The following is an 86548-nucleotide window of genomic DNA, read 5'->3' on the forward strand; positions in this document are numbered from 1 at the left end:
CCGGAAAGAACCGCAGATCAGCAGGTCGGGTGACCTGCGAGGTTAAACGTCAAGCTAGGAGCGAGAAAGCGCCGGTCCGGTGTGTCCGCGCTCTCGCGGACCGCCCCGGACCGGCGCTCTGCCGTGCCCCCGTTCTCCCCCGTCGGGCCCCCGTTCGGTCGTCCCCCGGCCCCCCCCGTGTCTCGCTTCCGCCGAGCCGTGCCGGCGGAAGGAGCGGCCAAGGGCGGGCGCCGTTCCGCCGCCCCGTGTCGGCGGTACCGGAGCCGCGCCCCTTTCCGTGCCTCCACTCTTCCGTTCGCGCAGGTCGGAGCCCATCCGCCCGCGTACTCATCTCACCGGCTAGGTACGGATACTCAGCCCTGGGCGCTCACCCCCAGTGCGCCGCCTCCCCGGCCCGGTGGGGACGGCGTGCGCTCCCCTGCTCGCCCGGACCGGGGCGGCCGGGGCCGCCCCGGAGTGCCGTACACCCCCGGATACGTCGCAGGCGCTGGTCACCGCCCCGCGTCCGGATTGTCGGCGAGGGCCGATAAGGTCGCGGTCATGGCACGGATTGCGGTGATCGGCGCCGGGATGGGCGCGATGGCGGCCGCCGCCCGGCTGGCCGTCGCGGGCCACCGGGTGGTGATCTACGAGCGCACGGAGACGTACGGCGGCGCGCTGCGCCGTTTCGCCCGGGACGGCTTCTCCTTCGACACCGGGCCGGGCCTGCTGCCGCTGCCCGCGGTCTACCGCGATCTGTTCGTCAAGACCGGGAAGCAGCCCCTGGAGGAGTGCGTCGAGCTGGTTCAGGTGGACCCCTCCTCTCGGCACGTCTTCGCGGACGGCACGGAGGTCTCGCTGCCGAACGTGTCGCGCGCCGGCGTGGTGTCCGCGCTGGACGGAGCGCTCGGCGGCGGGGCCGGGGGGCGCTGGGGCGACTTCCTGGTGCGGGCCCGCGAGGCATGGGACCGCGCGCGCAGGCCGCTCCTGGAGGAGCCCCTGTGGCCGAACTGGCAGGTGCTTGCCGAGCGCGAGCCGTACCCGGCGGTGCCGCACAAGCGGCTGCTGCGCACCCGGCGGGCCGGCACGCTCGCCGAGGTCGGCGCCTGGGAGCTGCGCGACCCACGGCTGACGGCCCTCCTGGAGAGCCATGCGCTGGCGTACGGCCTGGACCCCCGGGCCACTCCCGCGAGCGCGGCCGTGCTGCCCTACCTGGAGCACGCGTTCGGCACCTGGCGCGTGGGCGGCGGGATGCGGGAGCTGGCGCGTGCCGTGTACGAGCGGTGCGTGGCCCGGAAGGTGGAGTTCGTGTTCGGCGCCGAGGTCACCGGGATCCTCGAGAAGGACGGCCGGGTGGCCGGGGTCGAGCTGGCCGGGGACGTCTGCGGGGCGCCCGGCTCCGGGAGAGGGTCGGTGGTGGAGGCGGACCTGGTGGTGTCCGGGGTGGCGCCCGCCGTGCTGGACCGTGTGCTCCCGGGGACGGCGGGCGCGCGGGGTGCGGACGAGGTCAGGCCGCGGCAGGGGCTGCCCAGCCGGCTGACCGTGCTGCTGGCGCTGCGCGGTGGCCGACCGGAGGGCACCGCGCACCGTACGGTGATCCACACGGCCGACCGCGAGGGCGAGTTGGAGCGGCTCTTCGGCGAACCCGCGGGGCCGGCGCCCGCACCGACGGTGACCGTACTACGCCCGGACGACCCGGCGCTGGTGCCGGACGCGGGGCACGAGGCGGTCACGCTGACGGTCACGGTCCCCTCCGGCGCGAGGGTGTCCGAGGGCGACGTCGGCCGCGTCCTGGACGCCGCCACGCGTGCGATACCCGGCCTGCGCGAACGCGTCCTGTGGCACGAGGTGCGTACACCGGCCGACATCGCCGAGGACACCGGCGCACCCGGCGGCGCGATCCCCGCGCCGGCGCTGGCCGCGGGCGGCGGGCGTCTGCTGCACCCGTCCAACAGCACCCGTGTGCCCGGACTGTTCACGGTCGGCGGCTGGTCCCACCCCGGTGGCGGTCTGCCGCACGCCGGCATGTCGGGCGCCCTGGTCGCCGGGCTCATCGTGGAGGGGCCGGACTTCCGGGGATCGCAGTGAGGGATCCGGTGCTGCCGCCCGTGACCGGTCAGAAGCGGTACTGCTCGTCGTAGCCGTTGCCCTGCGCCGTGCCGTTGCCCTGGTAGGGGTAGGGCTGCTCCGGCGGCAGTTCGCCGCCGAACGCGTCGTCCGCGGTGCGCTGTTGGGGAACCCACACACCGCCGGGCGGGGTCTCGCCGTACGCGCCGGTGGCGTACTGGTCCTGGCCGTACGCCTGCTGCCCGTACTGCTGCTCGCCGCCGTACGCGGTGTCGTAGGAGCCGCCGCCGTAGGTCTGCGTGCCGGGGTACGGGTCGGAGTAGCCGTCGTACTGCTGCTGGCCGTTGTCGTAGCCGTACTGCTGCTGGCCGTAGCCGGGGTAGCCGTCGTACGCGTAGGCCTGCTGGTCCTGGGTCTCGCCGGAGCCCGCGTAGGAGGGGTCGGCGGAGGCGGCGTAGGACGGGTCGGCCCCGGCCCCGGCCTCGTACGCCGCGTCGCTGTAGACGCCGTAGGAACCGGTGTCTTCGGGCAGCGGCTGCGGCTCGTAGACGGCGGTCGCCTCGGCCGCGTTCTCCGCGGGCGGCTGCGGGCGGGTGAAGACATCGTCGCGGTCGTCGTCGTACCCGTCGTCCTGCCCGTACGTCCCGTCGGCCGCCGACCCGGCCTCGTGGGCGTCCGTCGCCGGTTCCTGGCGCGCGGCCTCACCCCGGCGGCGCTTGCTGCCGCCGTCTTCGCCCTCACGCGGGCGGTTGCCGACCGCCCAGCCTGCCGCGAAGCCGCGCCGGAACGACAGTGTGACGTAGGTCTGCCCGACCGCGAACGCGGCCGCGCCCAGGCCGATGACCACCACGGACGGGATCAGCACGCCGAGCACGACGCCGAGGAAACCCCCGAATGCGAGCAGCCGCCAGCGAAGGCGCGCCTTGTACTGCAGCAGCACTTCGCCGAGCAGCCACAGCGCGACGATGCCGAACGCGATGTAGAGGACCGTCCAGCCCATGTACGCCCCTCTCCCAGTGACCGCTACGCAGTGTGTCGTACGGCGGTGCGACCGGTCTAGGCCCGCTGCGGATGGTGCAGACCTAGATTTTCGTAGATTTCCAGTGTCGCCGTGGAGTTGTTGAGTGTAATGAAGTGCAGTCCGGGCGCTCCCTCTGCCAACAGCCTCGCGCAGAACTCCGTGGCGAACTCGATCCCGATCGAGCGTACAGCCGCCGGATCGTCCTTCGCCGCGAGGATCCGCTCTTTCAGACGGGAGGGGATGGCCGCGTTGCTGAGCTGTGGCAGACGCTCCAGCATCCGCACGCTGGTGACGGGCATGACCTCGGGGATGACCGGGGTGGCGCAGCCTGCCGCCTCGACCCGGTCACGCAGACGCAGATACGACTCCGGCTGGAAGAACATCTGCGTGATTGCGTAGTCGGCGCCGGCCCGGCACTTGTCGACGAAGTGCGCGACGTCGGTCTCCCAGTCGCTGGAACGGGGATGCATCTCGGGGAAGGCCGCGACGCCGACGCAGAAGTCGCCGGACTCCTTGATGAGCCGGACGAGTTCGCCGGCGTAGGTCAGGCCCTTGGGGTGCGGCACCCACTCGCCCATGGGGTCGCCGGGCGGGTCGCCGCGCACGGCGAGCATATTGCGGATCCCGGCGTCGGCGTACTGGCCGATGATGTTGCGCAGTTCGGCGACGGAGTGGTTCACGGCGGTGAGGTGGGCGACCGGGGTGAGCGTCGTGTCGGCGACGATCTGCTGGGTCTCCTTGACCGTGCCCGCGCGGGTGGAGCCGCCCGCGCCGTAGGTCACGGAGACGAAGTCCGGGGCCACCGCCTCGACCCTCCGAAGCGCGCTCCACAGGTTCCGCACGCCCTTGGGGGTCTTCGGCGCCGAGAATTCGAACGAGTACGTCATCTTGCCGGCGGCGAGGATGTCGCGCACCGTCCGTGCGCGATCAGTCCTGGTGGATGCGGTTCCGAAGGCCATACTCGCAGGTTAACCAGGGGGCGGCGGTCCCCCAACCAGGCGCAGGAAATTTGCCCGAATTGTCGATTTGTTGTCCAGCTGTCGGACACTCCGGCCCCCCGCGGACCGCCCCGGAGGGTTTCCGCGGCCCCACCAGAGGGTTTCCGCGGCCCTAGAGCGTGCGCAGCCGCTTGGCGAACTCGGCCGCCACCGCGCCCGGGTCGTCCGCCTCGGTGATCGCGCGCACCACGACCACGCGGCGGGCACCGGCCTCCAGGACCTCGTCGAGGTTCCCGAGGTCGATGCCGCCGATGGCGAACCAGGGCCGGTCCGTGCGGAGCGCGGCGGTGTGGCGGACCAGGCCGAGGCCGGGGGCCGGGCGGCCGGGTTTGGTGGGGGTGGGCCAGCAGGGGCCCGTGCAGAAGTAGTCCACGCCCTCCTGGACGGCGGCGGCCCCGGCCTCCGCCTCCGAATGCGTGGAGCGGCCTATGAGGACGTCGTCACCGAGGACGGCACGGGCCGCGGGCACGGGGAGGTCGCCCTGGCCGAGGTGCAGCACGTCGGAGGCGGCGGCGTGGGCGACGTCCGCGCGGTCGTTCACCGCCAGCAGTCTGCCGTGGCGTGCGCAGGCGTCGGCGAAGACCTGGAGGTGCTCCAGCTCCTCGGCGGCCTCCATGCCCTTGTCGCGCAGCTGCACGATGTCGACGCCGCCGGCGAGGACCGCGTCCAGGAACTCGGCGAGGTCGCCCTGGCGCTTGCGGGCGTCCGTGCACAGGTAGACGCGGGCGTCGGCGAGCCGGGTGGTGCGGGCGGTCTCGGGCACGGTGGGGTCCCCCCGTGGTCGGTGGCGTACGGGCCGCGGCGGGCGCGAGCGGCCCGGGGCCGTGGCCCGGGACCGCGGCCCGTACGCCGGATGGTTGTTCCTTGCTCAGACGGCGAGCGCCTGGGCGCGGCGCTTCACCTCCGTGCCGCGATTCTCGCTGAGCGCCTGCGCGGGGGTGCCGGGCAGGGTCGGGTCGGGGGTGAACAGCCACTCCAGCATCTCTTCGACCGTGAAACCGTCGTCCCGCAGGAGCGTCAGGGTGCCGGAGAGGCCCTTGACGACCTTGTCCCCGTCGATGAAGGCGGCGGGGACGTGCAGCGCGCGGTTCTCACCACGGCGTACGGCGATGAGCTGGCCCTCCTTGACCAGCTGCCGCACGCGGGTCACCTCGACACCGAGCATTTCCGCGATGTCGGGGAGGGTGAGCCAGGCGGGGACGAGAGCATCGATCTTTGCGTCAATCTCGGTCACGGGATCAAGCGTGCCATCCCGGACTGACAGTCGGAAGCGGGGCGCCTCCGACCGGGGGCCGGTTGCCTCCGACCGGGGGCCGGTTGCCTCCGGCGGGGGGACGCCGCCCCGGCACGTCGGCGCGCCTGCGCGGGAGCGGGAGCGGAAACGTGCCACCGGGCGGCACCCGCGCCGGCCGCACGGCTGCCGCGCATGCGCCGCGGGCCTCCGCGCCCGGACGGCCGCCGGTGAGCCAAAAGACCGCCGCACCCGGGCGCGCGGCGGGTGCCGGAGAGCCCGCAGACCCGCCCCCACTCAGCACACCCCGGGCCGGAGCACCGCCCGCATACAGCCGCGGCGCACGCCCGAACCCGGACCCGGACAGGCCGCCGCAACACAGAGGACCGCCCCGCCCGGCCGTGCGGCGAGGTACCGGGGAAGGGGCCGGAGGCGACTACGCCGTGGCCTCCTTCAGGGGGCGGGACGGGTCCGACAGCACGTCCGGGTTCATCGGCACGCCGGACTCGATCAGGCGGCGGCCCTGGGCGAGGTCCCTGGGGCGGCCCACAGCCAGGAGACCCACCAGGCGGCCGGACCGCAGCCAGCACACCGTCCACGCGGCGCCCTCCGGGTCCCCGCGCCACACCGTCGTGTCGGCGGACGCGTGGTGGCCCACGTACTGGACGAAGCGGCCGAACTGCTCCGACCAGAAGTAGGGCACCGGGTCGTACGCCACCGGGGCCTCCCCGACGATGTTCGCGGCGACCGCCCGCGGCCCCTGCAGGGCGTTGTCCCAGTGGTGCACGAGGAGCCGCTCCTCGTACCGCCCCGACGGAAAGGACGCGCAGTCGCCGACCGCGTACACGTCCGGCTCCGAGGCGCGCAGGTGTTCGTCGGCCAGCACCTCTCCGTGGACGCCCAGGGCGATGCCCGAGCCGGCGAGCCACGCGGTGGCCGGACGCGCTCCGATGCCCACGACCACCGCGTCCGCGGGCACCCGCGAGCCGTCGTCGAGCACCACGGCCCCCGGCTCGACGCGCTCCACGCGCGCGCCGGTGCGCAGCTCGGCCCCGCTGTCGGCGTACCAGGCCGCCATCGGGGCGGACACCTCGGCGGGCAGCGCCCCCGCGAGCGGCCGGTCCGCCGCCTCCACCACGGTCACCGCGCAGCCCGCCTCGCGCGCGGCGGTGGCGAACTCGGCACCGATCCAGCCCGCGCCCACGACGACGATGTCGTGCCGGCGCGCGAGGACCGGCCGCAGCCGCTCGGCGTCGTCCAGGGTGCGCAGCAGATGCACACCGGGGACGCCCTCCGCGCCCGGCAGCCGGATCGGTTCCGCTCCGGTGGCGACGACCAGGACGTCGTACGGGACGGGGCCCTGCGCGGTGTCCAGCTCATGGTCGCCGGGGCGTACGCCGAGCACTTCGCGGCCCAGCCGGAGTTCGATGCCCAGGGCCTCGAAGTCGACCTCGAAGGCGGAACCCTCGGCCTTGCCGAGCAGGACGGCCTTCGACAGCGGCGGCCGGTCGTACGGCTGGTGCGGCTCCGCGCCGATCAGCGTCACCTCGCCGGTGAAGCCCTGTTCCCGCAGGGCGACCGCGGTCTGCACCCCGGCCATGCCCGCGCCCACCACGACGACATGCCGGACCGCACCGTCCCGTTGCTGCGTCTGATCGCTCACCTGATCACCATAGTCACCTGACGATTTGTCAGTCAGCGTGCGTGCCGGGTGATGTGTTCCACAGCCGCCGCCCGGCCCGCGGCCGCCGGGGCGGAGGCTCCCTTACCGAGGCATACGGCACGGGCTAGGGTGGCCCCGTAAGCACTCGCGGGAGCCCGGACGCACCGGGCTGAGAGGGAGGCTGGGGCGGCCTCCGACCGTACGAACCTGATCCGGGTCATGCCGGCGAAGGGAGGGGCTGGACGCCCATGTCGCGTACATCGGACGACGTGTCGACCGTGTCGGACGTCCTCGTCATCGGGGGCGGGATCATCGGGCTCGTGACCGCCTGGCGGGCGGCGCAGCACGGGTTGGCCACGGCGGTGGTGGATCCCGAGCCGGGCGGCGGAGCGGCCCGGGTGGCCGCCGGGATGCTCGCCGCCGTCACCGAACTGCACTACGGCGAGCAGACGCTGCTCGGCCTCAATCTGGAGTCCGCGCGCCGCTACCCGGACTTCGCCGCCGAGCTGACCGAGGCCGCCGGCCTGGACCTCGGTTACCGCCGCTGCGGCACACTCGCCGTCGCGCTCGACGCCGACGACCGGGCCCAGCTGCGCGAACTGCACGCGCTGCAGCAGCAGTCCGGCCTGGAGTCGGAGTGGCTGAGCGGGCGGGAGTGCCGCCGGCTGGAGCCCATGCTCGCGCCTGGTGTGCGCGGCGGGCTCAGGGTCGACGGCGACCACCAGATCGACCCGCGCCGGCTCGCCGCGGCCCTGGTGACTGCCTGCGAGCGCGCCGGGGTGGTCTTCCACCGGGCGTGGGCGGAGCGGCTCTCGGTGGCGCGGGAGCGGGCCCGCGGGGTCAGGACGGCCGACGGCACCGACCTCGCCGCGGGGCAGGTCGTCCTGGCCGCGGGCAGCCTCAGCGGGCGTCTCGCGGGCGTCCCCGACGAGGTGGTGCCGCCCGTGCGCCCGGTGAAGGGGCAGGTGGTGCGGCTGACCGTGCCGAAGCGGTACGCGCCCTTCCTGAGCCGCACCGTGCGGGCCGTCGTCCGCGGCGGCCCGCTGTATCTGGTGCCGCGCGAGAACGGCGAGCTGGTCATCGGGGCGACCAGCGAGGAACTGGGCTGGGACACGACGGTCACCGCGGGCGGGGTGTACGAGCTGCTGCGGGACGCGCACGAGCTGATGCCGGGGATCACCGAGCTGCCGCTCGCCGAGACCCGGGCGGGGCTGCGCCCGGCCTCCCCGGACAACGCGCCGCTGCTCGGCCCGAGCGCTCTTGACGGCCTGCTGCTGGCCACCGGCCACCACCGCAACGGCGTCCTGCTGACGCCGGTCACCGGCGACGTCATGGCACACGTCCTGACCACCGGCGACCTTCCGGCCGCCGCCCGCCCCTTCACCCCCGGGCGCTTCGCCGCCACGCTCACGGAGCAGCCCGCATGAACATCTCGGTCAACGGGGAGCCCCGGCGGGTGGCTCCGGGCACCGCGCTCGACGCGGTCGTGCAGACCCTCACGACGGCGCCCTCCGGCGTGGCCGCCGCCGTCAACGAAACCGTCGTCCCACGCGGGCAGTGGTCGTCGACGTCCCTCCACGAGGGGGACCGCGTCGAGGTCCTCACCGCCGTCCAAGGAGGCTGACCCATGGCCGACGACCCCTTCGTCCTCGGTGGTACGACCCTCTCATCGCGGCTGATCATGGGCACCGGGGGTGCGCCCAGCCTCGATGTGCTGGAACGGGCCCTGGCGGCCTCCGGTACGGAGCTGACGACCGTGGCGATGCGCCGCGTGGACGCCTCGGTGCACGGCTCGGTGCTGTCCGTGCTCGACAAGCTGGGCATCCGGGTGCTGCCCAACACGGCGGGCTGCTTCACCGCGGGCGAGGCCGTGCTGACCGCCCGCCTGGCGCGCGAGGCACTGGGCACGGATCTCGTGAAGCTGGAGGTCATCGCCGACGAGCGGACCCTGCTGCCCGACCCGATCGAACTGCTGGAGGCGGCCGAGACGCTGGTCGACGAGGGCTTCACGGTGCTGCCGTACACGAACGACGACCCCGTGCTCGCGCGCAGGCTGGAGGATGCGGGCTGCGCCGCGATCATGCCGCTCGGCTCGCCGATCGGCTCGGGGCTCGGCATCCGCAACCCGCACAACTTCCAGCTGATCGTGGAGCACGCGCGCGTGCCGGTCATCCTGGACGCGGGCGCGGGTACGGCGTCGGACGTCGCGCTGGCGATGGAGCTGGGCTGTGCGGGTGTGATGCTCGCCTCGGCCGTGACCCGGGCGCAGGAGCCGGTGCTGATGGCGGAGGCCATGCGGCACGCGGTGGAGGCGGGCCGGCTGGCACGGCGGGCGGGCCGCATCCCGCGGCGCCACTTCGCCCAGGCGTCGTCGCCGACGGAGGGCATGGGCCGCCTGGACCCGGAGCGGCCCGCCTTCTGAACCGGCCGGGCACACCGCCCGCGCCGGACCCGGCCCGTGCAGCAGAGCCGGCCGGGCGCGAAGTCCCGCCCCGCGCGCCAGGCGGGTGCGCACGGGCGCGGCGTGCGTCACAGGTCGGCTGCAGTCGTGCCCCGGTTCGGCGGAACGGCCGGGGCCGACAGTGGGTCCTCGTACACTCACCTGCGTGGATACGACCCTTCAGGACCCTCTCGTCGGGCGGGTGCTCGACGGCCGTTATCGCGTCGACGCGCGGATCGCGGTCGGCGGGATGGCCACGGTCTACCGGGCCGTGGACACCCGCCTCGACCGTGTCCTCGCGCTCAAGGTGATGCACCCGGCGCTGGCCGCCGACGGTTCGTTCGTCGAGCGCTTCATACGCGAGGCCAAGTCGGTGGCCCGGCTCGCCCACCCGAACGTGGTGCAGGTCTTCGACCAGGGCGCCGACGGATCGTACGTCTATCTCGCCATGGAGTACGTCGCCGGGTGCACCCTGCGTGACGTGCTGCGGGAGCGCGGGGCGCTGCAGCCGCGCGCCGCCCTGGACATCCTGGAGCCGGTGCTGGCCGCGCTGGGCGCCGCGCACCGCGCCGGGTTCGTGCACCGTGACATGAAGCCGGAGAACGTCCTGATAGGGGACGACGGCCGGGTGAAGGTGGCCGACTTCGGTCTTGTCCGGGCCGTGGACACGGTCACGAACACGACGGGTGCCGTTCTGGGCACGGTCTCGTACCTCGCCCCGGAGCAGATTGAGAGCGGCACGGCGGACCCCCGGGTCGACGTGTACGCGTGCGGGGTCGTCCTCCACGAGATGCTCACCGGCGCGAAGCCGCACCAGGGCGACTCCCCCGCCCAGGTGCTCTACCGGCATCTGCACGAGGACGTGCCGCCGCCGTCGGCCGCCGTACCGGGGCTGGCCTGTGAACTCGACGAGCTGGTCGCCTCGGCGACGGCGCGCGACCCGCGGCTGCGCCCGGAGGACGCGGTGGCCCTGCTCGGCCAGGTGCTGCAGGCCCGCAGCGCGCTCACCGCCGGGCAACTGGACGCCGTACCACCGCAGGCCGTCGCCCCGGACCACGACAACGCCGAGGACCGCACGAGCGTGATCCCGCGGCTGCTGCCGGTCAACCCGGTCGGCGAGCCCGAGGACGCCCCGCTCGACCGGACCAGCCGGCTGGAGACCCCGCCGGCACAGCCGCCGGCGCGGCGCGGACGCCCCCGGCGGGGGCTGCTCGCACTCGTCCTGGCCGTGCTGGTGGTGTTCGGCGTGGGGGCGGGCGTCTGGTACGTCAACTCGGGCCAGTTCACCGAGGTCCCCCCGCTGCTCGCGAAGACCGAGGCCCAGGCGCGGGCGCGGCTGCAGCAGGCGGGGCTGGAGGTCAAACAGGTCAAGCACGCCTTCAGCGACACGGTGAAGCGCGGCACGGTGATCAGCAGCGACCCGGCTGCGGGCGCCCGGATCCGCTCCCACGACGGGGTGACGCTGACCGTCTCGGACGGCCCCGAGACCGTGAAGGTGCCCGATCTGAAGGGTTACCGGCTGGACAAGGCGCGGGCCCTGCTGAAGCAGGACGGCCTGGTAGCGGGCATGGTCACGCGGGCGCTCAGCGAGGACGTGCCCAGGGGCTTCGTGATCGGCACGGAGCCGGGCGCGGGCACCGAGCGCCACAGCGGTTCGGCCATCGCGCTCACCGTCAGCAGGGGCAGCCCCGTGGAGGTGCCCGACGTCACCGGCTCGTCCGTCGCGGACGCCACGGCTGAGCTGCGGGGTGCGGGCCTGAACGTGAAGATCGCCGACACGCAGATCACGTCGGAGTTCGACGCCGGACAGGTCGCCCGGCAGACGCCGGACGCGGGCAAGGAGGCCGCCGAGGGCGACACGGTGACGCTGACGGTCTCCAAGGGCCGCGAGATGGTCGAGGTGCCGGACGTGGTCGGCGACAAGGTCGACGACGCGAAGAAGGCCCTGGAGGCCGCCGGCTTCGCGGTCGAGGAGGACCGGGGCCTGCTGGGCCTGTTCGGTGACACGGTGAAGAGACAGTCGGTGAAGGGCGGCGACAAGGCGCCGAAGGGGTCGACGATCACGATCAGGATCCGCTGACGGGCGGCGCCGCGGACCGGCCGGCGGGATGCCCGGGGCCACGTGCCACCCTTGGGGGGTGAGCACCCAGCGGTCCCGTACCACCCGCGGCGCGTCCGGCGTCCCGCGCAACCCCATCGGCAGCCATGTTCCCGTGGCCGGCGGCCTCCACTCCGTCGGAATGGTCTACGCGCGTGACATCGAGGCCGAGGCCGTGCAGGTCTTCGTCGCCAATCCGCGCGGCTGGGCGACGCCCGCCGGCAATCCGCGGCAGGACGAGGCGTTCCGCGCCGCGTGTGCCGCGCAGTCGGTCCCGGTGTACGTCCACGCGCCGTATCTGATCAACTTCGGCTCGCACACCGAGGCGACCGCGGAGCTGTCCGTGGAGTCCCTGCGGCACTCGCTGCGGCGGGGCCGGGAGATCGGGGCGCTGGGCGTGGTGGTGCACACCGGCAGCGCCACCGGCGGCCGGACGCGGGCCGTGGCGCTGAAGCAGGTGCGCGAGCTCGTCCTGCCGCTGCTGGAGGAGCTGACGCATGACGACGACCCCCGCCTGCTGCTGGAGTCGACCGCGGGCCAGGGTGCCTCGCTGTGCTCGCGCACCTGGGACTTCGGGCCCTACTTCGAGGCGCTGGACGCGCACCCCATGCTCGGCGTGTGTCTCGACACCTGCCATGTCTTCGCCGCCGGGCACGATCTGACCGGGCCGGACGGCATGCACCGGACGTTGGACCTGCTGGTGGACACCGTCGGCGAGGGACGGCTCGGGCTGATCCACGCCAACGACTCCCAGGACGTGGTGGGCGCCCGCCGGGACCGCCACGCGAACATCGGCTCCGGCCACATCGGCGAGGCCCCGTTCCGTGCGCTGATGAGCCACCCGGCCACCGCGGGCGTGCCGCTGATCATCGAGACGCCCGGCCGGAAGGAGGGGCACGCGGCGGACGTGGAGCGGCTGAAGAAACTCCGGCACGGCTGACGCGGGACCGGCGGGTCACGCTTGCGTGGCTCAGAGCTCGGGGCCGTCCCCGGGCTCCTCCTGGTACGAGTAGCGCTGCTCCTTCCACGGGTCGCCGATGTTGTGGTACCCGCGTTCCTCCCAGAAGCCTCGGCGGTCGGCGGTCATGTACTCGACGCCACGTACCCACTTGGGGCCCTTCCAGGCGTACAGGTGCGGAACGATCAGGCGCAGCGGAAAGCCGTGTTCCGCGGTGAGCAGCTCGCCGTCCTTGTGGGTGGCGAAGATCGTGCGGTCCGAGGCGAAGTCGGCGAGGCGCAGATTCGAGCTGAATCCGTACTCCGCCCACACCATGACGTGGGTGACCGCGGGCGCCGGCGGGGCGATCTCCAGGATCGTGCGCGCCGGGACACCGCCCCACTCGGCGCCGACCATGCTGAACTTCGTGACGCAGTGCAGATCGGCGACGACGGTGGCGTACGGCAGCGCGGTGAACTCCTCGTGGGTCCAGCAGTGCTTCTCGCCGTCCGCGGTGGCGCCGAAGACCCCGAACTCCCAGCGGTCGGGACGGAACCTGGGTACCGGACCGTAGTGCGTGACCGGCCATCCCCGCTGCAGTCGCTGTCCCGGGGGAAGCTCGGACCGTGCTGCTGCTCCAGACTCTCGCTCCACCGGATGGCCCATGACTCCATCCTGACAGACCGCGCGGGGTGTGCAGGACCCACCCAGAACAAACCGGGACATCCCATAGTAAGCGTGAACTTACTGGACGGTTCCGGGTGTCGATGCGATCATGCGGCGCAACCCGCCAGTCCCCGCCTGGAAGGAGCCCGCACGATGCAGGGCGACCCCGAGGTCATCGAATTCCTCAACGAGCAGCTCACCGGCGAGCTGACCGCGATCAACCAGTACTTCCTGCACGCGAAGATGCAGGAGAACCTCGGCTGGTACAAGCTCGCGGCGTACACGCGGCGGGAGTCCTTCGACGAGATGAAGCACGCCGAGGTGCTCACCGACCGGATCATCTTCCTGGAGGGGCTCCCGAACTACCAGCGGCTCTTCCATGTGCGGGTGGGCCAGACCGCCAAGGAGATGTTCGAGGCCGACCGGCAGATCGAGATCGAGGCGATCGACCGGCTCAGACGCGGGATCCGGCTGATGCGGGAGAAGGACGACATCACGTCCGCGAACATCTTCGAGTCGATCCTCAAGGACGAGGAGCACCACATCGACTATCTCGACACCCAGCTGGACCTGCTGGAGAAACTCGGCGAGGGGCTGTACCTCTCCCAGGTCATCGAACAGCCCGAGGGCTAGGCCGCTTCCTCGAGTCCGCTCGGTGCGCCGGACCGGTCCTGGGCGGACAGGACGGGACCGATCCCACCGACCGCCGCACGGCGTGGGACGCTGTCCCTGCCCAGCAGCGCCTGGATCCGCCGCACACAGGAACCGCAGTCGGTGCCGGCCTTGCAGGCCGACGCGATCTGCCGGGGAGTGCGGGCGCCGTCCTCCGCGTACCGCCTGACCTGGGCCTCGGTCACGGCGAAGCAGGTGCAGACGTACACGCGGTTCACCTCCCACCGGATCGGACGGGCCGTGCCACCCGACCCGACTGATCGGCGAGGCAAACCTAACCTTACCTGGCGCACAGGGGCCGGAGAAGCGGCGTGGGGCGCGGATCTCAGGTGATCCGCGCCCCACCGGTGCCGGTGCCCCGACGCCGGCTACTGGTCCCGGTACATCTCGGCGACGAGGAACGCCAGGTCGAGGGACTGGCTGCGGTTCAGCCGCGGGTCGCAGGCCGTCTCGTAGCGCTGGTGCAGATCGTCGACGAAGATCTCGTCGCCGCCGCCCACGCACTCGGTGACGTCGTCGCCGGTCAGCTCCATGTGCAGGCCGCCCGGGTGGGTGCCCAGCGCCTTGTGGACCTCGAAGAAGCCCTTGACCTCGTCGAGCACGTCGTCGAAGCGGCGGGTCTTGTGCCCGGAGGCCGCCTCGAAGGTGTTGCCGTGCATGGGGTCGGTCACCCAGGCCACCACCGCGCCCGACGCCGTGACCTTCTCCACCAGCTCGGGGAGCCGGTCGCGGATCTTGTCGGCGCCCATGCGGACGATGAAGGTCAGCCGGCCCGGCTCACGCTCCGGGTCCAGGCGCTCGATGTACTGCAGCGCGTCCTCGGCCGTCGTCGTCGGGCCGAGCTTGATGCCGATCGGGTTGCGGATCTTCGAGGCGAACTCGATGTGCGCGCCGTCCAGCTGGCGGGTGCGCTCACCGATCCACACCATGTGCGCGGACACGTCGTACAGCTGCCCGGTGCGCGAGTCGACCCGGGTCAGCGCCGACTCGTAGTCCAGCAGCAGCGCCTCGTGCGAGGAGAAGAACTCGACGGTCCTGAACTCCTCCGGGTCCGCCCCGCAGGCGTGCATGAAGTTCAGTGCGTTGTCGATCTCCCGCGCCAGTTGCTCGTAGCGCTGCCCGGACGGCGACGACCTCACGAAGTCCTGGTTCCAGGCGTGCACCTGGCGCAGATCGGCGTAGCCGCCGGTGGTGAAGGCGCGCACCAGGTTGAGCGTCGAGGCGGAGGCGTGGTACATCCGCTTCAGCCGCTCGGGGTCCGGGATGCGGGCCGCCTCGGTGAACTCGAAGCCGTTGACGGAGTCGCCCCGGTAGCTCGGCAGGGTCACTCCGTCGCGGGTCTCCATCGGCTTGGAGCGCGGTTTGGAGTACTGGCCGGCGATCCGGCCGACCTTCACGACCGGCACCGAGGCCGCGTACGTGAGCACGGCGCCCATCTGGAGCAGCGTCTTCAGCTTGTTGCGGATGTGGTCGGCGGACACCGCGTCGAAGGCCTCCGCGCAGTCGCCCCCCTGCAGCAGGAACGCCTCGCCCCTGGCAACGGCTCCCATCCGGGCGCGCAGCTGGTCGCACTCGCCGGCGAAGACGAGCGGCGGATACGACTCGAGCTCCGCGATCACTTCGCGCAGAGCCTCGGGGTCGGGGTACTCGGGCTGCTGCGCCGCGGGCAGGTCTCGCCAGGTGTTGCCAGCGCTTGCGCTGGACTTAGCGTTCACGGTCACAGTCCCAACCTTACGGGGTCGTGTCCGGTGATTTCGGCCCGGCTCGACAGGCGAGACAGCCCTCCCCCAGGGCCCGTCGGCCCCAGGGGTGACAGCATGCGCTCCCTCGACGCCGGCCGGCAGAGATGCCGTCTTCACGCATCCGTGCCGCAACGACAGGGTGAGCATCGCTCCGGCGCACCGATCTCGACGACGGTGCGGCCGCGGTCGCGGCCGTCGCCGCGACGGCCGGAACGCCGGCCCCGGCGGCGCCCGGCCTCCTCGGCTCGAACGACGCACAGGCCGCCCCCCGGGGCCCGGTTGCAGAACGACTTCGAGCAGGCCGCCGGGGAATTCCATGTGCCGGTCAGCGTGCTCATGACGCTCTCCTACCGGCAGGCACTCCGGGAGGACCACGACGGACCGCCCAGCACCACCGGCGCCTACAACGTCATGGGGCTCACGGACGTCGACGCCGAGGATCTCGGAAACGGCCACGGCGACGCCCGGCAGCGCGAGCACCGGCTCGACCACATGAACCTCAGCGGCGCCCCGGCCGTCGAGAAGCACTTCGACGCCCAGCGGGCGCTCAAGAGCCTGCGCGAGAAGCCGGTCGGCACCGGCGACCCACGGCTGCACACCCCGGACAGGGCGGCCGGCCTGATCGACGCCTCGCCCGAGAAGGTGAAGAGCGACGTCGAGCAGGGCATCCGGGCGGGTGCCGCGCTCCTCGCCCGGTACCAGCGCCACATGGTCGTACACCGGCACACCGCCCGCGGCGCCGTGGCTGTCCCCCACTCGGGGACGGGCTACGGCGCCGCGGGCGCATGCGTTAAGGTGCCTCGCATGTACGTGCCGACGCACCAGAACTGGTGGTGGACCGCTCATCCGGCGGCCCACTGACTTGCGCGTACGCAGACTTCGCGAAGGCCGCCCGAGGGGCGGCCTTCGGTGTGTCCGGGGTCCGTTCCTCCCATCCGAGAAGGAATACGGACCCATGCACCTGCCCGACCTGTTCGAGGATCCCCGCCCGTTCGCCCTGCTGCGCCGCCGCACGCCGGGCCACGACGAGAACACCGTCGAGGTGTTCCTCGGCCAGGTCACCGAGTGCGAGCGCCTCGCCGACCTGCCCGACGCATGCCTGGCGCTCATCCCGTTCCGCCAGATCCGCGAGCGCGGCTTCGGCGTCCGTGACGACGGCACCCCGCTGGCGGTGCTGGTGCCCGAGGACTCGTACACGATCCCGCTCGCCGACGCGCTCGCGCAGTTGCCGGCGCACGAGGTGCCGGTGGAGGGCGCCGGCTTCGACGTCGACGACGAGCGGTACGCGGAGATCGTCGGACGGGTGCTGCGGAACGAGATCGGCGCCGGCGAGGGCGCGAACTTCGTGATCCGGCGGACCTACGAGGGGCGGATCCCGGGGTTCGGCCGGGCCGACGCCCTCGCGCTGTTCCGCCGGCTGCTGGTCGGCGAGCGCGGCGCGTACTGGACGTTCGTGGTGCACACGGGGGACCGGACGCTGGTCGGGGCCAGCCCGGAGGTGCATGTGCGGATGTCCGGGGGGACCGTCGTGATGAACCCGATCAGCGGTACGTACCGCTATCCCGCCGACCGCCCGACACCCGAGGACCTGCTCGCCTTCCTCGCCGACGGCAAGGAGATCGAGGAGCTGTCGATGGTCGTCGACGAGGAGCTCAAGATGATGTGCACGGTCGGCGACATGGGCGGGGTGGTCGTCGGGCCGCGGCTGAAGGAAATGGCCCACCTCGCGCACACGGAGTACGAACTGCGCGGGCGGTCCACCCTCGACGTGCGCGAGGTGCTGAAGGAGACCATGTTCGCGGCGACCGTCACCGGCTCGCCCGTGCAGAACGCCTGCCGGGTGATCGAACGGCACGAGGTCGGGGGCCGCGGCTACTACGCGGGAGCGCTCGCGCTGCTCGGCCGGTGCGCGGGGGCCCAGACCCTCGACTCCCCCATCCTCATCCGCACCGCGGACATCGGCGCGGACGGACGGCTGCGGGTGCCGGTCGGCGCCACGCTGGTGCGGGGCTCGGACCCGGCGGGCGAGGTCGCGGAGACGCACGCCAAGGCGGCCGGCGTGCTGGCGGCGCTGGGGGTGCGTCCCGGCCGGCCGCGCGAGGAGCGGGTACGGCCGAGGCTGGCGGACGACCCGCGGGTGCAGGCCGCGCTCGCCGGGCGGCGGGCCTCGCTGGCGCCGTTCTGGCTGCGGATGCAGGAGCGGGCCCGCGACCTGACCGGACATGCCTTCGTCGTCGACGGCGAGGACACGTTCACGGCGATGCTCGCGCACGTCCTGCGGTCTTCGGGGCTGGAGGTGACCGTGCGCCGGTACGACGAGCCCGGGCTGCGGGAGGCGGTGCTCGGGCACGAGGGCCCGGTGGTACTGGGCCCGGGGCCGGGCGACCCCTCGGACGTGACCGACCCCAAGATGCGGTTCCTGCGGGAGCTGACGGCCGGACTCGTCCGGGGGCACCGGCACGGTGTGCTCGGCGTCTGTCTCGGCCACGAGCTGATCGCGGCGGAGCTGGGCCTGGAGATCGTCCGCAAGGAGGTCCCCCACCAGGGCGCGCAGATGGAGATCGACCTGTTCGGGCGGCGGGAGACCGTCGGCTTCTACAACAGCTTCGTGGCGCGCTGCGACGACGCGGCGCCGGCCGGGCTGGCCGCACACGGCGTCGAGGTCAGCCGCGGCGCCGGCGGCGAGGTGCACGCGCTGCGCGGGCCGCGTCGTGCCCCGGGCACGCCCATGAACGCGGTCGCGGGCGTCCAGTTCCACCCGGAGTCGGTGCTGTCGGTGAACGGCGCCGCGATCGTGCGGGAGCTGCTGGCTCAGTCGGCCGCCGCGGGCACGAGCACGTTCTCGGAACGGCGGCCGGCCTTGTAGTCGAGGACGTTGCGCACCGTGGCGTCGACGATCTGCGTCACGGCGTCCACGGTGTAGTACGCCTGGTGGGAGGTGACCAGGACGTTCGGGAAGGTGACGAGGCGGGCCAGGGTGTCGTCCTCGATCGCCTCCAGGGACTTGTCCAGGAAGAACAGGCCCGCCTCCGCCTCGTACACGTCCAGGCCGACACCGGTGAAACGGCCCTCGCGCAGTTCGGCGACGAGGGCCGCGGTGTCTATGAGGCCGCCGCGGCTGGAGTTCACCAGGATCGCGTCGTCCTTCATGGTCTTCAGGGCGGCCGCGTCGATCAGGTGCTGCGTCGCGGGCATCAGCGGGACATGCAGGCTGACCAGGTCGGACTCGGCGAGCAGCCGCTCCTTGGAGACGTACGTCATGCCGAGGGCGACACAGGCCGGGTTCTCGGCGATGTCCCAGCCGAGGAGTTTCATGCCGAAGCCGTGGGCGATCCGGCAGAACGCCTCGCCGATCTTGCCGGTGCCGAGGACGCCCGCGGTGCGGCCGTGCATGTCGCGGCCCATCAGTCCGTCGAGGCGGAAGTCGAAGTCGCGGGTGCGGTTGCAGGCGCGGACGACACGGCGGCACGCGGCCATGCCCAGGGCCCAGGCGAACTCGGCCACGGAGTACGGCGAGTAGTACGAGACCCGGGCGATCGTCATGCCGAGGCGTTCGGCGGCCGTGAGGTCGATGTTGTTGAAGCCGGTGGAGCGCTGCGCGATCATCCGGGTGCCGCCGGCCCCCAGGGTCTGCAGGACGCGCTCGCCGAGTTCGCAGTTGACGCTGGTGCAGACGACGTCGTGGCCCACCGCGATGGGGGCCGTGTCCTCGTTGAGGAAGACATCGAGGCAGCGGATGTCGTGGTGGCCCGCGAACGCCTTCTCCAGCAGGGGCTTCTCGTCGGCCTGCACGCCGAACGCCACAATCTCCACGAAACCCTCCAGGGTCGGGCCGGAACTGCCTGACACCGCCGAATATACGGGCCCGGCGCGCGGCGGGGGGCGGGAGCGGAGCCGGACCGCCGCCGTCCTGCGGGTGCCGGTGCCCCGCGGGACAGCGGCTCGGCGCTGGCCGCCGTCAGCCGAAGAAGACACCGATCTCCTGGTACAGCTTCGGGTCGACCGTCTTCAGTCTGGCCGTGGCCTCGGAGATCGGTACGCGGACCACGTCCGTGCCGCGCAGCGCGACCATCTTGCCGAAGTCACCGTCGCGGACCGCCTCGACGGCGTGCAGGCCGAACCGGGTGGCGAGCCAGCGGTCGAAGGCGCTCGGCGTGCCGCCGCGCTGGACGTGCCCGAGGACGGTCGTACGGGCCTCCTTGCCCGTGCGCCTCTCGATCTCCTTCGCCAGCCACTCGCCGACACCGGAGAGGCGGACGTGCCCGAAGGAGTCCAGCGTCTCGTCCTTGAGCACCATGTCGCCGTCCTTCGGCATCGCCCCCTCGGCCACGACCACGATCGGCGCGTACGACGCCTTGAACCGGGACGTCACCCATGCGCAGACCTGGTCCACGTCGAAGCGCTGCTCGGGGATGAGGATCACGTTCGCCCCGCCGGCCAGCCCCGAGTGGACGGCGATCCAGCCCGCGTGACGTCCCATCACCTCCACGACCAGGACCCGCATGTGCGACTCCGCGGTGGTGTGCAGGCGGTCGATCGCCTTGGTCGCGATGTTGACGGCGGTGTCGAAGCCGAAGGTGTAGTCCGTGGCGGAGAGGTCGTTGTCGATGGTCTTCGGTACGCCGACGACGCGGACGCCGTACTCGTCGGCCAGGCGCGCCGCGACTCCGAGGGTGTCCTCGCCCCCGATCGCGACGAGCGCGTCGACCTCCTCCTTGGCGAGGTTGTCCTTGATGCGGCGGATGCCGTTCTCCTGATTGAGGGGGTTGGTCCGCGAGGAGCCGAGGATCGTGCCGCCGCGGGGCAAAATGCCGCGCACGGCGGGGATGTCGAGCCGGACGGTGTCACCTTCCAGGGGCCCCCGCCAGCCGTCCCGGAAGCCGACGAAGTCATAGCCGTACTCCTGCGCGCCCTTGCGGACGACGCCCCGGATGACGGCGTTGAGCCCGGGGCAGTCGCCGCCTCCGGTCAATACTCCGACCCGCATGGAAAAGTCCCTTCGCCGCGGTTGCCTGATGCGGGTCACGCTAATGGTGACCCACGTCACTTCCGCGTGGCACGGAGGGTCAATTCCGGTGCATCGCCCAGCAGTTGATCACTCGGCGCAAATCAGACTTCACTCGAAGGTGGGCATGGGATCGCGCGCCCGCCGTTCACTCCCGAATGTGCGCTCGGCTCGCGGTGCGCGAGCCCGGCTCGCGGCACCTCAGTCTTCGTCCAGCCCCCGCTCGATCGCGTACCGCACCAGCTCCACCCTGTTGTGGAGCTGGAGCTTGCCCAGGGTGTTCTGGACGTGGTTCTGCACGGTGCGGTGCGAGATGACGAGGCGCTCCGCGATCTGCTTGTAGCTCAGGCCCTTGGCGACCAGCCTCAGCACCTCGGTCTCCCGCTCGGTGAGCCGTGGTGCCCGTGGCTCGTCGGCGTCCGCGGCGGGGGCCGGTTCCGAGGCGAGCCGGCGGTACTCGCCGAGCACCAGGCCCGCGAGGCCGGGCGTGAACACCGGGTCGCCGACCGCCGTGCGGCGCACCGCGTCGATCAGCTCCTGAGTGGATGCCGACTTCAGCAGGTAGCCCGTCGCACCCGACTTCACCGCCTCCAGCACGTCCGCGTGCTCGCCGCTCGCCGACAGCACCAGGACCCGCAGCGCCGGGTCGGTGCCGACGAGTTCCTTGCACACCTGGACGCCCGGCTTCGCGGGCAGGTTCAGGTCCAGGACCAGGACGTCGGGCGCGGTGGCCCGGGCACGGCGCACCGCCTGCTCGCCGTCGCCCGCGGTGGCGACCACGTCGAATCCGGACTCGGCCAGGTCACGGGCGACGGCGTCGCGCCACATGGGGTGATCGTCGACCACCATGACCTTGATCGGTTCCTGCCGCGCACCGGTGGTGTTTGCCGTCATCGCCGCTCCGTCTTCCCCCGTGCGGCCCCCGGGCCGCCCGCCACTTCCTTCGGTACCTTCAGTTCCACTTCCGTGCCCTGACCCGGGATCGAGATCAGTTCGGCGGTGCCGCCGATGTCGCGCAGCCGGCCGCGGATCGACTGGGCCACCCCGAGCCGTCCCTCGCCCTCGGCCAGGGCGAGGCGGCCCTCCGGGATGCCGGGCCCGTCGTCCCGTACCGTCACCGCGACGCCGTCCGGCTCGTCCTCCACCAGGATCCAGGCCCGGGCCGTCTCCCCGGCGTGCCTGCGCACATTGTCGAGGGCGGCACCGACGGCCGCGGCCAGTTCACGGGCGGCGGCCGGCGGGAGCGGCACCGGGGAGCCGGGCTCGGAGAGCATCACCCGGGCCCCGGCGTACGGAGCGAGCAGGGAGCGCAGGTCGACCGGGCCCTTCTCGGCGTCCGGCTCGTCGACCGCCCGGACGACCGCGCCGAGCGCGGCGTCCTCCGACACCCGCGAGGGGGCCGCCAGCCCGCCGGAGACCAGCGTCCGCAGCGCGACCTCCTGCTCGCCCGCCAGCCGGCCCAGCTCCGCGGCCTCGCCGCCGAGCGCGGAACCGCGTCGCTGCACCATGGCGAGCACCTGGAGGACGCCGTCGTGGATGTCCCGGGCCAGCCGCTCCCGTTCCCGGGTCGCGGCCTCGATCTCCAGGGCGCGGGCGAGGGTGCGCTCGGATGCGCGGGCGACCTCGACGACGTATCCGATCGCGATGGAGGCGACCCACACCAGGATCACGTTGTGGACGGTGTCGCGGGCCGGGGCACCGCGTTCGACCAGGTTCACCACGGCGACCGTCGTGGAGGCGAAGGCCGCCCAGCGCCAGCCGCCCTTGACGGCGTAGGCGAGGACCGACCCGGCGGTCCATATCGACGGCAGCGTCGGACCACCCGAGAGGACCCGCTCATGCGTGTCGGCGAGGGGGGTGAGGAGGATGCCGGTGAGCGCGACGGTGAGGTCGACGGCCAGGAACCACCGGGTGCAGCTCGCCGCGTTCGCCACCCTGGGCAGCGTGGCCAGGGTCCACCCGCACAGCACGACGAAGTAGGCGACGGCCAGCCAGGGCCGGGCGAACCTGTCGTAGGCCGTCGCGAAGAGAGCGACGGCGTACACCATGGTGAGCACGCGGTACGCCATGAGCGCACGCCACAGCGGCTGTTCGACCGACATTCTGATGACCCGCTCGCTCCTGGCCATGTCCCCCCGCCCCCGAGCCGGACGACCGCGCCCCTAGGAGCCCGGCCGCTCGCTCACGGCTGCTTTCTCCGTGTCCCCGTGTGCCTGTCCGGCATCCTTCTGCGCCTGCTTCCCCGCCTTCGCCGCCTCCGCGATCTGCCGCTTGGCGGCGGTCGCGTACATGTCGACGTACTCCTGGCCGGAGAGCTTCATGATTTCGTACATGACCTCGTCGGTCACCGCCCGCAGCACGAAGCGGTCGTGCTCCATGCCCCGGTAGCGGCTGAAGTCCAGCGGCCTGCCGATGCGGATGCCCGGGCGCATCAGCTTGGGGATGATCTTCCCGGGCGGCTGGATCTTCTCGGTGTCGATCATGGCGACCGGGATGACCGGCGCGCCGGTGGCGAGCGCCACGCGGGCCAGGCCGCCGGGCTTGCCCCGGTAGAGGCGGCCGTCGGGCGAGCGGGTGCCCTCCGGGTAGATGCCGAACAACTCGCCGCGCTCGAGGACTTCGATGCCGCTCCTGACGGCGGCCTCGCCCGCGCCCCGGGCACCGGAACGGTCGACGGGCAACTGCCCCACCCCCTTGAAGAAGGCGGCGGTGAGCCGGCCCTTCACTCCGGGCGTGGTGAAGTACTCCGCCTTCGCGATGAAGGTCACCTTGCGGTCGAGGACCGCGGGCAGGAAGAACGAGTCCGAGAACGACAGGTGATTGCTCGCCAGGATGGCGGGGCCCTCGGCCGGAACGTTCTCGATGCCCTCCACCCAGGGTCTGAAGGCGAGCTTCAGCGGCCCCCCGATGGATACCTTCATCGCGCCGTACAACAACCGACTGCCTCCCGTGTGTGTCGATCAGACCTTAACGCGCCCCACCGGCAAAGGCCCCGACGGCCCTGTTCGGTGGCAGTGCCGTCGCGTACGGTGAAGTACCTGCAATCGACGTGCCCAGCCCCTTCCATGAACAGGAGACCGAACGTGCCGGTCCTCCCCGGAGCCGAGCCGTACCGCCACGACGGCGGGGAGGTCGGCGTCCTCCTCTGCCACGGCTTCACCGGCTCCCCCCAGTCGCTGCGCCCCTGGGCGGAGTATCTCGCCGAGCGCGGCCTCACCGTCTCGCTGCCGCTGCTGCCCGGGCACGGCACCCGCTGGGAGGACATGCAGCTCACCGGCTGGCAGGACTGGTACGCGGAGGTGGACCGGGAACTGCGCACCCTGCGCGACAGCTGTGCGCAGGTGTTCGTGGCCGGTCTGTCCATGGGCGGCGCCCTGGCGCTGCGGCTCGCCGCCCGGCACGGGGACGCGGTCAGCGGCGTCGTGGTCGTCAACCCGGCCAACAAGGTGCACGGCCTGGCCGCGTACGCCCTGCCGGTGGTCCGCCATCTGGTGCCCTCGACGAAGGGGATCGCCAGCGACATCGCGAAGGAGGGCAGCACGGAGCTCGGGTACGACCGGGTGCCGCTGCACGCCGCGCACTCCCTGCGGAACTTCTTCCGCCTGGTCGACGGCGAGCTCCCGCAGGTCACCCAGCCGTTGCTGCTCCTGCACAGCCCGCAGGACCACGTGGTGCCCCCGGCCGACTCGGCCCGGGTCCTCAGCCGGGTGTCGTCGGCCGACGTCCGGGAGATCCTGCTGGAACAGAGCTACCACGTGGCGACGTTGGATCATGACGCGGACCGGATCTTCGAGGAGAGCCTCGCGTTCATCGGCCGGCTCGCGCCGAGTGTCGGCAAGGAAGGGACGGCCGCAGGTGGCTGAGCACGACTCCGACCGCGAGGGCCGCGAGCCGGACGAGAAGGGCGTGCCCTTCGACGAGGACGCCGCCTGGGCGGCGATCGTGGCGGGGTACGGCGAGGAGCCGCCGGACCCGCCGGGCAGCAGGCCGTTCAAGCCGATCGAGGACCTGGCGCTGCCGGAGCCGAAGCAGGAGGCGGGCCGCACGGACGACGGCACGGACGGCCGCACGGACGGCCGCACGGACGACGGCACGAACGACGGCACGGACGACGGTGCCGGGGACGGGCCCGCGAAGCCGCTGGGCAGCTCGGTCGCCTTCGCGCCCGGCGTCGGTCCGCGGGACTACAGCCCGCCGGAGCCGTCCGACGACGACTTCGACGAGGACGACGAGGGGCACTTCGTGCCGCCGGAGCCACCGCCGCTGCCCGCGGCCGACACGACGGCGAAGTTCGCCTGGCTCGCGGTGATCGGCGGTCCCGTCCTGCTCCTGCTGGCGGTCCTGCTCGGCTGGGAGATGACCTGGTGGCTCGCCACGCTCGGCGTCGGCGGTTTCCTCGGCGGCTTCGTGACGCTGGTGGTGCGTATGAAGACGGACGACGAGGACGACGGCGATCCGGGGCGCGGCGCGGTCGTCTGACCCGCGCCGGCAACCGCTACGACGCGGGAACCCTGAGGGCGGCCAGCACCGGCAGATGGTCGGTGGCCGCCCTCAGGTCCGCCCGGGTCACCCCCGGGTGGCCGAGGGGAACACCGCAGCCGAGGACCTCGACGCCCCGCGTGGCGAAGATCGCGTCGATGCGCTGGTACGGGTCGGCGGGCGTCCAGGTGTACTCGCCGCCCCACGGTGCGGTGACCCAGCCGTCCTGGAGACGGGCGGCCAGGCGCTCGAAGGTCGGTCCGCCCGGGCGTTCGTTCAGGTCGCCGCCCGCGACCGCGTGCCGGACGCCCATCCCGGCGAGCCGGTCGAGGAGCATGCCGCCCTGGTCGTAGCGCTCGTCCTGCCGCAGGCTCAGATGGCAGCTGAGGACACCGAGCCGGGCCCCGCCGAACCGCACGACCGCCGTCGCGAAGCCGCGCCGGTGCAGTCCTGGGGTGAGCGGGAGCAGCGCGTCCTCGGTGCGCTCGACCGTGGCGCGCAGCGAGCACAGCAGGGCGGGTCCGGCGGCCGTGGCGCCGCCCGAGAGGATCACCAGATCCGAGGCCGCCGCGAGCCGGGCGAGCTTCTTGCGCCAGCGGAAGAAGCGGGGTGCCTCCTGGACGAGCACGAGATCGGGGGCGCAGGCGCCGATCACACGGGCCAGCGCGCCGGTGTCGTCGCGCATTGAGCGGATGTTGTAGCTGAGCACCCGGACGACGGCCGAACCGTCGGCTTCGGTAAGGGAGTTGGGCAGCGTGAAGGTCGTCGCCATGCCGATCGAGAATACGCCGCCGCGGCAGCTACGGGGGTGCCCGCCGTCCCCGGGCGGGGCTCGGCGGGCACCGTCGCGCGCGGCCGGACGTCACATGATCGGGTCTGGCTCCCGGGCCAGGTCGGCGGCGCCGACCAGCCCCGCCTTGTTGCCCAGCTGGGCGGCGATGACCTCGGCGACCGGGCGCCAGTTGCCGCCGACCAGCCAGCGCTTGTACGACTTACGGATCGGGTCGAGGACCAGCTCGCCCTCGTCCGAGAGGCCGCCGCCGACGATGAAGGCGGAGGGGTCGAACAGGGAGGCCAGGTCGGCCAGACCCGCGCCCGCCCAGCGGGCCAGCTCGCGGTAGGAGTCCACGGCCACCGGGTCGCCCTGGCGGGCGGCCATGGAGATGTGCTTGCCCTCGATGCCCGCGGGGGTGCCGTCCCCGAGCGAGAGCAGTACCTCGGCGTTCTCGGGGGTGGCGTTGGCGCGCTGCTTCGCGTACCGCACGAGGGCGCGGCCGGAGGCGTACTGCTCCCAGCAGCCCTGCGAGCCGCAGCCGCACAGCAGGCCGTCCGGCACCATCCGGATGTGGCCGAACTCGGCGGCCACGCCGAAGTGCCCGCGGCGGAGCTTGTTGCCGATGATGATCCCGCCGCCGAGGCCGGTGCCGAGCGTGATGCAGATGACGTTGCGGTGGCCCTTGCCCGCGCCGAACTTGTACTCGCCCCAGGCGGCCGCGTTCGCGTCGTTCTCGACGACCACCGGGAGGCCCACGCGGGCCTCGACCTTCTCCTTCAGCGGCTCCTGGCGCCAGTCGATGTTCGGCGCGAAGTAGACCATGGAGCGCTGGCGGTTGACGTACCCGGCGGCGCCGATCCCGACGCCGACGATCTCGTGCCCGGCACGAGCGCCCTCGACGGCGGCGGCGATGGCGTCCACGATGGCCTCGGGCGTGCCCGGAGTCGGCACCTTGTGGGTCGAGAGGATGCTGCCTTCCTCGTCGACCACACCGGCCGCGATCTTCGTGCCACCGATGTCGACGCCGATGGTGAGTCCCATGAATCCCTCAGTTTCGGTCGAGCCCCGCTACGGCCAACCGTACCCGAGGTGACCGGAGGGTGTCGGAGTGCTGCCGGTCCCCGAGACGCCCCTGGGCCGAGCCTCAGTCGAGGTCGATGCGCTCCCCCGGCCCCTGCTCCCCCTCCTGCCCGCGGGGGCCGTGGCCGGGGCCGTCGCCGGGGCCGTGACCGGGGGCGCCGCCGGTCGTCCAGCGCCGCTCCTGGGCCTCGACGGCGGAGCGGTAGGCAGCGAGCAACTCCGAGCCGGCCGCGGCGAGGTGGTCGAAGACGTCCGGGTTGCGCTCGATCACCGGTTCCATCGCGGCCTTGGCCTGCCGCACCGCCTGCTGGACCATCTGCTGGGCGGCGCCCGACGCCGCGGTTCCCAGCAACGGGGTCTGCAGACCGGACAGCTTGTCGGCGACGGCGTCGACGAGCCGCCGCAGTTCCTCGGCGGCCGAGGCGGGCGGCGGCCCGTACCGGGCGCGGCGGCGGTCCTTCTCCGCGGCGAGGTCCTCGGCGCACGCCTTCGCCCATGCGTCGGCGTCGGTCGCCCGCGCCTCGGTGTCGGCGGCCTCCTCCTGAGCGGCGTCGGACGTGGGGCGCTCTTCGCTCATGGCGGACTCCTGACTGCGGTTCGTACCCCCGACGTTACCCGAACGGGGGTACGTGCTTCATCGTGTGCGCGGCCCTGGTGCGCGCCCCGGTGCGCGCGCCGGGGCGCCCCGGGTCACGCCCGGCGCGGCCACAGCTGCGGGTCGGGCGCGAAGCGGATGCTCAGCTCGCCCTCGCGCAGCGCCGCGCCCGCCACGGTGCAGCGGCGCAGGGCGGACGGCAGCGGGACGATCCGGCGGAAGGGGCCCGTGGTCACCACGATCTCGTCGCCGCGCCGGACGAGGTCCAGCTCGTCGCGTATGGCGCCGGGCAGCGGGATCCGCCACACGAGCACCCCGTCCTCGGCGAGCAGGTCCGTCACGGGCCACTCGACCGGGGGCGGCGCCTCGTTGACGGCGGGACCGGCGAGCAGGGCGAGGTCGTCCGCGCCGCGCGGGTCCCGGCCGAGGTGCGGCACCCTGTGCACGGTGTGCGCCCCGTACGTCCCCTGCCACTCCTCCAGGGTCTTGCGCTGCTGGGCGGCGAGGCCCGCGAGCCAGGCGTCGTGGGCGGTGTCGGGCAGGACGCGGTTCGCGATCAGGGCCTGGGGGCGCAGGGCACGCAGGGCGAGGCCGGTGACGGCGGTGCGGACGGCGTCGGCGCCGGCCGGGCCCGGCTCGGCGACCAGCCACACGCTCGTGGCGCGGTCGGCGACGACGGCCTCGGTGGCGGCCAGTTCGAGGTCCCAGCGGGCGGCGGTCTCGTAGAGCCACTCGGCGGGCATGGGGACGCCCGCGAGCCGGCCGAGCACGGGGCGCAGGGCGCGGGCCGCCTGCCGCTCCGGCGGGAGCAGCCGGCGCAGATAGCGGCGGAGTTCCTCGGGGAGGGCGAGGAGGGCCAGCGCCTGCGGGACGGGGGGCAGGTCGACGACGAGGAGGTCGTACGCCTCCGAGAGCGCGGCGTCGCGCAGGGCGCGCAGCACGGCGAGTTCCTCGGCGCCGGGCAGCGGGGTGACCTCCTCGGCGTCCAGCCGGGCCGCGCCGACGAGGTCGAGCGCGCCGGCCGCACGGTTCTGGAAGGCGACGAGGTCGTCCCGGAAGCCTGCGGCCGCGTCGGGCCGCCGGACCGTGAGGCAGGGGGCGGTCTCGGCGGGACGGGCGCCGGTGCCGGCGCCGAGCAGGGCACCGGGGGTGTCGGTGCGGTCGGCGCTGAGCAGGAGGGTGCGGGTGCCCCGGCGGGCGGCGTCCAGCGCGGTGGCCGCGGCGACGGTGGTGCGGCCGCAGCCGCCGGGGCCGGTGATCAGGATGGTGCGCATGACGGTGAACGCTACCCGGGCGTTCCCCGCCGGGCCGGCCATGACGCCGGGCCGCCGGCCACGGCTCCGGCGGGCCGGGCGGCTACCCGGCGGTCCCGGACTCCACCCTCTTCTTCAGCCCCGCCAGCGCCCGGTCGATGATGACCTTCTCCGCCTTGCGCTTGATCATGCCGAGCATCGGGATCTTGACGTCGACCGTCAGCCGGTACGTCACCTCCGTGCCGCCCGAGCCCGCCGGCTTCAGCAGGTAGGAGCCGTCCAGGGAGCGGAGCATCTGGGACTTGACCAGGGTCCACGAGACCTCGCCGTCGCCCGTCCAGGTGTAGGCCAGTGTCTGGTCGTCCTTGATCGCGCCCGCGTCCATGACGAGGCGCACCTGCTCCGCGCGGCCCTGCCCGTCCGTGGAGAGGACCTCCGCCTCCTTCACCTCGCCCGTCCAGTCCGGGTAGCGCGCGAAGTCGGCGATCACCCGCATGACATCGGCCGGAGCCGCCTGGATCGTGATGCTCGAACTGGTGTGTTCCGCCATCGCCGTGGCTCCTCCAGATGCGGTCCGTTGAGGGAGGGTGGTGCGCACGCGCGCACGGGTGCAGCGTGAAGGCTACCGCGCACGCGCCCCGCCGGTACCACCCCACCTGCGGTTCGGCCACCGGCCCGGCACGCCGGGCGCCGCGGTCCCTGGCGCCCCTCCCCTCCCCGGCACCGGCCGCTCACCACTCCAGCGCCCAGGGCCTGCCGCTGCCCGCGAAGTGCCCCACGTTCACGCACTCCGTCGCCCCGATCCGCATCCGCCGCACCAGGGGCTGGTGGACATGGCCGAACAAGGAGTACCGCGGCCTGGTGCGGCGGATCGCGTCCAGCAGGGCCAGGCTGCCGCGCTCGAAACGGCGCGCCACCGTGTCGTACACCAGCTCGGGGACCTCCGGCGGGATGTGGGTGCACAGCACGTCCACCTCTCCCACCGCCTCGATCTTCGCCGCGTACTCCTCGTCGCTGATCTCGTACGGGGTCCGCATGGGGGTGCGCAGTCCGCCGCCGACGAAGCCGAAGGTCCAGCCGCCGATCTCGGCCCGCTCGCCGTCGAGCACCCGCACCCCCTGGCCCGCGTACTCCGGCCACAGGGCAGGCATGTCGACATTGCCGTAGGTCGCGTACGTCGGGGTGGGGAACGCGGCGAACAGCTCGGCGTACTGTCTGCGGACCGCCCGCTCGATCGCCGAGGCGCGGTCCTGGCCCACACCGGCCCACAGCCCGGCTCCGAACCGCCGCGCCTCCGCGAAACGGCGGGCGGTGCGCAGCTCCACCAGCCGGCGGGCGTTCTCGGCGCCGAACAGATCGGGAAAGATCCCGCGGGAGTGGTCGGCGTAGTCCAGGAAGAGGACCAGGTCGCCCAGGCAGATCAGGGCGTCCGCCCCGTCGCCGGCCCCGGCCAGATCCCGCGCGTTGCCGTGCACGTCGCTGACCACATGAACGCGCGTCCTCGGGTTACCGCCCGGTGTGGGTGCCATGACGATCAAGCGTAGGGCTGTGGGACATAGGTGAACAGTGACGTCCGGACCTGCGGTTACTGGCCCGCCGGGAACGGCCTGGACTACTGTGCGCGAAGGAACGCCAAGCCGTGTGACGCGCGGAACATCTCGTCGGGCCCCCCTGTCGGAAAAGCCATACCGGCGGGTAACGTCCGGGCAGTCCAGTCGTGCTCAGGGTTTCAACCAACGACTTCGGAGGAAGAACCCTGCGCACCTCCCCGAGCCTTGGACCGCACCGTCGCAGCACACGGAGTCGTGGCGTCGGCGCCCTATGAGGAGCAGCAGTCTTGCGCGAGTTCAGCCTTCCGGCTTTGTACGAGGTCCCTGCGGACGGAAATCTGACCGACATCGTCCGCAGAAACGCCGCGCAGCACCCCGACGTCGCCGTCATCGCCCGGAAGGTCGGCGGTACGTGGCAGGACGTCACCGCCGTCGCCTTCCTCGCCGAGGTGCGGGCAGCGGCGAAGGGGCTCATCGCCTCCGGTGTCCAGCCGGGCGACCGGGTGGGCCTGATGTCCCGCACCCGCTACGAGTGGACGCTGCTCGACTTCGCGATCTGGAGCGCGGGCGCCATCACCGTACCGGTGTACGAGACCAGCTCGCCGGAGCAGGTGCAGTGGATCCTCAGCGACTCCGGTGCCACCGCCTGCATCGTGGAGCTGGACGCCCACACCGCGGCCGTCGAGTCGGTGCGCGACCGGCTGCCCGCCCTCAAGCACGTCTGGCAGATCGAGGCCGGGGGCGTCGAGGAGCTGGGCCGGGCCGGCCGGGACGTCAGCGACGAGACGGTCGAGGAGCGCAGCTCGATCGCCCGGGCCGACGATCCCGCGACGATCGTCTACACCAGCGGAACCACCGGGCGCCCCAAGGGCTGTGTGCTCACCCACCGCAGTTTCTTCGCCGAGTGCGGGAACATCGTCGAGCGGCTGCGCCCCCTCTTCCGCACCGGCGAGTGCTCCGTCCTGCTGTTCCTCCCGCTCGCCCATGTCTTCGGGCGCCTGGTGCAGGTGGCCCCGATGATGGCTCCGATCAAGCTGGGCAACGTCCCCGACATCAAGAACCTCACCGACGAACTCGCCGCGTTCCGGCCGACGCTGATCCTCGGGGTGCCGCGCGTCTTCGAGAAGGTCTACAACTCGGCGCGTGCCAAGGCGCAGGCCGACGGCAAGGGGAAGATCTTCGACAAGGCGGCGGACACGGCGATCGCCTACAGCCGCGCGCTGGACACCCCGTCCGGCCCGTCCCTGGGGCTGAAGATCAAGCACAAGGCGTTCGACAAGCTCGTCTACGGCAAGCTGCGCGCGGTGCTGGGCGGCCGCGGCGAGTACGCCATCTCCGGCGGCGCCCCGCTCGGCGAGCGCCTGGGCCACTTCTTCCGCGGCATCGGCTTCACGGTCCTGGAGGGCTACGGCCTGACCGAGTCCTGTGCGGCGACCGCGTTCAACCCCTGGGACCGGCAGAAGATCGGTACGGTCGGCCAGCCGCTGCCGGGTTCCGTGATCCGCATCGCGGACGACGGCGAGGTGCTGCTGCACGGCGAGCACCTGTTCAAGGAGTACTGGAACAACGAGGCCGCGACCGCCGAGGCACTGGCCGACGGCTGGTTCCACACCGGTGACATCGGCACCCTCGACGAGGACGGCTATCTGAGGATCACCGGCCGCAAGAAGGAGATCATCGTCACCGCGGGCGGCAAGAACGTCGCCCCGGCGGTGATGGAGGACCGCATCCGGGCGCACGCGCTGGTCCAGGAGTGCATGGTGGTGGGTGACGGACGGCCGTTCGTGGGCGCGCTGATCACTCTCGACGAGGAGTTCCTGGAGCGCTGGGCCGCCGAGCGCGGCAAGCCGGCGGGTTCCACCGCGGCGTCGCTGCGCGAGGACCCGGATCTGCTCGCGGCGGTCCAGGACGCGGTCGACGACGGCAACGCCGCGGTGTCGAAGGCGGAATCGGTGCGGAAGTTCCGCATTCTCCCCTCCCAGTTCAGCGAGGAGTCGGGCCACCTCACGCCGTCCCTGAAGCTCAAGCGCAACGTGGTGACGAAGGACTTCGCGGACGAGATCGAGGCCATCTACCGGAAGTAGCGGGCCCCACCGCCTCACGTCATGGCGCGGTGTCCTCGGCGAGGACCCGGGCCATGGTGCGTTCCGCGAGCGCGGTGATGGTGAGGAACGGGTTGACGCCGATGGAGCCGGGCACGAGGGAGCCGTCGGTGACGTACAGCCTCGGGTAGCCCTTCACGCGGCCGTAGTCGTCGGTCGCCCGGCCCAGGACGCAGCCGCCGAGCGGGTGGTAGGTGAAGTCGTCGGCGAACGCCTTGCTCGCGGAGCCGAAGAGGTCGTAGCGGTAGATCGTCGCGTTGGCCGCGTTGATCCGGTCGAAGAGCTTCTTCGCCATGCTCACGGACACCGCGCTCTGGGCGGCCGTCCAGCCCGGTTTCGCGGAGTCCGTCGCCGGGTCGTACGAGAACGACGCGCGCTCCGGGTTCTTGGTGATCGCCAGGTAGAGGCTGATCCAGTGCTCCAGGCCCATGGGCAGCGGGGCGATCTCCGCGAAGACGGGGTTGTCGGCGTTGGCCCAGTCGTCGATGCCCAGGACGGGGATGGTGGACTCGTCGGCGCCGACGGTGTCCCAGAGGTGGTTGGCGCGGCCGAGCATCACGTTGCCGTTCGTTCCCCAGCCGGTGCCGACGCTGGCGTCGAGCGCCGGCAGGGCGCCGGTCTCCCGTGCCCGCACCAGCAGCTCGGTGGTGCCGAGGCTGCCGGCGCCGAGGAAGAGGTACGTGCACGAGTACTGCCCGGTCCCGACGACCGCGCCGCCGGCGTCGATCCGGTCGGTGGTCAGCAGATACGTCCCGTCGGCCTGCCGTCGGATGTCCCGGACCCGCTCCAGGGTGTTGATCGTGATGTTGCCGGTGCCGATCGCGGAGGCCAGGTAGGTCTTGTCGAGGCTGCGTTTGCCGTGGTTGTTGCCGTAGATGACCTCGCCGGCCAGCGCGGACTTGGTCGCCGTGCCCGCCGCTTCCCGCTGCATGTAGCCGAAGTCGTAGACGTTCGGCACGAAGGTCGTCTTCAGACCGGCGTTCGCCGCGGCCTTCCGGGAGGTGCGGGCGAAGCGGTACCACTCCGTCGACTCGAACCAGTCGGGGTCGACGGTGTTGACACCGAGCATGGCGCGGGCGCGCGGGAAGTAGGTGCCGTACATCTCGTTGGCGTCGACGGTGGGGAACTGTTCGCCGAAGTACGACCGGACGGGGGTGACGGCCATCCCGCCGTTGACGAGGGAGCCTCCGCCGACGCCGCGCCCCACGTACACGGACATGGCGTCGAAGTGCACACGGTCGAGGACGCCCGGGTAGGGGCTGATGTTCTTGTTGACGACGTCCAGCCACAGGAAGGTGGCGAGCGGGGCCTCGGTGCGCGTGCGGAACCACATCGACCGCTGGTCCGGGGCCGTGGTGGAGCAGAACACCCTACCGTCGGGGCCGGGGGTGTTCCACAGGCGGCCCATCTCCAGGACGAGGGTGCGGATGCCGGCCTGGCCGAGGCGCAGGGCTGCCACGGCGCCGCCGTAGCCGGAGCCGATGACGATGGCGGGGACGGCTTCGACCGCGGCGGGCTCGACCGCTTCGGCGGACTGCAGACCTATGCGCGTGAATCCCAGGGCGGCCGCCGTCTGGAGGGCGGCGATGCCGAGGATGTGACGTCTACTCAGGTGATGGTGCGTCAGTTTTTCTGTCATGCACGCAGCATCGGCGGATTTTCGGCTTCCGCCTAGGGGGTGTTTCGAAGGTCCTGTGCGGTGCCCGCGGTGTCCGGTGCGTGCTCTCGGCGTGCCGGACGAAAGCCCTCGTACTGGACGTACTCGGGGTTTCGGCCGGTGCGGCGAGTGCGGGTGCCCCCTGCTCGAAGAGCCCGGGGGAGCGCGCCGGGCGCCGTGGGTGCTGTGCGGGACTTTCGAAACACCCCCTAGGGCGGGCGGCTACAGCAGTTCCCTGAGCCGTTCCGCCAGCAGGTCCCAACGCCACTTCTCCTCGACCCACTGCCGGCCCCGCTCCCCCATCCGGCGGCGCAGCTCCGGGTCGCCGAGGAGGACGATGACACGATCCGCGGTCTCCTCCGCCGACCCGCCGCGGACCACCCAGCCCGTCTCGCCGTCCAGCACCGCGTCCGGCGCGCCGCCCGAGTCGCCGGCGACCACCGGGAGGCCCGTGGCGGACGCCTCCAGGTAGACGATGCCCAGGCCCTCGACGTCCAGGCCGCCCCGGCGGGTGCGGCACGGCATCGCGAAGACGTCGCCCGCCCCGTAGTGCGCCGGCAGCTCCGACCAGGGGACGGGGCCCGTGAAGTGGACCGCGCCCGCGACCCCGGTCTCGTGCGCGAGCCCGCGCAGGTCCCGCTCGTAGGGCCCGCCGCCGACGATCAGCAGTACCGCGTCCGGCTCCTTGGCCAGGATCCGCGGCATCGCCCGGATCAGGGTGTCCTGCCCCTTGCGCGGGACCAGCCGGGACACACAGACCACCACCGGCCGGTCCGTGAACCCCAGACGGGCCCGCACCTCGTCGCCGCCCGAGCCGGGGTGGAAGGTCTTCTCGTCGACCCCGGGCGGCAGCTGCACCATGCGTCCGGCCGCCGCGGGTGTCAGCGCGGAGGCTATCCGCGAGCGCGTGTACTCGCCCAGGTAGGTGATCGTGTCCGTGGCCTCGCCGATCCGGCGCAGCAGGCCGCGCGCCGCGGGCAGCTGGGCCCACCCCGCCTCGTGCCCGTGCGTGGTCGCCACCAGCCGCCCGGCCCCCGCTCGCCGCAGCGCCGGCGCCATCAGGCCGAGCGGCGCCGCCGCCCCGAACCACACCGACGTGCAGCCGTGCTCCCGCAGCAGCCCCACCGCCTTCCGGGTGGCCCCCGGCGTGGGCAGCAGCATCGTGGTCGGGTCCCGTACGACGGGGAAGGGCTGCTCGGCGTCGAAGGCGGCCGTCGCCTCGGCGCCCTCCCTGCCGCGCTTCCAGGTGGAGGCGTAGACGACGATCCGCCCGGGGTCCAGGCGCAGCGCCATGTTGTGCAGAAACGCCTGGATGCCACCCGGGCGGGGCGGGAAGTCGTTGGTCACGATCAGCGTCTTGTGCATCGCCGTCGACAGTACCGAACCCGGCGTGCGGCCGTCCCCACTGCCGTGCACGGCCGCGCTTCATGGCCCTGGCACGGGCTGACGCGGAATCATGGCCCTTCACGGCGCCAAGGGGACGACACGACAGGAACAGGGGCTCAGGTGGGCATCACGGACACACGACGGTTCCCGGTCTGGCTGCTCGTCACCTGGGGCCTGAGCAGACTGGCCCTGCTGCTCCTCGTCTTCAAGGTGCGCGCCTTCCCCGGCCCGGACGTCACCACCGACGTCTCCGTGATCTACCACGGCTGGTACGGCACCCTGCGCACCGGGGCCTTCCCGCACGACGACGTCACCTGGCAGTACCCGCCCGCCGCCGCGCTCGCGGTCCTCTCCCCCGCGCTGCTGCCCTTCCTCGACTACGCGCAGGGCTTCTACGTGCTGGCCTTCCTCGCCGACCTCACGGTCTTCTGCCTGCTGCAGTCCGCGGGAATGCGCCCCGGCAGCACGCTGCGCGGCGCCTGGGTCTGGGCCATCGGCGTCCCGCTGCTCGGCCCGACCGTGTACGCGCGCTACGACGTGATGGTGACGGCGGTGGCGGTCGCCGCGCTGCTGGCCGGGACCCGCCACCCTCGGGTGATGGGCGCGCTCGCGGGCTTCGGCGCGCTGCTGAAGGCGTGGCCGGCGCTGCTGCTGGTGGCCGCCGTCAGGCGCCGGGCCTGGGTGTCCGCGGCGGTGGTGGCCGGGGGCCTCGCCCTGCTGTTCGGTCTGACGATGCCCGGCGCCTTCTCCTTCCTGACCTCCCAGCGCGACCGCGGCACCGAGGTCGAGTCGCTGGGCGCGCTGGTCTTCCAGGTGGCCCGGCACGCCGGCTGGAGCGGCCGGGTGGTCTTCCACTACGGCTCGGTGGAGTTCGCCGGCCCGTACGTCGACTGGATCAGCACCGCCGCCCTGTTCCTGACCGCCGGCGCCTTCGGCTGGCTGCTGCTGTGGCGGGTGAGCGTCCGGCGCATGCACGTGCACACACTCGCGGACGCGGCCTTCGCGGCGGTACTGATGTCCACGGTCACCAGCAGGGTGATCAGCCCGCAGTACATGGTGTGGCTGGTCGGGCTCGCGGCCGTCTGCCTGTGCTTCCACGGCAGCCGGATGGCGCTGCCCGCGGGGCTGGTCCTGGCCGGCTGCCTCGCGACCGTCCTGGAGTTCCCCGTCTTCTTCGCGGACGTCGTCGCCGGCGACCGGCTCGGCGTCTCACTGCTGCTCGTGCGCAACGGCCTGCTGGCGCTGGCCACGGTGACCGCCGCCCGGGAGCTGTGGCTCGGCACCGTCTCGCGGCCCGCCCCGACCGTACCGCCTCAGGCCGCCCGCACCCAGGAGACGCTGACGCCCTCCTGACGGCGCGCCGGCAGGAGCAGCCCGCCCCACTGCAGCGCCGTGGAGAGGGCGAGCGCCCAGGAGATCCCGGCCGCTCCGGGCCCCGACGTCAGCCCAGGTGGGCCTTCAGATAGGCCCGCCACTGCCGTGTGAACACCTCCGGCGTCGTGCCGAGCACCCCCTTCAGCGCGGCCTCGACCGCGCCCTCCCGCCGCCGGTGGGCTCCCACGGCCCGGTAGAAGTCGTTCAGCCGGGCCGCTCCCCAGCGGTCGGCGATGAGCCGGCAGGCCATCCAGCCGCCTTCGTACGCCTGCGCCAGCCTCCCGGCGTCCCCGCTGAAGGCGAAGTCCGCGTCCGCCGGCAGTGTGGCGGGGACACGCCCACGGGCGACGGAGCGGTCCAGCTCGGGGGCCACCTGGGCGGGTGTGCGGCTGTCGCCGCGGTAGCCGACCCAGTCGGCGTACCCCTCGGACAGCCACAGGGGCGTCGCCGCCGTGGTGGCGGCGCGGGTGGCGACATGGGTGGTCTCGTGGCTGAGGACGATCTGTCTGCCCGAGCCGCCCAGCATCGCGTACGCGTCGGGGTTGACGACGATCCGGTCCGCGGGCGCCCGCCCGGTGCCCCCCGCCTCGCCGGTCGTGACCGCGGCGATGCCCCGGTAGCCGGACGCCGGCGCGCCGAGCAGCTCCGCCATCGCCTCCAGCGACCGCGGGACGACGACCACGACACGCCCCGGCCAGTGGGTGCCCCAGGCCCCGGTCACGGCGGGTACCGCCCGGTCCGCGAGGCGCGCGTAGCCGCGCAGGACGCGCCGCGGCTGTCCCACCCCGAGAACGAGACTGTGCGTGCCGCGGACCACCTCGACGACCCCCTGTTCCCAGAGCTGCCCGGCCGCCCTCGGGGCGGGTGCGTCGGAGCTGATGTACCAGCGGCCGCCGGTGCGGACCAGCCGCAGCGCCCGGGCGGTGGTGACCGGCGCCCGGTCGTAGCCCTCGACCCGGTAGCGCAGCTCGGCGTCGGCGGTGGCCCGGTCGCCGGTGCGGTGCAGGGCGGTGAGTCGGTAGGACCAGGCCGCCAGGGGCAGGGCGCGGAGGTTGTCGAACCCGGCGGCACCGGCCGCGGGCCGTCCCGCCGCGTCGCCGGTGGGGGCCTCGGTGGCCAGGAACCCGGGCCGGTCCCGGTGCAGAACGGCTGTCGCCCGCCGGTCGAGCAGCCGCTGCACGGCGGCCGTCTGGGTGTCGGGCGCCGCCGGGGCGCCGCAGCCGGCGAGCCCGGCGAGCAGCAGCACACAGGCCGCCGCCGCTCCCCGCCCACGCCCACGCCCAGCCACGCGCCGATCGTACGCGCAGGCCGGCCCGGCCGGGCGCCGTGGTCAGGGTCTGATGACCGACGACACCGGCATCATCCCGACCGGGTCGTAGCGCACGGCGGCCCCCGGGTGCGGCGCGTGGATGACGCGGCCTCCCCCGACGTACATCGCCACATGGCTGGCGTCGGAGCGGTAGACGACCAGGTCGCCGGGGCGGGCCCCGGACAGCGGCACCGGATGGCCGGCGTACCGCTGCTGCTGCGAGGTGCGCGGCAGTCCGACGCCCGCCCTCGCATACGCCCACTGCATCAGGCCCGAACAGTCGAAGCCGCCCGGCCCGTTGGCACCCCACACATACGGGCGGCCGAGCGCGGAGCGTGCCGCCGCGACGGCCGCGGCGGCACGGCCGCTCGCCGGGGCGACGGCGGAGAGGCCTGGCAGCGGCCGGCCGGAGCGGGACGCCCGCTCGTAGGCTGCGCGCTCCGCCAGCGAGAGGGAGCCGAGCAACCGCTGCGCCCTGGCGAGTTTGCGCTCGACGGTCTTCTTGTGCCGCGCCACGGCCCTGCGGCTCTTGTCCAGTTCCGCGAGCTTGTCGGCCACCTCGGCCCGCTCCTGTCCCAACTCGCGCAGCGCCGAGCGGAGTTTTCCGAGCTGCCGGGCCTGGCGGACGCCGATCCGGTCGAGCACGGCCGCCTTGTCGAGGTACTCGTCCGGGTCGTCGGAGAACAGCAGCGCGAGGGTGGGGGCGAGGCCGCCGGAGCGGTACTGGACCCCGGCGAGCGCCCCCAGCGCGTCCCGGAGAGTGTCGACGCGGTCCTGCTCCCGGGCGATGCGATCCTGCGCCTGGCCGACCTGGCGGCGCAGCGAACGGGCGTGCTCCTCGGCCGTGTTGTACGCCTCGGTCGCCTGCTCGGCCTCCCGGTACAGCCGGTCCACCGCGGCCCGGGGGCCGTCGTACGGGGCCGCGTCCGCCGGTACGGTGCCGAGTGCCGCGGCGACGGCGGCCGCGGCGGACAGGACTGCGGCTGTGGCGCCATGGCCCCGGCCGAGGCCGGATGGTGCAAGGCGGCGATGGGACCCCACGACCGGTCGCACTCCCTTCCGCTGAACGAACCCCCGCCGCACGGCCGGGGGAAGAACGCGGCAGACAGTAGCCGGGTGATCACTCGGGGACCAAAGAACCCCGACGCGCCCCGAAACGCGATGTCCCGCCGCTGACGCAGGTCATCGGCGGGACGCGGGGTCAGCGGGAGCCGCTGGAATTCGCCCGTTCGGGCGGGCGGAGAAGCCGCGGGGGGACGTCAGACGCGGACGCCGAACTGGAAGGGCATGTTGCCGATCGACTCATAGCGCACGACGGTTCCGGTGCGCGGTGCGTGCAGCACCTGGCCGTTGCCCGCGTACAGGCCCACGTGGTGCAGATCGCCGTAGAAGAGGACCAGGTCGCCGACCTTGAGGTCGCTGGCGCTGTAGATGCGGGTGCCGGCGTTGGCCTGCGCCTGCGATGTGCGCGGTATGGAGACGCCGGCCTGCGCGTAGGCCCAGGAGGTCAGGCCCGAGCAGTCGAACGAGGAGGGGCCGGAGGCGCCGTAGACATAGGGCGAGCCGATCTTGCTCTGCGCGGCGGAGAACGCGGCGGCGGCCCGGCCGGAGGCGGCGCTGCTGGAGCCGCTGAGGACGCTGCGCTCGCTGGCGCGGCTCGCGCGCGCGTCCTGCGCGGCCAGGGCCGCGCGCTCTGCGGCGGTCAGGCTGTTGAGGAGCTTCTGCGCCTCGGCGAGCTTCCCCTGGACTTCCTTCTTCTTCTTGCCGAGTTCGGCGCGGGTGTCGGCGAGGTCCTTGAGCTTGTCGGAGGCTTCCTTGCGCTCCTGGGCCAGCTCGCGCTGCTTCTCCTGGATCTTCTTCAGCGCCTCGACCTGCTGGCTGCTCAACTGGTCGAGCGTGGAGGCCTTGTCGAGGAAGTCGTCCGGGTTCGAGGAGAGGAAGAGCTGCACGGAGGGGTCGATGCTGCCGGTGCGGTACTGGGCGCTGGCCATCGTGCCGATGCTGTCGCGCAGCTGGTTGAGCTCGTCCTGACCGCGGGCGACCTTGTCCTGCAGGGTGGAGATCTGCTTCTCCAGCTTCTCCTGCTTCTCCTTGGCCCCGTCGTACATCTCGGTGGCCTTCTCCGCCTCTTCGTAGAGCTTGTCGACCTTGGACTTGACCTCGTCCTTGCTCGGCTTCGCGCTGGGGGCGGCGCTGGCGGCCTGGGCGCTGAGCGCCACGGCGGCGGCGGCGACACTGGTGAGCACGGTCACACGTGCGCGGTTCGGCTGCTTGGGTCGACGGTGGGACGCCACGGAGGCGAGCTCCTTCTTCCTCCAGCCGCCTACCGACACGCCGGTGGGCGGTGCCCCTCCGCCGTCACTCCCGATGAGTGATCACCCGAGCGGAGGTTCGAGGCCAGACCCTAGTGACCTTCTTGTGATCAGTTCAAATCCCCGCGGCAAAAAACTCCGCCGCGACGTGCATTCTTTGCATTCAACTCACATGCGGTGATGTCAGCTTGACCCTACGTTGCGTGAAGGATCCGCCAATTCGGGCATCCCCGACGGATGTTGCGCTTGGTTCTTTCGGTACGCATGGGGCGTACCGGTGTGCGAGGCTCGGCGACGCCACACCCGGGGGAGCCGACGCCGTCAGCCGCGGGACAGACGCTTCAGCAGCATCGCGGACGCGACCGGGCGCGCGCCCGCCTTGGCGGTCCCGTCGGCCACCTCGCGGTCGGTGGAAGCGACGATGACCGGCCGGCCCGGCGGCTCCGCGCGCACCAACTGCCGGATCAGCTCGTCGGCGGTGACGCCCGGCTTGGAGAACAGCACCCGCACCCCGCGCGGCGGCGCGAGCAGCACGGGCGCGGCCAGTTCGGCCCCGTCGAAGACGCAGGTGACCTCGGCGCCGGTCTGCGCGGCGAGCTGAGAGAGCTGCCCGAGGAGCCTGAGCCGCTGCTTCTCCAGCGGCATCTGCGGATAGCCGGTCTTGGTCACGTTGTAGCCGTCGACGACCAGATGCGCCTGCGGCAGCGCGAGCAACTGGTCCAGGATCGCGGGATCGTGCTCGGACAAGGCGCGGGCGGCGATGTCCTTGGGGGTCATACGTCCCGGTTCGACCGCGTCCACGGTCTGAGCCGGCCGCATCGACACCGGGGGCAGCGCAAGCTCCCGCCGCAGCCCCTGTGCCGCCTCCAGCACCGTGTCGAGCAGCAGCCGTACCCGCATGTCCTCGACGCTGCGCCCCTCACGCGCCGCCCTGCGGGCGGCCTCCAGGGCCGCCTCCGCCTCGCCGAGGCGCGCCTTGAGCCGGCGGTTCTCGCCCTCGGCCGCGGACATCTGCGCCTGGCCCTCGGCGCGCACGGCCTCGATCTCCCCCTGCACCTTGCGCAGGGCGGCCTCGCCGCGCTTGACGTCACTGAGGGCGGCACGCAGCTTGCGCTGGAGCGATTCGGCCTCCTTGCGCACCGAGTCCAGCTCCCCACGCAGCCGCTCGGTCTCGGCGCGGGTCCGGTCGCGGGCGGCGGCCAGCTCCCCGCGCAGCCGCTCCAGCTCGGCCCGGCTCTCCTCGTCGGCCCGCTCGGCGTCCGCGCGCTGGGCCTCCTCGCCTGCGGCGGTCACCAGCTTCACCCAGCCCGGGGGGCGCAGTACGTAGGCCGCGGCCGCCACGTCGAGCGGGTCCGCGGCCGGGGGCGGTGAGCCGGAGTCGAGGGCGCCGGCGAGCTCCGGCTGGGCCTCTCTGAGCCGTTCCGCGATGCGCTGCCGGAACAGCGCGCCCGTCTCCAGGGCCGCCGCCATGGCGTTGCCGGCGAACTTGACCCGGCGGTTCGGGGCGAACCGGGCGTACTGCCGCAGCTGCGGGGGCAGGTCGCCGAGGGTCAGGCCGCCGAATCCGTCGGACACGATCTGCACGACCCGGCGGCGCACACCCTCGGGCAGCGGACGGTCGAGCACCTCAGCGGTGCCGTCGGCCGGCTCCCCGCCCGTGGTCTCCACCATCCGTCACCCCAATGCCTGTGCGGGACCGCCTCCCTCAGGAGCCGGCGCCCGGCCTGTCCACGAGCTCCACCTGGTCCACGGCGTTGCACCAGCGGCAACGCACCGACTCGATGGTCTCACTGACCACCTCGCGCTCCTCGACCGTCGGCTCTCCGGCCAGATCCAGGTGCACGTACTCGACGACCTTCGACGAGCGGGTCACGTCGAACCGCGTCAGGTTGCCGCAGAGCGTGCAGCGCCAGCGGGTCTTCTCCGTCGGCAGGGGAACCGTCATCGTGGCTGCTCTTCCTTCTTCCAGTCTCCGTGATGCGCCAGTTTCCCTGGAGCGTGTGGCTCGTAACCCTACGGCCTGGCGGGTACTCGCCGCCCGCCCGTACCCCGCGGCGAGGCACTCTGTGCGGATCGGTCCCGTTACGCCATGCTCTGTTCCATGATCAGCACCTGGAGCAGGGCGGCCGCCCGAGCGCTGCGGGGCCAGTCGGCGCCGGTGACCTACGGACTGATCGCCCTGTGCTGCCTGATCTTCCTGCTCGGGCCGGCCTCGGGGCTGAACCCGGCCTACGGGTCCGGGGACGCTCTGCCCGCCGCGCAGCGGGCCTATTTCGCCCGCTGGGGCGTGGTGCCGGTCGAGCTGTTCGGCGGGGCGCCGCGGACCGCGCTCACCCCCGCGACGGCGCTGTTCGTGCACGGAAGCTGGGTACATCTGCTGGGCAACATGCTCTTCCTCTACGTCTTCGGGGCGATGGCCGAGGAGCGGATGGGCCATGTGGAGTTCGCCCTGTTCTACGCGGGCTGCGGCTATCTCGCGCTGCTGGGCTACGCCGCCGCCAACGCCGGGTCGGCGCAGACGCTGGTGGGGGCGTCCGGAGCGATCTCCGCGGTCCTCGGCGCCTTTCTGTTCCTGTTCCCCAAGGCCCGGGTGACCAGTCTCTTCCCGTTCCTGCTCTTCCTGCCGCTGCGCTTTCCCGCCTGGGTGGTGCTGCCCTTCTGGGCGACCCTGCAGTGGATGGCGGCGGGCCGTACCACGCAGGGTCCCGGGGTGGCGTACCTGGCCCACCTGGTGGGCTTCTCCCTGGGGTTCGTCTACGCCTGGGTGCGCTACGGGCGTACGAGTAGGGTGAAACCCCCAGCCCAGGCCCCCGAGGGAGAACACCAGCCGTGATCACCGCGATCGTGCTCATCAAGACCAGCGTGGACCGGATCCCCGAGATCGCCGAGTCGATCGCCGCGCTGGACTGCGTCAGCGAGGTCTTCTCCGTCACCGGTACGTACGACCTCGTCGCCATGGTCCGGGTCAAGGCCCACGACGACCTGGCGGACGTCATCCCCGGCCGGATCAGCAAGATCCCGGGCGTGCTGGCCACGGACACCCACGTCGCCTTCCGTACGTACTCGCAGCACGACCTGGAGGCGGCGTTCGCGATCGGCCTCGACAACTAGGGGGTGTTTCGCTGGAAGTCCGTTACGCCACCTGCCGGTGCGAGGGGGGTGCCCCCTGCTCGAACGCAGTCGAGAGCTTGGGGGAGGCCGGTCGTGCGGTTCCCCGCGCCCCTTCGGGGCGCCGCCGAACCGCACCGGACGTCGCGGACGAGCCGTCCCACCGCGTGGAGGAAGCGCTCCACGTGCTCGTCGGGGGTGCCCGCGCCGAAGCTGACGCGGATCGCGTCGAGAGGCCGGTCGCCGGGGGTGCCGCACGCATCCCTGCTCCGCGGATCGCCGCCGACCAGGATGCGCACCAGCGGGTGGGCGCAGAACAGGCCGTCGCGGACGCCGATGCCGTACTCGGCGGAGAGCGCGGCGGCGAAGCGGGAGCTGTTCCAGCCCTCGACGACGAAGGAGATGACCCCGACCCGCGGCGCGTCGTCGCCGAAGAGGGACAGGATCCTGGCCCCGGGGACCTCGGCGAGACCCTCGCGGACCGTGCGGATCAGGTGCTGCTCGCGGGCGACGAGGGTGTCGAAGCTGGCCTCGGTGAGCGCCTTGCAGGCGGAGGCGATGGCATGGGCGCACTCCCGTGAGGCAGGTGAGATCGCCGTGCCGGGCGGCACGCCGGAGGGCGCGCGTCAGCGTCGGCGGCACGGAGAAGGGTGAGAAGGAGGATGCGGAGGCGGGGCTCTGCGGCCCTAGCGCATTCGCTTGCTCACGGAAAGGCTCCCTCGGACGACCAGGACCCCTGGTGAGGCGAGGGGTCCGCGCTTGCCGCAGACCTCGCTGCCTGCGGCCCGGTCTTCACCCGGGGCACCCCGCCACGGACGGAGGGTTGCCGGACAGCCGGCCGGGGCCGAATGACTGTCGCTCATGACCTGGCCGCGACACTACGGGACGTGACCGTCCGACCGCCATGTCTGTCCGGATACCGGGACGGTCACCGGACGCCCGTCTCACCGCACGGGGCGCCGGCGCGAGCGGGACCAGCGCGCACCGAGCAGCACGAAAGCGGCCACGAAGACCACGATGCCGATGACCAGAAGGTAGAAGAGCCCCTTGACGACCGCGCCCACGAGACCCAGCGCGATCGCCACGATGATCAGGAACAGGAACAGCGCCATGAGCGACCACATCCTCCGTCGGTACCGCGCCCGACGCGCTGTTCAGCGGCGCGCCAGGCGGCGTCCCCGGTCGGCTCCGGGTTCGTAGGGCTTGTCGTAGTGCTGGTAGACCTCGGCCTCCCGCTCGACCGGGAGGACATCGTCCACACCCATGGACGGCGCCTTCCTCACCAGCCCCCTGGGGTGCGCCACCTTCACATAGCCCGGCCCCAGGGTCGCCTCGTCGAGGGGGACGAAGACGAGCTTGTAGCGGGTGGGCAGTCCGGTGCGGACGGTGGCCATGGCCGGCGCATCGGTGGCGGTGTCCACGTAGACGGCCTCCAGGGCCCCGATCTTGCGGCCCCTGGGGTCGATCACATCCTGATTGCGCCATTCGCGGATATCGGCTGAGTGAATCATGCCTCGCTCCTTGCGACCGGCGGGTCTCCCACGGGCGTTCCGGCCGGTGCGGGCGTGACCGGCGGGAACCGCCACGCGTTCACTGTACTCCGGCCGCGTCTCCGTCGCGCGCTTGACCTGGCCTTTTACCACCCGGACGGCGGCTTCCCCGCCGCAGTGCGGCAGCAGCACGGGGGGCGATGCGCGGCGGGGCCGATCGTCCCCGAGGCGGCCGCTCGGCCCCGCCGCCCGCTCGTCCCCGGGGGACCGCGGCCCTGAGAAGCCCCGGCCCCGCAGGCGCTACGCGTTGCTGACCGCCACCCACCGGTCCAGGACCCGCTTGGCCGCCCCGGAGTCGATCGACACCGCCGCCTTCTCCATCCCCGCCCGGATCCGGTCCGCGAGCGGGCCCTCCCCCGGTTCCAGCGCCACCAGGGCCGCCGCCGAGTTCAGCAGCACCGCATCGCGCACCGGCCCCGTCTCGCCCTCCAGCAGCCGCCGCGCGACATCGGCGTTGTACGACGCGTCGGCGCCCCTCAGCGCCTCCACCGGGACCAGCTCGATGCCGACGTCCCGGGGGTCGAAGGACTCCTCGGTGACCTTGCCGTCGCGCACGATCCACACCCGGGACGTCGACGTGGTCGTCAGCTCGTCCAGGCCGTCGTCGCCCCGGAAGACCAGGGACGAGTTCCCGCGCTCCGCGAAGACCCCGGCCATGATCGGCGCCATTCTGGGATCGGCGACGCCGATCGCCTGCGTCCTCACCCGGGCCGGGTTCGTCAGCGGACCGAGGAAGTTGAACACCGTCCGGATGCCGAGCTGCCCGCGTGCCGCGGCCACGTGCCGCAGCGCCGGGTGGAACTTCACGGCGAAGCAGAAGGTGATCCCCGCCTCCTCGGCCACTTCCGCCACCCGCTGCGGCGTCAGCTCCAGATTGACCCCGAGCTTCTCCAGCACGTCCGAGGCCCCGGAGGCGGAGGACGCGGCACGGTTGCCGTGCTTGACGACCTTCGCGCCCGTGCCCGCGACCACGATCGACGACATCGTGGAGATGTTCACGGTCCTGGCGCCGTCGCCGCCCGTGCCGACGATGTCGACCGTTTGTCCCGGCACCTCGATCACATTCGCGTGCTCGTACATCGCGCGCACGAGTCCGGTGATCTCCTCGACCGTCTCGCCCTTCGCCCGCAGGGCGACCGCGAACCCGGCGATCTGGGCGTCCGTCGCCTCGCCGCGCATGATCCGGTCCATCGCCCAGGCCGTGTCGTCCGCACTCTGGTCGCGGCCGTCGAGGAGCCCGTTCAGCACCTGGGGCCAGGAACGACCCGCCGCGGTGTCGCCTCCAGCGGGGTGCACAGCGCTCATGAGCCGCTCCTGGGTCATGTCCCGAAGGGGACTGGGTTCTCCTCCGGACCCCCGCCGTGCCGCGGACGGGTCCTCGTCCCCCCGTTCGGGGACAGCTCCACCCTATCCACCCCGGGGCACGGCAAAGGGCCCCGTCCATGCACTGGACGGGGCCCTTCGACCGTGGCGTGGCGCGCGCAGCGATCAGTGGTGGCCGTGGCCGCTCGTGATCTCCTTGTACTCCTCGACCGTGGGCTTGGGGATCTGGTTGTCCTCCCCGTAGTAGGCGTTGCTGAGCTTCGCGCGCAGCTTCTGAGAGCCCTTGACCTTCCGCTCGACGCCGTTCTCGTCGACCGTCGGGCCGATCTCGACCGGCTTGTACTGCTCGTGCGCCGTGAGCGTGTGCAGCTGCTCCTGGCTGAGCGGCTCGTGGACCTCGATGAACTCACCGTGCGGCAGCCGCTTGATGATGCCCGACTCGCGGCCGTGCAGCACCTTGTCGCGGTCGCGGCGCTGGAGGCCGAGGCAGATCCGCTTGGTGATGATGAACACGAGCACCGGCATCACGAAGAACGAGACGCGGACGAACCAGGTGATCGCGTTGATCGACAGGTGGAAGTGCGTGGCCCAGAGGTCGTTTCCACCGCCGACCAGCAGCACGAAGTACCAGGCGATCCAGGCGGCGCCGAAGGCGGTGCGCGTCGGGGCGTTGCGCGGGCGGTCGAGGATGTGGTGCTCGCGCTTGTCGCCGGTGACCCACGACTCGATGAACGGGTAGACCGCGATCGCGACCAGGATCAGCGGGAAGATCACCAGGGGGATGAAGACGCCCAGGACGAGCGTGTGGCCCGCGAAGTTGATCTCCCAGCCCGGCATCGTACGGATCAGGCCCTCGGAGAAGCCCATGTACCAGTCCGGCTGGGCGCCCGTGGACACCTGGTCCGGACGGTAGGGGCCCATCGCCCAGATCGGGTTGATCTGGGCGATCGCCGCGACGATCGCGATGGCACCGAAGACCAGGAAGAAGAAGCCTCCGGCCTTCGCCATGTACACCGGCAGCAGCGGCATGCCGACGACGTTGTTGTTCGTCTTTCCGGGACCCGCGAACTGCGTGTGCTTGTGGTAGAAGACCAGGATCAGGTGGCCGACCACCAGGCCGAGCATGATGCCCGGCAGCAGCAGGATGTGGATCGAGTAGAAGCGGGCCACGAAGTCGCCGCCCGGGAACTCGCCGCCGAAGAGGAAGAACGACAGGTACGTGCCGACGATCGGCACCGACAGGATCGCGCCCTCCATGAAGCGGACACCGGTGCCGGAGAGCAGGTCGTCCGGGAGCGAGTAACCGGTGAAGCCGGTGAACATGCCCAGGACGAACAGCAGGAAGCCGAACAGCCAGTTGATCTCACGCGGCTTGCGGAACGCGCCCGTGAAGAACACGCGCATCATGTGCACGAACATGCCGGCGAGGAAGACCAGCGCCGCCCAGTGGTGGATCTGCCGGATCAGCAGACCGCCGCGGACGTCGAAGCTGATGTGCAGCGTCGAGTTGAACGCCTCGCTCATCAGCTGGCCCTGCAGCGGGACGTAGCTGCCGCGGTACTCCACCTCGTTCATCGACGGGTGGAAGAACAGCGTCAGATACACACCCGTGAGGATGATGATGATGAAGCTGTAGAGGCAGATCTCGCCCAGCATGAACGACCAGTGGTCGGGGAAGATCTTGCGCATGTTGGCCTTGGCCAGGGAGTAGATCCCCAGTCGGCCGTCCGCCCAGTCGGCGACGCGCTCGCCGGCCGGTGCCCTCCCGCGCGAGCGGGACTCGTTGGTCGTCGTAGTACTCATCCGCGCTCCCAGAAGGAAGGACCGACGGGCTCCTCGAAGTCGCCGAGCGCTTCGAGGTAACCGTCCGCGTTGACGCCGATGCGCAGCTGCGGCAGGGCGTGACCGGCCGGGCCGAAGATGACTCGGGCACCGTCGGAGAGGTCGAAGGTGGACTGGTGGCACGGGCAGAGCGCGTGGTGCGTCTGCTGCTCGTACAGGGAGATCGGGCAACCGACGTGGGTGCAGATCTTCGAGTACGCCACGATGCCCTCGTGGGACCACTCGAGTTCCTTCTTGTCCTTGATGTTGCCCGGCTGCAGCCGGACGATCATCAAGGCCGCCTTGGCGATCTCCTTCTGGAAGTCCTCGTCGGTCTCCTCCAGGCCCTCGGGCTTGGCGAAGGTCAGCGAGCCCACCGCGACGTCGGACGGACGCAGCGGCTCGTTGGTGTTCATGTTGACGAGGAGCCTGCCCTTGCGCCACGCCGTGTGCCGCAGCTTCGTCCCGGGCAACGGACCGAGGTCGCGCAGCAGGAAGAGGCCGGAGAGCGGCACCAGGGCGACCGCGCCGAGCATCGTGTTGCGGATCAGCTTGCGCCGGCCGAGCTGGGACTCCTTGGCGCCCTGCCGGAAGTCGGTCATGACCTTCGACTTGACCTCGGGCGACGCCTCGATCGGGTGACGCTCGTCGGCGATCTCCACATCGGACATCAGGGTGCGGGCCCAGTGGACGGCGCCCGCGCCGATGGCGAACAGCGCCACGCCCAGCGTCAGGCCCAGCGCGAAGTTCATCGCGCTGATGTGCCCGATCGGGAAGACGTAGATCGATTTGTCACCGGGGATCGTGACGTACGAGGCGATGAAGCCGAGGGTGGCCAGCATCGACACGGTGAACAGCAGGGCGACCGTGCGCTCGGAGCGCTTGGCGGCGCGCGCGTCGATGTCCTGGACGCGGTGCTCGTGGGGCGGCAGGCCCGGGTCGGCGAACGGGTTCTCCTCGTCCGCCACCGTCACGGCACCGGGTGCGGTGTCCTGCTCAGCGGGCAGGTTCTCTTCTGGAATGTCTTGGCTACTCATGACTTCTTGGCCTTTGCGGTCCGAGCGGCGACCCAGACGGCGACCGCGATCAGGGCGCCCAGTCCGAAGATCCAGGCGAACAGGCCCTCGGAGACCGGACCGAGACCGCCCAGCTCGAGGCCGCCCGGGTTCTCCGTCTGGTCACCGTTGACCGCGTTCAGGTACGCGATGATGTCCTTCTTGTTCTGCTGGGACATCGTGGTGTCGGGGAAGGACGGCATGTTCTGCGGGCCGGTCTGCATGGCCTCGTAGATGTGCTTCGGGTCGACGCCCTCGAGGTTCGGTGCGAACTTGCCGTGCGTCAGCGCCCCGCCCTTGCCGGTGAAGTTGTGGCACTGCGCGCAGTTGGTCCGGAAGAGCTCACCGCCCTTGGCGATGTCGGCACCCTCGGGGCTGTAGTCGTTCTTCGACGGGACGGCCGGGCCGGCGCCGAGGGAGGCGACGTACGCCGCGAGCTGGTCGATCTGGGCCTGGGTGTAGATGTTCTTCTTCTTCGGGACCTGGGCGCCCTGCGAGGTCGCGGCCGGCATGCGGCCGGTGCCGACCTGGAAGTCGACGGCCGCCGCGCCGACGCCGACCAGACTCGGGCCGTCGGAGCTGCCCTGACCGCCGGTGCCGTGGCAACTGGCGCAGCCCACCGAGTAGAGCTTCTTGCCCTCCTCGATGGCGAGGGACTGGGCGCTGTCATCGGCCTGCGCCTTGTCCGCGGGCGCGAACGCGGCGTAGAGCCCCCCGGAGAGCGTCAGCGCGATGAGTAGGACGACGAGCGCCGCCATCGGATGGCGTCGTCGTGCGGAGAGCTTTTTCACGGATTACCCCGGTGTCAGGATCTTCTGCGTCGGTGCTTCTGGAATTGGGACCGGTTCGTCGCGGGCGATCGGTTCTCCCGGATCGGGTGACCGTCCGCCGCGGCCAGCGGCCGTCTACTTGATCATGTAGATCGTGGCGAAGAGGCCGATCCAGACGACATCGACGAAGTGCCAGTAGTAGGACACGACGATGGCGGCGGTCGCCTGCTCGTGAGTGAACCTGCGCGCCGCGTAGGTGCGGCCCAGGACCAGGAGGAAGGCCACGAGGCCGCCCGTCACGTGCAGGCCGTGGAAGCCGGTGGTCAGGTAGAAGACCGAGCCGTAGGGGTCGGAGGAGAGCGAGAGGCCCTCCTCCTTGACCAGGCTCGTGTACTCGAAGACCTGACCGCCGATGAAGATCGCACCCATGATGAAGGTGACGATGAACCAGCCCCGGAGCTTCTTCACGTCACCGCGCTCGGCGGCGAACACACCGAGCTGGCAGGTCAGGGAGGAGAGCACCAGGATGGTGGTGTTGGTGGCCGAGAACGGGAAGTTGAGATGGTTGGCCATCTCCTTCCAGTGGTCCGGCCCGGTCACCGATCGAAGGGTGAAGTACATCGCGAAGAGGGCCGCGAAGAACATCAGCTCGGAGCTCAGCCAAATGATGGTTCCGACGCTGGTGAGGTTCGGTCGGTTGACCGACGGGTGCGCGTGCCCGGTGTCTACTGTCGTTGCTGTCGCCACGACCGACATTATGTCGGGCGCTTATCTCGCCCTCACTCCGGGGGGTGCCGTTCGGGGTGTCCCCACCGTGTGGACTGCCCGGATGGCCCATCGAAGCCTCGTCCGAACAGCTGTTGACCACGTGTGCAAGGGAGTAGCATCCGGCGCAACGGCCCGTTCCGTATGACGCCGACGTCCCGGAGGAATCATGCAGCCGACCGCCACGGTGCTGGTCTACAGCGACGACGCCAACACCCGCGAACAGGTCCGGCTCGCTGCCGGGCGCAGGCCGGCCCCGGACGTGCCCGTGGTCGAGTTCGTGGAGTGCGCCACGCCTGGAGCCGTCATCAGGGAGCTGGACAAGGGCGGCATCGACGTGTGCGTGCTCGACGGCGAGGCCGTGCCGATGGGCGGCATGGGCGTCTGCCGGCAGATCAAGGACGAGGTCTTCCAGTGCCCGCCGGTGCTGCTGCTGATCGCACGGCCGCAGGACGCGTGGCTGGCGACCTGGAGCCGCGCCGACACGGCCGTGGCGCTGCCGGTGGAACCGGTGGAGTTCGCCTCCGCTCTGGCCGCTCTGCTGCGCCGCAAGGCCCTTGTGAGGGCCTGAGGGACGGTCCCGGCGGGAAGGTGCCTGCGGGCCCGTTCGCCGCGCTGTGCGGCCGTACGGCGCGGCCGGACGGGGTTCCGGCCGCGCGGGAGCGTGGGCTCAGGCCGTCTCCGGGCGCAGCCTCGCTCGGTCCGCGGCGGCGGCCGGGGAGACCCCTGCGGTCAGGGCACTGCCCTTGCGCCACTTGTTCCAGTCGAGGTTCCAGTCGCCGAAGCCGTTGCCGAACGGGGCCATCTGCTGGCCCTTGGAGTTGACGACCTGGACTATGTCGCCGACCCGTACGGTGTTGTAGAACCACTGGGCGTACTGGTTGCTCATCCCGGTGCATCCGTGGCTGACGTTGGAGTACCCCTGGAAGTCGACGGACCAGGGCGCGGCGTGCACGTACTCACCGCTCCAGGTCACCCGGGTCGCCCAGTAGACCAGCAGGTCGAACGAGTCCGACGAGTTCTCCGAGATGCCGATGGTGGTCCCGCGCATCCGTACGGGGTTCTCCTTGGAGAGCACGACCTTGATCCCGTTGCGGGTGTCGTAGCCGGCCCTGCCGGTGGTGACGGGGATCTCCTTGATCACCTCGCCGTCCCTGTAGACCGTCATCCGGTGCGCGGCCGCGTCCGTCAGGGCGACGATCCGGTCCCCCGTGGTGAGCTTCAGCGGCTTTGTCTCGCCGCCCCAGAGGCGGTCGCCGATCTTCACTCCCGCGAGGTTGCTGCGGACCGTGATGGTGGCGTGGGCGGGCCAGTATTCCTTGGGGCGGTAGTGCAGCGTCTTGTCGTCCACCCAGTACCAGGAGCCCTGGACCGCGGGCACGGAGTCCACCCTGAGGGCGCCCTCCACGGCCGCCCGGGAGGCCCTGTCCTTCACGGGGGCGCTCAGTTCGGCGGTGACGGGCTGACCGACGCCGTACGTGCCCGGCTTCGGGCCGAACGTGACGTTCAGCACCTTCTTGGTCGTGGGGGTGCTGGTGTCGAAGTCGATGACCTTGCGGCCGGGGGCTCCGTCCTCGTCCTCCGTGCTCACCCGGACCGTGTAGTGGGTACCGGCGGCCAGCGGTGCGGTGCTGTGCCAGCGGCTGCCGTCGGCGGAGAGTTCCCCGGCCACATGGCGTCCCCGGCTGTCGGTGGCCGTGACATCCGTGATGCGCGCGTTCGAGTCGGAGACGGTGATCTCCACTGGTTTGCCGGGGTCGGCCTTCTTCTTCGTACCGACGTTGTAGCTGATCTGCCCCGCCGCGTCGTACGGCTTCGCCGAGAGCGGGTCGCCGTCGGACGTGCAGGCGCCGAGGCCCACGCCGAAGGCGATCACCAGCAGGGTGCAGCCGACGACCGTGCGGTTTCGCGGTGAGTGGCTCATGAGATCACGCTAAGAACGTCCGTCAAGCACGGCGCGCCGAGTGACCCGTACGAGGGAAAGAAGAGGGAGCAAAAGAGGGAGCCCGGACGCTCCTGACGGAGTATCCGGGCTCTCTCATGCGCCGGGCGCGGGTCTGCCGGGTGCTACTGGGTGCGGTTCTCGCCGTGGTAGTACTCGAAGACCCAGCCCCACAGGCCCACCAGGATGAACGGGGCCGCGAAGTACATCAGCCACCAGCCGATCGCGACGCCCAGGAAGGCGAGCGCGCCGCCGAGGCCGAGGGCGAGCGGCTGCCAGCTGTGCGGGCTGAAGAAGCCGAGCTCACCGGCGTCGTCCGCGACATCGGCCTCCTTGTTGTCCTGGGCGCCCGCGTCGACCCGCCGGGCCGTGAAGGCCAGGTAGTAGCCGACCATCATGCTCAGGCCGAAGGACAGGGAGAGCGCGGTGGTACCGGCCGGCTCCTTCGCCCACACGCCGTAGACGATGGCCATGATGAGGAAGAAGAGAGCCAGCCAGAGGAACATCTTGCCCTGGATCTTCACTTGCCGGCCTCCTTGCCACCAGCGACGGCCTTGCTGCCGGCACCGGCACCCATGTACTCGAGCTGCTCGAGCGCGGTGATCTCCGGGTGGTGCAGGTCGAAGGCGGGCGATTCGGAGCGGATCCGCGGCAGCGTGATGAAGTTGTGCCGCGGCGGCGGGCAGGCAGTGGCCCATTCGAGCGACCGGCCGTAGCCCCAGGGGTCGTCGACCTCGACGCGCTTGCCGTACTTGGCCGTCTTCCAGACGTTGTAGAAGAACGGCAGGACCGACAGGCCGAGCACGAACGAGAAGATCGTCGAGGTCGTGTTCAGGGCGGTGAAGCCGTCGGCTGCGAGGTAGTCCGCGTAACGCCGCGGCATGCCCTCCACGCCCAGCCAGTGCTGGACCAGGAAGGTGCCGTGGAAACCGACGAACAGCGTCCAGAAGGTCAACTTACCCAGGCGCTCGTCGAGCATCTTGCCGGTGAACTTCGGCCACCAGAAGTGGAAGCCGGCGAACATCGCGAACACGACCGTGCCGAAGACCACGTAGTGGAAGTGCGCCACCACGAAGTACGAGTCCGAGATGTGGAAGTCCATCGGCGGCGCGGCCAGGATCACCCCGGTCAGACCACCGAACGTGAAGGTGATCAGGAAGCCGGTCGCCCACAGCATCGGGGTCTCGAAGGACAGCGAGCCCTTCCACATCGTTCCGATCCAGTTGAAGAACTTCACGCCGGTGGGTACGGCGATGAGGAACGTCATGAAGGAGAAGAACGGGAGCAGGACGCCACCGGTGACGTACATGTGGTGCGCCCACACCGTCACCGACAGTCCGGCGATGGCGATCGTGGCACCGATCAGGCCCGTGTAGCCGAACATCGGCTTACGGCTGAAGACCGGGATGACCTCGGAGATGATGCCGAAGAACGGCAGCGCGATGATGTACACCTCGGGGTGGCCGAAGAACCAGAAGAGGTGCTGCCACAGCAGGGCACCGCCGTTGGTCGCGTCGAACACGTGGGCGCCGAACTTGCGGTCCGCCTCCAGGGCGAACAGCGCCGCGGCGAGGACCGGGAACACGATCAGGGCCAGCACTGCGGTCAGCAGCACGTTCCACACGAAGATCGGCAGGCGGAACATGGTCATGCCGGGGGCCCGCATGCAGATGATCGTGGTGATGAAGTTGACCGAGCCGAGGATCGTGCCGAAGCCGGAGAGGGCCAGGCCCATGATCCACATGTCGCCGCCGATACCCGGCGAGTGGATCGCGTCCGACAGGGGTGCATACGCGAACCACCCGAAGTCGGCCGCGCCCTCAGGGGTGAGGAAACCGCCGACCGCGACGAGCGAGCCGAGCAGGTAGAGCCAGTAGGCGAACATGTTCAGCCGCGGGAACGCCACGTCGGGCGCGCCGATCTGCAGCGGCATGATCCAGTTCGTGAAACCGGCGAACAGCGGCGTCGCGAACATCAGCAGCATGACCGTGCCGTGCATCGTGAACGCCTGGTTGAACTGCTCGTTCGACATCAGCTGCAGACCCGGCCGGGCGAGTTCCGCACGCATCAGCAGCGCCATGACGCCACCGAGGCAGAAGAACGCGAACGACGTGGCCAGATACAGCGTGCCGATCGTCTTGTGGTCGGTGGTGGTCAGCCACTTGACGACGGTGCTGCCGGGACGCTTGCGCCTGACCGGCGACTCGCTCTCGTACGAGCCCGCGGCCGCGGCGGCACCCTGGGGTTCATTGAGGATGCTCACAGTTCGTTCGCCTCCCGGTTCTTCTCGTAGCCCGTCTGCGCGATGCCGGCGGGGATGTAACCGGTCTGCCCCTTCTTGGCCAGGTCCTTCAGATGCTGCTCGTAACGCTCGGGCGAGACGATCTTCACGTTGAACAGCATGCGGGAGTGGTCGACGCCGCAGAGCTCGGCGCACTTGCCCAGGTAGGTCCCCTCCTTGCTGGGGACGACCTGGAACGCGTTGGTGTGGCCGGGGATGACGTCGCGCTTCATCAGGAACGGCACCACCCAGAAGGAGTGGATGACGTCACGCGAGGTGAGGACGAAGCGGACGGTCTTGCCCTTGGGGAGCCACAGGGTGGGACCGGGGTTGCCCGTCTGCGGGTTGCGTGTGGCGGGCGTGCCGATGTCGTAGACACCGCCGGCGTTCGCCGGGAACTCCGTCTTGAACCGGTCCGGAATGGCGGCCAGGTTCGCGTCGGTCTTCGCGTCGCCGGACACACCGTCGACGGGGGAGATGTAGTTGAAGCCCCAGCTCCACTGGAAGCCGACGACGTTGATGGTGACGTCGGGCTTCTTGGACATGTCGAGGAGCTTCGACTCGTCACGGGCGGTGAAGTAGAAGAGGACCGAGATGATGAGGAGGGGGACAACCGTGTACAACGCCTCGATCGGCATGTTGTAGCGGGTCTGCCGAGGAACCTCGACCTTGGTGCGGCTGCGCCGGTGGAAGAATGCGCTCCACAGGATCAGGCCCCAGACAAGGCAGCCGACGGCGAGCGCGGCCGCCCAGGACCCCTGCCACAGGGAGAGGATCCGAGGAGCCTCCTCCGTGACCGGGGTGGGCATACCAAGGCGGGGGAAGTCCTTGTATGTGCAACCGGTGGCGGTCGCCAGGACCAGGCCCGCGGTCAGTGCCTGCAGCAGCTTCCGCCGCATCGGGCGCCGCAGCGAGCGGTCGGAGCCGTTGGGACTCACGTAGCGCCTTCCCGAGAGTCTCGCCCGCGCGCCCGGCTGCGGCCTTTTTGCTGGTCGGTCGCCGCCCTGCGTCGGGCAGGGGTTTGATGTTTATGCGGACCAAACCCTACTGGACGCCATTTTGGGTCGCGCGGGGAGGGTGCCCAACGCGCCGCCCGACACCCCGAAGGGGCGACCGCGCCGTCCGGGGGACCACCCCAGGACGGCCCTCGGACCCCCGAAGTACCGGCCCTGGCGGCCATCTGACGGGACCTTCGGATCCCGTGCCGGGCCGGGCCGTTCGCGCGCGTTAGCGTTGCGGTGTGTCCTACTTCGACGCCGCCTCCGCCGCCCCCCTCCACCCCGTCGCCCGGCAGGCCCTGCTGGCCTCGCTCGACGAGGGGTGGGCCGATCCCTCCCGGCTGTACCGCGAGGGGCGGCGGGCCCGGCTGCTGCTGGACGCCGCGCGCGAGGCGGGCGCCGAGGCGGTGGGCTGCCGCCCGGACGAGCTGGTCTTCACCCCGTCCGGAACCCGGGCGGTGCACACCGGTGTCGAGGGGGCCCTGACGGGCCGCCGCAGGAGCGGACGTCACCTGATCGTGTCCGCGGTCGAGCACTCCTCCGTGCTCCATTCGGCTGAGGTCTTCGAGTCGGCCGGCGGAACGGTGACCCGGGTGCCGGTCTCCCGCACGGGCGCCGTCACCCCCGAGGCGTACCGGGCCGCACTGCGCCCGGACACCGCACTGGCATGTCTGCAGTCGGCCAACCACGAGGTGGGGACGGTGCAGCCGGTCGCCGAGGTGGCCGCCGTGTGCCGGGAGGCCGGTGTGCCGCTGCTGGTGGACGCGGCGCAGTCGGTGGGCTGGGGCCCGGTGGAGGGCGACTGGTCAGTGCTCACGGCCAGTGCGCACAAATGGGGTGGACCACCTGGTGTCGGACTTCTCGCGGTGCGCAAAGGGGTGCGGTTCGCCCTTCAAGGGCCCGCGGACGAGCGGGAGTCGGGGCGGGCGGCCGGCTTCGAGAACATCCCGGCCGTGGTGGCGGCCGTCGCGTCCCTGCGGGCGGTGCGGGCGGAGGCGACCGAGGAGGCGGTACGGCTGCGGGAGCTGACGGAGCGGATCCGGGAGCGCGTGCCGGATCTCGTACCGGATGTGGAGGTGGTGGGCGATCCGGACCGCAGGCTGCCCGGGATCGTCACCTTCTCCTGTCTCTATGTCGACGGGGAGACATTGCTGCACGAGCTGGACAGATCGGGCTTCTCCGTCTCCTCCGGGTCGTCGTGCACGAGCAGCACACTGACACCGAGCCATGTACTGAAGGCGATGGGGGTGCTCAGCGAGGGCAACGTCCGGGTATCTCTGCCGCCGGGCACGCCCGCGGAGGAGATCGACCGCTTCCTCTCGGCGCTGCCGGGCGCGGTGGCGGCGGTGCGCGAGAAGCTCGGCGCGCCCTCTCCCCGCACGGCCGCGGGCGAGGGTGTCCTCGTCGTCGACGCCCTCGGCAAGCGCTGCCCGATCCCGGTGATCGAGCTGGCGAAGGTCATCGGGGAGGTCCCGGTGGGCGGGACGGTCCGCGTCCTGGCCGACGACGAGGCGGCACGGCTGGACATCCCGGCGTGGTGCGAGATGCGGGGGCAGGAGTACGTGGGCGAGGAGCCGGCGGAAGGGGGCCGCGCCTACCTGGTCCGCCGGCTCTCCTAGGGGGTGTTTCGAAAGTCCTGTGCGGTGCCCGCGGTGTCCGGTGCGTGCTCTCGGCGTGCCGGACGAAAGCCCTCGTACTGGACGTACTCGGGGTTTCGGCCGGTGCGGCGAGTGCGGGTGCCCCCTGCTCGAAGAGCCTGGGGGAGCGTGCCGGGCGCCGCGGGTGCTGTGCGGGACTTCCGAAACGCCCCCTAGAGGGGCCGCCCGCGCCCGGTGTCAGACCAGGTGTTCCTTGACCTCCATGGCGGCGTCGTCGCCGTACGCCTTGGTGAAGCGCTCCATGAAGTGGGCGCGGCGCAGCTGGTACTCCTGGGTGCCCACCGTCTCGATGACCAGCGTCGCGAGCATGCAGCCGATCTGGGCCGCGCGCTCCAGCGAGACGCCCCAGGCCAGGCCCGACAGGAAGCCCGCGCGGAAGGCGTCGCCGACACCCGTCGGGTCGACCTTCGCCGTCTCGTCGGGCACGCCGACCTCGATCGGCTCCCGGCCGGACTGCTCGACGCGCACGCCGCGGGCGCCGAGCGTCGTCACCCGATGGCCCACCCGGGCCAGGATCTCGCCGTCCGACCAGCCGGTCTTGGTCTCGATGAGCCCCTTCTCGTACTCGTTGGAGAAGAGGTAGGTCGCCCCGTCCAGCAGTATCCGCACCTCGTCGCCGCTCATGCGCGCGATCTGCTGCGAGAAGTCGGCGGCGAACGGGATGGACCGCGTGCGGCACTCCTCGGTGTGGCGCAGCATCGCCTCCGGGTCGTCCGCGCCGATCAGCACCAGGTCGAGGCCGCCCACCCGGTCGGCGACCGTCTTCAGCTCGATGAGCCGGGCCTCGCTCATCGCGCCGGTGTAGAAGGAGCCGATCTGATTGTGATCGGCGTCGGTGGTGCAGACGAAACGGGCCGTGTGCTGGGTCTCGGAGATACGCACGGACTCCGTGTCCACTCCGTGCCGGTCCAGCCACGCCCGGTACTCGTCGAAGTCCGAGCCGGCCGCGCCGACCAGGATCGGGCAGCTGCCGAGCTGCCCCATGCCGAAGGCGATGTTGGCGCCCACCCCGCCGCGGCGGACGTCGAGGCGGTCGACCAGGAAGGAGAGCGAGACCGTGTGCAGTTGGTCCGCGACGAACTGGTCGGCGAAGCGGCCGGGGAACGTCATGAGGTGGTCGGTGGCGATGGAGCCGGTGACTGCGATACGCACGGCGAGGACACGCTCCTGTGGAGGAGGGGGATTGACAGTTCACGCTACCCGGTTCGCCCCCGCCCCTGAAGCAGGCAAAACTACCCGATAGTAGAGCTTTCTTCGTGGGCCCGGAGCTGCCTACGGTTTCGTCATGACGAAGCTCAAGGTCCATGGCACCGCCCCGTTCGAGGAAGGAGACCTGGCGTCGCTGCGCGGTGACTGCGCCCGCATGGTCCCGCACTGGGCCGCCCCGGAGAGGGCCGCGTCCCGGCCCGTTCCCCCGTCCCTGATCCACGGGGTCTCGGTGCCGGCCGCCTCGGCCCGCCTCCTGGACGCCATGTCCGAGTACGGGGACTGAGCAGGCGCCCCCGGGACCGTGCGCCCCGCCCGGGGGAACCGTGCGCTCCCCCGGTACGTCCCATCGCTGTCCCCCGTACGAAGGAGGCGGCGTACGGCCTTCCGTGTCCCTTCCGGTCACGGCGGTCTCCTGGGACAGCAGCGGATCCGAAGGAGCGATGCGGTGAACACCGAGCGACCCGACGACGCGCGTGACGCCGGCGAGGTCACCGAGGACGCGGGCGGGACCGTGCCGCTCCGGCGGCGTTCCCCGGTGATCGTCGCCTCGGTGGCGGCGGCGGTCCTGCTCGTCGCGGGCGGCGGGGCGTATCTCGCCGCGACCACGTCCGGCGGCGGGGGCGGGTCCTCGACGCCGGGCGGTGACGGCACTCCCCCGGCGCTTGCCCTCGACGGCTATACCACGGGCGGCGGGGCCGGCGACGGGGCCGGCATCGCGGTGGGCGAGCCCGACCCGTACGGCACGACGTACCGCGCCACGGGCGCGCTCCCCGACGGCCCGGCATCGGCGCCGGTGTACCGGGCGACGGGCGAGGTGACGCGCGACGAGGTGGCCCGGCTCGCCCGGGCACTGGACGTGAGCGGCACCCCGAAGCCGGTCGGCGGGACCTGGACGGTCGGGGTGACCAAGGACGGCTCCGAGCCCGTGCTGCGGGTGAACCGGCAGGCGCCGGGGACCTGGACGTTCAGCCGGTACCCGTACGGGTCCGACAACCGCTGCACGAAAGTCAAGCCGTGCGCTGTCCGCCAGGACCTCGTCCACCCCGTGAGCGAGGCCGCCGCGAAGAAGGCGGCCGCGCCGGTGCTGAAGGCGGTGGGCCAGGACGGCGCCGCACTCGACGCCCGCCAGGTGATGGGCTCCCTGCGGGTGGTCAACGCCGACCCGACGATCGGCGGGCTGCCCACGCACGGCTGGTCGACCGGTGTCCAGGTGGCCGCGGACGGCCGGATCGTCGGCGGCAGCGGGAACCTGAAGGCGCCGGTGAAGGGCGCCGTCTACCCGGTCGTCGACGCGAAGCGGACGCTGGACCTGATGAACGGCGCGCCCCCGTCGTACGGCCGCAAGGGCATCGGGGGCTGCGCGAGCCCCGTACCGCTCAAGGACCGGGACGAGGCACCGTGCGGGGCGTCCACCGCGGCGCCGGAGCGCGCCTCGACGCCCGTGCTGGGCGCGGTGTTCGGGCTCGCGCGGCACTCCGTGGACGCACGGGCGGTGCTGGTGCCGTCATGGCTGTTCGAGGTGCGGCCGGCGGGGTCCCGGGACACGGTCACGGTGACGTATCCGGCGGTGGACCCGCAGTATCTGACCGCGCCGCAGCCGCCCGGGCAGCCGAGCGGAACGCCGGCCCCGCGGACGGGCGGACCGGGCCGCCCGTCGGCGCCGACGAAGCGCGATGTGAAGGTGATGGGTTACACCGCCGACGGCAGGGACCTCACCATCGCCTACGAGGGCGGGGTGTGCGCCGACTACACGGCGTCCGTGAGCGAGAGCCCCGGCCGGGTGACGGTGACCGTGACCGAGACGCCCTGGCCGGGCAAGGTGGTCTGCATCATGATCGCCAAGCTCTACCACGAGACGCTGCACCTGAAGGCGCCGCTGGGCGGCCGCGAGGTGGTGGGCTCGGACGGCGGGACGATCGCGCGGGGGACGGCCGGCACGCTGCCCTCCGAGGGGGCGGGGCCCCCGCTGGCGCGGTAGGCGCGCTCCACGGACGCGGACCTGTGAAGGCGGCGCCCCCCGACAGTCGGGGGGCGCCGCCTTCGCACCTGCCGATGGAGCGTGCTCAGCTGAAGGAGTCGCCGCAGGCGCAGGAGCCCGTCGCGTTCGGGTTGTCGATCGTGAAGCCCTGCTTCTCGATGGTGTCGACGAAGTCGACGGTGGCGCCGCCCAGGTACGGGGCGCTCATGCGGTCGGTGACGACCTTGACCCCGCCGAAGTCCTTCTCCACGTCGCCGTCGAGGGACCGCTCGTCGAAGAACAGCTGGTAGCGAAGGCCGGAGCAGCCACCGGGCTGGACCGCGACGCGCAGCGCCAGGTCGTCACGGCCTTCCTGGTCGAGCAGGGCCTTGACCTTGGCCGCGGCGGCGTCGGTCAGGATGATGCCGTCGGTGACGGTGGTGGTCTCGTCCTGTACGGACATCTACATCTCTCCCGGGTCGTACGGAGACTGCTTGCCGACGAATGCAACCCGCGTGGCCGCGGATTCATTCCGGGCCGGGCACGATTCTTCTGTCTTTCCCTCCACTCATGCTCGCACACGCGACGGAACGGGGACACCAGCCTGCAGGGAAGCCCAGGGCGCGCCGCCGTGACGCCGGGCGGGGCGTGCCGGGATTCACGTCACATCGACGTTATGGCCATCGTCAACGTGACGTGAACCGGTTATGATAGATAGCGTCAATTCGACGAAAAGGCGTGTACCGCATGTCTCGCCGGCCCGCTCCCGGGCCGGCGGACCGCAGAACAGAAAGGGTGCGTGTCGTGACCACCGCCCAGACCCAGGAGCTCGACGTACAGCCGACGCCCCTCGCCCTGCTGCTGCTCGGCCGCGATGCCGACCCGAGGAGCGAGCGGGGCGTCGAGTGTCCCGGCGACCTGCCGTCCCCCTCCGACCCGGACCTGGTCGAACGGGCCCGCGCGGCCAAGGAGAAGCTCGGCGACAAGGTCTTCGTGCTGGGCCACCACTACCAGCGCGACGAGGTCATCCAGTTCGCGGACGTCACGGGCGACTCCTTCAAGCTGGCGCGGGACGCGGCGGCGCGGCCCGAGGCCGAGTACATCGTGTTCTGCGGTGTGCACTTCATGGCGGAGTCGGCGGACATCCTGACGAACGACCAGCAGAAGGTGGTCCTGCCGGACCTGGCGGCGGGGTGCTCGATGGCCGACATGGCCACGGCCGAGCAGGTCGCCGAGTGCTGGGACGTGCTGACCGAGGCGGGGGTGGCCGAGCAGGTCGTGCCGGTCTCGTACATGAACTCCTCCGCCGACATCAAGGCGTTCACCGGCGAGCACGGCGGCACCATCTGCACCTCCTCGAACGCGAAGCGGGCCCTGGAGTGGGCCTTCCAGCAGGGCGAGAAGGTCCTCTTCCTGCCGGACCAGCACCTGGGCCGCAACACGGCGGTGCGGGACATGGGCATGTCGCTCGACGACTGTGTCGTCTACAACCCGCACAAGCCGAACGGCGGGCTGACGGCCGACGAGCTGCGCGCCGCGAAGATGATCCTGTGGCGGGGGCACTGCTCGGTGCACGGCCGCTTCAGCCTCGACTCGGTGAACGAGGTGCGCGAGCGGATCCCCGGCGTCAACGTGCTGGTCCACCCCGAGTGCACGCACGAGGTCGTGACCGCGGCCGACTACGTGGGCTCGACGGAGTACATCATCAAGACGCTTCAGGAGGCGCCGGCGGGCTCCAAGTGGGCCATCGGCACGGAGCTGAACCTCGTACGGCGGCTGGCGAACCGTTTCGCTCCGGAGGGCAAGGAGATCGTCTTCCTCGACCGCACGGTGTGCTTCTGCTCGACCATGAACCGTATCGACCTGCCGCACCTGGTGTGGGCGCTGGAGTCCCTGGCCGAGGGCAACCTGGTCAACCGCATCGAGGTCGACAAGGAGACGGAGGCGTCCGCGAAGCTGGCGCTGGAGCGGATGCTGGCGCTGCCGTAACCCTCCTTGCCGCCGACGTCACCGAGGGGCGCCCGGAAGGGCGCCCCTCCGCTGTGGCCGCGGCGCGCGGCCACAGCGGCTCAGCCGATGGCGATACGCGGATGAGCGCCCAGGCTGATCCAGCCCATGATCCGGTCCATGGTGGCCCTCGGCACGGACACACAGCCGGCCGTGGCCCCGGAACCGTTGACGTGCAGGAAGATCCCGGCACCACGGCCGGGCGTGGCGGGCCACCGGTTGAAGTTGATGACGAGTGCCTTCGCGTACTGGGTGGGGTAGTTGACGAGGTGCTCGCTGCCGCGGTCGCCGGCCTCGGTGAGCGGGAAGTCGGCGCCCGCCTCGCCGTGCATCGAGTTGTAGTACGCGGACTCGGGGTCCTCCACCCACCAGTCGGTGTCGTTGACGACGTGGTACGGCATGCTCGTCCCGCTCGCCCCCACGCCGGAACCCCTCGGTGATCGTGTACGTCCCGGAGGGGGTGGTGTAGGTCCCCTGCCGCCGCGTCGCCCCGTCCACCACACCGTTCGATCCGACGCGCCCGGCAGTCGTGGCGAACTGCTCCTTCCAGCCGGCGGATCCCTTGGCCCAGGCGGTCACGGTGGCATACGAACCGCGGGCCTCGACCGTGATGACCTGGGTGGCGCCACCGACGTCGACCGGCACGGGGAAGTGCGGTGCGGCCGTGCCGCCGCCCTGCCCGGAGCCGGTCGCCGTTCCCGTTCCCGTCCCGGCACTTCCCTGCGTGGCGGTGTGGGACGCACCGGCGGACGCGGATGCGGTGTGACCCGACGTGGCGGACGTCGCCGGAGAGGCGGACGCGCCGGCCGACGACCGACGGCCTCGGAGGGAGCAGGCTCTCAGGCGGCGGACGTCCGGGCCCGCCCGTGCAGCGTCAGCCAGAAGGTCTGCAACGACTCCTCCGAGCCGCCCACATCGAATCGGTTGCGCACCTTGCCGAGGGGGTTCCACACGCGCCCGTCGGGCATGCGCACGCCGACCGACTGCCCGAAGTAGGCGCGCTGATCGGCGTCGAAGTCCACCCAGACCGCGCCCGCGCGGCGCACGAGCACCTCACCGACGTACGCGCCGAGACCGAAGAGCGTGCCGGACAGCCGCTCCGGGTCGGCCAGGCCCTTGCGCAGCCCGTCGACCAGGAAATCGACCACCCGCAGACTGGCCACGGAGTAGTCGAGCGGCAGCCGGTTGCGGGCGGTGAGGCGCGCGACCAAGGCAGCCGCGCAAGGCCGCATCCGGTCCGCGTACGGAACGCCCTGGACCGGAACGCCCTCGACCGCCTTGCCCATGGGACCCCACCCCTTCAACTCGGCTCCGGGGGAGGAGCCAATTGGTCCCCCCGAATTGGTCAAGCGCATGCCAACGCAGGAACATCACGGGTCACGGACATGACGAATGCCACAGGGAGAACTCGCAGCGCGCGCACAACCTTTCCGCCCTGTGCATGTCCGTTACAGCCATCTGCCTTCGACAGGGGCGAACTCCTGGGCCGAGCCGAGCCCACGGCGGAAGACTCGTTCGCCCCTGTTTGTCCGCACGTTGGCCTGGACGGTCCCGACTCGTGTACAACCGGGCATCTTCCGATCTTGAAGGAGTGCACGCGTGAGACCTCGTCCCGGCGTCGCCCTGCTGGCGCTCCCCGCCGTTTCGCTCGTCTCGCTGTCGCTGTCCGGGTGCGCCGAGAGCGGGTCGACGGCTTCCGGAACTCCGGTGGGCTCCGCCTCCGCAACCACAACGAAGCCGACATCAGCACCCTCCGAGCCGAGGACGCCCGAGGAGTTCCTCGCCCGGGCGAGGGAGGCCATGTCCGGGCAGAAGGGCTGGACGTTCACCGTCAAGGGGAACGAGGGCCTGCTGTACCAGGGGAGTCAGAGCACCGCGACGTACAAGGCCACGGTACGGCGCACGCAGAGCCCCCTGGCACTCCACTCCACGGGAACGACGTACACCAAGGGCGTCGCGAAGCCCGAAGAGGTCTACGTGGTCGACGGGACCGGATACGTCAAGAAGGGGGGAACGGAGGCGCGGTGGAAGAGCGGTGCCCTCTCCGACCCGGCGATCGCGAACGCCGTGGAGGACCCCGTCGCCGCGCTCGACGCGTTCGGGGCGTACGCCCGGGAGGAACACACGGGCTCCGGGGTCCTGGCCGTGACCTCCGCTGCCGGACAGGTCGAGCTGAGCGTGAGCACCGCGCCGGCCGCCCTGACCGCCGTACGGGACCGGGGCGCCGTCAAGAAGGCGGTACGCGAACTCGCCCCGACCCTTGAGAAGTTGCGCGCGGCGGGCATCACGGCTCCCGAGGACCGGATCGTCGTTCAGAACGTCGAGGAGGTGCTCTCCCTCGACGCCACCACGTACCGCATCAGGTCACACCGCTTCCGGTGCACCTTCCTCATCCCCTACCGCGGCCAGAACCTCCGCTACAGCCAGGACGTGACGGAACGCGCCCAAGGCCCGTACACGGGGACCATCACGCTCCCGACGGACGTCGGGTGAGCCTGGCCGCCGACCGGTTCGGCTCGGAGGGAGTGCACGATGGGTGCTTCGGCCTGGGACCACTACGTGCCCTACCAGGTGGATCTTGGCGCCGCGCTGGAGGAGTTGCGGCAGCGAGTGTTCCTTGCCGGTGACTACTTCTGGGTGCGGGGCGGTGACTGGCTTCCCGAGGAGGAGCGCCGACCGCGGCCTTCGACCCTGGATGAACTGCGGGCCGACGAGTTGACGCAGCACTCCGGCACCCACTCGGTTCTCGATGTCTTCCATGTTCAGCGGGAAGACGAGGAGCCCGAGGTCTGCGCGGTGCAGCCGGTGACCTCCGAAGAGGCCCGTCAGGCCGCCGGCACCGAACGACTGACCCGCGAACACGTCCCCGCGATCCGGGACCTCGCTCGCGAGCGCTGGTTCGGCCGCTGCGCGGTACTGCACGACGAGCACGGGACGCCACAGGAGATCTACTTCTGGGGCTGGTCCGGAGACTGAGCCGTCCGCCCGGATACTGGAGGAGCTCGTACTGCTCGACGACCGTTGCCGCACGACATGGCCGCCTCTTCGGCGAGCGGGACCGGGCACCTGAGGACACCGGCCCCGTGTCCCGGACCACGGACACGATCCGTGTCACGGGACACGGCGCGAAAGCGGGCGACCAGGACATCCAACACCGTTCGGGATGCCCGCAGCGACCAGGCATGGGTTCAAGACCCCCCTCCCGCTCACCGATGAGGAGCGGTAGGCCCTTGATCACGATATGAATACCCGACGGTCTCGTTCCGTCTTCACGCAGTGACCTTCATTACGTGATCGCTAATATGTTCGCCCTCACCTCTGCCCACTGCGGCTGACCTTCGAGGGACCAGTGACAACAGCGTCCTCCTACCAAGATCCCGCCTACTCCGTACCGCAGGCTCCGGCGCCACAACCGCCCAAGAAGGGCGCCCGCGCCCTCAAGAAGCTGCTGATCCGCTTGGGTATCGGGCTGATCGCTTTCGTGATCTGGATGATCTACGACGAGGTGACCGGTGACCCCTCTACCGCCAATGCCGGTGACTGCGTCCAGGTGAGTGGTACGGACGACAATCCGGATGTGCACGTGATCGATTGCAAGGACCCCAAGGCCGCGTACAAGGTCCTGCGGGAGGACACCGGCAACGGTGACCAGTGCAAGAGCGTTCCCGGTGTGGTGGCCTGGTACACCGAGACCGGCCGCACCAACGTGGTGCTCTGCCTGGGCAAGAACCAGTAGGCATTCGCATGACGAAGGTTGCGAGGCCGACACCGCCGGCCTCGCAACCTGCCGAATCACTCGTGCCCGGCTGTTGCGGACCTCGTTTTCCGCAGCGATGCGATGACGACGGGTTCGGGAACTGCGCACCGCTCTGCCGTCCACCAGCGCGGTTTCAAGTTCCCGGCAGGAGCGGGCTGTCGGTGATGCCCCAGATCCAGACGGCGCGTTGGGGTGCGTCCCGGATCGCCCAGGCCGACTCCCGCAGGGTGAGGTCAGCTCTCCGGCAGGCGCTCGCCTCTGCTCGCCGCGATCCGCAGCGCGTCCGCCAGCGCCGCGGCCGGCTGTACGCCCGTGAAGCGCAACTCCCGCCTCCCCGTGGCCTCGTCGGCGAGCAGCGGCCTGGCCTCGGCCAGGATGAACCGCGCCGAGTCGAGGAGGTCCGCCTCCAGTCGGTCGGCCAGGCGGGACAGGAGACTCTCCGGGTCGTCCGTGCTCAGGTAGCACAGGGCGCCCTCCGGCGTCGTCCACGGGAGCAGGCGCAGCGCCGCCCCGTCCCGTCCGTCGCGCATCATCTCGTCGCTCCCTCCGGATCCGGTCATTCCGCTGCGGGACCGGATCACTGGTCGTTACCTTCTGTGGCGCCATCGTCACTGTGCGGCACAGGCCCTGAACAGGAGCGCCCCGTCCCATCGTCGAGAACGGGACGATCAGCCCGGGAGGCGAGACCGATGACGTTCAAGCCGCAGACCCTGACCCCCTACCTCTCCGCCCGCCACTACTTCGGCGCCGAGCAGCGCCGCCACCGCGAGGCCGCCAAGCTGTCGCTGCTGCAGCTCGCGGACATCCTCAACTCCAGCAAGAGCACGCTGGCACGCGTCGAGACGGCGGAGTTGATGCCACCGCCGGACCTGCCCGACCGGCTCGACGCCGCGTTCGGCACGGACCGGCACTTCCACGGGCTGTACCAACTGGCCAAGCGCGAGGCGCATCCGGACCAGTACCGGCGGTTCATGGACTTCGAGGCGCAGGCCGAGGTCGTCGAGAATTATGAGCCCCAGGTCATCCCGGGGCTGTTGCAGACGAGGGAGTACGCCGAAGCTCAGCTCAGCCTTCAGGAAGAGCTGCCTGGGGAGAAGGTGGCAGAACTCGTCAACGCCCGTATGTCGCGCAAAGAACGTCTCCGCTCGGCCCAGCCCCCGCTCCGCTGGGCGATCATCGACGAGGCGGTCCTCCGGCGGCCGTTCGGCGGCAGAGAGTCCATGTACAAACAACTGGCCTCACTGCTCGCGCAGGTGGATACTCCGGACAGCAAGGTCCAGGTGATGCCCTTCAGTGCCGGTCCGCACTACCTGATGGGCGGCGCGCTGACCCTGCTGACCCTTCCCAACGGCTCGGCCGTGGCCTATGAAGAGGGCATCGAGGTCGGTCACCTCCACGAGGACCGGGACTCAGTGAAGAAGTGGCGGCGGCGGTACGAAGTCCTCCGCGCCAACGCCCTCCCACCGGCCGCCTCGGCAGAGCTGATCCGACAGGCGATGGAGGACTGCCAACCATGCGACACACCCCCGAGCTGAACTCCGTCCGGTGGCGCCGGAGCAGCTACAGCAATGCGAACGGGGGCAATTGTGTGGAGATCGCCGATGATCTCCACGGCGTCGTCCCCGTACGCGACAGCAAGAACCCCCGAGGTCCCGTGATCGTCGTCCCGGCCGCCGCCTGGGACGCGTTCGTCGACTCGCTGAAGGCGTAGGACGGCGGTCAGTCCGCCCTCGGGCGCACCAGGCCCGACTCGTAGGCGATGACGACGAGTTGGGCCCGGTCGCGGGCACCCAGTTTCGCCATGGCCCGGTTGACGTGTGTCTTCACCGTGAGCGGGCTGACCTCCAGGCGTTCGGCGATCTCGTCGTTGGAGTGGCCGCCGGCGACCTGGATGAGCACCTCGCGCTCGCGGCCGGTGAGGGTGCCGAGCCGGTCGGAGTGGGCCGGGTCGCGGCCGTCGTCGCTGTCGCTCTGGGCCAGGAAACGCGCGATGAGCCCCTTGGTGGCAGCGGGCGACAGCAGTGCCTCACCGCCGGCTGCGAGCCGGATGGCGTTCAGCAGTTCCTCGGGCTCGGCTCCTTTGCCGAGGAAGCCGGACGCCCCGGCGCGCAGCGACCGCACGACGTAGTCGTCCACCTCGAAGGTCGTCAGTATGACCACCCGCACCTGGGCGAGGGCCGGGTCGGCGCTGATCAGCCGGGTGGCGGCGAGGCCGTCCGTGCCGGGCATCCGGATGTCCATGAGGACGACGTCGGCGTGCTGTTCCCCGGCCAGCCGTACCGCCTCGGCGCCGTCGGACGCCTCGCCCACCACCTCCATGTCCGGCTCCGAGTCGACGAGTACGCGAAACGCGCTGCGCAGCAGCGCCTGGTCGTCGGCGAGCAGGACGCGGATGGTCATACAGGCCCTCCCTGGACGGTGGTCACACGGTCTTCCCGGCTGCCGCCGCCGCGTGGTTCCTGACGGGCAGGATCGCATGGACCCGGAAGCCGCCCCCGTAGCGGGGACCGGTGGTCAGGGCGCCGCCGAGGGCGGTGACCCGCTCCCGCATGCCGAGCAGGCCGTGCCCGCCGTGTTCCTCGTCGCCGCCGGGCTGTCCGGCGTCCTCGTCCGTTCCGTCGTCGAGGACCGTGATCTCCACGTTCGGTCCCACGCGTACGACGGTGACCTCGGCCTTCGCCTCGTGGCCCGCGTGCTTCTGCACATTGGTCAGGGCCTCCTGGATGACGCGGTACGCGGCGAGGTCGACGGCGGCGGGCAGCGTGCTGCCGTGGTCGGCCCGGGCCACCTCGACCGGGAGGCCGGCGTTGCGGAAGGTGTCGGCGAGTTCGCCGAGGCGGGCGAGCCCGGGAGCGGGCTCGGTGGGGGCCTCCGGGTCGCCGGACTGCCGGAGCAGGCCGACGGTGGCGCGCAGTTCGTTGAGCGCGGAGCGGCTGGCCTCGCGGACGTGGGAGAGGGCCTCCTTCGCCTGGTCGGGCCGCTTGTCCATGATGTGCGCGGCGACCCCGGCCTGCACGTTGACCAGGGCGATGTGGTGGGCGACGACGTCGTGCAGGTCGCGGGCGATGCGCAGCCGCTCCTCGGCGACGCGGCGCCGGGCCTCCTCCTCGCGGGTGCGTTCCGCCCGCTCGGCGCGCTCCCTGATGGCGTCCACGAATGCGCGGCGGCTGCGTACGGCGTCTCCGGCGGCCGCGGCCATGCCCGTCCAGGCGAACAGTCCGAGGTTCTCCTGCGCGTACCACGGAAGGGGACCGTCGAGCATGGCGGCGCCGGTCAGGACGGTCATGGTGAGCAGGCCGACCCGCCAGGTGGTGGGCCGGTCGGTGGTGGAGGCGACGGTGTAGAGGGCGACCACGGCCGACATCGCCACGGGGGCACGGGGGTCGGCGGTGACGAGTTCCACGAGGGAGAGGGCTGCCGTGACCGCGAGGACGGTCATGGGGGCGCGCCGGCGCAGGACGAGTGCCGCCGTGCCGAGCACCATGAGGGCGAGGCTGGGCGCGTTCGGGGTGCGCGTGCCCCACGAGGAGCCGTCCTCGTTCTGGGGACCGAGGAAGGAACCGGCCACCATGCAGAGGAGGACGCAGAAGGCGAGGGCGGCGTCCAGAGCCAGGGGGTGGGCGCGCATTCGGCACCGGGTGCGTTCCAGGGTGCTCACGCTTGTTCACGGTACGGGGCGGCTGCGCCGGGCGGAACGGTCGGGTCGGGGTGCCCAGGGGCGGTGAGCGGCACCCGCGGTGGTCGTGCCGTACGGGGGCCGCCGCCCCCGCACCCCCGCTTTCGGCCTGAACGGCCTCGTCCTCAGACGCCGGACGGACTGGTGCGGCCCGGCTCCGGCCAGGCAGTACCCAGCCCAGATCGCCGGACGGGCTGGTACGGCCAGGCGGTGCCCTGGTCTCAGCCCCCCGGGATCAGGCCGTCGTCGTCCAGCATCTCGCGGACCTCCGCGAGGCTCGCCCCGGGCGACGGCAGGATCAGTTCCGACGGTTCCAGGGAGTCGTCCGGCAAAGGGGCGCCCAGGCGGCGGACCGCCTCCAGGAGGGCGTTCAGCGTGCGGCGGAAGCCCTGCTCGTCGCCGCCCTCCACCTCCCGGAGCAGCTCGTCGTCCAGCTTGTTCAGTTCGGTGAAGTGGGCATCGTCGAGCTGCACCTGCCCCTCCCCCATGATCCGCACGATCATGTCGCCCTCCTCAGGCGTGGGACCCGTGGGTGACTGGGCTACTGCTTGTCGAAGCGCGGCGTGTCCTGCGGCTGGGACTGGCCCTGGCCCGTGCCGCCCTCGATCGCCTGGGGCTGCGTGGCCGACCCCCCGGCCAGCTCCGCCTTCATGCGCTGCAGCTCCAGCTCGACGTCCGTGCCGCCGGAGAGCCGGTCCAGTTCGGCCTGGATGTCGTCCTTGGCCATGCCGGACGGGTCGTCCAGCGCGCCCGAGGCGAGCAGCTCGTCGATGGCACCCGCGCGGGCCTGCAGCTGGGCCGTCTTGTCCTCGGCACGCTGGATCGCCAGGCCTACGTCGCCCATCTCCTCGGAGATGCCGGAGAACGCCTCGCCGATCCGGGTCTGCGCCTGGGCCGCGGTGTAGGTGGCCTTGATGGTCTCCTTCTTCGTGCGGAAGGCGTCCACCTTCGCCTGGAGACGCTGCGCCGCCAGGGTGAGCTTCTCCTCCTCGCCCTGCAGGGTCTGGTGCTGGGTCTCCAGATCGGTCACCTGCTGCTGGAGCGCGGCCCGCCGCGACAGCGCTTCGCGGGCCAGGTCCTCGCGGCCGAGGGCGAGCGCCTTGCGGCCCTGGTCCTCAAGCTTGGTGGACTGGCTCTGGAGCTGGTTGAGCTGCAGTTCGAGGCGCTTGCGGCTCGTCGCCACGTCCGCGACGCCGCGGCGCACCTTCTGCAGCAGTTCCAGCTGCTTCTGGTACGAGTAATCGAGGGTCTCGCGCGGGTCCTCGGCCCGGTCAAGGGCCTTGTTCGCCTTCGCGCGGAAGATCATCCCCATACGCTTCATGACACCGCTCATGGGCTTCGCGCGCCCCCTTCTGACGGACTCCAGCTCACAGATCTGCGACAGAACCCACAGTACGGGCCCTGCCTCCATTACCGCACTGTTCGAGGACGGATGCGGTCATCCGCAAGGACGACTGCGCAACGGTCCCGCTCCGGCGTAGGGAGTAGGTGCCCCCCGGGTTACGTACGGGGTGGCTCCCGGATTCCCTCAGCCGCCTTCCGGAAGAACATGGAAGAACGTCGGCGGTCTTTCCCTTTTGAGGCCCCTCTGTCCCATGTACAGACGACCGGTGTTGCCGGATCGTTCCCCACTGATCGGGGGTCCATGCGCGCAGACCCCGTACCCTTGGGTTTCGTGTTCCGTAGCCGTGCCAAGGAAGAGAAGGCCCAGGTCGCCGACAAGGCGCCGGTGACCGACTCCAAGCAGCCCCGTGACCCCCAGGCCCCGAAGGGCCGGCCGACGCCCAAACGCAGTGAGGCCCAGGCCCAGCGTCGCAGCGTCGCCAATACCTCGATGACGCGCAAGGACGCCGCCAAGCGGCAGCGCGAGGAGCGCCGCGTCCAGCTGGCGAAACAGCGTGAGGCGCTGGCCGGCGGTGACGAGAGGTACCTTCCGGCGCGGGACAAGGGCCCCGTCCGCAAGTTCGCCCGCAACTTCGTCGACGCCCGCTTCAACGTCGCCGAGTTCTTCCTGCCGATGGCCGTGATCATTCTCGTGCTGAGCATGGTGCGGGTGGCCTCGATGCAGAGCATCGCGCTGATGCTGTGGCTCGTCGTGATCGTTCTCATCGTGATCGACTCGATCGTCTCCGCGTTCCGGCTGAGGAAGCAGCTGCAGGAGCGCTTCCCCGACCAGAGCAAGAGGGGCGCGATCCCGTACGCCCTGATGCGCTCCCTGCAGATGCGTCGGCTCCGGCTGCCGAAGCCGCAGGTCAAGCGCGGAGAGCGGCCCTGAGCACGGCTGCGTTCTCCGAGGATGCGGCCGACGCCTGGCTGAGCCGGCTCGGCGGTCTGCGTGACGTCGTACGGCAGGAGCTGGTCGCCCGGCAGCTCGACGAGCAGATAGCCGGGCGGTTCCCGGTGGGCCGGCGGCTGCGGGTGCTCGACGTGGGGATGGGCCAGGGTACGCAGGCACTGCGCCTGGCCAGGGTCGGGCACCAGGTCACCGGGGTGGAACAGGATCCGACGATGATCTCCGCGGCCCGTGCGGCCCTGTCCGGCGAGCCCGAGGGCATCCGGGAGCGGGTGCGGATCATCGAGGGCGACGGGCGGGACACGGGGGTGCACTTCCTGCCCGGCAGCTTCGACGTCGTGCTGTGCCACGGGGTGCTCATGTATGTGGAGGAGCCCGATCCGCTGGTGGCGGGGCTGGCCCGGATGCTCGCACCCGGCGGACTGCTGTCGCTGCTCGTCCGCAACGGGGACGCGCTGGCGATGCGGCCCGGCCTTTACGGGGACTGGGCCACGGCGCTGGCCGCCTTCGACACCACCGCGTATACGAACCGGCTGGGGCTCGATGTGCGGGCCGACCGGCTGGAGACGCTGACCGCGACGCTCGCGGGGATCGGGGCGCCGCTGCACGCGTGGTACGGGGTGCGCGTCTTCACCGACACGGCGGCGGACGGGGCGGAGGTCCCGCAGGACGTGGACAGCCTGCTGGCCGTGGAGGAACGGGCGGGGCGCACGGACCCGTACCGGCGGGTGGCCGCGCTGCTGCACCTGTGCGGGGTACGTGGCTGAGGGCCGCCGAAAGGGGTGGGCTGCGGGCCGCCGCCGAAAGGGGTGGGCTGCGGGCCGCCGCCGAAAGGGGTGGGCTGCGGGCCGCCGCCGAAAGGGGTGGGCTGCGGGCCGCCGCCGAAAGGGGTGGGCGAGGGCGGTGGGCCCCCGCCCGGCGGTCTACGACTCGTCGGCGTGCAGGCTCATCGGACCGTAGATCTCCGTCGTGTCCTCGAACAGCCGCACCTGGTCGGCGCCCCCGGCGAGCAGTTCCTTCCAGTGCTCCCCGAGCCAGGACTCGGCGTCCCCCTGCGTGGAGAACTCCTCGGGCGCGACCGCGGGCCGGACCTCCGTCCCGTCGGCCTTCTCGAACCGCCACGTCCACGCCACCATGTACGCCTCCCAGATGTGAGCACACGCAGAGCAGGAGCCGGATCCAGGTCCGGCCGCTGCCCCGAGCCTATGTGTTTCCCACCGGCCGGGAGGAGAGGACCATGGATCATCGGTGGCGTGCGGCCGCGGGACCGCGGGGCGGACCTGGGCGCGCGTCGCCTGCGGTGACCCGGGAAAATCGGCTCCGTGGACGTGACTCTGCTCGGCACCGGTGCCCCCGCGGGACTCCCCCGCCCCGACTGTCCCTGCGCGGCCTGCGCACGTGCGCTCGGGGAGGAGGCGCGGGCGGCGACCGCCGTGCTCGTGGACGGGGCGCTGCTGCTGGACCTCACGCCCGGCGCGGCGTTCGCGGCGGCGCGGGCCGGGCACTCGCTGGCCGGCGTACGGCAGGTGCTGCTGTCGCATCCGCACGACGGGCCGGCGGTCGAGGTCCCGGCCGGCCTGCCGCGGCCCGTGCGGGTGCCGGACGGGCGGGAGCTGGCGCTGCTGACCGGGCACCGGGTGCGGGCGCTGGCGACGGACGCGCCGGGCACCGGTTACGCGGTGACCGGACCTGAGGGGCCCCGGCTGCTGTATCTGCCGCCGGGTGCCGCGCCCGCGGGCCTGGAGGGGCCCGCGGAGCCGTACGACATGGTGATCGCGGACGTCGTGGGGCGGCCGGACGCGCTGGCGAGGCTGCGTGCGGCGGGGGCGCTCGGGCCCACCACCGATGTCATCGCCGCGCACATCGGCCACGACGTGCCGCCGGGCGCCGAGTCGCGGCGGCGGCTCGCGGCGGCGGGGGCACGGGCGGTGCCGGACGGGACGACGCTGACCGTGGGCGCCTACGAGGACGTCCCGGACGTGCCGCGGCGCACCCTCGTGCTGGGCGGGGCCCGGTCGGGCAAGTCGGCGGAGGCGGAACGGCGGCTGGAGGCGTTCCCGGACGTGCTGTACGTGGCGACGGGCGGGTCGCGCAACGGGGACACCGAGTGGGCGGCGCGGGTGGCCGCGCACCGGGAGCGGCGGCCCGGGTCCTGGCACACCCGCGAGACCTGCGATCTCGTGCCGCTGCTGGCGCAGGACGGGCCGCCGCTGCTGGTCGACTGTCTGGCGCTGTGGCTGACCGACGCGATGGACGCGGTGAACGCGTGGGACGACGCGGAGTGGTCGGGCGGGGGCGAGCGGGCGCTGCGGGCGCGGGTGGAGGAGCTGGGGGCGGCGGTGCGTGCCACCCGCCGGACCCTCGTCGCCGTCTCGAACGAGGTCGGCTCCGGCATCGTGCCGGCGACGGCGTCGGGCCGCCGCTACCGGGACGAACTCGGCCGTCTGAACGCGGCGTTCGCGGCGGAGTGCGAGCAGGTGCTGCTGGTGGTGGCCGGGCAGGCGCTGCCGCTGCGCGGCTAGGGCCTGTTCCGAGTTCCCCGTCGTCCGCGCGGAGCGCGGGCGCGGCGGTGTCGTGGGGGGCACCGCCCGCGCGAGCGCGGCCGAGCGTGGGGGAGCGTGCGATCGGCGTGCGGCGCCGCAGGTCATGTGGCGCGGCCACCTGTCCTGCGGCGCCGTGCGGCGGCGTGCGTGCCGGGCCCCGGGGCGCGGGCGGGGAACTCGGAACAGGCCCTCAGGGCGGGGTGCGGGCGACGATCCGGTAGGCGTTGGAGAAGCGGGTGCGCCGCGCCAGGGGTGCGAGCGTGTGGTCCAGGGCGGCGGCCGTCGCGAGCAGCGGTGCGGCCGCCCCTCTCAGGGCCGTGTGCAGCAGGCGCCGGAGCCGTCTCGGCAAGACCGGCCGCTCCGGGAGGTCGCCCGGGGTCGGCAGCGCGCGGGCCACGACAAGCGCCAGGGCGCCCGCGAGGTCGTACGGCGTGTGCGGCTCGCGGCGGTCGGTGCCGACGATCGTGCAGCCCAGGGCCTCCAGTTCGGCCGTCAGGTTGCGCAGCGGCATCAGCTGGAGGTGGCCGGGCCGGCCGTAGGACATCCACCATCGGCCGAGCAGAGCGCGGAAGAGGCAGTCGGGATCGGGGACTTCGATGAGCAGATGGCCGCCGGGCCGCAGCACCGTGAGGGCGGCGCGCAGTTCCGCGCGCGGGTCGCGGGTGTGGTCCAGGTGGTGGAGCATGCTGACGACGTCGTAGCGGGAGCGCAGCCGCGCGATGATCCCCGGGTCGGTGAGGTGGCCGCGGTGGGCCTCCTCGACGCGGCCCGCGGCCTGTGCCTCCTCGACGCGGAGGGTGGGGTCGAGGCCGTCGAAAGAGGTGTAGGGGTGGATCTCCCGTGCCGCCTCGGGGAAACGGCCGTGCCCGGTGCCGACGTCGAGCCAGCTCTCCGGTTCCGGGAAGGGCAGCATGGCGCGGGCCGCAGCCCGGTGGCGGCGGGTGCCCGCGCGGGCGGTGGGGGCGCGTTCGGCGGGACCCTCGGTGCCCGTGTCCTCCGGGTGGCCGACGACATGGGCGCAGTCCCGGCACTCGTACACGACGAGCGGGCCCGGCCCGTGCCGTCCCGGGCCGGGGACGCGCAGCCGGGTGTGCGGCCGCGTCGAGCCGCACCACGGGCAGCCCTCGCGGGGCGTCGGGTACGACCGGCCGGTGTTCCCGGCGGGTTCGCCGGGGTACCGGGCGGGGTGCGCGCCGTCCGTCGGCGGGGTGGGGTGCATGGGCGGCTCCTGTGGCGGGTGCGGCGGGCGGCGTACGACGGGGCGGACAGGGGTGATCGTGGCCATGGAGGAGAACGACAATACGTGCCCAAACGGTACGTACGGGGCTCAGTTCACGGACGCGGGGACGTGCCGCCGACACGGCGCCGCCGCGTTCGATCCGTCCCGGTACTGTTCGGCGAATGAGCTCGCTTAATCTCGACGACTTCACCGACCTGATCGAGCGCCCCGACGGCGCGGTGCGCCGCGACGCCGAGGCGCGCCGGGAGCGTCGGACCGTGCCGCCGGGGGCGCTGGGCCGCCTCGACGACCTGGGTGAGTGGCTGTCGGCCGCGCAGTCCGCGGTACCGGCGCGGCCGATCGAGCGGCCGCGCGCGGTGCTGTTCGCGGGCGACCACGGGGTGGCCGCCCTCGGCGTGTCGAGGCGGCCCGCGGGCGGCGCGGCCCGGCTGGTGCGGGCGGTGCTGAAGGGCGCCAGTCCGGTGGCGATCCTGGCGCGGCGGCAGCACGTGCCCGTGCGCGTGGTCGACATGGCGCTGGACTGCGATCCGAGGGAGCTGCCGGAGGACGTCGTACGACACCGGGTGCGGCGCGGCAGCGGGCGGGTCGACGTCGAGGACGCGCTGACGCTCCAGGAGGCGGAGGCGGCGTTCCGGGCGGGGATGGCGGTCGCGGACGAAGAGGCGGACGCCGGGACGGACTTGGTGGTCCTCGGCGACGTGAGCGTCGGCGGCACGACGCCGGCGGCGGTGCTGACCGCCGCGCTGTGCGGGACGGACGCGTCGGTGGTGACCGGGCGCGGCGGCCTGGCGATCGACGACCTGGCCTGGATGCGCAAGTGCGCGGCCGTACGGGACGCGCTGCGGCGGGCCCGGCCGGTACTGGGTGATCAGTTGCAGCTGCTGGCGGCGGTGGGCGGGGCCGATCTGGCCGCCATGACGGGCTTTCTGCTGCAGTGCGCGGTGCGCAAGACCCCGGTGATCCTGGACGGTGTGGTGTCCGCGGCGTGCGCGCTGGTCGCCCAGCGGATCGCGTTCCGCGCGCCGGACTGGTGGCTGGCCGGGCACACGAGCGGGGAGCCGGCGCAGGCCAAGGCGCTGGACCGGATGGCGCTGCAGCCGCTGCTCGACCACGGTGTGACCGTCGGCGAGGGGGTCGGAGCGCTGCTGGCGCTGCCGCTGGTGCAGGCGGCGGCCGCACTGGCCGCGGAGCTGCCGGGGCAGGACGAGGGGCAGGAGAAGGAGGGGAAGGGCGAGGAGAAGCGCGAGGAGGAGGACAAGGAGAAGGGCGAGCAGGAGGGCGAGTAGCCGGCGGGGCCGCGGCAGGCCCGGCGGATTCCGTCGCGCACCACTCCCCGGCACACCCCCGAGCGCCCCATATCATCCCCCTTCATGGGAGATGCCCTGTTTACTGCGGAACGGGAACGCACGGTTCGGCCGGCGGGCGGGACACGGCGGTCCGGTCGGGCCTCCCGGCGGGCCGCAGCGATCGCGGTCTGGTACCTGCGCGCCGTCACGTTCATCAACTTCCTCTCCGCCGTATGGGTGGCGCTCGGGCAGGACGTGCGGCGCCACAACCAGGCCGACCTCTTCACGCCGTACCTGCTGACCGCGGGTTTCGCCTCGGGCGTGTTCACGATGTTCCTCGCGGTCACCATGCGGCGGCGCAAGCGGGCCGCCTGGATCCTCAACATGGCGCTCAGCGGGCCGTTCCTGCTGCTGTTCGCGTTCGCCATGGCCTTCCCCGAGATCCGGCAGTACGCGCAGAACTGGCTCTCCCTGCTCCTCACCGCGGTCTTCGTCGGCTCGCTCCTGGTGGGGCGGCGGGAGTTCTACGCCAAGGGCGACCGGTCCAACCCGCGGCTGGCCGCCGTCGTCGGCGCCGGCGGCCTGCTCGTCTCCTCGCTGCTCGCCGCGCTCCTGGTGACCCTCGCCAACACCGCGCACGACGCCCACCGTTCGGCCTTCCTGGACCGCTGGCGCTACGGCGCGATGCGGCTCGTCTCGGTCACCGCCGGCAGCAAGGCGCACCACCCCGGGATCGCCACGCCGAACTGGGTGAACGTCACCATCAACGCCTTCAGCACCCTGCTCGTCCTCGCCGTCCTGTACGCCGCCTTCCGCTCCCGGCGCGCCGTCGACCCGATCACCGAGGACGACGAGAGGCGGCTGCGGGCACTGCTCGCCACGCACGGTGCCCGCGACTCGCTCGGGTACTTCGCGCTGCGCCGGGAGAAGAGCGTGATCTGGTCGCCCACCGGCAAGGCGGCGGTCGTGTACCGGGTCGTCGGCGGTGTCTCGCTCGCCTCCGGCGATCCCCTCGGCGATCCGGAGGCATGGCCCGGCGCCATCGAGCCCTGGCTCGCCCAGGCACGCGCGCACGGCTGGATCCCGGCCGTGATGGGCGCGAGTGAGGAGGCGGGGACCGTGTACACGCGGCACGGGCTGGACGCGCTCGAACTCGGCGACGAGGCCATCGTGGACGTGGGCGAGTTCACCCTCGACGGGCGGGGGATGCGCACGGTGCGGCAGGCGTGCAACCGCGTGAGACGCGCCGGGTACACCGTCCGCATCCGGCGTCACGCGGACATTCCCGCCGAGGAGATGGCGTACCTCCTCGACAAGGCCGACGACTGGCGCGACGGCGCCACCGAGCGCGGGTTCAGCATGGCGCTGGGGCGGCTGGGCGACACCGAGGACGGGCAGTGCGTGATGCTCGAGTGCACGGACGCCGACGGCCGGCTGCGGGCGCTGCTGTCCTTCGTTCCATGGGGGCCGCACGGCCTCTCCCTCGATCTGATGCGACGCGACCGGGATTCCGAGAACGGGCTCGTGGAGTTCATGGTGATCGAACTGCTGCGCCGCGCCCGGGAGATCGGGGTGGCCCAGGTCTCACTCAACTTCGCGATGTTCCGATCCGTCTTTGAACGTGGTGCGCGCCTTGGTGCCGGACCGGTGCTGCGGCTGTGGCGCTCGTTGCTCAGCTTCTTCTCGCGCTGGTGGCAGATCGAGTCGCTGTACCGGGCCAACGCGAAGTACCGGCCCATCTGGGAACCCCGGTTCCTGCTCTTCGAGAAGAGCGCGGACCTGTTGCGCATCGGCGTCGCCTCGGCGTGCGCCGAGGGGTTCCTGGAGGCCCCGGGACTGCCGAAGTGCCTGCACCGCAGGCACCTTCAGTCACACAGAAGAGGAGAGCCGGACAGATGAGGGCCGCTGGATGAGCATCCTCGCCCGCCTGGCCCGCGCCGAAGGCGGACCGCTGTACGCCGCCGTGCGCGGGGCCCTCGCACGGCGGGGCCGGCGGGCGATACCCATGACGCTGGGGGCCGTGTGCCTGACGTCGGTCCTGCAGTTCGTGCAGAACCAGCCGTGGGGCTTCGGGTTCGTACAGGCCGTCGGGTCCGTGCGGGCCGAGGAACCGCTTCCGCGCGCCCTGCTGCGCACTCCGCTCTCCCTCTTCGTGCCGGCCCTGGACCTGCCGGTGTGGGGGGCGCTGCTGCAGATCCTCTTCGTGTTCGGGATCGCCGAGATCTGTCTGGGCTGGTGGCGCACGCTGGGCATCGCGTACGTCGCCACGCTCGCCGGCACGATGTACGCGCGGGTGGCCATCGGCCTGGGCCCGCACCATCCGCTGGGGCTGTCCGCGACCGACGCACAGGTCGTCGACACCGGCCCGTCGGCGGCGGTGATCGGGCTCGCCCTGTTCCTGTGCTGGCGCTACCGCGCGCTGTTCACCGGGGGCGCGGTGATCGCCGCGATGATCGGGGAGCTGCTGGTGAAGGGGAACCTCGCGGGCAAGGAGCACATCGCCGCCATCGCGGCGGTGCTGACGCTGTGCGGGCTGTCCGCGCTGCGCCGTCACCGGCGGCCGGGCGGCCCGGTGAACCGCGGATCGGGCCTGCCGCCGATCCAGTCCTGGACCCTGCGGCGCGGGACGGTCCAGCGTCGGTCGTGGCGGTAGGCGCGCAGACCGGCCTTGGCGCGGGCGCGCGGACGGCGGCGGTAGAACCGCCTCGCCCAGGGCGATCCGGGGCGGGCCAGGCGGATGGCGCCGACCAGCGCGACCAGCGGGATGATCGCTCCGAAGAGCGCGACGCGGGTCTTGCCCTTGCTCAGGGCGAGCAGGGAGAAGAGGAAGTTCACGCCGACGGTCACGATGACGCCGCCGCGGTTCTGCAGTTCCTCCGCGGAGACGTTGTTGACGCCGAAGGGCGCGAACCCGGCGAGGACCAGGCCGACCAGGGCCGCGGTGATGACGACGACCTCCACGCTCTGGCGGCCCTCCTCGGTCCAGTAGACGTCGTCCAGGTGCAGGATCAGGGCGAACTCGTCCAGCACGAGGCCCGCCCCCACGCCGAAGAGGACGGCGAAGACGCCGGAGCCGACGCCCTCGCGACTGGCGATCGCGCCGAAGCCGCCCACGACGACGAGCACGACCCCGGGGACGACGTGGTGGATGTGCACGCCGCCCGCCTTCACATTGCCGAAGGGGCCCCGGCCGGCCCGGATCAGCCGGGTGATGACCCGGGTGATCACGAACGTCAGGACGAACGCGGCCAGCGCGAGGAGCAACGGCAGCTTGCCCGGCTCGACGATGTTGCGCTGCAGCCAGTGGCCCATGGGGCAAGTCTGCCCGCGGACCCGCTGAACTGCCTGTTCGCGGCCTCCTGGGCCCGGGACGGGCACCGTCGTCACGTACCCTGCGGCCGTGTTCACGTCATCGTCCCGCCATGGCCTCCGCTTCGCCTTCGGCACCCTCACCGTCCTGCCCGTCCGGGTCACCCGGTGGGACCGGTCCGCCGCGCGCGGCGGAATGCTGTACGCGCCGCTGGCCGGAGCGGTGGTCGGAGGTCTCGCCGGCCTGCTGGGCTCGCTCGTGCTCCTGGCGGGCGCCGGGCCGCTGCTCGCCGCCGTCACGGGCGCCGCCGTGCCGGCCGTGCTCACCCGGGGTCTGCACCTGGACGGGCTGGCCGACACCGCGGACGGACTCGGCAGCGGGAAGCCCGCCGAGGAGGCGCTGCGGATCATGAAGCGGTCCGACATCGGACCGTTCGGTGTGATCACGTTGCTGTTCGTACTGCTCGCGCAGGTGGCGGCCCTCGCACAGGCGTACGGCCACTCATGGGAGCGCGGGGCGCTGGCCGCCGTCGTCTCGGCCACCGCCGCCCGGCTGGCCCTCACACTGGCCGCGCGCGGCGGGGTGCCGGCCGCCCGGCCGGAGGGGCTGGGGGCCGCGGTCGCGGAGGTGGTTCCGGTGCGCGGTGCCCTGGCGGTGGCCGGCGTCGTCACCACGGCGGCGGCGGCCGGGGCAGCGCCCTCCGGGGTTTCCGAGGCGGCCCGCGCGGCGGCTGCGGTGGTGGTCGCGGTCATCGCCGCGGAGCTGCTGCTGCGGCACTGCCTCCGGCGCTTCGGCGGGGTGACGGGCGATGTGTTCGGCGGCCTCGCGGAGACGGCGGCGACGGCCGCGCTGGTGGTGCTCTCGCTCGGCTGACCCGGGTGCGCCGTGCGTCACGGACCTGCTGCAGCCCTGTTCAACCGCGGCTCTGCACGGGTGATTTGCACGCTAAGGTGACACATCGATCATCCATCCGCTTCACCGTCATCGGGGGACGACCGTGCAGAAGACCCGTCGGTTCCTTGCCTGGTTCATCGACTTCGCCCTGGTGGTCGTGGCGGCCTCGGGGCTCGCGATGCTCACCTTCCACCGGATATCCGCGCTCTTCACCGACGTGCCCGGCCTCGCGGCGAAGAGCGGCCTGGACCTGCTGACGTCGCGGGGCGATGTCGTCCGCGCCTCGGAGGGTCTCGGACTCTCGCTGTGGCACACGACGGTGCTGTACGTCGAACAGGGCTTCGGGCTGCTGGTGGTCGCGGCCTTCCTCTACCAGTGGGCGTCGCTGGCTCTCGCCGGGCGCACCCTGGGCAAGGCGCTGACCGGTCTGAAGGTGACGCCGGCCGCCCCGAGCCGGGCCGCGCTGCGGGCCGCCGTGACGACGACCGCGGACGTGGCCGTGTACGCGCTGGCCTGCATCCTGCTCGTCGAGGGCCAGTTCGTGCTCTCGGTGCTGGTGTGGGTGGCGGCGGTGGTGGTCTTCTTCCTGAACGCGCTGCCCGTCCTCTCCGCCGGCCGCCGCTCGCTGGCAGACCGGGTGGCGGGCACGGCGGTGGAGGGGTTCCGGTTCGGCAGCGCCGCCGCCGTGCCGTCGGCTCACACCTTCTGAGCGGCCAACTCCGCTTCGGCCGACGGCAGTCGACTCTGCCGCTCAATTCGGCGGGCGGTCACGCGCTGTCCCTCCAGGGCATCGGCCGGGCCCGGCCTGCCTGCTTCTGCGACGCGCCGACGGCCGTATCGGCGCGGTGTCATCACGCCGGGTAATTGCGCGGCAGAGTCGCAGTCGGGACCAAAGCTCCGGCCCGGCGGGCAACAGCGCCGGGCCGGCGCTTCGCCGACCGGCCGGTGTGACCCAGGCCACCCCGCAGGGGGCGACGGGTCGTCGCCCAGCGCCACACACCGGCGAAATCCGTGAGGAATGAGCGAAACCGCCCCCCGCGCGTAGGCTCGTGCCGGGCAATTCCCAGCCCAGGCAGAGACCGGACGTTCGGAGGGATCTAGGGTCGGTTCCCGGGCCGGCCGACCCCATCCGTTCGGCCACCGAAACTCAATCGGAAGCGAGATTTCACCACCGTGACTGCTCTCACTCTCAGCACTGCCGCGGCGGCCGGCCTGCGGGCCGACGCGATCGTGGTCGGTGTCGCGAAGGGCACCGAGGGCCCGGTCGTCGCGCCGGGCGCCGAGGCCGTGGACCAGGCGTACGACGGCAGGCTCGCCGCCACCCTGCAGACCCTGGGCGCCTCGGGCGCCGAGGGCGAGGTGACGAAGCTGCCCACGCCCTCCGGTTTCAAGGCGCCCGTCGTGGTGGCGGTGGGCCTCGGTGCGGAGCCCGAGAAGGACCAGGCGTTCGCCGCCGAGTCGCTGCGCCGCGCCGCGGGCTGCGCGGCCCGGGCGCTCGCCGGCTCCAAGAAGGCCGTCTTCGCGCTGCCGGTCACCGGTGCCGCCGACGTCGGCGCCATCGGTGAGGGCGCGCTGCTCGGCGCGTACACCTTCGACACGTTCAAGGACAACGGCACGACCGGGAAGAACGCCAAGAACGGCAAGTCCCCGCTCGCCGAGGTCGCCGTGCTCGGCGGCAAGCCCCGCGACAAGGCGTACAAGGCGGCCGTCGAGCGCGCCGTCACCGTCGCCGAGGAGCTCAACCGCGCCCGCGACCTGATCAACACCCCGCCGAACCACCTCACCCCGATGGCCTTCGCGGCCATCGCGCAGACCGCGGCGCGAGAGCACGGCCTGAAGGTGCAGGTGCTCGACAAGAAGGCGCTGGAGAAAGGCGGCTACGGCGGCATCCTCGGGGTCGGCGCGGGCTCGGCCTCCCCGGCCTGCCTGGTGAAGCTGTCGTACACGCACGCCGGGGCCGGCAAGCACCTGGCCTTCGTCGGCAAGGGCATCACCTACGACTCGGGCGGCATCTCCCTCAAGCCCGCCGGTCACAACGAGACCATGAAGTGCGACATGAGCGGCGCGGCGGCCGTCTTCGCCGCGGTCGTGGCCGCCGCCCGCCTCGGTCTGGAGGTCAACGTCACCGGCTGGCTCGCCCTCGCCGAGAACATGCCGTCCGGTTCCGCCACCCGCCCGGGTGATGTGCTGCACATGTACAGCGGCAAGACCGTCGAGGTGCTCAACACCGACGCGGAGGGCCGGCTGGTCCTGGCCGACGCGTTGTGGGCGGCCTCCCAGGAGAAGCCGGACGCGATCGTGGACGTCGCGACCCTGACCGGCGCCATGATGCTGGCGCTCGGCAACCGCACCTTCGGGGTCATGGCCAACGACGACGCCTTCCGCACCGCGGTCCACGAGGCCGCCGGCGAGGTCGGCGAGGACGCCTGGCCGATGCCGCTGCCCGAGCACCTGCGCAAGGGCATGGACTCCCCCACGGCGGACATCGCCAACATGGGCGAGCGGATGGGCGGCGGCCTGGTCGCCGGACTGTTCCTGAAGGAGTTCGTCGGCGAGGGCATCCCCTGGGCCCACCTGGACATCGCGGGCCCGGCCTTCAATGAGCAGGCCCCCTTCGGGTACACGCCGAAGGGCGGCACGGGGTCGGCGGTCCGCACCCTGGTCCGGCTCGCGGAGCTGAGCGCTGTGGGCGACCTGGGCTGATATCCCACCCGCGCGGGAGTGCGGCCCCGGGTTCGGCGGAGCCCGGGGCCGCAGTCGTACCGGTACGGCCCTCCCCTTAGACCAAATCCGTGCGATATCCGCAAGCGCGACCATTCGGCGTGATGGATCCGACGTTTCACACACCCGGCCCGGCGTCCCGCACGCCGCCGACAAGTGCGAAGATGGGGTCTCGGCAGGACAGGGCCCCATCGAAGGGCCGAAGCAAGAGCGGCCGGACACCAGCCGCCTGCCGGTCGTCGACGACCGGCGTACGGCGCACATGCATGGAGGACGTGACGTGGCGAACGACGCCAGCACCGTTTTCGACCTAGTGATCCTCGGCGGTGGCAGCGGCGGTTACGCCGCGGCCCTGCGCGGGGCTCAGCTGGGCCTGGACGTCGCCCTGATCGAGAAGGACAAGGTCGGCGGCACCTGCCTGCACCGGGGCTGCATTCCCACCAAGGCCCTGCTGCACGCGGGCGAGATCGCCGACCAGGCGCGCGAGAGCGAGCAGTTCGGTGTCAAGACCAGTTTCGAGGGCATCGACGTACCGGCCGTCCACAAGTACAAGGACGAGGTCGTCTCGGGCCTGTACAAGGGTCTGCAGGGCCTGATCGCCTCCCGCAAGGTGACCTACATCGAGGGTGAGGGGCGGCTGTCCTCCCCGACCTCGGTGGACGTCAACGGGCAGCGGATCCAGGGCCGCCACGTCCTGCTGGCCACCGGCTCCGTGCCGAAGTCGCTGCCCGGCCTGGAGATCGACGGCAACCGCATCATCTCCTCCGACCACGCGCTCGTCCTGGACCGCGTGCCGCAGTCCGCGATCATCCTGGGCGGCGGCGTCATCGGCGTCGAGTTCGCCTCCGCATGGAAGTCCTTCGGCGCCGACGTCACGATCATCGAGGGCCTCAAGCACCTCGTGCCGGTCGAGGACGAGAACTCCTCCAAGCTCCTTGAGCGCGCCTTCCGCAAGCGCGGCATCAAGTTCAACCTGGGCACCTTCTTCCAGAAGGCCGAGTACACCCAGAACGGTGTCAAGGTCACCCTCGCCGACGGCAAGGAGTTCGAGGCCGAGGTCCTCCTCGTCGCCGTCGGCCGCGGGCCGGTCTCCCAGGGCCTGGGCTACGAGGAGGCCGGGGTCGCCATGGACCGCGGTCACGTCCTCGTCGACGAGTACATGCGGACCAACATCCCGACCATCTCCGCCGTCGGTGACCTGGTCCCGACGCTCCAGCTCGCGCACGTCGGCTTCGCCGAAGGCATCCTGGTGGCGGAGCGACTGGCGGGTCTGAAGGTCGTCCCCATCGACTACGACGGCGTGCCGCGGGTGACGTACTGCCACCCGGAGGTCGCCTCGGTGGGCATCACCGAGGCCAAGGCCAAGGAGGTCTACGGCGCGGACAAGGTCGTCGCTCTGAAGTACAACCTGGCGGGCAACGGCAAGAGCAAGATCCTCAAGACCGCGGGCGAGATCAAGCTCGTCCAGGTCAAGGACGGTGCCGTGGTCGGCGTCCACATGGTCGGCGACCGCATGGGCGAGCAGGTCGGCGAGGCCCAGCTGATCTACAACTGGGAGGCGCTGCCGGCCGAGGTGGCCCAGCTCATCCACGCCCACCCGACGCAGAACGAGGCGCTCGGCGAGGCCCACCTCGCCCTCGCGGGCAAGCCGCTCCACTCCCACGACTGACGCTTTCAGTCTTCGGGCGCGACGACACAGACTTCCGCAATTCGTAAGGAGCAACCGAAACCATGCCGGTTTCCGTAACCCTTCCGGCGCTCGGTGAGAGCGTCACCGAGGGCACCGTCACCCGCTGGCTGAAGGCCGAGGGCGAGCGCGTCGAGACCGACGAACCGCTACTCGAAGTGTCCACCGACAAGGTCGACACCGAGATCCCGGCGCCCGCTTCCGGCGTGCTGACCTCCATCAAGGTCGCCGAGGACGAGACGGTCGAGGTCGGCGCCGAGCTGGCCGTCATCGACGACGGCACGGGGGCCCCCGCGGCCGCTCCGG

At 71.8% G+C, this 86548-nt stretch carries 85 protein-coding genes, 1 pseudogene and 2 riboswitches; of the genes and pseudogenes, 36 read left to right on the top strand and 50 right to left on the bottom strand.

Translation table 11 applies throughout. The annotated features are described in order from the left end of the window. Window positions 1-540 precede the first annotated feature (540 nt). Complete coding sequence (locus ACFSL4_RS09860; RefSeq protein WP_381080691.1) at window positions 541-2067, top strand: phytoene desaturase family protein; 1527 nt, start codon at window positions 541-543, stop codon at window positions 2065-2067. A gap of 28 nt (window positions 2068-2095) precedes the next feature. On the opposite strand, the gene ACFSL4_RS09865 is transcribed toward ACFSL4_RS09860, so the two are convergent. The 5 genes from ACFSL4_RS09865 to ACFSL4_RS09885 all read right to left on the bottom strand — a co-directional run bounded on the left by ACFSL4_RS09865 (window position 2096) and on the right by ACFSL4_RS09885 (window position 6959). Further along, window positions 2096-3046, bottom strand: a complete 951-nt coding sequence (locus tag ACFSL4_RS09865) for an SCO2102 family sporulation regulator (protein WP_381080693.1) — start codon at window positions 3044-3046, stop codon at window positions 2096-2098. 56 nt (window positions 3047-3102) lie between these two features. Further along, window positions 3103-4026: a methylenetetrahydrofolate reductase [NAD(P)H] gene (metF, locus tag ACFSL4_RS09870; RefSeq protein ID WP_381080695.1), complete on the bottom strand. Its 924-nt coding sequence runs from the start codon at window positions 4024-4026 to the stop codon at window positions 3103-3105. 151 nt (window positions 4027-4177) lie between these two features. After that, the gene (gene thiE, locus ACFSL4_RS09875) at window positions 4178-4828 is read right to left on the bottom strand and encodes a thiamine phosphate synthase (RefSeq protein WP_381080697.1); all 651 of its coding nucleotides are present in this window, start codon (window positions 4826-4828) and stop codon (window positions 4178-4180) included. Window positions 4829-4933: 105 nt separating this feature from the next. After that, entirely contained in the window at window positions 4934-5299 is a 366-nt protein-coding gene (locus ACFSL4_RS09880; RefSeq protein ID WP_381080699.1) for an Rv2175c family DNA-binding protein, read from the bottom strand. A gap of 433 nt (window positions 5300-5732) precedes the next feature. After that, complete coding sequence (locus ACFSL4_RS09885; protein ID WP_381080701.1) at window positions 5733-6959, bottom strand: NAD(P)/FAD-dependent oxidoreductase; 1227 nt, start codon at window positions 6957-6959, stop codon at window positions 5733-5735. Window positions 6960-7096: 137 nt separating this feature from the next. After that, window positions 7097-7210, top strand: a riboswitch (TPP riboswitch). Between ACFSL4_RS09885 and thiO the strand changes: the two genes are divergently transcribed. The 5 genes from thiO to ACFSL4_RS09910 all read left to right on the top strand — a co-directional run bounded on the left by thiO (window position 7208) and on the right by ACFSL4_RS09910 (window position 12437). Continuing rightward, entirely contained in the window at window positions 7208-8386 is a 1179-nt protein-coding gene (thiO, locus tag ACFSL4_RS09890; protein ID WP_381080703.1) for a glycine oxidase ThiO, read from the top strand. It overlaps the preceding riboswitch by 3 nt. Further along, on the top strand, window positions 8383-8583 hold the full coding sequence (gene thiS / locus ACFSL4_RS09895) for a sulfur carrier protein ThiS (RefSeq protein ID WP_381080705.1): 201 nt from the start codon (window positions 8383-8385) through the stop codon (window positions 8581-8583). Before thiO ends, thiS begins: the two co-directional genes overlap by 4 nt. A gap of 3 nt (window positions 8584-8586) precedes the next feature. Continuing rightward, window positions 8587-9381: a thiazole synthase gene (locus ACFSL4_RS09900; protein ID WP_381080707.1), complete on the top strand. Its 795-nt coding sequence runs from the start codon at window positions 8587-8589 to the stop codon at window positions 9379-9381. A 184-nt stretch (window positions 9382-9565) separates the two neighbouring features. Then, window positions 9566-11479 (top strand): Stk1 family PASTA domain-containing Ser/Thr kinase, encoded by a 1914-nt coding sequence (pknB, locus tag ACFSL4_RS09905; RefSeq protein ID WP_381080709.1) that lies wholly within the window; start codon window positions 9566-9568, stop codon window positions 11477-11479. A gap of 58 nt (window positions 11480-11537) precedes the next feature. Continuing rightward, the gene (locus ACFSL4_RS09910; protein ID WP_381080711.1) at window positions 11538-12437 is read left to right on the top strand and encodes a deoxyribonuclease IV; all 900 of its coding nucleotides are present in this window, start codon (window positions 11538-11540) and stop codon (window positions 12435-12437) included. A 30-nt stretch (window positions 12438-12467) separates the two neighbouring features. Here ACFSL4_RS09910 and ACFSL4_RS09915 read toward each other — a convergent pair whose 3' ends face one another. After that, window positions 12468-13100, bottom strand: coding sequence for a sulfite oxidase-like oxidoreductase (locus ACFSL4_RS09915; RefSeq protein ID WP_381080713.1), 633 nt, complete (start codon window positions 13098-13100; stop codon window positions 12468-12470). Between the two features lie 153 nt (window positions 13101-13253). Between ACFSL4_RS09915 and bfr the strand changes: the two genes are divergently transcribed. Continuing rightward, the gene (bfr, locus tag ACFSL4_RS09920; protein WP_381080715.1) at window positions 13254-13733 is read left to right on the top strand and encodes a bacterioferritin; all 480 of its coding nucleotides are present in this window, start codon (window positions 13254-13256) and stop codon (window positions 13731-13733) included. Here bfr and ACFSL4_RS09925 read toward each other — a convergent pair. Both ACFSL4_RS09925 and ACFSL4_RS09930 read right to left on the bottom strand, forming a co-directional pair. Continuing rightward, on the bottom strand, window positions 13730-13990 hold the full coding sequence (locus tag ACFSL4_RS09925; RefSeq protein WP_381080717.1) for a (2Fe-2S)-binding protein: 261 nt from the start codon (window positions 13988-13990) through the stop codon (window positions 13730-13732). The two genes, bfr and ACFSL4_RS09925, sit on opposite strands and share 4 nt — an antisense overlap. Before the next feature lie 150 nt (window positions 13991-14140). Next, window positions 14141-15493 (bottom strand): class II 3-deoxy-7-phosphoheptulonate synthase, encoded by a 1353-nt coding sequence (locus tag ACFSL4_RS09930; protein WP_381080719.1) that lies wholly within the window; start codon window positions 15491-15493, stop codon window positions 14141-14143. A gap of 300 nt (window positions 15494-15793) precedes the next feature. Between ACFSL4_RS09930 and ACFSL4_RS09935 the strand changes: the two genes are divergently transcribed. Beyond that, a complete protein-coding gene (locus tag ACFSL4_RS09935) occupies window positions 15794-16375 on the top strand; it encodes a trp operon leader peptide (protein WP_381080721.1) in 582 nt (193 codons plus the stop codon). Window positions 16376-16469: 94 nt separating this feature from the next. Beyond that, complete coding sequence (locus ACFSL4_RS09940; protein WP_381080723.1) at window positions 16470-18380, top strand: anthranilate synthase family protein; 1911 nt, start codon at window positions 16470-16472, stop codon at window positions 18378-18380. Here the strand turns inward: ACFSL4_RS09940 and ACFSL4_RS09945 are convergent. The 5 genes from ACFSL4_RS09945 to ACFSL4_RS09965 all read right to left on the bottom strand — a co-directional run bounded on the left by ACFSL4_RS09945 (window position 18326) and on the right by ACFSL4_RS09965 (window position 23452). Then, window positions 18326-19327, bottom strand: coding sequence for a 2-hydroxyacid dehydrogenase (locus ACFSL4_RS09945; protein WP_381080725.1), 1002 nt, complete (start codon window positions 19325-19327; stop codon window positions 18326-18328). The genes ACFSL4_RS09940 and ACFSL4_RS09945 overlap by 55 nt on opposite strands. Window positions 19328-19472: 145 nt before the next feature. Continuing rightward, on the bottom strand, window positions 19473-20501 hold the full coding sequence (locus ACFSL4_RS09950; RefSeq protein WP_381080727.1) for a 6-phosphofructokinase: 1029 nt from the start codon (window positions 20499-20501) through the stop codon (window positions 19473-19475). A 219-nt stretch (window positions 20502-20720) separates the two neighbouring features. Continuing rightward, window positions 20721-21413 (bottom strand): response regulator, encoded by a 693-nt coding sequence (locus tag ACFSL4_RS09955; RefSeq protein WP_381080729.1) that lies wholly within the window; start codon window positions 21411-21413, stop codon window positions 20721-20723. Beyond that, window positions 21410-22648 carry a MacS family sensor histidine kinase gene (gene macS, locus ACFSL4_RS09960; protein WP_381080731.1) on the bottom strand — a complete coding sequence of 413 codons (1239 nt, stop codon included), beginning with the start codon at window positions 22646-22648 and terminating at the stop codon, window positions 21410-21412. Before macS ends, ACFSL4_RS09955 begins: the two co-directional genes overlap by 4 nt. A 33-nt stretch (window positions 22649-22681) precedes the next feature. Then, a complete protein-coding gene (locus ACFSL4_RS09965) occupies window positions 22682-23452 on the bottom strand; it encodes a lysophospholipid acyltransferase family protein (RefSeq protein ID WP_381080856.1) in 771 nt (256 codons plus the stop codon). A gap of 150 nt (window positions 23453-23602) precedes the next feature. Between ACFSL4_RS09965 and ACFSL4_RS09970 the strand changes: the two genes are divergently transcribed. Continuing rightward, on the top strand, window positions 23603-24382 hold the full coding sequence (locus ACFSL4_RS09970; protein ID WP_381080733.1) for an alpha/beta hydrolase: 780 nt from the start codon (window positions 23603-23605) through the stop codon (window positions 24380-24382). Then, window positions 24375-24998 (top strand): hypothetical protein, encoded by a 624-nt coding sequence (locus tag ACFSL4_RS09975; RefSeq protein WP_381080735.1) that lies wholly within the window; start codon window positions 24375-24377, stop codon window positions 24996-24998. Before ACFSL4_RS09970 ends, ACFSL4_RS09975 begins: the two co-directional genes overlap by 8 nt. Before the next feature lie 16 nt (window positions 24999-25014). On the opposite strand, the gene ACFSL4_RS09980 is transcribed toward ACFSL4_RS09975, so the two are convergent. The 6 genes from ACFSL4_RS09980 to ACFSL4_RS10005 form a co-directional block, all read right to left on the bottom strand. Beyond that, window positions 25015-25770, bottom strand: coding sequence for an endonuclease/exonuclease/phosphatase family protein (locus tag ACFSL4_RS09980; protein WP_381080737.1), 756 nt, complete (start codon window positions 25768-25770; stop codon window positions 25015-25017). Window positions 25771-25860: 90 nt separating this feature from the next. After that, complete coding sequence (locus ACFSL4_RS09985; RefSeq protein ID WP_381080739.1) at window positions 25861-26814, bottom strand: ROK family glucokinase; 954 nt, start codon at window positions 26812-26814, stop codon at window positions 25861-25863. A 103-nt stretch (window positions 26815-26917) separates the two neighbouring features. Next, on the bottom strand, window positions 26918-27430 hold the full coding sequence (locus ACFSL4_RS09990; RefSeq protein WP_381080741.1) for a DUF5304 domain-containing protein: 513 nt from the start codon (window positions 27428-27430) through the stop codon (window positions 26918-26920). A gap of 113 nt (window positions 27431-27543) precedes the next feature. Next, window positions 27544-28722, bottom strand: coding sequence for an ArsA family ATPase (locus ACFSL4_RS09995; RefSeq protein ID WP_381080743.1), 1179 nt, complete (start codon window positions 28720-28722; stop codon window positions 27544-27546). A gap of 82 nt (window positions 28723-28804) precedes the next feature. Next, window positions 28805-29251 (bottom strand): SRPBCC family protein, encoded by a 447-nt coding sequence (locus ACFSL4_RS10000; RefSeq protein ID WP_381080745.1) that lies wholly within the window; start codon window positions 29249-29251, stop codon window positions 28805-28807. Between the two features lie 181 nt (window positions 29252-29432). Beyond that, window positions 29433-30230, bottom strand: a complete 798-nt coding sequence (locus ACFSL4_RS10005) for a metallophosphoesterase family protein (RefSeq protein WP_381080747.1) — start codon at window positions 30228-30230, stop codon at window positions 29433-29435. 308 nt (window positions 30231-30538) lie between these two features. Between ACFSL4_RS10005 and ACFSL4_RS10010 the strand changes: the two genes are divergently transcribed. Continuing rightward, entirely contained in the window at window positions 30539-32335 is a 1797-nt protein-coding gene (locus tag ACFSL4_RS10010; RefSeq protein WP_381080749.1) for an AMP-dependent synthetase/ligase, read from the top strand. Window positions 32336-32354: 19 nt separating this feature from the next. Here the strand turns inward: ACFSL4_RS10010 and ACFSL4_RS10015 are convergent, their stop codons facing one another. Next, window positions 32355-33992 carry a GMC oxidoreductase gene (locus ACFSL4_RS10015; protein ID WP_381080751.1) on the bottom strand — a complete coding sequence of 546 codons (1638 nt, stop codon included), beginning with the start codon at window positions 33990-33992 and terminating at the stop codon, window positions 32355-32357. 240 nt (window positions 33993-34232) lie between these two features. Next, the gene (locus tag ACFSL4_RS10020; RefSeq protein WP_381080753.1) at window positions 34233-35375 is read right to left on the bottom strand and encodes a glycosyltransferase family 4 protein; all 1143 of its coding nucleotides are present in this window, start codon (window positions 35373-35375) and stop codon (window positions 34233-34235) included. A gap of 141 nt (window positions 35376-35516) precedes the next feature. Here ACFSL4_RS10020 and ACFSL4_RS10025 point away from each other — a divergent pair, with 141 nt between their 5' ends. Beyond that, entirely contained in the window at window positions 35517-36749 is a 1233-nt protein-coding gene (locus tag ACFSL4_RS10025; RefSeq protein ID WP_381080755.1) for a glycosyltransferase 87 family protein, read from the top strand. Window positions 36750-36837: 88 nt separating this feature from the next. On the opposite strand, the gene ACFSL4_RS10030 is transcribed toward ACFSL4_RS10025, so the two are convergent. From ACFSL4_RS10030 to ACFSL4_RS10050, 5 genes are all read right to left on the bottom strand, one after another. Next, window positions 36838-38058, bottom strand: coding sequence for a hypothetical protein (locus ACFSL4_RS10030; protein ID WP_381080757.1), 1221 nt, complete (start codon window positions 38056-38058; stop codon window positions 36838-36840). A gap of 42 nt (window positions 38059-38100) precedes the next feature. Beyond that, on the bottom strand, window positions 38101-39120 hold the full coding sequence (locus ACFSL4_RS10035; protein WP_381080759.1) for a C40 family peptidase: 1020 nt from the start codon (window positions 39118-39120) through the stop codon (window positions 38101-38103). A 218-nt stretch (window positions 39121-39338) separates the two neighbouring features. Then, window positions 39339-40373, bottom strand: coding sequence for a C40 family peptidase (locus ACFSL4_RS10040; RefSeq protein ID WP_381080761.1), 1035 nt, complete (start codon window positions 40371-40373; stop codon window positions 39339-39341). Window positions 40374-40712: 339 nt separating this feature from the next. Continuing rightward, window positions 40713-42062, bottom strand: a complete 1350-nt coding sequence (locus ACFSL4_RS10045; RefSeq protein ID WP_381080763.1) for an NYN domain-containing protein — start codon at window positions 42060-42062, stop codon at window positions 40713-40715. Window positions 42063-42096: 34 nt separating this feature from the next. Next, window positions 42097-42336, bottom strand: a complete 240-nt coding sequence (locus ACFSL4_RS10050) for a hypothetical protein (protein WP_381080765.1) — start codon at window positions 42334-42336, stop codon at window positions 42097-42099. 156 nt (window positions 42337-42492) lie between these two features. Here ACFSL4_RS10050 and ACFSL4_RS10055 point away from each other — a divergent pair, with 156 nt between their 5' ends. Together ACFSL4_RS10055 and ACFSL4_RS10060 are read left to right on the top strand one after the other, a co-directional pair. Beyond that, window positions 42493-43224, top strand: a complete 732-nt coding sequence (locus ACFSL4_RS10055) for a rhomboid family intramembrane serine protease (protein WP_381080767.1) — start codon at window positions 42493-42495, stop codon at window positions 43222-43224. After that, window positions 43221-43502 (top strand): Lrp/AsnC family transcriptional regulator, encoded by a 282-nt coding sequence (locus ACFSL4_RS10060; RefSeq protein WP_381080769.1) that lies wholly within the window; start codon window positions 43221-43223, stop codon window positions 43500-43502. Before ACFSL4_RS10055 ends, ACFSL4_RS10060 begins: the two co-directional genes overlap by 4 nt. Here the strand turns inward: ACFSL4_RS10060 and ACFSL4_RS10065 are convergent. The 8 genes and pseudogenes from ACFSL4_RS10065 to ctaE all read right to left on the bottom strand — a co-directional run. Further along, window positions 43499-44068, bottom strand: a pseudogene (locus tag ACFSL4_RS10065) (aminotransferase class V-fold PLP-dependent enzyme); the annotation flags it as partial. The gene ACFSL4_RS10060 and the pseudogene ACFSL4_RS10065 overlap by 4 nt on opposite strands. Before the next feature lie 181 nt (window positions 44069-44249). Continuing rightward, window positions 44250-44366, bottom strand: a riboswitch (SAM riboswitch). Window positions 44367-44443: 77 nt separating this feature from the next. After that, window positions 44444-44611, bottom strand: a complete 168-nt coding sequence (locus tag ACFSL4_RS10070; RefSeq protein ID WP_381080771.1) for a hypothetical protein — start codon at window positions 44609-44611, stop codon at window positions 44444-44446. 42 nt (window positions 44612-44653) lie between these two features. Next, window positions 44654-45010, bottom strand: a complete 357-nt coding sequence (locus ACFSL4_RS10075; RefSeq protein ID WP_381080773.1) for a PRC-barrel domain-containing protein — start codon at window positions 45008-45010, stop codon at window positions 44654-44656. Between the two features lie 279 nt (window positions 45011-45289). Continuing rightward, window positions 45290-46354: an anthranilate phosphoribosyltransferase gene (gene trpD / locus ACFSL4_RS10080; RefSeq protein WP_381080775.1), complete on the bottom strand. Its 1065-nt coding sequence runs from the start codon at window positions 46352-46354 to the stop codon at window positions 45290-45292. Window positions 46355-46537: 183 nt separating this feature from the next. Beyond that, window positions 46538-48175, bottom strand: a complete 1638-nt coding sequence (gene qcrB, locus ACFSL4_RS10085; RefSeq protein ID WP_381080777.1) for a cytochrome bc1 complex cytochrome b subunit — start codon at window positions 48173-48175, stop codon at window positions 46538-46540. Then, entirely contained in the window at window positions 48172-49230 is a 1059-nt protein-coding gene (gene qcrA, locus ACFSL4_RS10090) for a cytochrome bc1 complex Rieske iron-sulfur subunit (RefSeq protein WP_381080779.1), read from the bottom strand. Before qcrA ends, qcrB begins: the two co-directional genes overlap by 4 nt. Next, window positions 49227-50039 (bottom strand): cytochrome bc1 complex diheme cytochrome c subunit, encoded by an 813-nt coding sequence (gene qcrC, locus ACFSL4_RS10095; protein WP_381080781.1) that lies wholly within the window; start codon window positions 50037-50039, stop codon window positions 49227-49229. Before qcrC ends, qcrA begins: the two co-directional genes overlap by 4 nt. Window positions 50040-50153: 114 nt before the next feature. After that, window positions 50154-50774: an aa3-type cytochrome oxidase subunit III gene (ctaE, locus tag ACFSL4_RS10100; protein ID WP_381080783.1), complete on the bottom strand. Its 621-nt coding sequence runs from the start codon at window positions 50772-50774 to the stop codon at window positions 50154-50156. A gap of 178 nt (window positions 50775-50952) precedes the next feature. Between ctaE and ACFSL4_RS10105 the strand changes: the two genes are divergently transcribed. Further along, complete coding sequence (locus tag ACFSL4_RS10105) at window positions 50953-51354, top strand: response regulator (protein WP_381080785.1); 402 nt, start codon at window positions 50953-50955, stop codon at window positions 51352-51354. Window positions 51355-51453: 99 nt separating this feature from the next. On the opposite strand, the gene ACFSL4_RS10110 is transcribed toward ACFSL4_RS10105, so the two are convergent. From ACFSL4_RS10110 to ctaC, 4 genes are all read right to left on the bottom strand, one after another. Beyond that, window positions 51454-52707 carry a L,D-transpeptidase gene (locus ACFSL4_RS10110; RefSeq protein ID WP_381080787.1) on the bottom strand — a complete coding sequence of 418 codons (1254 nt, stop codon included), beginning with the start codon at window positions 52705-52707 and terminating at the stop codon, window positions 51454-51456. Window positions 52708-52850: 143 nt separating this feature from the next. After that, window positions 52851-53249 carry a cytochrome c oxidase subunit 4 gene (locus tag ACFSL4_RS10115; protein WP_381080789.1) on the bottom strand — a complete coding sequence of 133 codons (399 nt, stop codon included), beginning with the start codon at window positions 53247-53249 and terminating at the stop codon, window positions 52851-52853. After that, window positions 53246-54988: an aa3-type cytochrome oxidase subunit I gene (gene ctaD / locus ACFSL4_RS10120; protein ID WP_381080791.1), complete on the bottom strand. Its 1743-nt coding sequence runs from the start codon at window positions 54986-54988 to the stop codon at window positions 53246-53248. The genes ACFSL4_RS10115 and ctaD overlap by 4 nt, the downstream gene beginning before the upstream one ends. Continuing rightward, entirely contained in the window at window positions 54985-55944 is a 960-nt protein-coding gene (gene ctaC, locus ACFSL4_RS10125) for an aa3-type cytochrome oxidase subunit II (RefSeq protein ID WP_381080793.1), read from the bottom strand. Before ctaC ends, ctaD begins: the two co-directional genes overlap by 4 nt. Before the next feature lie 302 nt (window positions 55945-56246). On the opposite strand from ctaC, the gene ACFSL4_RS10130 reads away from it, so the two are divergent. Beyond that, complete coding sequence (locus ACFSL4_RS10130) at window positions 56247-57623, top strand: cysteine desulfurase/sulfurtransferase TusA family protein (RefSeq protein ID WP_381080795.1); 1377 nt, start codon at window positions 56247-56249, stop codon at window positions 57621-57623. Window positions 57624-57839: 216 nt separating this feature from the next. Here the strand turns inward: ACFSL4_RS10130 and ACFSL4_RS10135 are convergent, their stop codons facing one another. After that, on the bottom strand, window positions 57840-58814 hold the full coding sequence (locus tag ACFSL4_RS10135; RefSeq protein ID WP_381080797.1) for a carbohydrate kinase family protein: 975 nt from the start codon (window positions 58812-58814) through the stop codon (window positions 57840-57842). A gap of 133 nt (window positions 58815-58947) precedes the next feature. Between ACFSL4_RS10135 and ACFSL4_RS10140 the strand changes: the two genes are divergently transcribed. After that, window positions 58948-59154 carry a hypothetical protein gene (locus tag ACFSL4_RS10140; RefSeq protein WP_381080799.1) on the top strand — a complete coding sequence of 69 codons (207 nt, stop codon included), beginning with the start codon at window positions 58948-58950 and terminating at the stop codon, window positions 59152-59154. Window positions 59155-59316: 162 nt separating this feature from the next. After that, window positions 59317-60849 carry a hypothetical protein gene (locus ACFSL4_RS10145; RefSeq protein WP_381080801.1) on the top strand — a complete coding sequence of 511 codons (1533 nt, stop codon included), beginning with the start codon at window positions 59317-59319 and terminating at the stop codon, window positions 60847-60849. An 85-nt stretch (window positions 60850-60934) separates the two neighbouring features. Here ACFSL4_RS10145 and ACFSL4_RS10150 read toward each other — a convergent pair whose 3' ends face one another. Beyond that, the gene (locus ACFSL4_RS10150; protein WP_366028572.1) at window positions 60935-61291 is read right to left on the bottom strand and encodes an iron-sulfur cluster assembly accessory protein; all 357 of its coding nucleotides are present in this window, start codon (window positions 61289-61291) and stop codon (window positions 60935-60937) included. A 341-nt stretch (window positions 61292-61632) separates the two neighbouring features. Here ACFSL4_RS10150 and nadA point away from each other — a divergent pair, with 341 nt between their 5' ends. Next, window positions 61633-62817, top strand: coding sequence for a quinolinate synthase NadA (nadA, locus tag ACFSL4_RS10155; protein WP_381080804.1), 1185 nt, complete (start codon window positions 61633-61635; stop codon window positions 62815-62817). A gap of 80 nt (window positions 62818-62897) precedes the next feature. On the opposite strand, the gene ACFSL4_RS10160 is transcribed toward nadA, so the two are convergent. Further along, window positions 62898-63236, bottom strand: coding sequence for a L,D-transpeptidase family protein (locus tag ACFSL4_RS10160; RefSeq protein WP_381080806.1), 339 nt, complete (start codon window positions 63234-63236; stop codon window positions 62898-62900). A gap of 438 nt (window positions 63237-63674) precedes the next feature. Continuing rightward, the gene (locus ACFSL4_RS10165; RefSeq protein WP_381080808.1) at window positions 63675-64121 is read right to left on the bottom strand and encodes a hypothetical protein; all 447 of its coding nucleotides are present in this window, start codon (window positions 64119-64121) and stop codon (window positions 63675-63677) included. A 313-nt stretch (window positions 64122-64434) separates the two neighbouring features. Here ACFSL4_RS10165 and ACFSL4_RS10170 point away from each other — a divergent pair, with 313 nt between their 5' ends. The 3 genes from ACFSL4_RS10170 to ACFSL4_RS10180 all read left to right on the top strand — a co-directional run bounded on the left by ACFSL4_RS10170 (window position 64435) and on the right by ACFSL4_RS10180 (window position 66571). Beyond that, complete coding sequence (locus tag ACFSL4_RS10170; RefSeq protein ID WP_381080810.1) at window positions 64435-65328, top strand: hypothetical protein; 894 nt, start codon at window positions 64435-64437, stop codon at window positions 65326-65328. A gap of 39 nt (window positions 65329-65367) precedes the next feature. Continuing rightward, on the top strand, window positions 65368-65811 hold the full coding sequence (locus tag ACFSL4_RS10175; protein ID WP_381080812.1) for a hypothetical protein: 444 nt from the start codon (window positions 65368-65370) through the stop codon (window positions 65809-65811). 373 nt (window positions 65812-66184) lie between these two features. Then, a complete protein-coding gene (locus ACFSL4_RS10180) occupies window positions 66185-66571 on the top strand; it encodes an LppU/SCO3897 family protein (RefSeq protein WP_381080814.1) in 387 nt (128 codons plus the stop codon). Between the two features lie 254 nt (window positions 66572-66825). Here the strand turns inward: ACFSL4_RS10180 and ACFSL4_RS10185 are convergent, their stop codons facing one another. Next, window positions 66826-67125, bottom strand: coding sequence for a hypothetical protein (locus tag ACFSL4_RS10185; RefSeq protein WP_381080816.1), 300 nt, complete (start codon window positions 67123-67125; stop codon window positions 66826-66828). A 156-nt stretch (window positions 67126-67281) separates the two neighbouring features. Here ACFSL4_RS10185 and ACFSL4_RS10190 point away from each other — a divergent pair, with 156 nt between their 5' ends. Both ACFSL4_RS10190 and ACFSL4_RS10195 read left to right on the top strand, forming a co-directional pair. Then, entirely contained in the window at window positions 67282-68127 is an 846-nt protein-coding gene (locus ACFSL4_RS10190; RefSeq protein ID WP_381080818.1) for a helix-turn-helix domain-containing protein, read from the top strand. Continuing rightward, window positions 68106-68303, top strand: coding sequence for a DUF397 domain-containing protein (locus ACFSL4_RS10195; protein WP_381080820.1), 198 nt, complete (start codon window positions 68106-68108; stop codon window positions 68301-68303). Before ACFSL4_RS10190 ends, ACFSL4_RS10195 begins: the two co-directional genes overlap by 22 nt. 8 nt (window positions 68304-68311) lie before the next feature. On the opposite strand, the gene ACFSL4_RS10200 is transcribed toward ACFSL4_RS10195, so the two are convergent. The 4 genes from ACFSL4_RS10200 to ACFSL4_RS10215 form a co-directional block, all read right to left on the bottom strand. Then, window positions 68312-68992, bottom strand: coding sequence for a response regulator (locus tag ACFSL4_RS10200; protein ID WP_381080822.1), 681 nt, complete (start codon window positions 68990-68992; stop codon window positions 68312-68314). A 22-nt stretch (window positions 68993-69014) separates the two neighbouring features. Beyond that, window positions 69015-70250, bottom strand: a complete 1236-nt coding sequence (locus ACFSL4_RS10205; RefSeq protein ID WP_381080824.1) for a sensor histidine kinase — start codon at window positions 70248-70250, stop codon at window positions 69015-69017. 239 nt (window positions 70251-70489) lie between these two features. Further along, complete coding sequence (gene pspAA, locus ACFSL4_RS10210; RefSeq protein ID WP_381080826.1) at window positions 70490-70771, bottom strand: PspA-associated protein PspAA; 282 nt, start codon at window positions 70769-70771, stop codon at window positions 70490-70492. Between the two features lie 38 nt (window positions 70772-70809). Then, window positions 70810-71601: a PspA/IM30 family protein gene (locus ACFSL4_RS10215; protein WP_381080828.1), complete on the bottom strand. Its 792-nt coding sequence runs from the start codon at window positions 71599-71601 to the stop codon at window positions 70810-70812. Window positions 71602-71913: 312 nt separating this feature from the next. Here ACFSL4_RS10215 and ACFSL4_RS10220 point away from each other — a divergent pair, with 312 nt between their 5' ends. Then, a complete protein-coding gene (locus ACFSL4_RS10220) occupies window positions 71914-72543 on the top strand; it encodes a DUF3043 domain-containing protein (protein ID WP_381080830.1) in 630 nt (209 codons plus the stop codon). 80 nt (window positions 72544-72623) lie between these two features. Further along, a complete protein-coding gene (locus ACFSL4_RS10225; RefSeq protein WP_381080858.1) occupies window positions 72624-73328 on the top strand; it encodes a class I SAM-dependent methyltransferase in 705 nt (234 codons plus the stop codon). Between the two features lie 156 nt (window positions 73329-73484). Here the strand turns inward: ACFSL4_RS10225 and ACFSL4_RS10230 are convergent, their stop codons facing one another. Then, complete coding sequence (locus ACFSL4_RS10230; protein ID WP_381080832.1) at window positions 73485-73697, bottom strand: hypothetical protein; 213 nt, start codon at window positions 73695-73697, stop codon at window positions 73485-73487. 186 nt (window positions 73698-73883) lie between these two features. On the opposite strand from ACFSL4_RS10230, the gene ACFSL4_RS10235 reads away from it, so the two are divergent. After that, window positions 73884-75083 carry a bifunctional adenosylcobinamide kinase/adenosylcobinamide-phosphate guanylyltransferase gene (locus tag ACFSL4_RS10235; RefSeq protein WP_381080834.1) on the top strand — a complete coding sequence of 400 codons (1200 nt, stop codon included), beginning with the start codon at window positions 73884-73886 and terminating at the stop codon, window positions 75081-75083. A 211-nt stretch (window positions 75084-75294) separates the two neighbouring features. On the opposite strand, the gene ACFSL4_RS10240 is transcribed toward ACFSL4_RS10235, so the two are convergent. Further along, window positions 75295-76323 carry a class I SAM-dependent methyltransferase gene (locus ACFSL4_RS10240; protein ID WP_381080836.1) on the bottom strand — a complete coding sequence of 343 codons (1029 nt, stop codon included), beginning with the start codon at window positions 76321-76323 and terminating at the stop codon, window positions 75295-75297. A 182-nt stretch (window positions 76324-76505) separates the two neighbouring features. Between ACFSL4_RS10240 and cobT the strand changes: the two genes are divergently transcribed. From cobT to ACFSL4_RS10255, 3 genes are all read left to right on the top strand, one after another. Then, window positions 76506-77630, top strand: coding sequence for a nicotinate-nucleotide--dimethylbenzimidazole phosphoribosyltransferase (gene cobT, locus ACFSL4_RS10245; RefSeq protein WP_381080838.1), 1125 nt, complete (start codon window positions 76506-76508; stop codon window positions 77628-77630). 84 nt (window positions 77631-77714) lie between these two features. After that, window positions 77715-79529: a phosphatidylglycerol lysyltransferase domain-containing protein gene (locus tag ACFSL4_RS10250; protein WP_381080840.1), complete on the top strand. Its 1815-nt coding sequence runs from the start codon at window positions 77715-77717 to the stop codon at window positions 79527-79529. A 10-nt stretch (window positions 79530-79539) separates the two neighbouring features. Beyond that, a complete protein-coding gene (locus ACFSL4_RS10255) occupies window positions 79540-80283 on the top strand; it encodes a hypothetical protein (RefSeq protein ID WP_381080842.1) in 744 nt (247 codons plus the stop codon). On the opposite strand, the gene ACFSL4_RS10260 is transcribed toward ACFSL4_RS10255, so the two are convergent. Further along, entirely contained in the window at window positions 80181-80942 is a 762-nt protein-coding gene (locus tag ACFSL4_RS10260) for a hypothetical protein (protein WP_381080844.1), read from the bottom strand. The two genes, ACFSL4_RS10255 and ACFSL4_RS10260, sit on opposite strands and share 103 nt — an antisense overlap. 88 nt (window positions 80943-81030) lie before the next feature. Here ACFSL4_RS10260 and ACFSL4_RS10265 point away from each other — a divergent pair, with 88 nt between their 5' ends. From ACFSL4_RS10265 to ACFSL4_RS10285, 5 genes are all read left to right on the top strand, one after another. Then, window positions 81031-81813 (top strand): adenosylcobinamide-GDP ribazoletransferase, encoded by a 783-nt coding sequence (locus ACFSL4_RS10265; RefSeq protein ID WP_381080846.1) that lies wholly within the window; start codon window positions 81031-81033, stop codon window positions 81811-81813. A gap of 124 nt (window positions 81814-81937) precedes the next feature. Further along, window positions 81938-82543, top strand: a complete 606-nt coding sequence (locus ACFSL4_RS10270; protein ID WP_381080848.1) for an RDD family protein — start codon at window positions 81938-81940, stop codon at window positions 82541-82543. Window positions 82544-83007: 464 nt separating this feature from the next. Then, window positions 83008-84537 carry a leucyl aminopeptidase gene (locus ACFSL4_RS10275; RefSeq protein ID WP_381080850.1) on the top strand — a complete coding sequence of 510 codons (1530 nt, stop codon included), beginning with the start codon at window positions 83008-83010 and terminating at the stop codon, window positions 84535-84537. Window positions 84538-84835: 298 nt separating this feature from the next. Further along, window positions 84836-86224, top strand: coding sequence for a dihydrolipoyl dehydrogenase (gene lpdA, locus ACFSL4_RS10280; protein WP_381080852.1), 1389 nt, complete (start codon window positions 84836-84838; stop codon window positions 86222-86224). 62 nt (window positions 86225-86286) lie between these two features. Next, window positions 86287-86548: biotin/lipoyl-containing protein (locus ACFSL4_RS10285; protein WP_381080854.1), on the top strand; the 262-nt coding region annotated here is incomplete at its 3' end.

Source organism: Streptomyces caeni (genome assembly GCF_042678285.1).
Classification (GTDB): Bacteria; Actinomycetota; Actinomycetes; order Streptomycetales; family Streptomycetaceae; genus Streptomyces; species Streptomyces caeni.

Bases quoted from the DNA above. Each gene is read 5' to 3' on its own strand.
- ACFSL4_RS10150 (WP_366028572.1), bottom strand. From the start codon at position 61,291: ATGTCCGTACAGGACGAGACCACCACCGTCACCGACGGCATCATCCTG.
- ACFSL4_RS10110 (WP_381080787.1), bottom strand. From the start codon at position 52,707: ATGAGCCACTCACCGCGAAACCGCACGGTCGTCGGCTGCACCCTGCTG.
- ACFSL4_RS10260 (WP_381080844.1), bottom strand. From the start codon at position 80,942: ATGGGCCACTGGCTGCAGCGCAACATCGTCGAGCCGGGCAAGCTGCCG.
- ACFSL4_RS10215 (WP_381080828.1), bottom strand. From the start codon at position 71,601: ATGAGCGGTGTCATGAAGCGTATGGGGATGATCTTCCGCGCGAAGGCG.
- ACFSL4_RS10185 (WP_381080816.1), bottom strand. From the start codon at position 67,125: ATGATGCGCGACGGACGGGACGGGGCGGCGCTGCGCCTGCTCCCGTGG.
- ACFSL4_RS09865 (WP_381080693.1), bottom strand. From the start codon at position 3,046: ATGGGCTGGACGGTCCTCTACATCGCGTTCGGCATCGTCGCGCTGTGG.
- ACFSL4_RS09980 (WP_381080737.1), bottom strand. From the start codon at position 25,770: ATGGCGACGACCTTCACGCTGCCCAACTCCCTTACCGAAGCCGACGGT.
- ACFSL4_RS09950 (WP_381080727.1), bottom strand. From the start codon at position 20,501: ATGCGGGTCGGAGTATTGACCGGAGGCGGCGACTGCCCCGGGCTCAAC.
- ACFSL4_RS10015 (WP_381080751.1), bottom strand. From the start codon at position 33,992: ATGACAGAAAAACTGACGCACCATCACCTGAGTAGACGTCACATCCTC.
- ACFSL4_RS10230 (WP_381080832.1), bottom strand. From the start codon at position 73,697: ATGGTGGCGTGGACGTGGCGGTTCGAGAAGGCCGACGGGACGGAGGTC.
- ACFSL4_RS09985 (WP_381080739.1), bottom strand. From the start codon at position 26,814: ATGGGACTCACCATCGGCGTCGACATCGGTGGCACGAAGATCGCGGCC.
- macS (WP_381080731.1), bottom strand. From the start codon at position 22,648: ATGGCCAGGAGCGAGCGGGTCATCAGAATGTCGGTCGAACAGCCGCTG.
- ACFSL4_RS09955 (WP_381080729.1), bottom strand. From the start codon at position 21,413: ATGACGGCAAACACCACCGGTGCGCGGCAGGAACCGATCAAGGTCATG.
- ACFSL4_RS09940 (WP_381080723.1), top strand. From the start codon at position 16,470: ATGCACCTGCCCGACCTGTTCGAGGATCCCCGCCCGTTCGCCCTGCTG.
- ACFSL4_RS10000 (WP_381080745.1), bottom strand. From the start codon at position 29,251: ATGGCGGAACACACCAGTTCGAGCATCACGATCCAGGCGGCTCCGGCC.
- ACFSL4_RS09915 (WP_381080713.1), bottom strand. From the start codon at position 13,100: ATGGGCCATCCGGTGGAGCGAGAGTCTGGAGCAGCAGCACGGTCCGAG.
- qcrA (WP_381080779.1), bottom strand. From the start codon at position 49,230: ATGAGTAGCCAAGACATTCCAGAAGAGAACCTGCCCGCTGAGCAGGAC.
- ACFSL4_RS10055 (WP_381080767.1), top strand. From the start codon at position 42,493: ATGATCAGCACCTGGAGCAGGGCGGCCGCCCGAGCGCTGCGGGGCCAG.
- ACFSL4_RS10160 (WP_381080806.1), bottom strand. From the start codon at position 63,236: ATGCCGTACCACGTCGTCAACGACACCGACTGGTGGGTGGAGGACCCC.
- ctaE (WP_381080783.1), bottom strand. From the start codon at position 50,774: ATGTCGGTCGTGGCGACAGCAACGACAGTAGACACCGGGCACGCGCAC.
- ACFSL4_RS10045 (WP_381080763.1), bottom strand. From the start codon at position 42,062: ATGGTGGAGACCACGGGCGGGGAGCCGGCCGACGGCACCGCTGAGGTG.
- ACFSL4_RS10255 (WP_381080842.1), top strand. From the start codon at position 79,540: ATGAGCATCCTCGCCCGCCTGGCCCGCGCCGAAGGCGGACCGCTGTAC.
- qcrB (WP_381080777.1), bottom strand. From the start codon at position 48,175: ATGAGTACTACGACGACCAACGAGTCCCGCTCGCGCGGGAGGGCACCG.
- ACFSL4_RS10190 (WP_381080818.1), top strand. From the start codon at position 67,282: ATGACGTTCAAGCCGCAGACCCTGACCCCCTACCTCTCCGCCCGCCAC.
- ACFSL4_RS10200 (WP_381080822.1), bottom strand. From the start codon at position 68,992: ATGACCATCCGCGTCCTGCTCGCCGACGACCAGGCGCTGCTGCGCAGC.
- ACFSL4_RS10005 (WP_381080747.1), bottom strand. From the start codon at position 30,230: ATGGCACCCACACCGGGCGGTAACCCGAGGACGCGCGTTCATGTGGTC.
- ACFSL4_RS10070 (WP_381080771.1), bottom strand. From the start codon at position 44,611: ATGGCGCTGTTCCTGTTCCTGATCATCGTGGCGATCGCGCTGGGTCTC.
- ACFSL4_RS10050 (WP_381080765.1), bottom strand. From the start codon at position 42,336: ATGACGGTTCCCCTGCCGACGGAGAAGACCCGCTGGCGCTGCACGCTC.
- ACFSL4_RS10195 (WP_381080820.1), top strand. From the start codon at position 68,106: ATGCGACACACCCCCGAGCTGAACTCCGTCCGGTGGCGCCGGAGCAGC.
- ACFSL4_RS09860 (WP_381080691.1), top strand. From the start codon at position 541: ATGGCACGGATTGCGGTGATCGGCGCCGGGATGGGCGCGATGGCGGCC.
- ACFSL4_RS10075 (WP_381080773.1), bottom strand. From the start codon at position 45,010: ATGATTCACTCAGCCGATATCCGCGAATGGCGCAATCAGGATGTGATC.
- ACFSL4_RS10140 (WP_381080799.1), top strand. From the start codon at position 58,948: ATGACGAAGCTCAAGGTCCATGGCACCGCCCCGTTCGAGGAAGGAGAC.
- thiO (WP_381080703.1), top strand. From the start codon at position 7,208: ATGTCGCGTACATCGGACGACGTGTCGACCGTGTCGGACGTCCTCGTC.
- ACFSL4_RS09990 (WP_381080741.1), bottom strand. From the start codon at position 27,430: ATGAGCGAAGAGCGCCCCACGTCCGACGCCGCTCAGGAGGAGGCCGCC.
- metF (WP_381080695.1), bottom strand. From the start codon at position 4,026: ATGGCCTTCGGAACCGCATCCACCAGGACTGATCGCGCACGGACGGTG.
- ACFSL4_RS10240 (WP_381080836.1), bottom strand. From the start codon at position 76,323: ATGCACCCCACCCCGCCGACGGACGGCGCGCACCCCGCCCGGTACCCC.
- bfr (WP_381080715.1), top strand. From the start codon at position 13,254: ATGCAGGGCGACCCCGAGGTCATCGAATTCCTCAACGAGCAGCTCACC.
- ACFSL4_RS10105 (WP_381080785.1), top strand. From the start codon at position 50,953: ATGCAGCCGACCGCCACGGTGCTGGTCTACAGCGACGACGCCAACACC.
- pspAA (WP_381080826.1), bottom strand. From the start codon at position 70,771: ATGATCGTGCGGATCATGGGGGAGGGGCAGGTGCAGCTCGACGATGCC.
- ACFSL4_RS09900 (WP_381080707.1), top strand. From the start codon at position 8,587: ATGGCCGACGACCCCTTCGTCCTCGGTGGTACGACCCTCTCATCGCGG.
- ACFSL4_RS10165 (WP_381080808.1), bottom strand. From the start codon at position 64,121: ATGGGCAAGGCGGTCGAGGGCGTTCCGGTCCAGGGCGTTCCGTACGCG.
- thiS (WP_381080705.1), top strand. From the start codon at position 8,383: ATGAACATCTCGGTCAACGGGGAGCCCCGGCGGGTGGCTCCGGGCACC.
- ACFSL4_RS10020 (WP_381080753.1), bottom strand. From the start codon at position 35,375: ATGCACAAGACGCTGATCGTGACCAACGACTTCCCGCCCCGCCCGGGT.
- ACFSL4_RS09995 (WP_381080743.1), bottom strand. From the start codon at position 28,722: ATGCGCACCATCCTGATCACCGGCCCCGGCGGCTGCGGCCGCACCACC.
- trpD (WP_381080775.1), bottom strand. From the start codon at position 46,354: ATGAGCGCTGTGCACCCCGCTGGAGGCGACACCGCGGCGGGTCGTTCC.
- ACFSL4_RS10220 (WP_381080830.1), top strand. From the start codon at position 71,914: ATGCGCGCAGACCCCGTACCCTTGGGTTTCGTGTTCCGTAGCCGTGCC.
- cobT (WP_381080838.1), top strand. From the start codon at position 76,506: ATGAGCTCGCTTAATCTCGACGACTTCACCGACCTGATCGAGCGCCCC.
- ACFSL4_RS10250 (WP_381080840.1), top strand. From the start codon at position 77,715: ATGGGAGATGCCCTGTTTACTGCGGAACGGGAACGCACGGTTCGGCCG.
- ACFSL4_RS10175 (WP_381080812.1), top strand. From the start codon at position 65,368: ATGGGTGCTTCGGCCTGGGACCACTACGTGCCCTACCAGGTGGATCTT.